Below are 113,485 nucleotides of genomic sequence, written 5' to 3'. Positions count from 1 at the left end.
TCCCCACCGCGGATGCGCCTGCGCGGCCCCCCAGGATCCTGGTGGTCCGTAGGCGCGTTTTCGCCGCAGGCGAACGCGCGCGATCCGCGTGTGATCGGAATCCGGAACTTCGCGCATGTCACGGACATCGCCTGCCGGTTCCTGGTGGGCCATGCGGGCAGTCTGCCGTCACCCGATTCTCCCGCCCCCGATGACGACGCCTGCAAGGGATGCCGTTCGGGCTGCGGACCTCTGCCCGCCTGGCACGCCCGACACAGGCGTCGCACGGCCGGTTGGATTCGGGAAACGGGTGCGCTATAGTATTTCGCACACGAAATATTCATGCACGAAAATTTCGATGCCCAAACAACCTGCCAACGATAGCGAGCGACCGGCCGCGACCCGCGAGGATGAAACCGCTCGCTCGGTGCTGCGCTCGCTCCGCCGGATCCTCCAGGCGGTGGATCAGCACGGCCGCAGACTGAAATCCCGCTACGGACTGACCGGCCCACAGATCATCTGCCTGCGCGAAATCCAGCGCGGCGCATCCCTCAATCCGGGCCAGCTGGCACGCAACGTCGGTCTCAAACCGCCGACGGTCACGGGCATCGTGGATCGCCTCGAGGCACGTGGTCTGGTAACGCGCCGTCGGCGCAACACCGACAAGCGTCAGGTGCGGATTGAACTGACCGAAGCCGGCACCGCCGTCGTCAACGAAGCCCCGGCCCCACTGCAGGAAGAATTCGTCGGGCGCTTCGCCACCCTGCCCGCGGAGCGCCGGGAAGCGATCGCGGACCACCTCGACGAGGTGGTCGCCCTGCTGGAGGCGGAAGGCATCGAAGCCGCCCCGCTGCTGGCCCACGGGTCGGCCAATCCCGACGTCAATGATCTGCCGGTCGAGCCGCAACCCGCCGCGCGCCGCCGGGGTGGACGTACGGCCTGACCGCACCCGGTACTGCATCGCCGGATTCCGGAATCATCACGCAAAAGGAGAAGCTACTCTCACCGTCATGAGCATAATCGTGCAGAAGTACGGCGGTTCTTCCGTCGCCGACGAGCAACGAATCCAACAGGTTGCCGACCGCATCTACAACGCCAGGCACGCCCTGACCTGCGTGATCGAGCCCGAAAAGGTCGAGCCGGCAGTCGAACTGCTGCATGAGCGCCTCGCGCTCGCGGAGGCCAGCTGATGCACACCGCAAAAATCCAGGAGATTCCGATGATGGAACAACCGACCGCACTCGAAGGCGGCACGTCGGAGAAGGAGCAGACGGGGAAGCCGGGCATCCCGGGTCCACGCCACGCGGATATCATTTACCGTCCGGCCACGCCGACGGATGGTGCCCGCATGTGGGAATTCGTGCAGGCGGCCGGCACCCTCGAACTGAATCCGTCGTACGCCTATATCCTGCTCTGCCAGCACTTCGGCGATACCTGCCTCGTGGCCGAGAAGGATGGTGAGATCGTCGGCTTCGTGCTTGCCTACATACCGCCGCGGCAGGACGACACCGTCTTCGTATGGCAGGTCGGCGTCAGCACGAAGGTCCGCAAACGCGGGGTCGGTATCCAGCTCCTGCGCCACCTGCTGGCGCTCGACGGCTGCCGCAACGTCCGCTACATCGAGGCGAGCATTACCCCGTCGAACCGGCCCTCACAAAGCCTGTTCCGGTCATTCGCGCGCAAATGGGGGGTTCCGTGCCGGAAGATCCCGTTCTTCCCGGCGGAATTCTTCCCCGAGGAGCACGAGGGCGAAGACCTCTTCCGGGTGGGCCCGCTGGAATGGCCCGAGGCCTGACACGCCGCCAACCGGTATCCCCCTGTCCCGCGCGATGATACGTGCCGCCGCCGCGTAGCCGGGGGATCGCGCCCCGAACCGCAGTCACCACGGCCGCCGCCTGGCGCGGCGGCCGATCTTTACAACCGTAACCGGAGCAACAGCATGATCGTGCGTACACTGAACGAGATCCTCGGCACCGAGCGCGAGGTCGATGGCGAAACCTGGATCAGCCGCCGGCTCGTACTCGCCGACGACAACATGGGCTATTCCGTCCATGACACCGTGATCCGCGCGGGCACGGAGACCCATATTCACTATAAGAACCACCTCGAAACGGTCTACTGCATCGCCGGTGAAGGCGAGGTCTACACGGTCGCCGACGGCCGCAAGTGGCCCATCGGGCCCGATACGGTCTACGTGCTGGATCAGAATGACGAGCATTATCTGCGCGCCTACGAGGCTGCCGACATGCGCATGGTCTGCGTGTTCCGTCCGGCCCTGACCGGCAAGGAAGTCCATGACGCCGACGGCGTGTATCCGGCACCGGAGGAAACCACCACCTGAGGTCGAGCGACACGTAACAGGCTCAGGAGCGGGAAGTACGGCCGAATCTGGCGAGTCGCTGTCCGGGCTCGCCAGAGACTGTGCCGTGGCATAATATGTGCTTGTAAACATTTAACCTGATGGACCGGGCAACGGGATACCCATCGGAACGAGCCATCGGAACGGCGGCATCCGGACATCGGGCCTCCACTACCCTCAGACGCCAAGGGGTTGCCCATGTTGTATTTCCGCTCCGTTGCACTTGCAGCCCTGCTCTCCTGTATGGCCATGCCGTCACTCGCCGCCGACGGCGACAAGGTGGTCTCGATCGCCACGCTCCCGGGGTACTCGCCCTACTGCTTCTACAAGCCCGACGCCGATAACCAGACCTGGGATCGGGTCCCGCCGGGCTCCGACTCGCGGATCTTTCAGGGATACAGCTGGGACGTGATCCGGGAGAGCTTCCACGCTGCCGGTTACACCCTCCAATTGCGGATCGTCCCGTGGTCCCGCGCGATGTACGAACTGAAACGCGGCAAGGTCGAACTGCTTTTCCCCGCCGGCAAGAACGCCGAGCGGATGGAATACATGGATTACTCGAGTGAACCGGTCAACGCCGTCGACTTCCTGATCTACACCGATGGCGAGACCGACCTGGAATGGAATGGTCTGGAGTCTCTCGCCGGACAGACCATCGGCGCCGCCCGTGGCTGGAATTTCGGTGACCGCTGGGAGCAGCAGTCCGCGTTCGAGAAGCAACTGGTCGACTCGATCGAACAGGGGTTCCGGATGCTGGACGAGGGCCGGATCGATGGCTTCGCCGGGTACGAAGTCGTCTGGGATTACAAGATCCGCGAACTGGGCCGCAGCGGGGAGTTCGGCAAGACGCCCGCGTTCGACGAGACGCGCGAGTTCGTTACCGCGCTGAAGAGCAACGCCCGCGGTGAGGAGCTGCTGGCGGCCTTCGACCGCGGCAAGCGAATCATCACCGAGAACGGCACCATGGAGCGGATCGCGGAGCGCTGGCGCTAACGCCAGCGGCACCGGTCGACATGATCGGGGCGCCGGGAACCGGGGCCGGCGCCCTTTTACTGTCCCGCCGCCTGGCGCCCCAGCCGGTGCTCGATCGCGCGGTCGAGTTTTTCGCTCGCGTCGCGCACGGCGAGATAGATATCGGTGTCCACGGCATGCACGGAAATCGGATCAAGGCCGGTCGGCCGCGCCTCCATGCCGCACAGCTTGTCGACGCCGCCCTTGCGGGCGTTGGTGTCCTTGAGGTGGACGATGATCTGCGTCAGGCGGTTCCCGTGATGGCGTTCCACCCGCTCCAGGCGCTCGCGGATATGGTCGTCCAGGGCCGCTGACCGTTCGACGCCGTCGGCCGCATTGATCTCGATGTGCATAAGCCCTCCTCGATCGTTCTCCGGAGGGAAAATGCCGACGACGACGCGGCGATTTCAACCCCGCTCGTCATCGACACGGAGACCACACCCCGGGACTTGCGATGCGATCAGTCCTCGAACCGGTCCTCGAACCGCTTTCGCCGCTGTTCATTCGCCGCGGCCCAGGTATCCGCCCCGACGACCTCTTCGATATCGGCATGCATCGCGCCGATACTGCGCAGGGAATCGCGCTTCGCACGGCTCGCCTGATCCTCGGTCGACAGGAGACTGGACGTATCGGCCCCCGAGTACAGCGTCTTGAAGCTGGTCCGCTGTTCCGAGAACGCGACGGTCAGGTCGGAGACGACCGCTGAGCGGTGGTCCGCGAGCACGGCCCTGACCCGTTCCATCTCCTCACCTTCGACACCCTGGTCCTCCAGCGAATCGACGATCTTGTCGTGCCCCTTCTCGAAGAACCACTCGGCCTTGTCGCGCGAGTTCTTGGGGAAACTGCAGCCCGCGAGCAGCAATACAAGCACCATGAGGCCCGCGATCCCGCTTTTTGTCATCAACATATCAATACTCCCTGTTCACACGGTATCGGACTGTCCGACACGCGCCCTATGCTACGGGTTCCCTGCCCCCGGGGTTTCAGATACCCCACGACTGTCCTCTTGTCGTCCCGGCCCGAGTACGCAATGATTCATTTTTCCACGCGGAACGGCGAACGGGGGGTCCATCCATGCAGGGGGTGTTTATCACGGGTACGGACACGGCGGTTGGCAAGACGACGGTCTCCTGTCACTTGACCGTCGCGCTGCGCCATCTCGGCGTCGATGTCGCCGCGCGCAAACCGATCGAACAGCGCTGCAAGCGCCAGGGTGGCGCGCTCTACCCAGCCGACGGACTGGCGCTGGCACAGGCGGCAGGGGAACGCGAACCGATCGACCGGGTCACACCGTACCGACTGGCCGGCTCGATCTCGGCGGCACAGACCGCGCAGGCTGGTGGCAGCCAGGTCGATCTGGCCGCGGTGGTCGCCGCCGTGGAGGCGGGTGATCCGGATATCTTTCGGCTCGTCGAGGGGGCAGGCGGTTTTCTGTCACCGCTGACGATCGACGCCACCAATGCGGATTTCGCCGTGGCGCTGGGTTTCCCCGTCGTGGTCGTGGCCGCAAATCGCAGTGGCTGCATCAACCACAGTCGGCTGACAGTCGAGGCGATCCGCAACCGCGGACTGGAAGCGAAAGCGGTCGTGGTCAATGTGCCGGACCCGGGCGCGACCGACGGCGACACGTATCGCGATGACCTCGCGGCGGTACTGGATATCCCGGTGATTACCTGCCGGCACGGGAAAATGGACTGGGAAGCCTCGACCGAACTGGCGCGGATCGTTCAGCCTGCAGGAACCAAGGGCTGAGGGCTGAGGGCTGAGGGCTGAGGGCTGAGGTTCAGGATAGCGCGCCTGGTTATGCCGTCAGGGGTTTTTGCGCTATTTCGAGTCGAGGCGGGCGCGGCGGCGGGCGAATACGCGATCGATCATACCGGCTACGACACCGTCCGTTCCGCCTGTCGAGGCGATCATGCCGCTTGCGCGCAGGTCGCCCCAGCGGCCGACATTGCGGCCACATCCTTTGCAGATCACCGGGCAGCGTCCATGCGGCTCTGACTCCACACGGAACGTGCGTCCGTTACAACAGCGGCAGGCGAACGTCAGTTCGATCGGGATCAGCTTCACGGGAGTCACCGTCGAATCCATGGGCCTGACCCCAGTATTCTTAGCGCGGACCGCGGATTCAATCTCGTAGACCGCGGAATCCGGGCGAAAACGCGTTACAGCGCGCGCCGATTACCGATTCTGTGAACCGGTCGACACGATTTACCGGTATTTCGGCACCACCGCGGATCGCGGCGGGAATGTCACCCACACGCGCAGTCCGCCGAGATCGCTCGCCTCCAGCCCGAGCCGACCGCCCCAGGTCTCCTCGATCATCCGGCGCACGACCGCCAGGCCAATGCCATCGCCGGGCACGCTTTCATCGATCCGTACGCCGCGCTCAAGCACAGTGTCTCGCCGGTCCGCGGGAATCCCCGGACCATCATCCTCGATCGCCATGACCAGACCGCCGTCCGGCTCTGACCAGCTCGTGGCACGGATTCGTGTACGCCCCCATTTCCAGGCGTTGTCGAGCAGATTACCGACGATTTCCATCAGATCGTCGGGATCCCCGCGGACGACCGCGTCCCGGGGGATATCACACGCCAGCCTGACGCCTCGATCCGCATGGACCCGGGCCAGTGAGGCGCCGACGCGCTCGACCAGCTCGGCGAGCGCGACCGACTGTCCGAGACCACCCCTTCCCGCGGCGGCGCCGCGCTGGACATGCCAGTCGATCGCCTGCTGCATGCGCTCGACCTGATCCCGGATTTCACTGCCGCGATCCCCCGTGGCCGGATCGTCGCCGATCGAGCGGAGTACGGCGAGGGGGTTCTTGAGGCTGTGGCCCAGGTCGGCCAGTGCCTCGCGGTAACGCTCGAGACGGCTGGCGCCACTGGCGAGCAGTTCGTTGACACTGGCGGTCAGGGGGCGCAGTTCGCGCGGGTAATCGGTACCGATACGCGCGCGTTCACCGCGCTCGATCGCGGTGACCTCCCGGGCGGCACGTCGAAGCGGGCGCAGGCCCCAGCGCAGCAACAGCGCCTGCAGCAGCAACAGTAGGATCGCGACGCCGCCGAACCAGCCCCAGAGTGTCCGGCGGAACGTCGCGACACGCGCCGCGGCCGCCTCGGCACTCTCCGCCACCAGGAAAACGAGGCGGCGATTCTCACCTTCGGTCTCCCAGCTCACCGCGTGGCGCAGCCCGAACAGTTCACGGCCATCGGGTGCGGCGATGCGCGCAAACGCACGGTTACCGGTCGCCGCCGGGCCCGGATAGCCGATATCGAGTCCGATGCTGGACTCCGACTGCCACAAGCGCTCGCCGGACGCATCCCGGATGGCCGCGTAGAGGCCGGATTCGGGCGTGGCGAGGCGCGGTTCCGACAAGACATCCGGCATCCGCAGTTGACCCGCCGCGTCGACCTCGGCGGCGCCGAGCAACAGGTAGACCTGGACTTCAAGATTCTCCCGCACCGCCTGTTCCACGCTCTCGCGGAAGGCGCGCTCCAGCGCGAGCCCCGCGAGCCCCAGAAACGCGATCAGCACCACCGCCAGGCCCAGGGTAAGGCGCGCACCGAGCGAGTGCGGCGTCATCGCCGTTCAGTCTCCGGCCACGGGCAGGCGCAGGCGGTAACCACGTCCGCGCAGCGTCTCGATCGGTTCCAGCGACCGGTCCGGATCGAGTTTGCGCCGCAGTCGCGTCAGCAGGACCTCCAGGACGTTGCTGTCCCGCTCGATCTCTTCGGCGTAGATATGTTCGCCGAGGCGCGTTTTGGAGACGACCTCACCGGCGTGCAGGGCGAGATACTCCAGCAGACGATATTCATAGGCCGTGAGCAGGACCGGCCGGCCCTCCACGGTCACCGTCTGGGCGGTCGTATCGATCGCGATCGGGCCGGCCTCGATCACGGGGCGCGACCAGCCGGTCGAGCGCCGGACCAGGGCGCGCAGGCGCGCGACCACCTCCTCGATATGAAATGGTTTGACGAGATAATCGTCCGCACCCGCCTCGAGGCCGGTTACCTTGTCCTGCCAGCGCCCGCGCGCGGTCAGGATCAACACCGGGAAGGTCCGTCCCGCATCGCGCCACGCCCGCAGCACGTCAAGCCCATTGCGGCCCGGCAGCCCGAGGTCGAGGATCGCTACATCCACGGGATACTCGTTGCCGCACCAGATCGCCTCTTCCCCATCCCCCGTCGTATCGACGGCGAATCCATGCGCGCGCAGTGCGTTGGCGATCTCCGTCTGCAGCGCCCTATCGTCTTCGGCGATCAGGATCCGCATGCCGCCTCTCCCGCGTCAGCGCCGCACCCGGCCACTGCGGGCATCCACCGCGACACTCCGCACGTGCTCGCCGTCGATGAGCACGCGGACCCGGTACCACGGTCGATCGCCATCGCGCAGCTCGACCCGCAGCACCCGCCCGCCCGTTCGGGAGCGGGCGATATCGGCGGCCCGATCACGCGAGATCAGATCATCGCGCTGGACCAGCTGAACGCCTTCGAGGTCCACGTTACCCGCTACCGCGGGTGTCCCGAGCATCATTACGGCGAAAGCCGCCGCCACCATCCACCCCGTCCTGCCGCGCATTCGCTCCACCGTCCCGTTCGCCCGGACCCCATTGTACTGCCCGCGCGGCCGCATTCACGTTCAGGTACCGGGGGTAATACGGACCTGCACCCGAATCGTGTCACCCGGGTCACGGTGAGAGCGCGTCTCGAACGTCCGACCGGCGTAGCGATAGAAAACGCGGTAACCCTCGATCCGTTCCTCCTCGCGCACGTTGCGCTCGACTTCGCAACGGCGCTCCGTGTCGATCACGCGTCGAGGCGGTCCCCGATGCGCCCGCGATATATCCCGGCCAATAACCGCGCCGAGGACGGCGCCCGCGGCGGTCGCGGCCATCCGGCTACGGCCTTTCGAGGCATTGTGGCCAATCGCGCCACCGATGACCGTCCCGACCAGCGTTCCGGTCGATGGACCGCGGCGATCCTCATGGACGATGCGCTCCACCTCTTCGTCCCAGCACACCCGGCGCGGATCGGAGACCTCCACGACCCGGATCAGCGGGCGTACCTCGACAACCGGGGCATCGACATAAAACGCCTCGCCGTCGTACGCGCGACGGTCATCGTATTCGTCATAGTCGTCATAGTCCCCCGCCGTTGCCGGCGCCGCGGCCAGTGCGAGCCCCAGAACCAGAATCGGAGCCAACAGCAATCCGCCAATTTTCATTGCGCGTTCCTCCCATCTCGCGCGGGCCATTCCCGCACTTTCGGGAGACACGGTATCCGGCGCTGGCTTAATCGAGGCTGAACGAACCGTTCAGTTCCCGTTCAGCCCGCCTTCGCGATACTCGGCGCCACTGGAGGGCGACACGTCCGTCGCCGCCTGGACGAGGAGGTATACGCCATGAAGACAACGGCAACAGCACTGGCGATCGCGATCGCTGTAGGACTCGGCACCGTCACGGCCGCCGAAGCCGGTGACCGCCATGGCCGATGGGCCGACAAAAGTCACGGCGCGCACCAGTACGAGCGCGACCACCGAAAGGGCGCGAAACACTACCGCCACGGTGGCAAACGCGAGATCCACCGCAGTCACCGGTATGGCGGGCACAAGCGCAGCTACCGCGGCAAGGCAAAGCATCACTGGAAACGCGACCATTACCGCGGGTATCGCGGCCACGGGTATCGGGGTCACGGTTATCGTCACTACCGGCCGTATGGTGGGCTCTACACGCGCCGCCACCACAGTTACCGCAGCGGCATCGGCCTGAACATCGATGGCGTCACGTTCATCTGGAGTGAACGTCATTATCGCTGAGCGTTGGGCGTAACCGAGGCGCCGACGCATCCGTGGGCGCCGTCAACCGCTCCCGGGCACATTCACCCCCGTCGGGAGATGGGCGTGGTGCCGGCGCGCCTTGGCGGCCATGCCGCCACGGTCTATATATCAGGGCAGATCGGCCCGTCGGTGCCGACGCGCTACCGTTGGCCACCAATGATCGCTCTACGCGACTCGATCGTGGATGAAATCCCGCACCTGCGGCGGTATGCACTTCGGCTCGCCCATGATGCCGATGCGGCGGAAGATCTGGTCCAGGATTGTATCGAGCGTGCACTGCGGCGCGAACACCAATGGGACCCGGCCACGCGTCTGCGCCCCTGGCTGTTCCGGATCGAGCATAACCTGTACGTGTCCGCCCGGCGTCGACGAACACCGGAGAATCGCGGCGCGCGGCTCCCCGCGGATCTCGTGGCACCGGCCTCAACCCCGGAGGCGGGATTGGATCTGCTTGCCGTGCATCGTGCCCTTCGCCGGATTCCGCCCGAACAGGCCGAGACACTTCAGTTGGTCACGCTCCATGGACTGGATTATCGAACGGCGGCGGATATCCTCGGCATACCCATTGGCACCGTCCGGTCGCGCATATCGCGGGGACGCGCAGCCCTGCGCGGGCTGCTCGGGATGGACACCACCGCGGCCTGACCCGGCAGAAAACGGCGGTACCGCTCGCGTGGCACCGCCGCTCGACCCGACCCGCAACGTAATCGTTTATTCGCCGACCTCCGATTCGCTCGCCGGTTCCTCGACCACCGCCGGTTCCGGCGCGGCCTTTACCTCGAACGCGCTGAATTCCGTCTCTACATCGTCTTTGGCGATACCGACCATGACATTCTGTCCGTCCGGGCTCATCGCGATCCGATCCCAGGGGACCTCGTATTCGCGACTGCCGAGCCCCAGCACGCCACCGGTACGCAGTACGACCGCATCGACGCGGCCCGAGGGCCCGATCAACACGTTCGATACGGTGCCGATCCGCTCGCTCTGCTGATCGAGCACATCGCGGCCAATGATATCCACCGCTTCCCGACCGGCTGCGGTGCCGGCGGATTCTACAGTCGACTCGCCCTCCATCGACATCGAATCCCCATTGGCCGGAGCGGCCATCTCATCGCCCTCGTCCGCCGCGATCAGCGTCCCCGTGGTCAACAGCAGGGCAACGGCCATTGCCGATAGTGACCGCGCCCGCTTCTGATATCCCATGCTCGCAATCTCCGAAAACGACTCTGCCGCTCTCCCCCTGGCGACGCCATGGACGCGGCTTCGCCCGTGGCGGACCGCTTCAGGTAACCGAAGCGGCCCGGCCGTCGCCCGCAGGAAGTACGCATCCATTTCTACTTACGCCGGCGGGCGCTGCACAGTTCCCGTGCAGTGACTGAAAATCCGGTGGCAGGGAGGCCGTGTCCAGCTGACCGAGGCGCCGCGATGCGTCCTTGATCAGCCGTCCGACGAGGCGGTCCGCTCGTCCGACGGGGCGCCTTCACGGCACCGCCCTGGCTCGAGCGCGGGGGGATCCATCGAGAAGGTGATCGGGGAGAGCCGGCGTAACGCGTTGACACCAAGGATGGGTCGTCCGCGCCCCGGCAGCACCACGACCTTGACGTCGTCGAGTCGACAACGGTCGCCCACCGTCAGTCCATCGATCGAGTAGATCGGCACATACCGCCGGCTGCCATCGGCCATTGTCCCGCCGACGCGGCGCACGAAGGTCGCCATCCCGCGGGCTTCGAGTATGTCGAGCGTTTCCATTCCGATGCTGGTATAGCTGGAGCCGGTGTCGACCAGGAAATCACGCGAACCCGCCCCCTGCACATCCACCTCGACATACAGCGTCGAGGCGCCGCGCTCGCTCAAGGGGATCGCAACGGCGTCGGCCACGCTTTCGAGCGGCAGCAGGATCAGTGCGATGACGATCGCCCGGACCGGGATCTGCAAGTTGACCTCGCGTTCGCGTTGGCGGCGGCGCACCGGAGCCGGTGCCAGTGGCAAGCTGCCTGGTTGCGACCGGCCTGACAATAGACTGGCGTCCGGGCGGCGTTCGCCGGCCGACGGACGGGTGGAATGCCGAAACCGCACGGACGAGCCCACCGGATTTCGACGTTTTCTCTCGCCACGGCCGGGCGGGTGCCAATAACGTCGGCTGCAAAGAAACGTTCCGGTGCCTTGGCTCAGACGGATTCCAGGGCGGCGATGGCCTCGACGTGCCCGCTGTGCGGGAACATGTCGGCGATACCGGCGGCCTGCAGACAGTAGCCGCCCTCGCCCGTCAGGCGCCCGACATCGCGCGCGAGGGTCGCCGGATCACACGATACGTACACGATGCGCCGCGGCGGTCGCGCCACCAGTGCGGTAACGGCTTCCGGTGCGCCCGCGCGCGGGGGATCGAGCAGCACTGCGGCCGGATTCAGCCGTTGCAGCCAGTCAGCCAGCGGTGCGGCGGCGAGGTCCGCCTGCTGGAAATCCGTGCGCTCGGCGAGCCCGTTGGCACGCGCATTGACCGCGGCGCGCTCCACGAGTCCGGCATCGCCCTCGATCCCCGTGACGGCCGCGCCGCGTGATGCGGCGGGCAGGCTGAAGTTGCCGATACCACAGTAGAGATCGAGTACCGTCTGGCCCGGCTCGGGGGCGAGCAGTTCCATCGCGCGCCCGACGAGGGCACGGTTCACGGTGGCGTTCGACTGTACGAAATCGCCCGCGGCGAACCGCAGGACGAGGTCTTCATCGGGCAGCGCGTAATACGCATCGGCCGGGCGCGCCGCATCGAGTGGTCCCGTCCGTGCGCCGCCGGCGAGTTCGATCGCCACACCGGCCTCGTCCTGGAAACGCGCCAGGCGTGCCCGGTCCGCTTCGCCGACCGCGCCGGCGTACTGGAAGGCAACAACCGTATCGCCATCGCTGGCCGCCAGTTCCAGCTCGGATACCCGCTCGGGCCGGTCCAGCGAGGCGATCAGGGTCTTGAGCTGCGGAATGAGCCGTTCGAGACGGTCATCGAGAATGGCGCAGGCGTCGGTGTCGACGACATGACGGCCGCCGCGTTCGCGGAACCCGAGCAGTACGCCCTGGCGGCGGACATACCGGACCGTTAATCGTGCCCGCGTACGGTACCCCCGGTCCGGCCCCGTCAGCGGCGGCAACCATTGCGCGGGGGCCGCGCCGGCGGCTCGCGTCAGCTGCTCATGGACCCGGCGCTCACGCTGGCGAAGCTGTGCCGCCGGGGCGAGATGCTGCAGGGTGCAACCGCCACACCGCCCGAATACCGGACAGAACGGTTCGACCCGCTCCGCCGACGGCTCCAGCAACGCCTCTACGACCGCCTCGTCGAAACGCTTCGCCCGAGTGGTGCAGCGGGCACGGACCCGCTCGCCCGGCAGGCCACCGTCGACGAACACGACCTTGCCGTCGACCCGCCCGACCCCCCGACCCTCGTGGTCGAGGTCGTCGATCCGGACATCCAGCCGCGGGGCCTGTTCCGGTGCCAGCCGCCGCGGCTTTTTACGACCCATGACCCGCCTCAGTCGCGCAGTGTCGCCATATCGATGACGAAACGGTAGCGGACGTCACTGCGCTGCACCCGCTCGTACGCATCGTTGATATTGCGGATATCGAGCATCTCGACGTCGCAGGCGATGCCGTGCTCGGCACAGAAATCCAGCACCTCCTGGGTCTCGGGCATGCCGCCGATAAGCGAGCCGGCGAGCACCTTGCGTTGCGCGACCAGCGCGCCCGCGTTGAGCGGCGGCTCCACGGGTTCGAGCAGGCCCACCAGGATATGCATACCATCATATTTAAGTGCAGTGAGATAAGGATTCAGGTCGTGCTGCACCGGCACCGTATCGAGGATGAAATCGAGGTACCCGGCAATGCCCTTCATCTGCTCGCGATCGGACGAGACCACCACGCGGTCGGCCCCCTGATGGCGGGCCTCTTCCACCTTTGCGTCGGAGCGCGTGAACACGGTCACCTCGGCGCCGAGCGCTTTGGCGAACTTGATGCCCATGTGGCCCAGCCCGCCCATGCCGACCACACCTACGCGGTGACCGGCGCGAACGCCGTAGTGGCGCAGCGGCGAATACGTAGTGATGCCCGCACACAGCAGCGGGGCCGCGGCGGCGGGATCGAGGGCGTCCGGTACCCGCACCACGAAGCGCTCGCTGACGACGATCGATTCGGAATACCCGCCGTACGTGGTGCTGCCATCGTGGCGATCGTGCCCATTGTAAGTGACCACGCAGCCTTCGAGGCAGTACTGCTCAAGCCCATCGTTGCAGGCGCTGCATTCACGGCACGAATCCACCATGCAGCCGACACCGACGATATCTCCTTCACGGAAACCCGATACGCCGGAGCCGGTCGTGGTCACGCGGCCGATGATTTCATGGCCGGGGACCAGCGGATACTCGGTAAAGCCCCAGTCGTTGTGCGCGAAATGGATATCGGTGTGACAGACCCCGCAGTAGAGGATCTCGATCGCGACATCGTCCGGGCGGGGCTCGCGCCGCTCGATGTTCAGGGGGGCGAGGCCCGAAGACGGCGATTGTGCACCGTAGGCACGCGCTTGCGACATGCTTGACTCCTTTGGAACCGGATTGACGATAGACGGCGGACCGGAATGATGGGGCGGGATCGAAGGATCGATCCGGGGGTCCGCTGGAATCGGCACAGCGTAACCTGATTGCGCACAATTCGATACCCGGACGTCCGGCGCGCCGGGTTCGCCATGGTGGCCTGACAATCAATGCGATCGTCGCGCTTTTGGCAAGCGCTCGCCCTGCAACCACGCGAACACGTACCCGCGCGGCACGTCGAAACCGGTTACCACATACCGCAGCGTATAGGGATTCTGAAGCGTGGCCTGCAGCATGTGCTCCACCCACGAGATACCGCAGAAGAGGATCTCGTCACCAGCTGCGAGCGGGAAATCCGCGTTCGGCAACATGATCGCCTGACCTGCCCTGCGGATGGCGAGCGCCTCGCAGGGGAGCTGCTCGGGGAATGCACGCGGATCGCGGCAGAGCGCGCCGAGCGGGATCACGCGCTCGGTGTCCAGATATTCGGTCACCGCCTCGGCCTCCTCCCGTACCAGCCGAACCGACCAGAGATGCGGCGGCTCCGCCCCCAGCACGGCACGCAGCCGGTCCACAAGCGCCTCCGTAAAGGCCGGCTCGCGATCGGCGAGCCAGTCAAGCAGTTCCTGGACAAGCGGCGAGATCAACAGCTTGAGGATCCGGCGCGCCGTGGTCAGGCTGTGCTGCAGGATCAGATCCGCGCGCGCGGCATCGAAAGCCACCTGATTCTCGTGACTGTTCTGGCGGACGATGCAGAAAGCATCCGGGTTCAGTTCGGCGACGGCAAGCAGCGTGCTGAGGTTGTCCGCATCGCGGTTGGTCCCGGCGAGAATCCCCGCGGCATCGTCGATACCCGCCGCCTGCAGGGCCGCGCGATCGGCGTGCGCCCGGATCACGATCGCGCCCTCGCCGACGGTATCGGCCTTCTCGTCCACATCCGGATCGATAATCCGTACACCGATCCCCTCGGCCTGCATATGATGGTGGATCCAGTGCCCCATGCGGCCGTACCCGCAGAGAATCCAGTCGCCCTCCGGGACCCGCACCGGCGCACCCAGCTCAACGCCCCGTGCGCCCACGAGCCAGGCGTTGAGGTTGTGCAGCTCGGGGCGTGCGACCGCCCGGCAGACAAGCTGCGCGAAGATCTCGAACGGGTCGACGACCGTGACGTTATCGAGCGAACGGAGGCTCGCCTCATGACGGGATGAGGTCGAGCGACAGATGACCCGCAGCCGCGGATTCAGGTGCCGCGCCATGACGGTGATCTTGAGATTGACGTCGTCATCGTTGGTCAGCGCGACGACCGCGCGACAGGCCGCGTGGTCGACCCCGGCAGCCAGCAGGTGTTTGGGTGCGCTGGCATCCGCACAGAGGCCCGGCATCGCCACCGCATAATCACGTACTCCCAGCGCCTTGATCCGCTCCGGATCCGAATCGAGGATCACCGCACGCATCCGGTGATCGCTCAGGCCGCGGGCCAGCAGACTGCCGGTGTCGCCGAAGCCGCACAGAATGAAAAAAGGCTCTTTATTGCCCTGGACCTTGCGGGAGAAACGGAACTCATCCAGCGCCTGTATGAAATGCGGATTCTGGAACAACCGGATCAGGGACCCGATCGCGTAGAACCATGCGATCACGCCCGTGTAGAGACAGAAGATCGTCCACAGGCGTTGCTCATCGCTGAAACCGTTCGGCAATTCACCGAAGCCGGTCGTAGTGGCCGTGTAGGTAAAGAAATAGAACGCGTGGAAGAGGTTCATATATGTCGTCTCGCCATCGACGACGGTGCCCGGTATCAGGGCCATACCGACGATGCCGACCGAGTACACGGCCAGCAGCGCAAACAGCGGTCGGCGCATATAGCGCAGGACGATCATCGTCACGCGATCGAGATCGGAGGTCGGCGTCATGCGTTCAGGCCCCCATTGCCCTGCCCCGGATCCCGTATGCCCCCGCGGCGGTCGATTTCCGTCTCTTTAACGCCGCGACAGCAGCGTATCGCCGACGAGTATGGCCGTGGCGACGACATTCGCGACCAGCGCGCCGGTCGCGAGCGAGACGATATCCGCCATCTGCCCGGGTGCCGGTCCACCGCCGCCGTCCGGCTCGGCGACGATCCAGACCACACGGGCGGCGATCAGGAGCAGATCGGCCACCAGACCGGATGCCAGCAGCAGCGCGCCCGTCTGCGAACGATCGCCGAGCTTCAGGCCGGTCGCGACCAGATTGATGATGATGGCGAGGGTGAGAATCCAGACATTGTGGTGCGCGGGCGTCTCGACACCGCCCGCCACGAACGCGTAGTTGAGGCTCAGTGCAAGGATGTTGAAGAAACCGAAAACGACGCGTTCGAGGTTCATGGGCCTGCTCCTGACCGGGACGCGCGACCAGTATAGGCATGCGCGCCCGATAACCGCGAACGCCGCGGGTCACCGGGCTACGGCACCCGGCGCGTGTGAGACCGCAGTCATCGGGTGTTCACCCCGGCTCGGCAAGCGCCGCGATGGGCTCGGGCAACGGCTCAACCGCGGCGTCCGATGTGTCGGCCGCACGGCGGGCGATCGTCTGCAGCCGCTCCGCGGTGCGCGGGTGGGTCTGGAACAGCCCGGTCCACTCCGCGCTCTCGCCGCCCCGGCGGGCCTGCAGGGTGCGGAAGAATTCGGCCGCCCCACGGGTATGGCCGTAGCGTGCACGCAGCGTCGCGAGGGCATCGCGGTCCGCGACCCGCTCCATTTCGCGGTTGAACCCCAGCATGGTCAGCAGGCCCGCGTTGCCGAGCACGTCCTGCACGGCCGACTGGCCGGTCGCCCCCGCGAGTACGGCCCAGACCAGACTGACGACGGCGCTGCGTCCAAGCGCCTGAATCGGATGCCGGTGCTCGACGTGTGCGATCTCGTGCGCCAGCACCATCGCCAACGCGTTCTCCGAAGACACGGACTGCAGCAGCCCTCTTGTCACGATCACGTGACCGCCGAGCGTGGCGAACGCATTGGGCTGTTCACTGTCACTGAGGTGCATCCGCACCCGCATGCCCGCGGGCAGCTCCGCATGCCGCGCGAGTTCTTCCGACAGTTCCTGGAGGGCCGCTTCCGCGCGCGGGTGCTCCGTCTCCCCCGCCGGATCGACATCGCCGGCGACCGCCGTCTCCCAGGAGAACGGGATCCACGGCGCGAGCCAGCCGACGGACAGGGTCAGGATCGCCGTGAGCGCCACGGCAGCGCACCCGAGCCCACAGACCAGGATCGCGAACTCGCCGAGACCGCTGGTCTCCGTGCTGTTGATGCCCTCCCGGGGTCGCGGATTGCCGTCCGGCGCGGTCATCCCGCGCGCGGTATCAACGCCGTGCCGTAGGCCAGCACCTCGACCGAACCGACCGACTGGCCTGCATTGCCGGATACCCGACTGGTCTCGAATTTCATGTTGTAGACCGCATCGGCACCGCATTCGCGGGCCTGGGCCTGCATGCGCAGGATCGCTTCGCGCCGGGCACGGTCGAGCAGCGACTCGAACGTTGCCACGCGGCCGCCCACCAGATTGCGCAGACCCGCGACCACGACCTTGAAGTAGTCCACCGAGATGACGACGTTGCCGCGCACCAGCCGGCTCTGGTGATGGACATACTGGCTCGGCAGCACCCGGCCGGGCACGACGATCAGGCTGCGGTACGCGTCTTCACGCTCGCGGATCCGGCGGTAATGACGCTTTTCCGCCAGCCGCCCGAAGCCGAAGCCCAGGAGCAGCAATACGAGGAAGATGACGATTTCGGCGATCATGGCTCACATATCCTCGAGCACGACCGCGGTACCGTAGACGAGGATCTCGGAGGCACCGGCCGCAATCGCCGAGGTGGAAAAGCGGACATTGACGACCGCATTCGCGCCGATCGAGTCGGCCTGTTCCGACAACCGTTCGAGCGCCCCGTCGCGGGCCTCGCTCAGCAGATCCGTATAGCCCTTGAGTTCACCACCGAAGATATTCTTCAGACCGGCCATGATGTCACGACCGGCATGCTTCGCCCGCACGGTGCTGCCCTGGACCAGTCCCAGATGCTTCTTGACCCGTTTACCGGGCACGATCTCCATGTTGCTGATCAGCATGTTGCCTCCCTGAGTCATCGATGAATCCTTATCGAACCGCCGTCTCCGCGGCGGTCATGTAAACACTACCGGGACGGGACCCGGGGGTAAACCGATCGGCGCGAGTCGACGATCAGATCAATGCCGGGCGATACACCATCAGCCAGAACAGTGCGAGCACACCAAGCAGCATCGCCCACTCGATGACGTGCCACCACGCAGCCCACCGCTGCATCGCCTGCGGCGGCGCGGCGCCCGCGGCCGAAGCCCGCGCGAGGCACGCGATCCGATACTCGATCCAGACCAGGGGCAACCAGAGCAGGCCCACCAGGATGAAAACGCCCAGCGCCACCGCGAGCCATGGCGTCGACAGGGTCAGGCCGAGCCCATCCGCGAGCGCCAGGCCGGTCAGCAGCTGGACCAATACGGCTGGTGTCGTCAGGATCAGCTCGGCGATCACGCCGCCACGCGCGACATTCGTGATGACCGCCGGATCACCACTGCGCAAGGCCCGCGCGAGATACCAGCCGCCACCCAGGCGCAGTCCCAGCAGTACGGCGGCCGCCAGCAGATGCAGCAGGCGCAGCCCTTCCTGCCAGTCAGTCACGGGCGGGCCTCCCCGGCGCCCGACATGGCTGGCTGCGGGCGGTCACTGGCGAAAGAATATATTGAGGATCAGGGACACGACGAGGCTCACGATCACCATCGAGGTGATCGGGATAAACACACTGCCACCGTCGCGCTCGATCCGGATATCACCGGGCAGGCGCCCGAACCAGCTGACCAGCCACGGTGCATAGAGCAATATCACGCCGGTCACGACCAGCAGGACTCCCAGCACGATCAGGGTTTTGCCAAACATCTAAACGGCTCCTTGCAGTCAGCCGACGTCCGTGCCCGCTGGGTGCGGCAGCGTTCTGCGGCTCCGTGGTAAGCTTGCCGTCGTGACGGGCCGGATGCCACCGGTGGAATCGGTGGCCGGGAGAGACGCCGATGGCGGAAGGAGAATTCCAGGTCGTTTTCCGCGGCGAGATCACCGGCGACCAGCCGGTGGAGGTCGTCAAACAGCAGTTGGGGAACCTGTTCCGGATGCCGCCCGAGCGTGTCGAGGCGCTGTTCAGCGGGAAGCCGGTCGTCGTCAAGAAGAACATCGACGAAAGCACTGCCCGCAAGCTCGAACAGGCATTCCTGCGCGCCGGCGCCGCCTGCGAAGTGCGGGGGTCGTCCTCCGCCTCCGCCCCGGCAACGCCGGACGCGAGCGCCGCCACGACCGCCCCGGCGGAGCCGGCTGCAGAGCGGAGCGCAACGCGCCCGGAACCGACTCCATCGGGTCGCAATGCCGGCTCGATCGCCGCCGCCGGTGATCCCAACCATACGGTGGTCCATCTCGCCGTGCCGGATTCGTTCGAAGGCCTGGAGATCGACACATCGGACGCCCCGCTCACCGCTTCCGACGGGAAGCCCGCTCCCGAGATCGACACCAGCGGACTCAGTCTCGCCGCTGCCGACGCCGGCCCGCTGAGCGAGCGCAAAACGCCGCCACCGGCCGAAATCGATACCAGTGGGCTCAGCATGGAGAGCCTCGACGAAGAGCGCTGAAGCCCGGTCCTCCGGGGCCATTGCACCGGTACCGTGCGTGGCATGGCACCGGCGTAGCGCGCCGGCACCATGCGCCGGGGATCAGCCCCGCTCGTACGTCCCCACGATCCGGTTCATGCCAAGGATATGCGGCTCGACGCGCTCCAGGAACTGCCACATCGTCAGCCCCGGTTCCAGATCGAGTTCCCGGTCGAGCGCGATCACCCAGAAGAAATAGTGGTGCACGCCATGGCCTTCCGGCGGCATCGGTCCGCCATAGCCCATGTTGCCGAAGTCGTTGCCGCCCACGGTGCCTTCCTGCGTGGCTTCCGCCAGGTGGGTCGTCGACGCGGGCAGGTTATACAGCACCCAGTGGACGAAACCATAAGTGCCGGGCGTGACCAGCGGGGCGTCCGGGTCATGGCAGATCACCGCCAGCGACTTGGTGCCGTCCGGCGGCGCGGACCACGCGAGTTCCGGCGAGCGGTCGTCGCCGTCGGCGGCGTTGCGTTTCGGGATCGGGCCACGCGATTCGAACGCGGGACTGGTAACCTGCATGTCGGAAAGAGCGAACGCCATCGTTCCTGTCCTCCATTGTTGTCATGAATGCACGCCGGAGAGCGCCGGCAGTGGCGCTTCGCCGGACATCGCGCGTGAACCAATCACACGATAACACGCGGACATCGCAGCCATTCGCTACCGGGTATCCCCTTGATTCAACGCTCGATCCTGCTCCTCTCGGCCTACCGTGCCGACAGCCATCGCGCCTGGGCCGACTGGCTGGTGCGGACGTATCCAGAGATCCAATGGCAGCGCCTGGAACTGCCCGGGCGCCATTTCCGCTGGCGGATTCGTGGCAACCCGCTGTCCTGGCTTGACCGGATGCCGGAGCAGCCGCCGGAGCGTATTCTCGCGACCTCTATGGTCGATCTCGCCACGCTCCGCGGTCTCCATCCGATGCTGGCGGGCGTCCCCGCCTGGTATTACTTCCATGAGAACCAGTTCGCGTATCCCGTCAGCGAGCAGCAGGTGAAGTCCGTCGAACCCCAGATCGTGCAGGTCTACGGTGCGCTGGCGGCGCAGCGCCTGCTGTTCAATTCCGCGTTCAATCGCGACACTTTCCTCGAGGGCGTCGACGGCCTGCTCCAGCGGATGCCGGACCAGGTGCCCGCGGGGATCCGTGAGCGGCTCGCGGCGAAGGCGACCGTCTGCCCGGTGCCGATCGCGCCGATCGAACCGGCCCCGCAGCGCGACCCGCGCCTGATCGTCTGGAACCACCGCTGGGAATACGACAAGGAACCGGACCTGTTCGCGGACGCCGTGCTCGAGCTCGCGGAGGCCGGGATCGATTTCCGGCTCGCGCTGCTCGGTGCTCGCCCGCGCGCCGCTCCACCGGCACTCGGGCGGATCCGTACCGGGCTGGCGGACCGGATCGTCGCGGACGGGCGGGTGGAGGCGACCGCGTACCGCGAGCTGCTTGGACGCGCGGGGATCGCGATCAGTACGGCTCGCCACGAGTTCCAGGGCTTGGCAATGCTGGAAGCGGTCAGCGCCGGTGCGACGCCACTGGTGCCGGACGCCCTCTGTTATCCCGAACAGTATCCGGCGGAGTACCGTTATCCTGCCTGGCAGTTGCAACCGCTTGTGGCGAGACTCGAGGCATGGCTGGAACACGGCGCGCCTGCCCCGCCGGACGTTTCCGGGTGGACGGAAGACCGCCTGCTGAGTGAGTGGCGGCGTGTCCTTCTGGAGTGATGCGAGGCGTTACGGCTTGCCGGGCAATCGATTGAGGGGCTGGCCTCGAGGCGATCGGCGCCGGGCAATGCCGCCCCCGGTTCCCATGATCGCGGACCATCGACCATGGAAACGCTGTGCCGGCATTCGCCCTCCATTTCATTCCGGGCGAAGGCCGGCCTACTGTGATCGACTGCAATCGACCGACCATGCCGAAACGCATGCGGCCGGATCCGATACCGGACCCGGCCGCATTACTCCGATGCGGCGATTCCGCCGCGGTCATCCGATCAGAACTCGTGTGTCAGCCCCACCGACACCGTCAGGGGTTTGTTGGGGCGCGCCCCGTCCGGGAGCCGGGAAACGATCCGCTGCTCATCGAACACGTTCTCGATCCGGAGGAACGCATTGGTCTCTTTGCGCAGCGGGTAACGGCTGACGAAATCGACGACGGTCAGTGACTCCGTTTCGTCCAGATCGGTGCCGGTCTTATTGCAACCGGTCGATACGCACATCTCGTCGATGTACTTCACGATGGCGTAGTTGTCCCAGCCGCCGGCATGTTCCAGCCCGGCGCGTAGGCTGAACTGGTTTTCGGGGATGTCCCGTAGCTGATCACCGTTGTTCAGGCCGGAGGCGGCATTATCCTCGCTGATCTCGCCCTCGGTGTACGTGTACGTCACGTCGACCGGGATCTGGAAGTCACCCTTCGAGAAGCGGTTGCCCAGCTGGAACTCGAGACCCTGCACTTCGGCTTCTCCGGTCTTGAACGTGCCGGACGTCGCGCCATTACTGCATGGCGACCCGACCGAGCAATTCTCGGTCTTGTCGGAGAAGTCGCTGTAGAAGCCGATCGCCTCGACGAAGAGATTGCCCGGACCGTAATACCGCCCGCCGAATTCCCAGTTGTTGCTCGTCTCCGGCTCCTCGTTCCGGGAGGCACCACCGCCAAGCGGTGCGAATCCGCGGTGCACCCCGCCCAGCACCTGCCACTGGTTGGAAATGTCGTAGGTGAAAGACGCACCGGGCAGCCACTCGGAAGAGTCGTTCGAGCGCGTTTCATCGACGCTGTTACGGGACGCGTCCGCATACTGCACACGGCTCGTTTCGACGTCCTCGTGACGGAGTGCCAGATTGACGTTCAGGTCGGCAGTCGCCTGCCAGCTGTCGATCAGCCAAAGACTGCGGGCCTCCGCCGTCTCGAACCGGTTGTTGCTGCCGGTAGGCGCGTTCGTGGACTGGAACACCAGCGAGCCGTTGACCTGGTCGTAGACGTCAACCGGCTGGAACCGATCCATCTGGTCCTCGTGATACCGGAAACCGGTCTGCAGTTGATGGTCCCCGAGATCGATATCGAAGTTGACCTCGACGCCCTCGGATTCATAGGCCCGGTTGTTGTTCTTGTATTCGAGCCCGGTCTCATCGACCGTGCCGTCCAGGATACCCTGGGCATTGGCGTTGCCGGCATTGGCCGCGTCGACGTACTGACCGCCACCATCGAGTTTGAACCAGTTGCGCTCGAAATCGTTGTGGTACAGCTTGGTGGTCGTCTGCACCGCATCCGTCAGTTCGAACACATGCGTCAGGTCGATGCCCCAGTGCTTGTTGTTCATCTGATCGATACTCGACAGGCCGTAACGACGGTTCGGATTGTTGTCGAAGTCATCATCGGTCAGACCCAGATAGCTGGCGTTGGAGGTCTCCTCCGAATACTGCATTTTCACGCGAACGCTCTGGCGATCGCCCTGCCAGCGAACCTTGCCCACGTAATCCTGGATTTCGAAACCGGTATCGCGGTTGCTGCGGTCGATGTCCTTGAATCCGGCGCCATCGCGCTGGGCAGTCTCGACCAGCCAGCTCCAGTCCCCCGATGAATCGCCGTGCCAGGCGTGCAGATCCGTGGAACCCCGCTCGTCCGTGACGAATTCGGTGTAGGTCTTCTTCTCCGTGGGGATTGGCGTGGACTGCAGGTTGATCACGCCACCGGTGGTCTGCGGCCCGTGGCGCAGCAGGGGCGCGCCCTTCAGCACCTCGATCGACGAGATTCTGGCGGTGGTCGGGAAGTAATAGGCCGCCGGATTCGAGTACGGCGCCGGCGCGATCAGTACGCCGTCTTCCATCAGGGTCACCTTGCTGCTGCGACCCGCCGTGGCGGCCCGAATGCCGATATTGGGACGCAGGCCCTCTCCTTCCTCCTCGCGCACGTAGACGCCGGGAACGGTCTTGAGTACCTGATGGATGTCCGTTGTGCCCTCCGTGTCCAACTGCTCGCTGTCGACGACATAACCAGAGCCCGGGAGTTGTCGGGCATCTTCGGAATCGCCGATGATGCTGATGGGTTCGAGCGCAGCCGCTTCCTCGGCGGATACGAACGTGGGTGCCAGACAGCCCGCGACTGCGAGCGAGACAAGCGAACGCTTATGCATTTATTGTTCTCCCGGAAGGGGGTGTGGTTGGGTTGGCAATCGGGGGAAGGAATTGCGAATAATTCGCGTTTGCGGATGCTACCTTCACCGCAAATGAGAATCAATCCTGATTGGCCTTGGATTGCCCTGCCCACACGGCCCGTGAGAGATCGGCGTGCGTCCAAAAGCGGGTAAAGAGGATAGCGGGAACGGGTTGGCCGTGCGGGTGGCGACCACCGCGGGGCCCAAAAATCCCTGCTCAGCCCGGACGGGCGTGTCGCGTAAGGAAGCGATCGAGACTGTTGGCGAATGCCTGCCGGTCGCCCTTGCTCATCGCCGGCGGGCCACCGGTCTGGATCCCGCTGGCGCGCAGCGTCTCCATGAAATCGCGCATATTGAGGCGGTCGCGGATCGTCTCGGGCGAGTAGCGCTCGCCGCGTGGATTGAGCGCATGGGCCCCCTTGTCCAGGACCTCCGCGGCCAGCGGGATATCACTCGTGATCACGAGGTCGCCGGGGGCGCAGCGACGTACGATCTCGTTGTCCGCGACATCGAACCCGGCCGCGACCTGTACCGAGTTGATAAAGCGCGAAGCGGGCGTGCGTATGGGCTGATTCGCCACCAGCGTGAGCGCGATCTCCCGGCGTTCGGCCGCGCGGAAGAGGATCTCCCGTATGGCGACGGGGCATGCATCCGCATCAACCCACACCTGCATAATCCGCTCCCGCGCAAAGGGCCGCGATAACCGCCCCGCGCCCCGGCATCATCCGATGGATGCTGAGACGACCCGTTCCGGCCGCCTGCCCAGGGTCGTTCTCAGTCGGTGGTCGCCGCGCGGGCGAAATTCGCCAGCGCCTTCTCGATCGTGCCGATCACCTCCTCGCAGCCCTCGATCCCGTGACGTTGCGCGAGGTAGCGCGGATTGTTGTACGCGAGGAATACCTCGCCGTTATCGTCTTCCCAGATCAGGGCCTTCTGCGGCAGATCGATGGCCGCCGTTCGCCCGCAGCGCATCAAGGGCGTGCCGACCTTCGGGTTACCGAATATCACCAGTTCGGTCGGACCGAGTTCCTGCCCGACCTCCCGGGCACCCGCGGCGTGGTCCACCCGCCGGAAGATCGTCATGCCCTTGTCCTCGAGGGCGGCCACGAGTCGATCCGCCGTCGTCTCGACATCGTGCGCACTTTTCAGTGTAACCATGCCCTCGCCCGCCCACGCAGCGGGCGCGAGGAGAAGGGCCAGGGCCAGTCCGATCCACGATCCGCGCATGATTCCACTCCTGTGCGTTTGGCTTGATGTGCCGGGTTGCGCATCCCGGACACGGGTCTTTGGTCTCACTCAGCGATTGTGGCCCGGATCCGCCGCCGATGCATCCGGATCAGCGCCATACGCGCGCAGCAGTTGGCGCTGGATACGGTTATTCCAGTCCTGGACGATCACCTGCGACCGGAACAGGGCCCCCAGTTCGAGTATGAGCACGGCCAGGATCGGCCCGAGTCCAGCGAGCACGTGACCTTCGACCATGAGTCCGATACCGGCCGCCACCAGTCCGACATCCAGCAGCCCGCGACCATGGCGGCCCAGGTAAAAATGGTGCAACCCGACGATGAAAAACCAGTTGAGCACGGCATAGGTATCGGGATCTTTCAGGCGGCGCCGCGCTTCCCGATGAAACGCCGCCCGCTCCTGGTCGGGCAATCCGGCCGCCGCGGCGCGCAGGCGGTCTTCCTCGGCCTCGACGGCGCGCCAATCAAGCATGGAGCCCCCGTTCCGGTACGGGTTCCAGGCATTTGCAGACACTGTCGCGCGCGCGGCAGCGCCGGATCCGACGCCAGGCCATGACCGCACCCCGGCGCAGACCGAAGCGGGTGATCGCCTCTTCGGCGTAGGCGGAGCAGCTCGGTTCAAAATTGCAGTCGATCCCGAACCAGCGCTGGCCGCCGCCACTTTTCCTGTAGGCCTCGATGGCCCGCAGCACGCCGCGCCGCGGCCGAATCACACGCGCGCAATATCGCCTGGCGCCGTTCATGAATCCCCGGTATGTCATCGGCCCACGGTGACGATCATCGCCTCGCGTTGCCAGAACAGCCAGAAACGTTTCTGTTCCAGGACCTGGAACACGACCTGCCAGCCCTCGGCAGCCAGCGCGTTGAGCTCCGCCTCGATCTTCTTCATCGGCAGGCCGGACGAGCCGAGCAACAGCGTCCCGCAGCCGCCCTCGGCGATATGTACGACCCGGTATTCGGTGAAACGGCTCTCGGTCATCCGGATGGCTCCTGTGAGGGGATGGTCACGGCCATATTGAGCTGGTCGATCAACATGCCCCACCCGGCCAGTGCGTGTCCAGCGGGCGCGAATCGGGGCGTGACGGATGTCTCCGCCCGCAGACTTGTGCACAATCCGCCCTGCGGAGCGCGGCGGCTTCAGTCCTGCCCAGCGGTCGGGTGAGTACTGATCCGGCCGGAAGATCAGTATAATCGGCCCCTCAGCCAACGCGCGCCGCTGCGGGATCCGCGATGGTCAGGCGTGTTCGTCCGTCCCGAAGCCGGCACCCGCGCCCTCCGGCCTCCCGGCCGGTCGTACCGCTGCGGCCCGCTGAGCCCCGTGCAAATGCAACCAGCAACCGCATCCCACCGCCAGCCCGGGGAGATCGATGACGTCCAGTGCCGCCGAGGTCTCCGTCCTGTTCGCCGATATCGGCGACAGCACGTCCCTGTATGAGACCCTGGGGGACAGCGAGGCGCATCAAATCGTTACCCGGGTACTGGAGACCCTTTCCGGGGTCGCGCGAATACACGGCGGAATTGTCGTCAAGGAAATCGGCGACGAGATCATGGTGATGTTCGATACGGCCGATGCCGCCGCGGCGGCGGCCTGCGACATGCACGAGGCCCTCGAAGACCGTAACGAGCATGACCCGGCAAGGACCGCGGTATCCGTCCGGATCGGATTCTTTCACGGCCCGATCATCGCCGACACCGAGGATATCTACGGCGACACGGTCAACATCGCCGCCCGCATGGTCCAGCAGGCCAAGGCCCGCCAGACCGTGCTGCCCCGCTCCACCGCAGGGATGCTCGCGGACGCATTCCGGCGCAGCACGCGTTTCATCGATTACGCCACCATCCGTGGCAAGGGTGAGGTGGAACTGGTCGAACTGCTCTGGGAGCATGACGATCTGACCCTTATGGCGGGCAGGGATCAGGTACTGGATCCCTCGGGAAGCGCGGCGGAGCGGCTGCGCGTGCGTTACGGGGAATGCGAGGTCGTGCTCGATGCCAGTCGCACGGCCCTTGTCCTTGGCCGCAACCGCGTGTGCAATCTGCGGATCGACGAACCGCTGGCCTCCCGCCAGCATATTCGCATCGAGCGCCGGAACGATCGTTTTTTTCTGGTCGACCAGAGTACCAACGGCACGTGGCTGCAGCAGGCGGACGGCAGCGAGCATTTCATCCGGCGTTCGGAACATCCATTGATCGGTGCCGGACGGATCAGTCTGGGCCGTCGCCTGGATGACGAGCATACAAAGGCCGTGGAATTCGTGGTCGAGCCCGCCTGAGCGACTGGACGGACAACCGGCGATACGACGGAGGCCAACGGGCCATGCGTCCGCATCATTCATCGACATCCCGGACACCATGCGCGCGCTGAGGCGACTGCCCGGTGCCCCGGCCGCAGTGGCGCTGCTGATGCTTGTCGTCAGCGGTTGCAGCGGTATTGGTGCCGTCGTCGATCAGACCATCCTCCCGGCAACCGAGTCGCCCGGTGAACGCTGGCATATGGCGCTGAAGATGCTGGGGAGTGGCGAGGAGCGGCAGGCGGAAGAACTGTTCGAGGACCTGCGGGATACACCCGGCTATGCGGAGCGGTCAAAGCATATGCTCGAGCAGATCCGTCGGCCGATCCACCGTTACTTCCCGGACGATCATTTCAATGTCCGGCTGCGTGCGGGACAGACACTTTCGGCTCTCAGCCGCCATTACCTGGACGACCCACTCAAGTTTTTCGCCCTTGCCCGCTACAACGGCATAGCCGCGCCGAACCGGGTCGCCGCAGGCCAACTGATCCGCATCCCGCTGACCGAGCATGCAAGCGGGGTGCGCATCGCGGAGATGGGGTCGCCGGACGCCGACGACCCGATCGATGACTCATCCGGGATCGATGAGCCATCCGGGATCGACGACTCCGCCGGGACCGTGGACACCAGGACGCCTGTATCGCGTACCGCCGAAGGCGACGGGGACAGTGACGACGACGGGTCGACCGCCGATGAACAGACCGATACGGGCGCCCCGTTGTCGGACTCCGACCGCGCCCTGATCCGCCGCTATTACCGCAAGGCGACGATCGCCTTTCAGCAACAGGATCTCGATCGGACACTGTGGTACTGCGGACGCGTGCTGGAGATGGATACCGACCACCAGCACTGCCTCAGCTACCGTGACCGGGCCGAGGCGCTGCAGCAGCAACTGGATCGAATCCAGCGCGAGGAGAAAACCGCCACCGGTGAGTGATCCCGAGCCGGGTCCGCCGATCCCTACGCCGCTCACATCACGGGCGGTCGATGCTGCATCGCCGGTAGAAAGAAGATCCGAGCGCTTTCTGCTCAGTCACGTCCGCGATCGGGTTCGTTGACGACCGTGGTGGCGTCATCATCATCCGTATCGTCGATACCGCGCGCGCCGCCATCGTCCGTTCTTTCGACGCCACCCGGGCGCGGCGTGCGATCGTCCTCGCTCCCGCCGGCACCGGGGTAGGACCACAGGGTCCCGTCCGGATCCCGTTCGACCCGCTCCGCCATTTCATTGAACGCGCGATACAGCACGCCGAACTCATCCCGCCGCGTCACCGATATCCGCGTCGCCGTGTCACCGGCGGCCAGATCCGCCATCGCCCGCCGCACCCGCTCGATCGGCCTCCCGATCAGGCTGCCGAACAGATACAGGAGGCCGATCACACTCGTGATCGTGATCGCCGCCTGGGCGGCCAGAAGCCAACGCGTGCGGGCCATGACGCTGTCGAGGCCGGAACGCGGCAGACCCAGGTGCACCATCCCCACCCGCTGATCCTGGAACCGGGACGGCGCCGAGAAATTCAGGGCACTTTCCCCGTCCGGCAACGTGACCCGCGCGACTTCCGTGCCCGAAACCGAGCGCGCTTCGCGGACCTCGCCTGGCAGAGCGAGCGGAGCGCCCACCCGGGAGGGATCCGTCGCGGCCCGCACGATCCCGCTGCGGTCGCTCACGATCAGGTAATGGAAGGTCTCGCGCCGGTTGGCGTCCTCGACGATCGCCTGCAGGGTCGTCCAGTCCTCGCTCAGCAGTGGCGTCGCCACGTCGAACGCGACATAACGGGCCAGTGAACTGCCGGAGTCGAGGATGACGCGTGAGATTTCTTCGCGCTGCAGGTGGTACACCGACAGCGCCGTCACCACCATGACCACCGTGAGAATGAGGCCCATGCCGCCGGCCCACTGTACTTTCAGCGGGATCCGACGGTTGCGCCTGCGCTCGACCTCATGCTCGGCGAGCGCGTCGTACTCCTTCGTCAGTGCGGCCGCCAGATGGGCACCGGACTGGAACCTTCTTCCCGGCTCCTTGTTCAGCAGGCGGCCCACGATGCGGGCGGTGCCGACCGGCGTCTCCGGCGCCAGCTTGCGGATCGGCTGCGGATCCTTCGTCGTGATCTGCAGCAACAGGGCCGTGGTATTGCGCGCATCGAACGGACACTTGCCGCCGAGCATCTCGTAGAGAATCACCCCCAGCGAGAACAGGTCCGAGCGCGGACCCACCTCGCCACCCGCCGCCTGCTCCGGGGACATATACCGGGGCGTGCCGATGATCGCGCCCGTGCGGGTACGCTCCGCGTCGTCAGTCGCATCGATATGGGCGATCCCGAAATCGACCAGCTTCACGCGCCCTGCATCGGCCGTGAACAGCACGTTGCTCGGCTTGATATCGCGGTGTACCACCCCGTTGCGGTGGGCGAAGTCGAGCGCATCGGCGATCTGCTGGGCAATCGAAACGGCCTCGCGTGAGCTGAACCGCCGCCCGCTCCGCAGGCGTCTGGACAGCGGCTCGCCCTCGACGCACTCCATGGCGATGTACGGGGTCCCGTCGACCTCGCCGACGTCGAACACGGTGACGATATTCGGGTGAACCAGCGCCCCGGCCGAGCGCGCTTCGCGGAGAAAACGCGCCACATAGGCGCTGTCGGCGAGCAGTTCGTCGCGCAGGACCTTGATCGCCACGGTACGGCCGATATCGGGATCGTGCGCCCGATATACGCGCGACATCGCGCCCTCGCCCAGGAGGGCGACGACTTCGTACCGACCGATCAGATCGCCCCTTTCAAAAGATGGCGGCATCGCGGATCCAGGGCGGGTGGGAGTGACCCGGGGCTATTGGAAGCTATCCCGTGCCCCGAGGCCTGTCAAACCGGGTCATCCGGTAAACGGCCTCGCGCAGTCCGCGCGCTCCACGGTCGACAAGCTGTGGGTTCTCGGCCGTGACATCGCGCCGATCGAGGCATTCGACCGCGAACCAGGGCTGCGCGCGCAGCTCGGCCTCGGTCACCGGGAACGGCGGCCCATCCATGTCGGCGGGATCGTATTCGAACGCGATCAGCAGCCCCTGCGCCCCCGGCGCCACACACCGCGCGAGATGAGCCAGATAGTCGGGGCGCATCGATTCGGGCAGTGCGACCAGCGCCGCGCGATCGTAGAAACAGTCCGGGGCGATATCGGGCCGAAAGGCGAAAAAATCCCCGGGCACCAGATGAACCCCCGCACCGACGAGCTCAACGAGGCCATCTGTGCGCTCGCGCTCACGCGGATCAACGCCCCACTCACGGAAGAAGGCCTCCACGGCCCGGCGTTCCAGTTCGACACCGGTGACCGTGTGGCCCCGCTCCGCAAGCCAGCGCATATCGAGCGTTTTGCCGCACAGCGGTACCAGGACCGTCGCCGCCCCGCCCGCCACCGCTGGCCAGAATCGCTCCAGCGCCGGATGAACGTCGTCGCGGTGGAAACCGATTTCGCCGTTTTGCCAGCGATCACGCCAGAAGCCGGGTTTCATGGTGTCTCGAGCTCCCCCTGTTTGCGCGTCCATGCCCACTGGATCGCGGACAACGAAGCGGATGCGCATGGTACCGGTTTGCGGCGCGCGAGGCCCCGATTTCGCCGCCACTCCCGGCCCTCCGCAGCCACACCGCCCTTGCTGCGCTCAGGCGGAATCCGGCGCGGAGCGTGTGAACCATTCCCCAATCCGCGAACATGGCCCTCGCCGGGCCGCCTCTCCGGTCTTGGCCGTCCGGCCAAGCGGGCGTATGCTACGGCGCCTGTCGCGGCGGCAGCCGGTGCCGCGAACAGACGGACTGTCCTGCCCGGCTGGCGGAGTGATCACTTGAAACGTTATTCGTGCGCGGCCATCGCCGCCGTACTCGTCCTCACGACGAGCGCCGCCTTCGGCGCGACCCGCTACGTCACCGACGAGCTGCGGATCAGTGTGCGCACCGGGGCCGGCACCCAGTACCGGATCATCGAGGTGATCGGCTCCGGCACCCGGCTGGAAACGCTGGAGACGTCCGGCGAGTGGGCCCGGGTCCGCACCGCCAACAACGAAACCGGCTGGGTGCGTTCGCAGTACCTGACCGAGCAGCCGATTGCCGCCGACCGTCTGGAAACGGTGCGTGCCGACCTTCAGGACGCGAATGAGCGCATCGCCGAGCTCGAGGAAACGCTCGAACAGACCCGCACGGATCACGAATCCGCGCAGGAGCGCATCGAGAGCCTGACCGCGGAGAAGGAATCACTCGAGGCCCGCCTTGAAGAAGCGGAGCGGGGCCTTGAGCTGAGCGGCGAAAACGAGCGCCTGCGGGAACGCAACGATGAACTTGCGCAGCGCGTCGAGAGCCTGCGCGCGGAGACCGAGGCACTGGCCGAACGGGGTCGCCGTGAATGGTTCATGATCGGTGCCGGCGTGCTGTTCGGCGGCATTCTCTTCGGGATTATCGTGACGCGCATTCCGTGGCGCCGCCGCAAAGATCGGATGTTCTGAGCAGCGCGCACCCGCGCGCTGCGACACATGAACCGCCACATTACTCCGCGATTACGGCTGTGTAACGTCGCTCCATCACCGTTCGCTGCGTGAAATTCTTCACAGTCCGGATGGTCGGTTTCCTGTCACGGTGCCGACGTATCCGGGCGCGGCCGTTCGCCCCTCCCCGTACGCCTCGGGCCCGCCCGGATACCCCCTGTTCCCCCGCAAGGAGGTTGTCATGAAGTCCAGTCGCATCACCATCGCGGCAGTCACGCTCGTTCTGGCGGCACCAACGATCGCGAACGCAGCCGAACTCGAAGCCGACCGGTTCTACGCGGGCGGCGGGATCAGTACCAATGATCTCCATGGTGAAGATTCCACCGGCGCCCAGGTGTTTGTGGGTTACGAACTCCCGTTCAGTCTCGGCCAGGCGGACACGGCGCTCGAGGTCGGCTACCAGGATGCCGGTGATTTCGACCGACCCAGACGCGGTTTCCGGGGCGATGAGAACATCTCCGGCCTCTGGACCACCGGCGTGGCCAGCCTCCCGGTCGCGGATAATGTCGATCTGGTTGGCCGCTTCGGGGCTGATTTCGGCGACGATGACGGTCTCATGGCCGGTGGCGGCGTCGGCATCGATCTGGCACCGCGCGTACAGCTCCGTGGTGAGTACGTGATCCGTGATCTCACCGAATCACTGCAGGCGAACGTCCTCTATCGATTCTGACGACAACCGTCGATCGCCGTTGCCGCAAGGTCGAAGGTCCGGGGGCTATCCGTGGGGCGGATCCTGCCCCGCGATCGTCCCCGCGTATCCGGCCGGCACATTCAAAGACCGGAAGGCCTTCCCCATAGCAACCGACGTCCGGAATCGGCGCACATTCGGGTCATCGAAGAACAGCTTCCGGGTGACCGCCTCGAAATCATCCATATCCCGCGCAACGGCGACAATCACGAAATCCCCTTCGCCCGTCACGTAGTAACCCTGCTGGACCTGCGGTTCCGCGATCACCTTCCGTCGAAAGGCATCGATCTGGTCCGCGCTTTCGCGTTCGAGTTCCACGATCACCACGAACGTCATGGGCAGGCCAACGGCAGCCGGGTCTACGACCGCGACCTCGCGCTCGATCACCCTCGCTTCGCGCAACCGCTTGATCCGGCGCTGGACGGCTGGCGCGGAGAGCGCGACCTCACCGGCAAGGGTTTCCAGTGACTGGCGCGCATCCCGCTGGAGCAGATCGAGCAACTGCCGATCTTTCGTATCGAGTTCCAATCGCCCCATAACAAACTCCATACCCATTCTGATGCAATCAAATTAATCCATGCTCTGATTACAAGCAAAAACGAGTAACGACATCCTGCTATCGTCATGTTGTACCGACATCGGGGGCGCGCATGGACGTTCTGCAGAATCCTTTCCGGGGCCCGGGACTGCCGCAATCGGTGGGGCTCGCTGAGGGGGACGTGAGCGTCGACCCCACGGAACCACTGACACTGCTGACCCGTTGCCCGGCCGCGATGCCGACGCCGTTGCAGGAATACCCTGATCCGGCCAGGCAATTCGGCGTCGACTCCCTCCTGCTCAAGGACGAGCGCGCGCGCATGGGGCTCGGCAGCTTCAAAGCGCTCGGTGCGGCCTACGTGATCGCGCGCGAGGCAGCGCTGCGGATGGACGGACCGGATGCCCCGGCCGATCGCGACCGCATGGCCCACGCGCTGGACGGCTCGGTGTACGCCTGCGCCAGCGCCGGGAATCATGGCCTCTCGGTCGCGGCCGGCGCACGCCTGTTCGGCGCCACCGCGGTGATCTATCTGGCCGACTCGGTGCCGGAGGCATTCGCCGATCGCCTGCGCCGCTTCGATGCCGAGGTCGTTCGCCCCGGCGGCGACTATGGGCATGCCATGGCCACGGTTGCGGCTGATGCCGAACGCAAAGGCTGGACGCTGTTGTCCGATTCCTCGTGGCCCGGCTACATCGACCTTCCGCGTCGAGTCATGGAGGGCTATCTGGTCATGGGCACGGAGGTGGTCGAAGCCATGGAAAGACCACCGACGCACATCTTCCTGCAGGCCGGTGTCGGCGGCCTCGCCGCGGCGATGACCGCCCTGTTCCGCGATCGCTGGGGCGATACCCCGGCCATCGTGATCGTCGAACCGGATCGCGCGCCCGCGCTGATCGAAAGCATCCGCGCCGGTCACCCCGTAGCGACGAACGGCGCAGAGTCGAATATGGGTCGGCTCGACTGCAAAGAGCCGTCACACCTCGCGCTGGGCGCACTCGCACGGGGCGCGGACCATTTCGTGACGATCACCGACGACCAGGCGGCGGCGACCGCCACCCACCTTGCGACCCGGGGTTTCGACACGACGCCCTCCGGTGCCGCCGGCGTCGCGGCGCTGCAGCATGCCGATGGGCAACGCGGCGTTTTGGGTCTGACGCCCGAAAGCCGGATACTGGCGTTCATCTCCGAGGGCCGGGAGGACGCATGAGCGGTGCGCCGACGCCACGGGTCGACCTGCGGGAACTCGAATCGCTGCGCCACGCCCTGCACCGCGCACCCGAGACCGGATTCGAGGTGTCCGCCACCGCGGCGACGCTCGCCGAGCGTCTGCGCACGGCGGGCCTCGCGGTGACGACCGGGGTCGGCGGCAGCGGCGTGGTCGCCGCCTTGCAGCGAGGTCAGGGCAACGCGGCGATCGGCCTGCGCGCGGACATGGATGCACTGCCGATCACGGAGCGGACCGAGTGCGCCCACCGCTCCACGGTCGAAGGGAAATTCCACGGATGCGGCCACGATGGCCACGCCACGATGCTGCTCGGCGCCGCCCAGGCGCTGGCCGCGGAAGGCGGTTTCGAGGGCACGGTGTATTTCGTTTTCCAGCCGGACGAGGAAAACGGCCGCGGGGCACAGGCCATGATCGACGATGGCCTGTTCAAACGGTTCCCGATGGACGCGATCTTCGGCCTGCACAATCTCCCGGGCCTGCCGGTCGGTGCGTTCGCTACACGCACCGGCGCGTTCACCGCTTTCGAGGAGATATTCACGATCGAAGTCGAAGGACGCGGGGGCCACGCCTCGAGCCCCCAGCATGCGATCGACCCGCTCGTCATCGGTTCGGAGATCGTGCTGGCGCTGCAGACGATCGTCTCCCGCGCCCTGTCGCCGGGGGATTTCGGCGTGGTCTCGGCCACCGAGTTCATCACCGACGGCGCCCGCAACATCCTGCCCGGCACCGTGACCATCCGCGGCGACACGCGCGGTTACGACGATGCGGTCAGCGCGACCATCGAGCAGCGCATGCGCGCGCTCGTCGAGGGCATCGCCACCGCGCATGGCGCCCGCGCGAACCTGCGCTACGAGCGCGAGTTCGAACCGACCATCAACACCGCCACCGAAGTGCAGCAGGCCGCCGGCGCGGCCCGCGGGATAGCGGGGGCACAGGTCGACGACGCCCACGCCCCGATGGGGTTTTCCGAGGATTTCGCGCGCTTCCTGCGCCATCGACCGGGCTGCTTCATGCTCCTGGGCAACGGCACCGAGGGCCCGCATGGCGCGCCCCTGCACAACCCGCGCTACGACTTCAACGACACCGCCATGGCCTGGGGCATCGAATACTGGACCCGGCTCGTGCGCGCGCGGCTCGCACCATGACGGCGGCGACCTGCGAGCGCGGCCTGCCGCCCGCCGAGTTCGAAGCGCGTCTGGCGCGGGCACAGCGCGGCATGGCCACCGCCGGCCTCGACGCGCTGCTCCTGACCACCGAACCGGAGGTGCGCTGGTTCAGCGGCTTCCTGACCGAATTCTGGCAGAGCCCGACCCGTCCATGGTTCCTGGTCGTCCCGCGTGACGGCAAACCGATCGCCGTGATCCCCGGCATCGGCGCCCCGCTCATGGCCCGCACCTGGATCGACGACATCCGCACCTGGCCTTCCCCGCAGCCGGACGATGAAGGCGTTTCGCGGCTGGCCGAGGCGCTGCGCGATGCCGGCGCGGGCGCCGGACGCATCGGCCTGCCGATGGGCCCCGAGACCATGCTGCGCATGCCGCTCAATGACTACCGGCAGCTCCAGTATCAACTGCCGGCGGCAGAGCCCGTCGATGCCAGTGCCCTGATGCGGGAACTGCGGATGATCAAATCGGAACGGGAGATCGCGAAGATCGCCCATATCTGCGAAATCGCTTCCAATGCCTTTGCCGAGGTACCGCAACTCGTCGCTCTGGGACAGCCGCTGACGGAAACGTTCCGCGCCTTCCGGATGGCGCTGCTGCGCAATGGCGCCGACAACGTCCCGTACCTGGTGGGCGCGTCCGCCCCCGGCGGTTACGAGGACGTCATCACGCCACCGGGAGAGGATCCGCTCAGCGACGGCGATATCCTGATGATGGACACCGGCGCACTGTTCGATGGCTACTTCTGCGATTTCGACCGCAACTGGGCAATCGGCCAAGCGGACGACGACACCCGACGCGCCTACGACACGCTCTACCGAGCCACCGATGCCGGTCAGGCGGCGGCGCGGCCCGGTTCGACCTGCGCCGATCTGTTCCATGCGATGCGCGACGTCATCGTGGCCGACGGCTACGAGTGCGGCAATGTCGGACGCCTCGGTCACGGCCTCGGCATGCAGCTCACCGAGTGGCCATCGCATACGCCGGACGACCGGACGGTCCTGCAACCCGGTATGGTCCTGACGCTCGAGCCGGGTCTCGGAATCGGCCCGGGACGGAGCATGGTGCACGAGGAGAACATCGTCATTCGCGAAAGCGGCGCCGAACTGCTCTCCAGGCGAGCAGCCCCCGAACTGCCCGTCATCGACTGACCCGCATCGCCCCGGAGGCAACCCGTTATGCGACTGGATTACGAACTCGATGGTGGTGCCGGGTACCGCACCCGGCTCGGGCTGATCGTCCTGCACGTCGATGAGACCGTCGAACCCGAATTCCACCGCCTCATCGACCACGACGGGGTCGCCGTGTACTGCACGCGCATACGCAGTGGCACCGAAGCGACGGCTGACAGCCTGCAGGACATGGCCGCACGAATCCCCGAGGCGGCGCGCATGCTGCCACCGGCCAGCCCGATGGATGTGGTCGGCTACGCCTGTACCTCGGGAGCAACGCTGATCGGTCCCGATGCGGTCGCAGGCTCGATCCGCGATGCCCGACCGACGGATCATCCGGGCCACTTCGGCGAGAGCGGCGTGACCGATCCGCTCACGGCCCTCAAGGCCGCCTGTCACGCCCTGGGCGTCCACCGACCGGCGTTTGTCAGCCCTTACATCGCAGAGGTCTCCTCCGCGGTGCGAAACGCACTGGAAGCCGATGGCCTGAGCCTGAGCACGGTCGGTTCGTTCGAGCAGTCCGAAGAACACACGGTCGCCCGGATCCGCCCGGCATCCATGCTCGAGGCGATTCTGCGCGTCGGTCGGGCAGCAGCCTGTGACGGCGTAATCGTCTCCTGCACCAACGCCCGCACGCTAGACGTGCTGGCCCACGCAGAGGCAGAGCTCGAGCGGCCGGTCATCTCCAGCAACCAGGCCCTCGCCTGGCATATGCTGCGCCTGGCCGGCATCCGCGACCATGGCCACGGGGCGGGGTCGCTGTTCTCGGTCTGAATGCACCCGGGAACGGCGACCGGGATTACCGCTGACGCAGGTTGGGTTGAGCGAAGCGATACCCAACAAGTCGAGGTCACGGCGTTCGATCAGCGTGATCGCGGCCGCGATGGGTCGCGCATGATGTTGGGTTTCCTTCGTCAACCCAACCTACGGGCTGCCTCCTTTCGGTCGCAGGCCGACCCACGGCTCACGTTGTTACGCCTTTGGCCGGCAATGCGCGCGTTCGCTTCGCGAAAACGCGCCTACGAAACGCCGGACTTGCGAATGTCGTAGGCGCGTCTTCGCCGAAGGCGAATGCGCGCATGTTGCCTAATGGCTCATAAGGACCGGCACGGTCATGTGCTTGAGGATGTTGCGCGTGACGCCGCCGAGGGCCATCTCGCGCAATCTTCCATGGCCATATCCGCCCATGACCAGCAGGTCGCAGTCACGGTCGGAGATCCGCGAAAGGATCGTATCCGCCGTGCCCATATCACGCGCCTCGACCGCTTTGACGTCGACCTTGATGTCATGACGTGACAGATGCAGCGCGATATCGGCCCCGGGTTCATCGCCGTGATGGCGTACCCCCTTCTCCGGATTCACCGCAACCACCTCGACCTGACGCGCCCGCTCAAGCATCGGTATGGCATCGTTGACGGCGCGCGCCGACTCGCGGCCGGCATCCCAGGCGACCATTACGTTGTGGCCGAAATCGGCCCCGCCCTTACGCCCCTGACCGGGCGCACCGATATAGGGGATCACGAGCACCGGGCGGCCGGAAGCGAACAGCACATCCTCCACGATCCGGGGCCCGCCGGCCGGGATTTCGTCCGGATCGTTCTGACCGAGGATCGCCAGATCCGAATAGCGCGCATGCAGGGCGATCTGCTCCCCGATTCTATTGACATAGACATGAACGCTTCGGGTTTCGTAACCGATACCGGCACGCTCCGCTTTCTCGCGGAAATGCGCGAGTGCGCTCTGCGCGTACTCGGCGGCTTTGCTCTTCTGTTGCTCGATCAGGTCGGTCGGCCACTCGGCCCAGCCCTCGATGTGGATCTGGCCGATGCAGTACAGGGCGGTGAGATGGGCCTCGTGCTCACGGGCGAGCGCGATCGCCGCATCCTCGCGTCCAGCGCAGGCGCGCGTGCTGTCGATGTGCAGCAGGATATTTTTCAGTGCCATAACGTGTCTCCTGGCGTGTTCAGTCCGATCCGTCCCTTCGGGGCGGGAAATCGCGTCCGTATGCTCACTATAGGCACCATTCCGTGACGCGACTTGACCCTGATCAAGCCATTCGATCAGGCGACGGTGGATCTTCATGTGCCAGCGCGTTCAGCCACCGCACGGATCACGGCCTGAAACTCAGGCTTTCTCCGGTTTGTGCTATGCGCGTACCGGCCGTGCCGTCGACAAGCCCGCTGGCGTCGTCGAGGCGGCCAATCGCGGCGAACGAGCCGCCGCCCTCGACAAACTCGCAGGCCGCCGCCACTTTCGGCCCCATCGAGCCCGCCGGCAAATCAAGGCCACGGAGATCAGCCGGCGATGCGCTCGCGATGGCACGCTGATCCGGCGTGTTCCAGTCCACGTAGACCGCATCCACATCCGTCAGCATCAGGAACGCGTCGGCCTCCAGCTGCCTTGCGAGCAGGCCCGCGGCGTGATCCTTGTCGATCACGGCCTCGATGCCGACGATATCTCCGGATGGCACGCGAATGACCGGGATACCGCCGCCCCCCGCACAGACCACGAGCACCCCGGCGTTCACCAGGGTACGGATGGTGTTGATCTCGATAATGCGCCGCGGGCGTGGCGACGGAACGACGCGACGGTACCCGTCACCATCCGGCTCCACCGACCACCCGCGCTGCTCCGCGAGTTCGCGCGCGACCGACTCTTCATAGACCGGGCCGATCGGCTTGGTCGGCCGCTCGAATGCCGGGTCGTTTTCATCCACTTCGATGCGGGTCAGCAGCGTGGCTACATCGCGCTGCTCGAGTTCATTGGCGAACGCCTGCTCGAGCATGTACCCGATCATACCCTCGCTTTCGGCACCGAGTACGTCCAGGGGGTATTGCTTGACGTCGGTATAGGCCGCCGACTGCAGTGCGAGCAGGCCGACCTGGGGACCGTTGCCGTGGGTGATGACGAGTTCATGATCACGGGCGAGCGGCGCGATGGCCTGCGCCGCCCGTTCGATGTTGCGCTGCTGCAGTTCCGCCTCCAGCGGTTCACCGCGGCGCAGCAGCGCGTTGCCTCCCAGTGCGATTACGATTCGCATAGCGACTCAGGTCCCGATCGTCGCGACGAGGACCGCCTTGATCGTGTGCATGCGATTCTCGGCCTGATCGAAAACGACCGACACATCGGATTCGAACACCTCTTCCGTCACCTCCATCGCATCCAGGCCGAACTGTTTCTTGATGTTCGCCCCGATTTCGGTCTCCGCGTTGTGGAAAGCTGGCAGGCAGTGCAGGAACTTCGTTGCCGGGTTGCCCGTTCTGCCCATCATCGCGCTGTCGACCTGGTACGGTTTCATCAGGTTGATCCGCCGCTCCCACTCACTCTCCGGGTCGCCCATCGACAGCCACACATCGGTGTAGATGAAATCGACGCCCTTGACCCCTTCCCCGATATCATCCGTGAGCGTGATCCGCGCACCGCTTTGTTCGGCGAGCCCGCGGGCGTAGTCCATGACATCCTGCTCCGGCCAGGTGTCCTTCGGCCCCAGCAGGCGGACATCCATGCCCATCTTTGCGGCCCCGATCAGCAGGGAGTCGCCCATGTTGCTGCCGGTGTCACCGACGAAACAGAACGAAATCTCCGGCAGGCGCCGGCCGGTATGCTCCTGCATGGTCAGGAAGTCAGCGAGGATCTGGGTGGGATGGAATTCATCGGTCAGGCCGTTGTACACCGGGACACTCGCATAGTCTGCGAGGGTCTGCACGGTGGTCTGACTGAAGCCGCGATACTCGATGGCGTCGTAGATGCGATCAAGCACCCGTGCGGTGTCTTTCGCGGTCTCCTTGTGGCCCAGATGAGTCCCACTCGGCCCCAGATACGTTGCATGCATGCCCTGATCGGCGGCGGCGATCTCGAAGCCGATACGCGTCCGGGTCGAGTCTTTCTCGAAAATCAGCGCGATATGCTTGCCGCTCAGCCGCGGCTGCTCCGTGCCCGCGTATTTCGCTGATTTGAGTTCGCCCGCCATTTTCAGAAGAAAGGCGATCTCCTGGTTCGAAAAATCCTTCAGGGTGAGGAAATTGCGGTTGTGCAGGTTATACGGCATGGATCACTACCTCGATCGCGATAAGGGCGCGCTCACACGGGATCACGGGCAATGGGACAGGTCATGCAGTGACCGCCGCCGCGGCCACGCCCCAGTTCGCTGCCCGGGATCTCGAGCACTTCGATGCCCGCCTCCCGCAGCGCCCGATTCGTGAATTCGTTCCGGTCATAGGCGATCACCCGGCCCGGTTCGATCGCCACGACGTTGTTGCCGTCATCCCACTGTTCGCGCTCGCGCTCAAAGGTATCGCCGCCGGTCGGCACCACGCGCAGGCGATCGATACCCAGGCACTCCGCCGCGATATCGAACAGCGTGCAATCCTCGTAACGCACATCAAGGTGGTGTGCGCCGGTCCCGGGACGGAGCGTGATGCACTGGATCTGTTCCGCGACCTCGACAAAACTGGTCGCGACCTCGCGATCACAAAGCGTGAACACCGTATCGAGGTGCATGGCGGCGCGCGATTTGGGCATCTGACACGCGATCACGCGCTCCGCCGCGCCGTTGCGGAAAAGGCTGCTCGCGACCTGCCCGACCGCCTGCGGCGTGGAACGCTCGCCCATGCCGATCAGCACATTGCCATTGCCGATCGGCATGACGTCTCCTCCCTCCAGGGTCGCCGCGCCATGGGCGACGTCCGGATCGCCCCACCAGATGCGGAAGTCGGAATCCCGGAAACGGGGATGGAAGGAGTACACCGCCGTGGTCAGGATCGTCTCCTGATGACGGGCCGGCCAGCGCATCGGATTGAGCGTCACGCCGCCGTAGATCCAGCAGCTCGTATCCCGGGTGAAGATCGTGTTGGGCAGCGGTGGCAGCACGAAGCCGTCGGGTCCGAGATAGCGACCGAACATCCCGTACGGCTCGAACGGCAGATCCCGCACGACAATGCCCCCGATCAGAAAATCGGCGAGGTCGGCCGCCGGCAGATCGTCCAGGAAAGCTCGCAGGTCAGAGACCATGCCTACGCCCACGTGATTCCACGTGATCTTGCGATCCAGGATCCACTGCCGGGCTTCGGGCTGCTCGAGCACTTCGCCGAGCATCGCCTGCAGGTCGAGCACCTCGACGCCGTTGTCCTCCAGCACCGAACGGAACTGATCGTGATCGCGGCGGGCCTCGTCGACCCAGTAGACATCGTCGAACAGCAGTTCGTCGCAATTGGCCGGGGTGAGGCGCCGGTGCGCCAGCCCGGGCGGACAGATCATGACCGTGCGCAGCCGGCCGACTTCGGAATGCACGCCAGGAACAGCTTGATCGATCATCGGATTCTCCGTGTCGTATACAGTGGCCGGTGCGGCGGAAGCGGCACCATCAGGCGCCGCTTTTCCGCACTTCGTCCACCGGGCGCCCTATCCCGTAGACCACCCCGAACAGGGCGGCGATGGAAAGGATCATGCCCACCCACCACGGGGCGCCGAATCCGACCGGCAACAGTCCGAGGACGATCGCGATACCGCCGACGACAAGGCCGTACGGCAACTGCGTGTTGGCATGCTCGGCGACGCCGCAATGCGACGTCGCCGCCGCCAGTACCGTCGTATCCGAGATCGGTGAGGTATGATCGCCCCACACAGCGCCTGCGAGCACGGAGGCCACGCTGGCGTGCAGGATCATCATGCCGGACTCGTTCGCCATACCGTCGTTGCCAAGAATGGCCCAAGTCAGCGGGATGGCGAGCGGCAGCAGGATTCCCATCGTGCCCCAGCTCGTGCCGGTGGCGAAGGCCGTGGCCGCGGCCAGCACGAACAGCAGCGCCGGCAGGATCCAGGTCGGGATCGCTTCGCCCAGCAGCTCGGCCAGGAATGCCGCGGCATCCAGCTCTTCAGTCACCGAGGACAGCGCCCAGGCCAGCGTCAGAATGATCAGGACGGTGAGCACCGAACGGATACCGGCCAGCCACGCCTCGACGGTCTCACCCAGCGAGAGCAGACCCTGGCCGACCGACAGGATGCCCGCGACCAGCACCGACAGCAGTGAGCCCCACAGCAATGCCGAGAACGAATCGGCGCTGCCGATGATATCCCCGACACTGTCGCCCTCGCCCGTGACGAACAGCGCGATGATGGTCACGCCCAGCAGTACCGCGACGGGCAACCAGGCGTTGATCGCCCTGTGGGCAATGCCCTCCTTCGCTTCCAGTCCTTCTTCCGACTCTTGGTCTCCGCCCCGCGCATCCTGCGGGCCATGTTCGAGGGCGTACTGCTGTGCACGGGCCATCGGCCCGAAATCGCGCGAAGTGCCCGCGAGCATCCACATGAAGATGAATGCGAGGATCGGGTAAAACATGTATGGGATCGCGCCCAGGAAGGTGCCGTACGCACTCTTGTCATAACCCTCGAGGCCGCTGGTCGCATCGCCGATCAATCCGACCTGAAAGCCGATCCACGTGGTCACCAGCGCAAGGGTCGCGATCGGTGCCGACGAGGTATCCACGTAATACGCGAGCTTTTCCCGTGATATCCGCAGACGATCCGTCATCGGACGGACTGCGTTGCCCGTCACCAGCAACGAGGCGTAGTCATCGAAAAAGATCGCCGTACCGACCCCGGCCGACGCCATTTCGCCACGCCGCCGGTTATTCGCCCAGTTGGTGAGCTTCTCGACGATCGCCAACGCCCCGCCATTGCGATAGATGATGCCGACCATGCCGCCGATCATCATCGTAAAGAGGATGATCGACATATGACCGGTACTGCCGTCCGGCGGTGCCAGCGCCTGCAGGACCCAGGTATCGAATACGTCGAGCAGCCCGGCCCAGATGCCGTACAGGCTCAACTCATTGGCGAACCACGCGCCCACCCAGATGCCAGCGGCCAGCGAGGGGATCACGCGCCGCGTCAGCAGCGCCAGGGCGATGGCGATAACGGGCGGAAGAATCGAGAGCCAACCTGGAACCGAATCGCCGGCGGCGCCAGCCTCCTGCGCAAGCACCGGCGATGCCCAAAGCAGAACGGCCATGGCAATCAACAACAGCGTCGATACGGATAACGCAGGGCGGAAGCGGCCGCCCGCTTTGAAACGGCGGGGAATCAGGGTTGGCATCAGGGACTCCTTTCAAAAGCCGAAAGATCGCATCATTACTATAGTTGCACGGAGCTGCGCTTACCGTATTGATCTGGATCAACGGAGACTCGATCGAGGTGGTCCGCCGATTATGCGGGAACGGCAGGAGCGTCCTGGTCGTCATGAAAATGACGTGAGTGGAAAACTGCCGCGCACCGCCCGCGTGAACCGGGCGATGCGCCATGGGTCATTCATTCACGGTGGATCAGGGCGTTACGGCGACCTTGAGCACACCGTCACGCTGCTGCGAGAACAGGTCATAGGCATCGACGATGTCATCCAGCCGATAACGGTGGGTGACCAGCGGTTCCAGGTCGACAGAGCCGCTGGCGATCACATTCATCAGTCGACGCATCCGTTCCTTGCCGCCCGGACACAGGGACGTGATGATTCGGTTGTCGCCGAGGCCCGCGTGAAAGGCATCGAGCGGGATTTTGAGATCCTGTGAATACACACCGAGGCTCGACAGCGTGCCGCCGGGCTTGAGTACCCGCAGGCAGTTCTCGAAGGTCTGCTGCAGCCCCAGTGCCTCGATCGCGACATCGACACCGCGCCCCTCGGTGATCCGCATGATCTCGTCAACGGGATCCACGCGATTGAAATCGACCGTGTAGTGGGCGCCCATGCGTTTCGAGATCTCGAGGCGCTCGGCCACCGAGTCGACCGTGATGATCGTCGTCGCACCCTTAAGTTTCGCGCCGGCGGTGGCACAGAGGCCAATCGGACCCTGGGCGAAAACGACCACCGTATCGCCGATGCGGATATTGCCGCTCTCGGCGCCGGCGAAGCCGGTGGACATGATGTCCGGGCACATCAACACCTGCTCATCGGTCAGACCATCCGGGACCGGCGACAGATTGGCCATCGCATCGGGGACACGCACGTACTCCGCCTGCGCCCCATCGATGGTATTGCCGAACCGCCAGCCGCCCAGCGGCTTGAGCCCGTGGGCGCAGCTCTGGCCGTCCTGGGAATGGAGTCCATCCAGGCAGGCATTGGAGTAGCCACTCGGACAGATCGCGCCCGCGATCACGCGCTGGCCTTCCTCGTAGCCGTGGACGTTGGCGCCGAGTTTCTCGATCACGCCCACCGGTTCGTGCCCGATCGTAAGCCCTTTCTCGACCGGGTACTCACCCTTGACGATATGGACGTCGGTACCGCAGATCGTCGTGGTCGTCACGCGCAGGAGCGCATCGTTGGGCCCGACATCCGGTACCGGTTTGTCCTCCAGTTCGATCCGTCCCGGTTCAATGAATACCGTCGCTTTCATGCAAACCTCCGCCTATGTACGCCGTCGATCCCGGTATCACCGTGGAGACGGTTCTACCCGCCGATTCGAATGCTGCACCAACCGTAGACCAGCACCCAGGGCACCGAAAGGGGGCCGAACCCCTCACGGATCGATCAGGCGACGTGGGAACCCACACGGACATGACCGGCGGCAGCTCGCTCCGATGCCACCCGTGTCCCGCTCAGCCGGACCGGGCGGAACAGGCGTCGGTATTCACTGGGGGAAAGCCCGGTTCGCCGCCGGAACAGACGCCGGAAGAACGAGGCATCCTCGTAACCGACGTCGACGCTGATCTCATCCACGGCTACCCGCTCACCCTCAAGCAGTCGCTTCGCGGCTTCAACGCGCAGATTCTGCACATGATCGATGAGCGTGCTCCCGGTCGCCGCCCTGAACCGTCGCTTGAACGTGCGTTCCGCGAGTCCCGACCGTTCGACCGCACGTTGCACGACATCCGGTTCACGGTAGTGTTCAGCCAGCCACTCCTGCGACGCGCGGATTACGGCATCGCCATGGGCGCGATCCCGACACAGCGGCATGAATGGCAACTGCCCTTCGCCGTGCCACTTCAGAAGATACACCTGCGCAATCCGGCTGGCCTCGCCGGGACTTCCGTAGCGGGCGATGATGTGCAGCGCGAGATCGTGCCATGAGGTGGTGCCGCCAGCGGTTACGATGCGGCCCTCGGGATCGGCAAACACGAGATTCGGTTCGGGCTGGAAATCGACGGCGGGATACAGACGCTCGAACAGGTCGGCGTAGGCCCAGTGCGAGGTCGCCGGGCAACCGTCGAGCAGACCGGTCTCCGCCAGCATGACCGCACCGGAACAGGCGGAATAGACCGCCGCCCCGGCCTCGTGGCGCCGACGGACCCACTCGATTACGCCAGGGTAGCGTCCGTGGATCGAGTCATCGGGGCCAAGCCAGAGTTCGGGCAGGATGACGACATCGGCGGCGGGATCGTCCGCGATCGCGGCATCCGGACTGACGGGCACGCCGTTGCCGCAGGTAAAACGCTGGCGCAGGGGCGAGACAATCCCCACGGAGAACAGGCGCTGCCCCGCCCCGCTGCGCGTGAGCTGTTGCCAGATCGTGCCGGCAACCGAGAGGACGTCGAGCATGCCGTAGAGGGCCGAACCGGCCGTTTGCGGTACCGCAACGAGCAGGACGCTCTCGGACTCCCGGGATCGCTGATTCACGGAATCCCCTCGCGTGGCACGAATGCCCCGCTTTCGTCCTGAATACCGCTTACCCTGAAAAAAAGCAAGGCCTATCGTGCGTGTCATGCGGTGCCACCAGGGCCATTTATCCGGGCGGCGTCGCAGCACCGGAGCGATCGCCATGTCGGCGGTCCCGGAACGCGATCCAGGCAACGAGGCTGAAACGATGAATACGCAATCCACCCCAACGATGAACGGCCTGAACGTCGATCAGATGACGCAGACGCTCGACGCACTGCGTGGCGACCCCACCCTCGCGGCATTCGAATTCCGCGCGACCAACCGCTGGGTCAACGGCGGTGAGAACCGCTCGACCATCCAGTCCTTTTACGGCGCCGGTCAGGAGGATACCTCACGCGAGGAGCCGTTCGTGTTCACCAACGGCGAGCCGCCCGTGCTGCTCGGCAACAACGAGGGCGCGAATCCCGTGGAGTTTCTGCTCCACGCGCTGGCCGGTTGCGTGACCACCACCACCGTCACGCATGCCACCGCGCGCGGTATTCCCATCCGTTCGATCGCGACCACATTGCGTGGAACGATCGATCTGCAGGGCATGCTCGCACTGGATCCAGACGTCCAGGCTGGCTACCAGGGCATCACGATCGATATGGAGATCGACGCGGACTGCAGCGATGAGGAGATCGAGGCTCTGCTCGAAACCGCCCGCGGGCATTCACCCGTGTGCACCACGGTCTGTCGGCCGGTACCGGTCAAGCTGAACCGGGTCCAGCGTCAGCAGGCCGCCGCGTGAAAGCCCTGAGGACAGTGCGGGCTGAACGTCATCCGCACTGATCGGACAAGCAGCGACAAGGTCCGTTCGGCTGAAAGGCCAACGGTCGATCATCAGCAACCCCGGCACACGGAGCGCGCGTGCGGTCCGTGTGCCAGCCAGGCGACCTCCATGAGGTCGTACCCGAGAGAAACGATGGACGCCCTGATCTACATTGCCAACGGTCTCTATCTATTGTCCTACGGCGTGCGGGATATTCTGTACCTGCGCCTGCTGACGGTGACGGCCGCGACCTGTCTGGCGGTGTACTTCGGCAGCCGCGCGCAGCCCCTGATGGAGGTGGTGTACTGGAACCTGCTGTTCGTATTGCTCAATACGATTCAGATCGGTCGAATCCTGCACGCACGGCGCCGCTTGAACACCGGACCGGTTCCTGCGGTGACGACCGGCGCGGCCGCCTGAGGGCGGCCGCGATCCACGCGCGGTTCAGTCATCATTTGCCTGCGAAGACGAACTGGTCAGCTGACCGCCGGAGATGCGGCCATCGCTCACCGCCGACAGGAACTCAGCGGTTATCTCCTGCTCCAGCGCGACGGCTTTCGCCGCCGGACAGAGCAGCGCGACCTCCAGTTGCATCTTGCCGATATCGGTGGTGGTGATCGTCACGACCGGCTCCGCGCCGCCCAGCGCAACCCCGAGGCGGCGTTCGGTTTTGGCACGCTGCGCGCGCGCCTCCGCCAGAAACGCGCTGCACACTTCCTCGGCGCGTTGCTGCAGGCACTGGACAGCGGCCACGGCATCGACCGGATTTTCCAGGGTGATGGCGAATCGATGCGATGCGAAATCGCGGCCGAGATTCTCCCGGTGCACCGGATGACTGAGGAAAACGCTGTTCGGCAGGATGAAGGTGCGGCCCGTGAACCCGTAGCCGTGCGCACCCGCTTCCCGCTCCAGCAGCGTCGTGGACAGCAGCGTGAGATCGGTCACTTCGCCACGCATGCCGTTGCATTCGATCCAGTCCCCGACCGAAAAGAGCTTGCCGGTCGTGCGCAACAGGAAACCGCTGACGCACATCAGCAGTTCTTTGGTAGCGATCACGATGGCGACCGTCACCGCGGTCAGGGAAAGCAGGACACTCTGGATCTGACCGATCCAGATCATGAACAGGCCCGCCACGAGCACAAGGCTGAGCCCGCTGCGCATGTAAAACAGATCCCGGCGGCGGCGCTCGTCCGGGACATTCTGCCGATGGGCAATCCGCCCGGCGATGACGGAGCGCGCCACCGCGATCGCGACGATCAGCACGGCCGTCACGAACAGCCTGACCACCAGCGGATCGGTGAACCATTGCTGCATAAGTCTGTGGCTCCGGGCTACAGCGAAGCGGAAGGAGTCATGCCTGCAGGCTACACCAGGCGACCAATCCGGGGCGACAGAACAGTCGGATCGTCACCGTACTCATCGGCGTGCCGTCAGGTCTCGCTGTCGTAATCGTCGCGGAAACGTAGACCAACCTCGACGACCCGGCCCGCCTCGACTTCCCGCACGATCAGATCCACACGCCCCAGATGGGCGCGGTCGCCCACGGCGACCCGCCGGCCGAACCGCGCACGCAGAAACTGATCCAGCGTACGATCGGCGTCGACGGCGGGAGGCTCGACGCCGTAGAGCGACAGCACGTCTACCAGGCGCGCATCACCGCGCAGGGTGAACGTCCCGTAGAAGCCCTCGGGTCGCGGTCCCGCGGCTGGCTCGACACCGAACAGGTGCTCGAGTTCGGGCAGCTCGGCAGGCCAAACGAGCAGATAGACGTGATCGCGTGCCGCGAGAATCTCGCTCTCCGGGAATGCCAGCGGCTCCTCGTCGCGCACGACGGTCATCAATCGAACATCCGCCGGCAATGGCAGATTGCGCACCTCGAAGCCTACGGCCGGTGCCGCGGGCATCACCCGGTAGACCACGAGCTCGCGGCCCTGCAGACCCGGCGCATCGAGCTCCATCAGGCGTCTGCCGATCGCGCGCGACGGCAACTGCAGACCCAGTCGCCGTGCCGCCGGTGCGACTGTCCAGCCCTGGATCAGGAGTGAAATAAGGACGACGAAGAAGGCGATATTGAACGCCGTGCGGCTCTCGGCGATGCCCGCGAGGAGCGGATAGAGGCCCAGCACGATCGGTACCGCGCCCCGTAGCCCGACCCAGGAGATGAATGCCTGCTCGCGCAGATTGAACCGGAACGGCAGGAGCGAAATGCCCACTGCGAGCGGACGCGCGACGAGGATCAGCACACCCGCGAGTGCAAGCGACGGCAGCGCCACGGGGATCAACTCCGAAGGCGTCACGAGTAGACCGAGCATGAGGAAGAGACCCACCTGACTCAGCCAGGCCATGCCATCGTGGAACCGACGGACCTCGTGACGCGAGCGGCGCATGCGGTTGCCGGCCACCACACCGGCGACATAGGCAGCGAGAAAACCGCTGCTGCCAAGGCTACCGGCCAGGCCGAAAACGGCCAGACCGGATGCCAGCACGAGAATCGGATAAAACGACTCGGTCAGGCTGACACGATTGACGAGCGCAGCGATCGCAAGGCCGGCAACCACACCGAAGACCGCGCCGCCCGCGAATTGCCAAAGGAACCAGGCGAGCATTTCCCATCCGCCGGCCGCCCCCGGAACCCGGAGCAGTTCGATCACGGCGAGCGTCAGGAACACCGCCATGGGATCGTTGCTACCGGACTCGATTTCCAGGGTCGCGCGCAGGCGTTCGTTGATCTCAAGCCCGTGCGCATGCAGCAGATAGAATACGGCCGCCGCGTCCGTGGAACCGACGATTGCGCCGATCATCAGCCCGACCATCGGGCCGACATCGAATATCCACATGGCGGCGGCGCCGGTGATCGTGGCCGTGACGACAACCCCCACCGTCGCCAGCGCGACGGCCGGCTGCAGCCCCAGACGGAAGATTGCACGCGGCGTGCGCAGCCCCCCGTCGAACAGGATGACCGCCAGCGCGAGGCTCGCCAGCACGAATGCGCCATCGATATCGTTGAAGACGATCCCGCCAGGGCCGTCCTCGCCCAGGAGCATGCCGATCACCAGAAAGACGAGCAGCAGCGGTGCGCCGAGCCGGTCGGTAATGCGGCTGGCCAGCACGCTGACCAGCAGCAGTGCGCCGACGCCGAATATCAGCTGAGCGGCCGTATCCATCCGCGCGTCCTGTCCAGGTGCTGATGATCCCGTCGATGGCCTGCCGCGCGCCGAAACAATCGGGTGTTGTCGGCGGGCGGGTTGCGGGTATCACGCTTCAATCGGTGAACGGAATCCCGGCGGCTTGACGGCGAGCAGGGAACAGGCAATGCCTTCGACGATGGTCTCCGCCGTGTTTCCGATCAGCAGCCCGGCAATGCCCGTGCGACCGACCGTTCCCATGACCACGAGCCCGACTCCCAGTTCCTGTGCCAGTCCCGGGATCACCGTGCCGGCCTGGCCCTGACGGAGATGGAATACGGGCTGAAGCCAGTCACAGGTCTCACCGCCGACCCAGGAGGGCATGTCGGCGGCAAGCCGATCGAATGCCGCTTGATGCGCCTGACGCTCCGACTCGACGTACCGCTGCGCCTCGGTCTCTCCCGAGAACACGCCGCGGCTGCGCAGGACCCCTTCGTAGGCCGGCTCCCACGCATGCGCGACGTGCAGTTCGGCGCCGTCCGCGAGCGCCTGTGACGCCGCGGTCTCGATAATACGGCGGTTCAGGGAGGGGTCCATCTTCGCGGCAGCGTCTGGATCCACGTCGACCGCCGCGAGCACGCGCCGATACCGCTCTTCGCCGACCTCCGGTTTGATAAGCCAAACCGGCACCGGGCATTTGCGCAGGAGATGCATGTCGAAACTGCTGAACAGGTAACGGCGCCGGCTTCCGGATTCCATGGCCGCCTTCATGACCACATCATAGCCGCCGGCCTGGACGGCCCGGATCACCTCGACGAAGCCGATCCCGTCAAGCGTCCGCGTGTCGATATCGACACGCCCGTCGGCAGCATCGATGTACTGCTGAAGCCGGTCGCCGCTCATTCCGGCCAGCACCGCACGCAGACGCTCGCTCGAAAGCCCTTCCGGCATGCGGCCAACGGGTATGTCGGGACCCTGCTGCAGATCCACTACCGTCAACCGGGCCTGATTCGCCTCCGCGAGGCGCAGTGCACGCTCGAACGCGAATGTATCGTCCGCATCCGGGGTGACCACGAACAGCACGCTGGTAAATCGCTGCATCATCATCTCCGTCCGCAAACGACCGGTCAGGCATCGACCGGCTCCGGCTCCGCCGTCGCGAGAATCCGGTCTGCCGCGTCCCTCGCCGCATCACTGTAGGGCACCAGAGCAATATCGGCGCCGCGGGAGCGCAGGGCCTCCGCTTCCGCATCCGAATCGGCGGTCAGCACGACCCTTGGACGGCTGCCGCTGCGCTCGATGCCGTGCAGCAACGCACGATTCACGTGTCGATCACGCAGTGTATTGACCACGCACTGTACCCGATCCAGCGGCAGTGACCCCACGAATTCCGGATCCTCGGCGTCGCCGTAGCGCAGTTCGAAACCATGGCCACTGCGCGCGCGCACGCGGTCCGGGTCCGAATCAACCGCGAGTACGCGCACGCCCCGGTCCGTGAGTATCCGGGCCACCGCGGATCCGAAGCGGCCAAGACCGAACAGGATCACATCCGGGCCTTCCGCCGCCTCGCTTTGCAGCCGCGTTTCGGCATAAGGCACGCGGCGCTCGAAAACGGCGAGCCAGGGAGCAATCACCAGATACAGGCGATGCGAGTACAGGATCATATAGGTCGATGCGCTGATCGTGACCAGCCCTACCAGGGTAATCAGGCCCACGGTGTCACGATCGATATGGCCGATACTCAGCCCCAATGCCGCCAGCACCAGCGAGAACTCGCTGATCTGCGCCACGGTCAGGCCCGCAAGAAAACCGGTGCGGCGCCGATACCCCATCCAGCCCATGATCAGTACGACGATCAGCGGATTGCCGATCAGCACGAATGCCGAGAACACGGCGGCCGGCATGAGGTTCCCGCCAAGCGCCGCGAGGTCGAGCCCGGCGCCGAGATCGATGAAGAAAAACAGCAGCAGGAAATCCCGCAGCCCGGTCATGCGCGCGGCCACCAGTTCCCGGTACGGGGTGGAGGCGATCGAAATACCGGCCAGGAACGCGCCGACCTCCTTGCTGAAACCGAGCATGTCGCCGGCGGTCGCCCACACGACCGCCCAGGCGATGGCGAACAACAGCAGAAGCTCCCCGGAATGGGCGAGGCGCCTCAGCAGCGGGGGCAACACCCAGCGCATCAATGCCGCCAGCACGGCGAGCATCGCGCCCCCCTTGAGCAAAACCAGGAAGACTTCCAGCGCGGGACTCGTGGCGGCACCGCTGGTCCCGAGCGCCGTCAGGCCGATCATCACCAGTACCACGACGATGTCCTGCACGATCAGGAAGCCTACGGCGATGCGCCCGTGCAGCGTGTCCAGCTCGCGCTTGTCCGACAGCAGCTTGACGATGATGATCGTGCTGGAGAATGTCAGCGCGACGGCGATGTACAGTGCCGGTATGGGCGCGAAACCCAGTGCCACGGCGATCAGGTAACCGACCACCGCGGTGAAGAAGACCTGCCCCAGCCCGGTCGCGAGCGCCACCGGCCCCACCGTGCGGATCACGTGCAGGTCCAGCCGCAGGCCAACCACGAACAACAGCAGCGCAATGCCCATCCGGGCGAGCAGATCGATCTGATCCGTCGCGGACACCCACTCCATGCCGGCCGGTCCCGCGACGATACCGACGGCAATGAAGGCCACGATCAGGGGCTGCCGCAGTAACAGCGCGGCCGCACCGGCGGCGGTCGCGAGCGCGAGGATGGCGCTGATCTCGTAGAACACGTTCTCGAATGGCGGCATTCGGCGGACTCCCCTGGCGCCGGCCGGCTGGACGATCCGGCTGGATTGAGTTCTTACCGGATTTTACAGGGTATGACCCTGATTACGTTTCAATACCCGGCTGAACCGCAGATTTGGCACCACTCCGGGCGATGAAACCGGCCTATCGACGGCCTCGCGAACCCATGGGTGCTTTGGCTGCACCATCACGATACCTCCCCCCGCACCAGAGGCATCCGAACGGACGCGCGTGTACGATCACGCCGTTCCCGTAACACGCCCGGCGTTGAAATGACCTCTCGCGGAAACCCCCGACACATCTGGCGCCTCGCCTTCGCCATCACGGCCTGCGCGACCGTGTTCACGATCATGCAGGGGCTCACCTATCCCCTGCTGGCGCTGATCCTGAACCGTATGGACGTGCCCGAGTGGCTGATCGGCATCAACGCCGCCACGATGCCCGTCGGTATGATCGTATCGGCCCCGCTGGCGCCCCGCTTGATGCGCCGTTTCGGCGGCCGCGATCTGACCGTGGCCAGTCTCATCACGTCGGCCGCCTGCCTGCTCGCGATCGGCGCAACGCAGGACGCCTGGCTGTGGATGCCGCTGCGCTTGCTGACGGGGATCGCGCTCGGCTGCATCCTTGTCGTCAACGAGAGCTGGATCAACCAGATCGCGAGCGACAACCACCGCGGGCGCATTATCGGATTCTATTCCGCCGTCCTTTCCGCCGGTTTCGCGCTCGGCCCCGCCCTGCTTGCGATCGTGGGCAGCCGCGGCTGGGCGCCGTTCCTGATCGGCGCCGCGCTGCCGTTGTTGGCCCTGCTGCCGCTGCTGGCGGTACGCGGATCGCTGCCGACGCTGCCCGCCGGCGAGCGCACCGTGCCGGTACTCGCATTCCTGCGCATGGCGCCGCTGCTACTGGTGCTGACCGCGGCCGTCGCGCTCGCCGATGAAGGCGCCATGTCGTTCCTGCCGATCTACGCGCTCGCGCATGGCTACGGGGAGCAAACAGGAACGATCCTGTTGATCGTGATGATCGCCGGCAGCGTCAGCCTGCAGTACCCGATCGGGTGGGTCGCGGATCGCGTACCGCGGACCATGGTCATGATCGCCTGCTCGGCGGCCGCCGCGTTGAGCGCCGCGGCAATGCCCTTCACGGTGACCACCCCGTGGCTGTTCGCGTTCGCCGTGTTCCTCTGGGGCGGTGTCTACTACGCGATCTACATGCTCGCGCTGGTCCGCCTCGGCGAATCGTTCGCCGGCATGACGCTGGTCACCGGTAATGCGGCCTTCGCGGCCATGTGGGGCGTGGGCGGCATCGCCGGATCCTCGGTGGTGGGTGGCGCCATGTCGGCCTTCGGGCCGGTTGGGTTCCCGCTCGTATTCGTAGTGACCTTCGGCGCCATCGCGATCGCGATCGCCGCCCTGGCCGTCCGCGAACGAAAACGCACGACCTCGATGCCCGAACACCGCGGCTAACGACGATCCTGAAAGCGATAGTACAGATAAGCACCGCGCAGGGCCCACAGGCGCAGGGCCGGCAACGGGAAGCGCGCCGGAAGCCCGCGCATGACAGCCGGGGCGACCTCCGTCGCTTCGACCTCGCCGGCGACCGCGCGTGCCAGCCGCATGCCTGTCCAGGGCGCCGTATTGACGCCGTTCGCGTGATAGCCGAAGCCGTACCAGACGCTCGGGTCGTCATCCAGACGTCCGATCGACGGCGCGAGACGGCGCGTCACGCAGACCAGTCCGCGCCAGAAATGCGTGATCGGGACATCGCACCAGCCCGGGAACACCTCGCCGAGGCGCCGGGTCATCCAGGCGCGCATGCGCTCGCCGTCGGCCGGGCGCCCCGTCGTGTCACCACGCGCCCCGAACAGGATCCGGCGATCCGGCAGCAGGCGATAGTAGAACAGCAGCGTGCGGGTGTTGTGGATGGGGGTCGCGGTCCGGTACGACTCTCGCGCCAGTTCTTCCTCAATAAGCGGCCGCGTTACGATGATGTTCGAGAGGGCTGGCAGCGCCCGTCCGTCGAACGACCCATGCAGACCGTCGCGCCAGTAGCCGTTGGTCGCCACGATCACCCGTCGCGCGCGGAGCCGCCCACCGGAGGTGTGCAGGACATGGGTCGCCCCTTCGCGCGTCCACTCCCGTACGCCGCTATTGCCGTGAAGCGTGGCGCCTCGACGCGCCGCGGCGGCCGCGATACCGAGCGCCAGTTTGAGCGGGTGCAGCGCGAATCCCTTGCCAATATGCAGGGCACCGTATTGCTCGGTGCCGCCATGGCCGATTTCACGGAACGCTTCACGCGAGTAGAGCCGCGTCGGAATGCCGAAGATGCGTGTCAGGTCATCCCCTTCCGCACGCAGTTCGTCGAACCGGCGCGGGGTATGCGCCACCGCGAACGTGCCGTCACCGCAGCGATCACATTCGATCCCTTCGCGCTCGCAAAGGTCCCATACCAGATCCACGCCTTCCTGCTGCGCCGCATAGAAACGCTGCGTCTCTTCCAGACCGTATTGGCGCACCATCGCGGTGATGGAGAGCTTCGTCGCACCGATCAGACAGAAGCCGCCGTTGCGCCCCGACGCCCCCCAGGCGATGGGTCCGGCTTCCAGCACGCGGGCATCGATGCCGTGATCGCGAGCGAGATGCAGGGCGGCCGACAGGCCGGTGAATCCGCCACCGATAATCGCGACATCGCAGCCTTGATCACCCTCGAGTGCCGGCCACTCCCCGCGCAACGAGCCTGCCGTTTCCTCCCAGTAGCTGGGGGCCGAGACCGTGGTGTCGTAGATGGACGGGTGGTACAGCGGCACGGCGATCTCCCCTTGCTGACCCGCGGATGGAGGCGCCGGCCACCATACGGGCCGCGCCAGGCGACCCCGATTCTGGCATGATCTGATTCACGAATCAGATTTTCGTCCCTGTCCCGCATGACCCGCAGCCGGTGGACACGCGCTCCGGAAACGGGACCACCGCAACGTCCAAACGGGGAGTCCGCCGTGCGCATCGAAGAAGTAACCCTGGAACACCTCGATACCGTCACCGAACTGTTCGACGCCTATCGCCAGTTCTACGAACAGCCGTCCGACCCGGCCGCCGCCCGGCGGTTTCTGGAAAATCGCCTCGAAAACGGTGACGCCCATCTGATCTGCGCGGTCGCGGACGACGGCATCGCCGGATTCGCGCAGCTGTTCCCGACGCTCGACTCGATCGCGCTCGCACGCTCCTGGATCCTGCACGATCTCTACGTGGCCCCGGCATTCCGTCGCCGCGGTGTCGCTCGCATGCTGCTGCGCGAAGCGCGTGCGCTCGGGGTTCGCAGCGGCGCATCCCTGCTGACGCTGTCCACGGGCATCGACAACGTCAGTGCCCAGGCCCTGTACGAGGACGAGGGGTGGGTGCGCGATGAAGCATACTATTTCTACGATCTCCACCTGTGAGCGTTCGCATCAGGGCAGATCGAGATCGGCCAGATCGGCGCGCAGACCGGGCGTGAACGCCTCCGGTGACCGCGCCACCGCCGCCCGGAGACGCTCCATCGTCCACAGTTCCAGGGTCGCGATCTCGGTCGGCTCGGGGGCCACTTCCCCGTCGTAGCGGACATGGAACGCCTGCTGAATCTCCCGATCATGGATGTCGAGTCCGGGGCGATGCTGAGTAACCCTGCGTTCCCCGCCGAGCGCAACCGGCGTGATTCCGACCACACCAAGCTCTTCCGCAAGACCGCGATAGGCCGCGTCCCGGAAATCCTCACCGGGCTGCAGATGCTCGCCTACACTCACGTCAAGACAGTCGGGTGAAACGTCCTTGTCGGGGGCTCGGCGCTGCACGTAGACGCGTCCGTCGGAACGGAACAGCCAGACGTGGACCGCCCGATGCCAAAGGCCGTACCGATGGACCCGCGGCCGCGCCACTCGCCCCGCCGGACGGCCTTCCTCATCGAAGGTTTCGAAATACTCGGTCACTGCGTCGATCCCGCTGGCGGCGTCTCGGCGGTACAGACCCGGCGGATGATCACGGCCCAAAAGAAACGGTCCGGTCGCGATCGCCGAAGAACTTGAAACGGTAACCGCCATCCCCATTGATTTTCCATCACGGTCAGGAGCTCGGGAGAATGGGTAAACGCGTACTGCTGTTCGTCGCCACCAACATCGCCATCGTACTGGTGCTGAGCGTCGTCCTCGGGCTTCTCGGCTTCAGCGGCATCCTCGACGAGCAACAGATCGGCATCGATTTCGGTGCCCTTTTGATCCTCGCGGTGGTCATCGGTTTCGGCGGATCGCTGATCTCGCTGGCGCTGTCGAAGACCATGGCGAAGCGGATGGCCGGCTGCCGCGTCATCGATACGCCCCGCAACGAGGCGGAGCGCTGGCTGCTGGATACCGTCCAGCGCCAGGCCCGGGCGGCCGGGATCGGCATGCCGGAAGTGGCGATCTACGACGCCCCCGAAATCAATGCCTTCGCGACGGGGGCGCGCCGCAATGCCGCCCTGGTGGCCGTCAGTTCCGGCCTGCTCAGGGGCATGACCCGCGACGAAGCGGAAGCCGTTCTGGGTCATGAGGTGACCCACGTGGCGAATGGGGACATGGTGACGCTCACGCTCATCCAGGGCGTGGTCAATACCTTCGTCGTCTTCCTCTCGCACCTGGTGGGCCACTTCATCGACCGCGTCCTGTTGCGCAACGAGAGCGGCCACGGACCCGGTTTCTGGATCGCGACCCTGCTGGCCCAGGTCGTGCTGGGCGTCCTCGCTTCGATCATCGTGATGGCGTTCTCGCGCTGGCGCGAGTACGGGGCCGACCGTGGCGGCGCGGAACTCTCCTCCAGGCGCAACATGATCGCCGCACTCCAGCGCCTGGGCCAGAACCGTGTCGCGTCGACATTGCCGGACGAGGTGGAAGCGTTCGGGATCAGTGGAGGCGTCGGCCAGGGCCTCAAGCGCCTGTTCATGTCCCATCCGCCGATCGAGGAACGGATCGCCGCACTCAAGGCGGCAGACCGAAACGGTTAACGGAACGACCGAACCGACCGGACGCCCTTGGCCCTTGGCCCTTGGCCCTTGGCCCTTGGCCCTTGGCCCTTCGCCCTCGGCCCTCGGCCCTTGGCCCTGCCGCCTGCCGCCTGCCGCCTGCCGCCTGCCGCCTGCCGCCAGGCTCAGGCGAACCCCGCGGGATTCCACTCGTCCATCATCCTGCGGCGGGCGGCCTCCAGGCGTTCCGACATCAGTGCGGCGAAGCGCTTCATCAGCGGGTAACCAAAAGCGGGATCGCGCTCGCAGCGCTCGAGGATCGGCTTCCCGTCGAATTCGACCACCTCGGTGACTTCGATGACCCGCCCCCGGAAATTCCATCGGTACGGTGGAATCAGCCATGACCACCCGAGGACTTCGCCAGCACCCAGCGCCTGCACCTCCAGGGAGGGTCCTTCGATCGCGGGCACCCCGACCGTGATCCGGCCGGCGCGGATCAGGTAAAACCTATCGGCCGTCTGCCCGTGCTCGAACAGGATCGCCTCCTTTTCCAGGTTCGTGACCGTGGCATTCGCCGCGAGAAATTCCACGGTCTCTGATGCAAGACCCGCAAAGAATTGATACTGCATCAGCGAGTTGACCAGCGACTCGTCGTTCATCCCCTGCTCCATTCAGTTGTTCGATTCCGGGACCGAGTGCCCTTCGAAGTCCTGCGGGGCATTCGTCACGATGTCCCTCCGAGCATAGTCGATCCCGGACCGACCGAAACCCGCGACTGAGGCGTTTCCTACCCATCCGAACCCATGACATGTCAACATGAAGCGGCTGAACCCTGCCGGCATGCGCATCGACTGCCGGCATGATCCGCCGTCCCGTGCTGATCGAGAGACAGACGCTCACCCGTCCGGAGGGCCGTGTGTACGACCTGAGTTCGCATATTGAACGCGACCTGCGCCTGTCCGCGAGCGAGGCGGTGGACTCACTCGAGGCGCGGGTTCAGAGCGAGCAGACGCGGTTGTTCTGGTCTCAGGCCTATCTCCTGGTGGGCCTCGGCGGCGCCATCGGCGTCGCACTGGTGGCAGCGCAATGGGCGGTGATCGATCACGCAAGGCTGCTCGGCTGGTTCGGACTGCTGCTCATGGTCTCGATCCTCTGGGCCGCCGCGATCGTGATCTACCACCATCGCGCCACCCGCGGTGGTCCGCACCGCCAATGGCTCACGGCGGCCGCGTTCGCCGCGCTGGTCTATGGCGTCACCTGGAGCATCGGCGCGTTCCAGTTGTTCCCCGATGCGTATTTCACCAACCAGGCCATCCTGACCATCATGTTCGCCGGCCTGGCGGCCGGCGCGATCACCGTGATTTCATCGATCTCGGTCACGGGCGTGGCCTTCATTGTCCCGGCGCTGCTGCCGCTCGCCTACCAGTTCGCATTGGCCGGGACGACCCATGCCCATCTCATTCTCGCGATGCTGCTGGTGTTGCTGTTGACCCTCGTCATGGCCAACCGCCATCTCTACCGGACGCTGCGGGAGAATATCCGTCTGCGGATTGAAAAGAGCCTGAGCGAGGCGGCACTCCATGAGAGCGAATCCCGCTATCGGCTGATGTTCCACCAGAGTCCGCTGGGCATCGTTCACTACGACGCCAACGGCATCGTCCTCGACTGCAACGAGCCGCTGGCCGAAATCCTCGGCCGGACCGGCCCGGAGATGGTCGCGACCAGCATGCTCGACGATATCGGGGATGCCCGCATGGCCTCGGCGGTAAGGGCATCGCTCCGCACCGGCTGGGGATATTACGAGGACACCTGGGGATCCGACGCGGATGCCCACGGCACGCCATTGCGCGCCTTTTTCAACGCGGTCCGGGGGCCGGATGACTCAAGTCTGGGCGGCGTGGGCATTATCGAGGATTTCACCCAGCGCAAGCGGGCGGAAGAAGCGCTGCACCGCGAGGCCTACTACGATGCCCTGACCGGGCTGCCGAACCGCCGACTCCTGGCCGACCGTCTCGAACAGGCACTCCGCGCCGCACGGCGTCACGGGCGTTTCGGGGCGCTGGTATTCCTCGATATCGATCACTTCAAACGCATCAATGACCGCCTCGGTCATGCCGCCGGTGACCATGTCCTGTCCCGGGTCGCCGAACGCCTGGTCGCCAGCCTGCGGGACGAGGACACGGTCGCCCGCCTCAGCGGTGACGAATTCATCCTCCTGCTGCGCGAGGTCGCCGACACGGAGGAACTCGCCGCCAAGGCCGCGCGGGCGGTGTGCGACAAGATCCTGGCGGCCCTGCAGGAGTCGTTCGAAACCCCGCAGGGCGCGGTTCGGCTGACAGCCAGCCTCGGTATCACGCTTTTCCCCCAGGACAACGCCCCGGCGGAAGAACTGCTGCGCCAATCCGACACGGCGATGTACAGCGTCAAGCGCGAACTGCGTGGAGAGGCCCGGTTCTACGACGTGGCGGACGACCCCGCGGGCCACGACACGGCCAACCTGGAGCATGACCTGCGGTTCGCGCTGGAGCGGGATCAACTGTTGCTGCATTACCAGCCTGTCGTGCAGGCCGACGGCACGGTACTCGGTGCGGAAGCACTGTTACGCTGGCAACATCCGGAACGCGGCCTGATCCCGCCCGATCGATTCATACCGCTGGCCGAAGACGATGGCCTGATCATATCGATCGGGCGCTGGGTTTTCGGCGAGGTCTGTCAGCGGCTGCACGAATTCGGCCCCGTAGCGGCGGGTCTGCCGATCTCCATCAACGTCAGCGCCCAGGAATTTCACCATCCGGGCTTTGCACGTCACGTCGAGGAGACGCTGGATCACACCGGGATAGACGGCCGCCGGATCGTGTTCGAGATCACCGAGAGTGTGCTGATCGATCGCGTGACGTCCACGATCGACAAAATGGAACGGCTGCGTCGCCGCGGCATCGCCTTTGCCGTGGATGATTTCGGTACGGGCTATTCTTCGCTGACGTATCTCAAACGCCTGCCGGTGGACACCATCAAGATCGATCGCAGTTTCATACGCGATCTCGATGTGGATCCCGCCGATGGCGCCATCGTCGAAGGGATCATCGCCATGGCGGGCCGACTCGGACTGCGCGTGGTCGCGGAGGGTGTCGAGACCGGGGAGCAGCTGACGCTGCTGCGCGCGAGGGGCTGCGAACGATTCCAGGGCTTCTACTGGGGGCGACCGGCGCCTTTCGATACGGCCTTTGGGCGCACGACAGCGGGGCCGAGCATCGAGACATGAGCCCCCGGTACCGACTGGCCACCCCCGGTGGCTGGTGGACTCACCCGTAGAGCGCGATCACGAGCCGGATCGGTCCGTGGGCGCCCAGCTGCAGAGTCTGCTCGATATCGGCCGAACGCGATGGACCCGTAATCCAGTTGACGGCACGCGGCATGGCACCGCGCGCGCGCATCAGGCTCCAGGCATGCTCGTACGTGCCGACGATCGCCTCCGCCGGAATGGCGACCACATGCACATCCGGCAGAAAATTCAGCGTGATCGGGCTCTGCGGCCCCGAAGCCAGCACGAGAGTACCGGTCTCGGCCACGCCGCAGACAGCATGGCTGACACAAAGCCGGTCATCGGGTTGGCCGCGGCGCGCTTCGATCGCGATACCCGCGTCCGCCCAGCTCAGCGCGTCGAGCGACGGATGGGGGGCGATCGCTGCGGCCGCATCAAAGCCATGCGCGCCGCAGATACCGCCGACGAGTCCCGGCAGTTCCTCGATCGCGCCCAGCTGCTCGACGTCGGCACTGGCCTTGCGGGCCATTTCCACGAAGCGCGCCCGCAGTTCCTCGGCGGTTCCCTCGCCGCGGGCCGGCAGGGGTCCCGGCGCGTGCGTGGCAATGCGTTCATCCACTGGCGCCGGATTGTCCGCATCGCGCCCGAGCCGCGCACGGATATTGCCCAGGATATCGTTGCGTCCACTCAATGGGATCGCCCCCGGTCACGCCATTGATCGGTAAAGGTACGGCCAGCGGGGGCCGGCAGATCCCGGCTGGACGTCCAGCCAGCGGCCAACGGCATGCGCACGATCCGGCCCCGGCGTCGCCCCATCAAGCGCAGCATACGGGCCCCGATCCGCGCCATGCGGTGATAGAGGCGGGGACGACGGGCGATCCACGCCCAGATGCCGATTCCCCAGCGCGCGGCCGCGGGCTGATAACCGGCCTCGTATTCCCGCTCGCGCCAATGCCGCATCAGGTCGGGCAACGGGATCTTCACCGGACAGACCTCGGCACAGCGGCCGCAGAAGGTGCTGGCGTTGGGCAGGTCGCCGCTGTTCTCGATACCGACCATCTGTGGCGTCAGCACCGCGCCCATGGGCCCGGGATAGACCCAGCCGTAGGCGTGTCCGCCGACGGCGCCGTAGACCGGGCAGTGATTCATGCACGCCCCGCAGCGGATGCAGCGCATCATCGGCTCGAGTTCGCCACCGAGCATGTCGGAGCGGCCGTTGTCCACGAGCACCACATGGAATTCTTCCGGGCCGTCGAGATCCTCCTGGCGCTTCGGCCCGGTGGAGAACGTGGTGTAGACGGTGATGTCCTGACCGGTCGCGGACCGCCCCAGAAGGCGCAGGAGCGTGCTCGTGTCCTCGAGGGTCGGCACGACCTTGTCGATGCCCGCGACGACGATATGTACCCGGGGCAGCGCCTGGGACAGATCGCCGTTGCCCTCGTTGGTCACGATCACGGTACTGCCGGTCTCGGCGATACAGAAATTCGCCCCGGTAATCCCCACGTCGGCGTCCAGGAACCGCTGGCGGAGGACGCGGCGCGCCTCTGCCTGGAGCTCGGCATGTCCGTCGGAGTTCGAGGACATGGCCGGATCGTGGTGCGCCTTGAAGGCCTCGTAGATCTGGTCGCGTTTGAGGTGGATTGCCGGCGCGATGATGTGGCTCGGGTGGTCGCCGCGCAGCTGCAGGATGTACTCGCCGAGATCGGTCTCGATCGGCGTGAAACCCTCGCTTTCCAGGTGATCGTTGAGCCCGATCTCCTCGGTCGCCATGGACTTGCCCTTGGCGACCGTGCGGGCACCGGCGGCGCGACAGATCGCGGCGATGGCACTGCACGCTTCCGCCGGGCCGGTGGCCCAGTGCACCTGCCCGCCGCTGTCCGTGACCCGCCGCTCGAACCGTTCGAGGTAGGTGTCCAGATGGGCGATCGTATGGTCGCGGATCGCCGTCCCATGCTCGCGGATCTCGGGCCACTCCGGCAGACCATCGATCGCCCGCGCACGCTTGCCGGGAAACCCCTTCTGGATGTTTTCCAGCGCACTCTGAAGACGCGGATCCAGAAGCGCCGCGCGCGCGGCCGGCTTGAAACGCTTGCTCTCGACTTCCATCGCGCTGTCCCAGTGGGCGGGCCGTTTCGACTCACACCCGGTCGATCGGCGGTCATCCGATCCGTCCGGCATTCCGGCGGACCTGCACCGATCCGTATATTCGCGGCAATTTACCGCAGGGTTTCGTCCGCTTCGCCGATCGCGGGCGCATCCGTCATGCCGGCGAGAACTTCCGCGACATGCCGTGCCTTGAGTTCATGACCTTCGCGGCTGAGGCGGCCGGCGATGTTCAGCAGACACCCCAGATCGCCCGCCAGCACCGTATCGGCCCCGCTCGCCGCGAAGCGGCGGCATTTATCGCTCACCATGCGGGTCGATATTTCCGGGTATTTGACGCAGAAGGTGCCGCCGAAACCACAGCATTCCTCGCAGCCTTCGGACTCCGAGAGGGTCAGTCCAGCGACCTGGCGCAGCAGGCGGCGCGGCTGCTCGCGCACGTGCAGTTCACGCAGTCCGGCACAGGCATCGTGGTAGGTCACGGTGCCATCAAACCGCACGCCGTCGAGTTCAAGGCCGCGTTCATCGACCAGGAATGCGGCCAGCTCCCAGGTCCGGGCCGCGAGAGCCATCGCCCGGGCGTGCGCCTCGGGCTCCTCCGCTTCGGAAAACAACCGTGGATAGTGCTCGCGAATGGTGCCGGCACAGGACCCCGATGGCACTACTACGTAATCGCACCCCGAGAAGTTCGCGATCACCTGTTCGGCAAGCACCCGCGCATCGCCACGGTCGCCGCTGTTGTAGGCCGGCTGGCCACAACAGGTCTGCTCGGGGACGACCACTTCGCAGCCCGCCTGTTCGATCAGCGTCGCCGCCGCGAAACCCACCCCGGGACGGAACAGATCGACCAGGCAGGTCACGAACAGACCGACGCGTGGCCGATCCCCGGGTTCACTGGATGCGCTCATGACGCCAAGTGTAACCCGCTGAAACGGCGTGTACGACCGTTGCGCAACCGCTCGGGACTCGGACCCAGGCCCGCCCGCCCCGGGCAACGCCGGACCGCGAGAGCGCATGCCCTGGTCGCGCCTCGACCCGGAGCTCAGGCCCGGACTGACGCCGTTCAGGCATATCGGGACTGATCACGCACCCGGTGTATGGCTGCATTCGATTTGCCGCCGCGGGGATGCTCTGATACACAATAGACTCGCGCCAGATGATTCGGTCCACATGGCCGATGTCTGTGCGCGCCAGCCCATGCGGCAAACCGTCCGCGACAGGTCGCCGGCACATGGGCATCAGAGTTCATGCAGGAGGGCAGCCGGAACAACGATAACGCAACCGTTTCCCGCCTGCCGGCAGCGCGCCTCCCGACGATCGCTATATCCCGAGGCCGCTGCCATCAACCATCCGGGAACGGGACATTGATATGGGGCCGTCCGTCGAAGGACAGCCGCACGCTCCCGTTACCCGGCGGCATGTCGCGGCCAATCTGGAGGTGTAAGGCATGAAAGACCAGAAAGATGATCGTGTCGACCAGAATTCAGCGCACGAGGACAACGTCAGTTCGTCCCGGCGTGGTTTCCTGAAAAAGAGTGCCGCGCTGGGCGCGGGCGGTGCGATCCTCGGCGCGCCGGCCATCGGCAACGCCCAGGACAGCAACGGTATCCGGCTGCGGATCCAGAGTTCCTGGCAGCCCGGAACCGTCGGCTACAAGACGTTCGAGAACTGGGCCAAGCGCGTCCAGGAACTGACCCACGGCGAGGTCCGGATCGAACCGCATCCCGCGGGCTCGATCGTCGGTGATTTCTCGCTGGTCGATGGTGTCCGCGACGGGGTCATCGAGGGCCAGAACATGTTCACCGTGTACTGGGCCGGCAAGATGCCCGCGGGCGTATTCTTCAGCTCCTACCCGATGGCACTGTCCGTACCCCACCACTGGGACATCATGTACGGCGCCTATGGCGGCCACGGGTTCGTCAACGACCTGTACGGCAAATTCGGGATGGAGTTCCTGGGGCATGTCCACCACGACATGAACCTGATCCACTCGAAGGAGCCGCTGCGCAGCTTCGATGACTTCAAGGGCAAGAAGATCCGCTTCCCGGGCGGCATCGTCGCCGAGACCTTCGCCTCGGTCGGGGTGCGCACGACCCTGCTGCCCGGTTCCGAGGTCTATCCGGCGCTCGAGAAGGGCACGATCGACGCCGCCGACTTCGTCGGCCCGGCCGTCAACTACGAGCTCGGGTTCCACCAGGTGACCGACTACATCATCATGGGTCCGACCTCGACCCCGTGCCTGCACCAGCCGGTCGACCTGATGGATATCGCGATCAACAAGCGCACCTGGAACCGCCTGTCCTCGCAGACGCAGGACGTCATGCGCGACCTGGTCGCCGCTTACTCGCGCGAGCACTATGCGGCGATCCAGGAGGCCAACCGCAAGGCATGGCCGAAATACGAGGAGGCCGGCGTCGAGGTCATCCACCTCAGCGAGGAAGACGCCGCACGCTTCCGTCAGGCGGCCATCCCGAAATGGTTCGAGTGGGCCAACAAGGACGAAGACGCCGCCCGGCTCTTCAAGATCCATCTCGAGACCATGAAGGATCCGTCCATCGCGGTCATTACCGACGAAGACGTGAAGGACTACTCGCTGGATATCTGATCCAGCGAGACGATCCGCTACCACAATAAACGGATCCGCACGGGGCCGTGCCAGTAATGGCACGGCCCCGTTCTGATCCACTTCCCTGCGAGGCGCACGATGATCGATCTCCAGCTCTCCTGGCAGATGCCCCATTGGCTGTACTGGTCCCTGCTGCTGATTGGCCCGCTCGTGGTCATGTATCTCGTGGACCGCAGTTATCGTCGCGGCGGCACCCCCAGCGGTGGCGCCGAGTCGCAGACCGACCAGGTCGCTCCGGGACCGGAGAGCACGAGCCACGTCAGCGTTGCCGGCAACATCGTCACCCGGACCGTGGACCGGATATCCGGTTTCACGGGTCGTTACGTGGCGTACTGGTCACTGCTCGCGCCTTTCATCTACACCTACGAGGTCGTCGCCCGCTACGGCTTCAACTCGCCGACGAACTGGGCCCACGAGTCCATGTTCCTGATGTTCGGCATGCAGTACCTGATCTCCGGGGCCTACACGCTGCGCGAGGACGGTCACGTGCGCGTGGACGTGATCTACGCGGGACTCCGCCCGATCACCAAGTCCGCCCTCGATATCCTGACCTCGGTTTTCTTCTTCATCTTCGCGGTCGTCCTCACGAGCACGGCGTGGAACTTCTTCGCCAACTCCATGGCATCGGACGACTATTTCTGGGCCACCGGCTACCGCAACGAAGTATCGTTCAGCGAGTGGTCGATCCAGTACTACCCGATCAAGTTCAGCATGTTCCTGGGCGGCCTGCTGCTGCTGATTCAGGGCATCTGCCGCCTGATCAAGGACTGGCAGTCGTTCCGGATCGCGATGGCGGCCGGCGACGGCAACCGCCGCCTCGGCTGGGGGCTGGTGATCGCCGGCGGGATCATCGCGCTCATCGCCATCGGCGAGGGCATCAATACGGTAATGTACTTCCCGCGCGAGGCGCCGGTCAGCATGGAGGCGCTGCTGGAGAACGTCAGCATCGGCTGGCTCACCGTCATCATGTTCGGCACGCTGATCGTGCTGCTGATGGCGGGCCTGCCGCTGGCGTTCGTGACCGGCGGGCTCGGCATCGTTTTCCTCTACCTCATCAGCGACCAAGCGGCATTGCACATCACGCCGTCGCGCATCTTCCCGCTGATGACCAATTACCAGCTCTCTGCGATCCCGCTGTTCATCTTCATGGCGGCGGTGCTGGAGAAAGCCGGTCTTATCGATGAGCTCTTCGACGTCGCCTACAAGTGGCTGGGCGCGCTGAAGGGCGGCCTGGGGATCGCGACCGTCGCGGCCTCCACGCTGCTCGCGGCGATGGTCGGCGTGATCGGCGCGGCGGTGGTCACGATGGGCCTGATCGCGCTGCCGGCCATGCTGGCGCGCAATTACGATCCGAAGATCGCGCTCGGGTCCGTCATGGCCGGGGGTACGCTTGGCATCCTGATCCCGCCCTCGATCCTGGCCATCATCTACGGCGTGGTCGCCCAGCAGTCCGTGGGCGAACTGTACATCGGGGCGATCGTCCCCGGGCTGCTGCTCGCCGGTCTCTACGCCCTGTACATCTGGATCCGCGCGACCCTCAAACCCGGCACGGCCCCCTCCCTGCCGGTCGAGGACCGCGTCAGCATGAGTGAGAAGATCCGCCTGCTCCGCAACATGATCGCGCCCATCGCGCTCGTGGTCATCGTGCTCGGCGTCATCTTCACCGGACTGGCGACGCCGGTCGAGGCGGCCGGCATCGGCACCCTCGGGGCCATGGTCGTCGCGGCCCTGCACGGACGCCTGACATGGCCGAACCTGCACACGGCGGCGATGACCACGCTCAAGGCGACGTCGATGGTGATGTGGATCATCTTCGGCGCCACGATCTTCGTCGGCTTCTACATCCGCACCGGCGGTCAGGAATTCGTGATCGAGATGATCCAGGGGACCGGACTGGGCCCGTACGGCATTCTCATGATCATGATGATCCTTCTGATCCTGCTCGGCATGTTCCTCGACTGGGTCGGGATCCTTCTGCTGGCGGTGCCGATCTTCATCCCGATCATCGAGTCGATGACGTTCGACGGCGTGTTCGGCCTGCCGGGCGTGAACCCCGGGGATCTGGCGCTGTGGTTCGGCGTGGTGTACCTCGTGAACATGCAGATGTCGTTCCTCAGTCCACCGTTCGGGTACGCGCTGTTCTATATCCGCGGCGTGGCCCCGGCGTGGATCACGATGGGCACCATCTTCCGCGCGGCGCTGCCCTTCCTGGCGCTGCAGGCGCTGGCGCTGATCCTCGTGATCATCTTCCCGTCGCTGGTGACCTGGCTGCCCAACGAGGTCTACGGGGGCAAGTGACGCGCAGGGAGCCGTTGCCGGCGGCGGTGTCTCCGCCGCCGGCTCGTGATCCCCGGCCCGCAGGGCGTACAATCGAGGCATGACCGCGGCAACGCCATACCACAGCGACGACACCGCATTCGCGGTGCAGGCCCCACAGGTGATCGAGCGGCTGCGCGTGCTGCTGCCGGAGCGGGCGCTGGTGATCGAGGAGGCCGAGCGCCGCGCCTACGAGAGCGACGGTCTGTCCGCCTTCCGCCAGTTGCCGCTCGTGGTGGCAATACCCGACACCATCGAACAGGTCCAGGCGGTCCTTGCCACCTGCCATGAACTGGGCGTCCCGGTGGTCGCCCGTGGTTCCGGCACGAGCCTTTCGGGGGGCGCCATGCCGCATCCGCAGGGCGTCCTCCTGTCGATGGCGCGCTTCAATCAGGTGCTGGAACTCGACCCGGAGCGGCGCATGGCGCGGGTACAGCCCGGCGTGCGCAACCTCGCCATCAGCGAGGCCGCCGCGCCGCACGGCCTGTACTACGCCCCCGACCCCTCCTCGCAGATCGCCTGTTCCATCGGCGGCAACATCGCCGAGAACGCCGGTGGCGTGCATTGCCTCAAGTATGGCCTGACCGTGCACAACGTCCTCGAGGTGACGCTCGCCACCATCGAGGGCGACGTCATCACGGTCGGATCGCAGGCGCTCGACACGCCCGGCTACGACCTGCTCGCCCTGATGCACGGCTCCGAGGGCATGCTCGGCGTGATCCTGGAGGCGACCGTGCGCCTGCTGCCGGAGCCGCTGACCAAACAGGTCCTGCTGGCCGCTTTCGACAGCGCCGCGACCGCGGGCAATGCCGTCGCCGGACTGATCGCCGCGGGCATCGTCCCCGCCGGCCTGGAGATGATGGACGGTCCGGCGATCAAGGCGGCGGAAGACTTCGTGCATGCAGGCTACCCGACCGATGCGGCGGCGATCCTGATCTGCGAACTGGATGGCGGCACCGAGGAGGTCGTTGCCGACACCGAACGCGTCGACGCCCTTTTGCGCGAAAGCGGCGCGACGGAAGTGCGCGTCGCGCGCGACGCCGACGAGCGCGCCCGCTTCTGGGCCGGTCGCAAGGCCGCGTTCCCGGCGGCCGGGCGGATCTCGCCCGATTACTACTGCATGGACGGGACCATCCCGCGCAAACACCTGGGCGATGTCCTGACGCGGATCGCGGACATGGGCCGCGAGCACGGACTCGGCGTGGTCAACGTGTTTCACGCCGGCGACGGCAACCTGCACCCGCTGATCCTCTACGATGGCAACACCCCGGGCGAGCTCGAGCAGGCCGAGGCGTTCGGGGCGCGCATACTCGAGCTCTGCGTTGAGAAAGGCGGCACCATTACCGGTGAGCACGGCGTCGGCGTCGAGAAGATCAACGAGATGTGCATCCAGTTCTCGGACACCGAGCGCGAGACCTTCTTCGCGATCAAGCGCGCGTTCGATCCACCGGGCCTGCTCAACCCCGGCAAGGCCATTCCGACCCTGAACCGCTGCGCGGAGTTCGGCGCCATGCATGTGCATCACGGCGAGGTGGCCCATCCCGAACTCGAACGATACTGACCGGACCGTGAGCGAAGCCAACGACCAGACTGAGGCGATCGCGGCGCGTGTGCGCGACGCCGCCGCGAGCGGCACGCCGCTGGCGGTCCGCGGCGGCGGCTCGAAGCCGTTCTACGGACACCCCGTGCGCGGCGAGACGCTCGACGTCACCGGTCATCGCGGCGTGCTCAACTACGAGCCGACCGAACTGATGCTGACCGCCCGCGCCGGCACGCCGCTGGCGGAACTCGAAGCACTGCTCGCGGACAATGGCCAGATGCTCGCGTTCGAGCCGCCACGGTTCGACGGTGCCGCCACGCTCGGCGGTGCCCTGGCTGCCGGCCTGTCGGGTCCGCGGCGGCCGTTCGCGGGCGCACTGCGCGATCACGTGCTCGGTGTACGGATCGTCGACGGCAACGGGACGGTCGGGCGTTTCGGTGGCGAAGTCATCAAGAATGTCGCCGGTTATGACGTCTCACGGCTCTCGGTCGGTGCCCTGGGCACGCTCGGCGTCGTGCTCGAGATCTCGATCAAGGTGCTGCCGCGCCCCGAGACCGAGCGGACGGTATGCCTCGATATGGGGCCGGAAGTCCTCCATGACCGCGTCGAGGAGGCGCTGCGCAACGGCGCCCCAATCACCGCGGCCGCCCATGACGGTGCTCGTGCCTGGATTCGCCTGGCCGGCGCCGCATCAGCCGTGACCGCCGGCGCCGCCGCACTCGGCGGCGACACCCCCGCCGATGACGCGTTCTGGAGCGGCCTGCGCGACCAGACGACGGAATTTTTCCGGGACGATACTGCCGAAGCCTTATGGCGGGTCTCGCTGCCGCCCGGCGGCCAGGCCCCGGAATTCCCTGGACGCCGGGTGATCGACTGGGCCGGGCAGCTGCACTGGCTGCGCACGGATGCCCCCGCCGAACGGATCCGCAGCGAGACCACGGCGCGCGGCGGACACGCCACCCTGTTCCGGGGCGGCGCTGCCGATACACCGGTGTTCACGCCGCTGCAGCCGGCGCTGGCCCGCTTCCACGAGCGGCTCAAGCGCGCGTTCGATCCACACGGCGTGCTCAATCCCGGCCGCATGTACCCGGAACTCTGACGCGAGATCGGCCAGACCATGCAGACAAACCTCGCACCCTTCATCCGCGATACCGAGGCCGGCCAGGAAGCCGACGCGATCCTGCGCAAGTGCACGCACTGCGGTTTCTGCCTCGCCAACTGCCCGACCTATCGCCTGCTGGGCGACGAACTCGACAGCCCGCGCGGACGCATCTATCAGATCAAGCAGGTGCTGGAGGGCGCTGAGCCAACCGCAACCACCCAGCTCCACCTCGATCGCTGCCTGACCTGCCGCGCCTGCGAGACCACCTGCCCCTCCGGCGTCGAATACGGGCGCCTCGCCGATCTCGGGCGCCAGATCGTCGAAGAGCGCGTACCGCGCTCGCGCCAGGAGCGCATTATGCGCGGCCTGCTGCGCACGGTGCTGCCCCACCGCCGGCTGTTCACACCGCTGCTCACGCTGGGCCGCACGTTCCGCCCGCTGATCCCGGCCATGCTGCGCCACCACGTGCCGACGGCCCGTCGGGCACCCTGGCCCAGTGCGACGAACACGGCGACACGCCGCGTGATCCTGTTCGAGGGGTGCGTACAACCCGCCCTCGTCCCGGCCATCAACGCCCATACGGCCCGTGTACTCGACGAACTCGGGATCGCGGCGGTGCGCACCCCCGCGGCCGGCTGCTGCGGCGCGATCGACCAGCACCTCGGCGCGCCCGAGAAGGCGCGCGAACGGATCCGCCACAACCTCGACGCCTGGGCGCCCGAACTCGACGCCGGCGCCGACGCCATCGTGGTGAACGCCACCGGCTGCGGCGCCCAGGTCGCCGAGTACGCGCACGCGCTGGCCACCGATCCCGCGTATTCGGAGCGCGCGCAGCAGGCGACGCAACGGGCCGTGGATCCGGTCGAACTGCTGGAGCCCTACGCCGATCGGCTCCGCCCCGCCGACGGCATCCCGAAACGGATCGCCTTCCATGCGCCCTGCACCCTGCAGCACGGCCTCGGGCTCGGCGGCCGGGTGGAGAACCTGCTCCGGCGGATCGGCTTCGAACTCACGCCGGTCGCCGACCCGCACATCTGCTGCGGCTCCGCGGGCACCTACTCCGTCCTGCAGCCGGAACTCGCCGAGCAGCTGCGCGGCGACAAGGTGCGGAACCTGGAAAAAGGCGCACCGGAGATGATCGCGACCGCGAACATCGGCTGCCTGACCCACATCCAGACCGGCACCGGGTTGCCGGTCCGCCACTGGCTGGAAATGATCACCGCCACGGATCTCGACGGTTGATCCGGCGATAGTGCAGGAAGGTCAAAATCGGCCTCACGCAGAGGCGCTGAGGCGCGGAGAAAAGTCAAAATCGGTTTCTCGCCAAGACGCCAAGCGCGCCAAGGAAAATCGTTAAAGTATAAAAATCACTCTGTGATTCTCCTGATCCGCGCCGATTTCTTCGGTAGCTCACAACGCGGCATCGCTGATCAGGGATCCTCCGATTATCGGGAGGCCTGTAGGTCGGGCTTACAGCCCGACACTCGTAAGCCCCTGATCTGTCGGGCTAGAAGCCCGACCTACACCATTCCTCAATACGCTGTCTGGACTTGGCCAGAGGTTCCCTGGAGGCATTTCTATCGCGCTGATCAATGCGCGCCCTTCTGTTTTTTTATCTCTCTATTTTTGCCTTACTTGGCGCGCTTGGCGTCTTGGCGAGAAACCGATTTTGACCTTCCTTCGCGTGCTCTGCGGCTCTGCGTGAAAAGCCTTTTTATCCCGCCTCAACGGTCGGCTGGGCGAACAGCCACAGGCTGAAGACCGTGTACGCGATCATCAGGGCGATCAGCGGGAGTTGGCTGATGGCGGCCGCGCGGCGGTCGCCGAGGTGCATGAGTGCGAGGCGATGGGCGGCGTAGACGGCGATCACATGACCGAGGACCACGGCCGCGACCGCGAGGTACCAGACCGTGCCCGGTGAGATGACATCGATCGCGACCCGGTAGTCGGCGGTGCCGAGCAGATCGGCTCCGCTGGCGAACGGGTCACTCGCCTGCGCAATGAGCCGCTGCCCCTGGATCAGCAGGTAGGAGACATAATGCGCGAGGTGGTAGCCGACACCGATCGGCAGCAGCGACGGTGCGAACAGATCGGCCATGCGTCCGGTAATGAATGCGCTCTCGCCACGCAACAGGCGGGCCATGCCGGCACAGGCCGCACCATACAGTCCCACGAACACGCCCACCGTCAGAACGAAAGCGAGCGTTGAGATCACGGCGTAGCCGCTCAGGCCCGCCCGTTCGAATGCGCGCAGGAGCGTACTGACGCCCTCGAGCCCGGTCAGCGTGCGCCAGGTGGCGGCCCACTGGGGCGTCGCCAACAGGCCGTCGAACGAGACCGCAGCGAGCACCAGCAGGATCAGCGCGGTGGTCGAGCGATGTACCGGCGATGCCGGTGTCAGGCCCGCACCGGGAGGGCGCAGTTCCAGTGACGGTTCCCCGCCCGCGCCACCGGCCCGATAGCGCATGGGCGCCAGACGGCCGAATTCGCGGAACAGGGCACCGAAGGGATCGCCCCGCCGGGACCAGCGATCCGGCCCGAACAGGGCCATGCCCGTCCAGGTCACGGCGCTGTACGCCAGGATCAGCACGGCGAGCGTCGGCGGCTGCGCGGAATCGGGATAGACCAGTTCGAGCCAGAAAACGCCCGCCAGCAGGACAACGGCCGGCCAACGGCCCATGCCGGCGGCCGGCCAGCCGAGGTGATGGCGCCAGCCACGGCCAGCGGCCCATCGCTCCCAGAAGCGATAGCCGTGACGCCATGGATCGAGCGCGCGCCACCAGGCGTCCCCGAACACCACGCTCAGGTAGGCCCCACCCACCCAGAAGGCGACCCACACCAGCGTGACCGCCGGGTTCTCGCTCGCGTGCGCACTGCCGAACAATGCGGTCGTGACGATGAACAGGAAACCGGCGATCCCCGCGATCGGGCCGACCCACACAAGCGGTGGCCGCAGGAGGCCGCGCGCGGGCGCCGCGCCGAGCAGATCGAATCGGCGAGCCACACGCGCGCCGACCGGGCGCAGCAAAGCGATGGCCCCGATGAACGAAAAGGCCACCGCCAGACCAGCGCCCATGAGATACAGGCCCAGCGGCAGAGGCAGATCGTAGCGGCCACCGAGCGCGTGCCCCCACGCCGGTGCGACCGGTGCCGACAGGACGAACAGGAACAGGCCTCGAGAACACGCGCCGCCGGACAAAACGTCAGTCCGGCAGGATTTCGAGATACACAATGGTGCCGTGGCCGTGGCCGCCGTGTAATTCGATCGGGAAACGCCCCGGAATAGCGGCATCGAACCGCATGGTCGCCGCGCCGCCGGCGGGTACCCGCAGTTCACGATCGTATCCATGGAGATGCAGCGTTACTGCCTGGTCGGAACGGAACCGTATCGCGACCGTGTCGCCGGCCTTCGCCGACAGTGTCCGGTTTTCCTCGCGCGAACCGCCGTCTTGGAGCACAACCTCGAAACTCGGCGCGCCGATCGCCACGTTCGCAGTTCCGGGCCATGGACCCGACAATCCGAGCGCCAGCATGACCACGCCGAGCCACCGCAGAGGCGACTGGCGCCGGCGTAACCCCACGCGCATATCCAAACGCCGGCACATCATCGGACCGGATTCTCCGGACCGCGCCCGCGGTATGCGTCAATAAACGCGGCGGCCGGTGCGGCCGTGAATTCCTCCAGCTGCAGCCTTTTCGTCCAGGCGCTCATGACGATCTGCTCGCCCAGCCCCGCCGCCGGCGTGACCACGATCCCCGACCACTGGTTGTCATACAGCCCGGCCCACTCGCGTAACCGGCCCATGACCTCCGCGCCCGGTTCATCGTAATAAATGACGATATTGCCGTGCTCGAGCGCGTGGACCAGCTTCTCCATCGGCTGCCGCGCGTCATACACGCCGGGCTCGACCCAGGTGGGATTGTGTGGCCCCGACAACGGGAAACGATGGTCGTAATCGATCGATCCGGACACATGTTCACGCCCGGCCGAGGGCTCGGAAACCACCTGCGCGCGCATCGCCTCGGTGCCCTGCTCGGCCAGCGTCAGGAAATCGCCCTGACGCGCGCTGGACACCCACCACATGGCGCCGGCAAGCGCCACCAGGAATACCGCGAACAGGGCCGCGTGAATGCGCCGTCGGATCTTCGCCCGGCTCAGTGGCCGACGCGGGCGTCCCGATGCGCCGGCGCCCGATGTGTTCTTCTTCGGCGTGGTTTTTCCGCTTGCGGATTTTGGCTTCCGCTTGCTGTTGCCTTTCTTTCGGCTCAAGGCTTTTCCTCGTGATGACGGCGTTGCCCCGCCGGTCTCCGGTCGGCGCGGTTACAGGGAACGCCATGATGGGCGACCAGGGACTGCAACACGGTAAACCGAATCCGCGGGCACGGATCTGCAGGGCCCCCTGACGATATCGCAGATACCCTGCCAAGTGAATTCGCGCGCGTGTTTCTGCGTCTTGTGGTATGGACGCGAGAGAGGCGGAACCGCCTCAAACGCGCACGGTATGGACGCCCGCCCCCTGAATCCCGCTTTCGCCGAGATTGCCGCGCAGTACCTGATCCAGTTCGCGGGCGAACAGCCCTGGACAGTCGAGCATCGAGAAGTGGCCGGCATCCGGCAGCAGGCGCAGTCCGGCACCCGGAATCATGGCCTGCAGGCGGTAGGCCTCGCTCGGCGGCACCCAGCCGTCCTGTTCCCCCCAGAGGATCGTCACCGGCACCTCGAGCGAGGGATAACGGGCCTCCAGCCACTCGGTGTATTCATAGTCATACTGTCCCACCTGACGATAGTAGGCCGCCTGCCCCTCCGGCCCCGTCCATGGCTCGATCAGCGCCCGTTCCAGATCCGCCGGCAATGGCCGCACGACACCGGTGGCCAGATGGGCCGCCAGCGTGGCCCGGTGGATGTACCCGGGAACGGCGGCGAACACGGATTCATGCTCGCGCACGTGCCGCGAGAACGGCGTCCCCCAGGGACTGAGCAGCACGCCGTCGGCGACCGTGATGCTGGCGACCGGCACCGCTTCGATCAGGTGCGCCCCCATCACGGCGGCCGCGCCAAAATCGTGACCGACCAGATGCGGCCGTTCGAGCCCGCGCTCGCCCAGAAACTCGCGCAGTGCCCGGGCGAAGCTGCGCAGCCGCACCTCCTGTCCCTCGAACTGCTGCGACTCGCCGTAGCCCGGCAGGTCGAGATAATGGATACGGTAGTGCTCACGCAGGCGCTCGATCACGCCCTGCCACACCAGCGAACGGGTGGGCGTGCCATGCACCAGCACGACATCGGGTCCGCTGCCGACCGCATCCCATGCGATTTCCCCGACGCTGGTCTGCTGGCGCCGTGTGACCTGATGGTTCATCGTTCTTCACCCCGCTGTTGAATTACCGTCCCGGACACGGGCCAGTCTGTTTCGAGCATGGCCGTCGTAAATGGTTCCACAATGCAATGACGGAACGGCAGCCGACCACAACGACTCAGCGCATGAACCACCGCGGACGCGCCATGCGCGGCGTCAGGTAAGCGTCTGCAGGAACCAGAGCATGCCCATGCCGGCGGCGAGCGTCAGCAGCACATTGCGCGAGAACCAGGCGACGAAGGCCGCGACGACACCGGCGACCAGGCGCAGATTCTCCGGTGAGAGATCGATGCCGCCGCCGGAGCGCGCCAAAGCCGGCACGACCAGCGCCGCGAGGACCGCCGGGGGGACGTAGCGCAGGGCGCGATCCAACAGCGGCGGCACCCGCATCCATTGCCACAGCTCGATGAACGACAGTCGCAGCAGCCAGGTGCACAGGCCCGCACCGAGGATCGTCAGCCACAGCGTCGCCTCGCTCATGCGGCCTCCGCGCGGTATTCGAACCACACGCCCGCGGCGATCCCGCACAGCGCCCCGGTCACGATCCCGAGATGCAGCGGCATATCCGCGGCGAGCGTCGCCACTACGCCACCCGTGACCGCGGCCGCGATGTGGGGCCGATCCTGCAGCGTCGGCACGAGCAGGACCATGAAGACCAGCGGAATGGCGAAATCCAGCGACCAGTCGCGCGGCACGCTGGCACCCATGAACACGCCGACCGCGGTCGCGGCCTGCCAGGTAAGCCAGAGCGTGATACCGGCCCCGAGGAAAAACCAGTGACCGAATTCCGCCGCACCCGGCTTCCCCTGGCGGTAGTGGTGGATCCCGAGCGCGTAGTTCTGATCCACCAGCACGTAGGCGAGCGGCAACCGCCAGCGCCGGCCGAGGTGCTGGAAATGCGGCGCCAGCGATGCGCTGTACATGGAAAAGCGCAGATTGATGGTAAATACGGTGAGCAGGATGATCGCGGGCATCGCGCCATCCGCCACCAACTGCAGCGTGGCGAGTTGCGAGGCGCCCGCGAAGATCACCACGGACATCGCCATCGCCTGGGCCGAACTGAGCCCGGTGCCGATCGCCGTCAGACCGGCGATCACGCCAAACGGCGCGACGCCCGGAAGCATGGGCGCCACGGCGGCGACGCCGGCGCCGAATTGCTCGCGTCGTGAGGGCATATCCGTCCTGTCAGGGGATGGCGGCGGCGGTTCGACCCGCGACCGGCAGTGGATGATACGACAAGCGCGTGCCGCGGTCATCGCGGACCGCGGCTGGCGGGCATTCAGGCGTCGCGGGTGATCAGGCCCCGGATGCGGCGGCCGACTGCCCCTCCTCCGCCGCGGCCTGACGAATCGCTGCGACCAGTGTAGCGGGTGGCTGGGCGCCCGAAACAAGCCAGCGCTGGTTGAGGATGAACGCGGGCACCGCGTCGACACCCGCGTCCATGAACCGGCGTTTGGCCGCCCGGACGCTGTCGGCATAGCGATCGGAGCGGGCGACCGCCTCGGCCTCGTCACCATCGAGGCCGGCACGCTCCGCGGCGGCACGCAGGACCAGCGGATCGGAGGGATTCTTCGCCTCACCGAAATAGACATCGAACAGGGCCAGATTCAGGGCGGTCTCACGGCCCTGCTCGGCAGCCCAGGCCAGCACCCGATGGGCGTCGAACGTGGCAAGTGCGCGCCGCTCACGGGCACGCCGGAAGTCCAGTCCGAGCCCTTGCGCCAACGCCATGATCTCGCCCTGCGTCCGCTCGACAGTCGCGGCGTCCTGACCATACTTGCGACAGAGGTGATCGAGAATCGGCTCGCCTTCGGGCGGCATGTCGGGATTCAGCTCAAACGGCTGCCAGACGAGTTCGACTTCCACCTCGCCCTCAAGCTCGGCCAGCGCCTGCGCCAGGCGTTTATAACCGATTGCGCACCATGGACAGGCGATATCGGAAACCAGGTCGATCCGTACGGTCTGCATAATCGAGCTTCCTCTTCAGGGCGGCGTGCGGGCCACCTGCCCTCATCGATGACCACCAGTGTACGCCGCGTGGTGGCCACCCTCACAATGGTCCAGCCGACTTCCGTATGATCTGCGCATTTCGCCGGCCCGTCTGCGCCGCCGGGCGCTGCGCCAACGGCACGGGTTTCGCATGGTCTTTTAGAGCGACCGGCCGGAGCCCATGGCCATGGGCCGCGGGACGAACACGCACCGCTCAGCCGGCACCGGAAGACCCTGACCAACCCGAACAACGGAGCACCGATATCGCGGCGAATTCATCCAGCGCCACCGTCGAGATCCAGGAACTGACGGTCCACTACCAGCCGCAGTTCGCGCTGCTGGATGGCCGGCTTGTGGGCTTCGAGGGACTGCTGCGCTGGCAGGATCCTTCGGGCGAACTGGTGCTGCCCTCGGATTTCCTGAACGAACTGAAGCACGGCGGCATGCTGCGCGCCGCGACACTGGACGTGATCGACCGGATGACCGGTCAGATCGAGGACTGGCGGGAACGGCTGCCGCACGAGGCCGGGATCGGCGTCAATATCCCGGCTGCGATTCTGGCGGACCAGTCACTGCTGAAGGATCTGCGCCGGCTGGGGCGGGAGCGGCCCGACATCGCACGGCACCTCGTGATCGAGGTCTCGGAGCGCTCCACCTCGATCGAACTGTCGAACGCGTGCGCGGAACATCGCCGCCTCTGCGGCGACCGGATCCGGCTCGCACTCGATGATGTCGGCACCGGCCCACGGTCGGGAGAACTGATCCGCTCGCTCCCGGTCGATATCGCCAAGCTCGACAACAGTATCGTGGCCGGGCTGCCGGGCAATCGGCGCTGCGCGGCCGTCGCGCGGGCGGTCATCGCCGTCTCCCATGACCACGGGATGCAGGTCGCCGCGGTCGGGATCGAGCACGACAACCAGCGTGACTTCCTGGCCGAGCTGGGCTGCGACATCGGCCAGGGTTTCCATTTCGCGCCGGTCGAGCCGCCGACCCGTGCATCCCGGTGGCTGCCCGACCGCTGACGGGATGCGCGGCCCCGGGGCGGATCGCTATTGCGGCGCGGCCTCGACCGAATGGTCCCCGAAAACCTCGGCATGTGCCGTGTAGACCGCCCCCGCCATCACCGGCAGCAGAACGAGGAAGCCCAGGCCCAGGGGGATCGCCGCTACGATCGCGAGCACGAAATAGATCACCGCCAGCACGAAGTACGCCCCGAGGTTGTCCAGCACCGCGCTGAAACTGGCCTGGATCGCCGCCATGGGGGCATCGATCCCGAACATCACGCGGGGGATCGCGAACAGCAGCAGGGCGCCCGAGACCAGCCCGATCAGCAGCGAGATCAGCATCATCAGCATACCGCCGCCGGCCATCATGCCGACCCCCATACCGCCGGAACCGGAGGCCATCCCGGCGCCGGCTGAGCCGGACATCACCCCGGCGGCGAGCGGCACCAGACCCAGCGCCAGCATCGGGCCAGCGCGCCCCGGTTCGCGAAACGCCTGGAACAGATGCCCGAGTTCGAGAACACGTCCACGCTCGAGCTCGCGTGCACCGTAGACGAGGCCACCGAACAGCGTCGGCATCAGCAGTGCCCCCACGAGACTGCCCAGCAGCGGCACGAACTGGAGCACCACGAAAATAATCCCCATCACGAGCGCCAGTAAGACCCACAACCCGGCGCTCTGCGTGAACAGGTTCCAGCCGCGCTGCAGCCAGCGCCCGGCGGCCCCTGCATCGACCCGTTGATGATTCATCCCGGACCTCCCGATCAGCCCGACTCCCTCTATGGAGTCACGGACTTCATCATACGCATCTGCCACCTGGAGACGAATCCTGGCGACAAGGAGCCATGACGCACCGCGCGTTCGCGGGTGAATCGCGTTGACAGCCCAGCCCGAGGGCTGCAGTCTTTGATTTCGGATTGCCCACAATGTATCTGCTCACTGCAGCGGGATTCCGGGTTCAACTACCATCAAGGGGCGTGGTATCCGTGTCAGCCACAACCCGATCTTCCCCCATTCGGGCCTTTTGGCCCCAGGATAAAACAGCAATGCTCCGAGCGATCCGAACCATCCGTTTTTCGCCGCCGGCAGCGGTGATCCTCGCGCTCATCGCGGGCATGATCACACTGCCCGCCTTCGCTGCCGACCCTGATACACGCGGCTATGTCACCACCCGTGACGGTGACGTCTGGATGACGCGTTACGGCGAGTGCTGGCGCAGTCCGTATCCGGCTGAAGAGGACCAGAGCGAATTCGCCGAAAAATGCGGCGACGTTGTCGACAGCGACGGCGACGGTGTCAACGATCCCGACGACCAGTGCCCGGATACGCCCGAAGGGGTCCGCGTCGACGACAACGGCTGCGCCCTCGACAGCGATGGCGACGGCGTCACCGACGTCAACGATCAGTGTCCGGGGACGCCGTCCGGCGCCCGCGTGGATGCCAACGGCTGTGCGCTGGACAGCGACGGCGATGGCGTGGCTGACCACGCCGATTCCTGCCCGGGTACCGCTTCGGGACGCCCGGTCGACAACAGCGGCTGTGTGCTCGACAGCGACGGCGACGGTGTCGCGGACGACCGCGACCAGTGTCCCGGCACGCCGGAAGGTGCCGAAGTCCGCGATAGCGGCTGCGAAGTCATCGATCTCGAGGTCGAAGGCGGCGAATTCGCCGTCAACAGTGCCGAGCTGCGTCCGGAGACGGAGCGGGCGCTGCAGGACACGGCCGCAAGCCTCAAGGCCCGCGGCGGGGTCGATCGGATCGAGATCATCGGTTACACCGACAGCCAGGGCAGCGCGGACTACAACCGCGACCTCTCCCGCCGTCGTGCCGAGGCCGTGGCCGATTATCTTGCCGACCAGGGTATCGACCGCGACCTGATGTCCGTGTCTGGACGTGGTGAGGCGGATCCGGTCGCGACCAATGCGACCGCAGAGGGACGCGCGCGGAATCGGCGCGTGATCATCCTGCCGCGCTAACGGCGCTATTCAGGCAGGCAAGAGCAAGGGCCGGGACAGCAGTATGTGTCCCGGCCCTTTTCTTTTTCGGAACCGCCCGAATACACGGGCGGAGTCCGGGCTCAAGCCGCGGCGTTCAGCCTGGCAGGATGAAGTAGAGTGCCGCCGGGATCGTGATCAGGGCGGCCGCATTCCCCATCACCACGATCGAGGCCACCTGCCCGGGCCCACGCTGGTAGTGCTCGGCAAGGATGTAGTTCAGAACCGCCGGCGGCAGCACACCGAAGAGCCACAGGAGGCCGGCCTGCGGACCGGTCAGCCCAAACGCGGCGATAAACATCCATGCGGCCAGCAGACCGGTCGCCGGACACAGCAACGCGCCGACGAGGCCCACCCGCCATTGTGAAAGGTCGACATCGGTCAGGCGCACGCCCAGTGCCACAAGCATCAACGGAATCGATACATCCGCCATCATCTCGAGACCGGGGAGCAGCAGTTCCGGCGCCCGCCAGTCCCCGAAATGCGCCCAGAGGCCGACGATCGTCGCGATCAGAATGGGGTTGTACAACAGCGGCCCGAGCGAGGCCCGACCGTGCAGCATGAACACCCCGAAGGTGAAGTGCAGCGTCATCGAAACAACGAACAGCACGACCGCCAGCGCAAGTCCGGCGTCACCGAACGCGAGGGCCGCCAGCGGCAACCCGAGATTGCCCGCATTGTTGAACATCATCGGCGGCGCGACCGTGCGGGCCGACCGCCCCGCAAGCCGGATCACCGGCCACGCGAGGAGCCCGCTGGCCAGCACGACGAAGCCAGCGCCCAGCGCGGGCACCAGGATCGCAGAGGCCTCGGGGAGTTTCTCCGACAGCACGAAGAACAGCAGCGCCGGCACGAACAGATGCACGTTGAGCCGGTTCGCGACCGCCATATCGCTGGCGCGGAACCGTGCATACAGATAACCGACCAGAATGACCGCGAAGACCGGTACCGTGACCTCGAGAACCTGCCACACTGCGTTGACTCCGTGGTCGCATAAGGACCGCGCAGGATAGCGCCGAGCGGCGGTGGCGGCCACCGCACGACGGCATCAGCCTGGGCCATGTTAGCCTCCGCCCGCACCTGCCGGTGCACGCCCGTATCCGGGCACACGATCATCAACGACACCATGTCCGCGGCAGCTATGGGGCCACCTCGCGCCTCTGCGCCGGTACCCGCGGTCATGGCCGGACGGAGTACCGCTATGGCCATTGCGCGCAGCGCGACCGCCAGTGAGGCCGATGGCTCGCCCGCCGCCGGCATCGCCTTCATGTGCGCGGGCGTTTTCTGCCTGACGATCAACGACGTGTTCGCGAAATGGCTCGGCGAACTGTACCCCGTGGTCGAGGTCGCCTTCTTCCGCATGTTGTTCGCGCTGCCGCTGATCGTCGGTGTGGCCTTGGCGGTCGCCGGGCCGCGTTCGCTCACGACCGCGCGCCCGCTCGCGCACATCGGCCGCGGACTGCTCGCGACCTGCGCGACGCTCAGTTTCTTCCTCGGACTGACGCTGCTGCCACTGGCCGAGGTGAGCGCGATCGCGTTCACCGCTCCGCTGTTCGTCACGCTGCTCGCCATACCGCTGCTGGGCGAGCGTCCCGGCCCCGTCCAGTGGATAGCGACCATCGCCGGCTTCGGCGGCATCCTGCTCATTGCACGCCCGGGCGGCGCCGCCTTCTCGCTGGCGGCCCTGGCGCCGCTCACCACGGCATTCGCCTACGGCATGCTCATGCTCACCGCACGCATGCTGGGGCGCCGCGAGACCATCTGGGCGACCATGTTCTATGCGACGGCGGTCCCGCTGGTGCTGATCGGCATGCTGCTGCCCTGGGTCTGGAAGACGCCGGAACTCGCCCATCTGCCGTACTTCATCGGCTCCGGACTCTTCGGCGGCCTCGCGATGACCCTGATCACCCAGGGGTTCCGCATCGGTGTCGCCTCGGTCGTGGCCCCCTTCGACTATACGGGCCTCGTCTGGGCGACGGTGTTCGGCTGGCTCATCTGGGCTGAGATACCGTCACCGCTGTCCGTGGCGGGCGGCATCGTCATCGCCCTCTGCGGTGGCTATCTGGCCTACAGCCAGACCCGCAATGGCCGCCGCCGGCCATCGGAGCCGGAACCGCTGCACCCGCCACGCGGGGACTGACCCGTTGCGCTCGCGCCAGGCGGGTCATGCGGGTCTTATCCATCGCCCGACGAACCGGACCCTGATCCTTTCGGGCGCCAACGAAGCCAGCCACGACCCGCGTGCGCCGGCGCCATTGACGGTGTACGACCGGGCGTCCCGATCCACGGGGACTGGTCCTCGACGGCCAACGGGTCACCCCGCCGCAGCCGCCAGACCGTATAAGCGGCCATCGCCGCGAGCGTCAGGGCCACCAGCCAGAAAAAGCCGGCCGGCCCGAGGTACTCCATGGACGCCCCCGCCAGCAGAGGGCCCGCGATCGCCCCCACCCCGTACAGCATGATCAGACTGCTGCCCGCGCCGACGAACTGCTCCGGGCGCAGTCGGTCATTGGTGTGGGCGGAGAACAGCGGGTACAGCGCGAGCGAGGCCGCGCCGATCACCATCCCGAAAAACATGACCGGCGTGACGGCTTCCTCGGCTGCGCTCGCAGTCGCGGTCACCCACGCGGCGCCGAAGGCGGCAGCGGCGCCGGCGATACTCACGGCCAGGATCATGATGCGGCGATCGAGCCGGTCCGACGCCCTGCCGATCGGCCACTGACACACGGCGCCGGCGCCGATCAGCAAGGCCATAAACAGGGAAATCTGGGCGGTGGACATGCCGGCGCCGGCGGCATAGACCGGCCCCATGCCCAACAGTGCGCCGCCCGCGATCCCGGCCACGCAGCTGCCCACGGCACCCAGGCCGCAGGCGCGATAGAGCCGCAGGGGTCCCATTGCGGTCCACTGCTGCACGGCGGGCGCCTGGGTTACCACCAGCAGAATCGGCACGGCGGCCAGCGATACCAGCATCGCGACCAGAATGAAGAGGTCGTGGAGCATCGGATCGGCCGCGTTGAGCAGTAATTGCCCGCCCGTCAGGCCCGCATAGCTGATGATCATGTAAATCGAGAGCAGGCCGCCGCGGTGTTCATTGGTCACGCGATCGTTGAGCCAGCTCTCGGCAACGATATAGACGCCGGCGAAGGCGAAACCGGTGACGAGCCGCATCAGCACCCAGACCCACGGCGCGATGACCATGCTGTGGACCAGCACGGTCACCGAGGCCATCGACGCGAAAGCGGCGAAAACCCGCAGATGCCCCACCTGTTGGATGAATTTTGGCGTGAGCCACGAGCCGAGCAGGAAACCGATAAAGTAGCCCGAGATGATCAGCCCGGTGGTGTTGGTCGCAAATCCCTCAGCGGTCGCCCGGACACCGATGACCGTGCCCTGCAGACCGTTGCCGAGCATGAGCATGAGCATGCCGAGCAACAGTGCCCAAATACCGAGAGCGGCGCTGAGAACCGGCCTGTCGGTCGTGTTACGCCGGGATCCCACGGGATACCTCCCGGTCGTCATACCGTTTCCTGCTGCATTCCGACAAGGGTGCTCTCCCCGCAAAGGATCCGCTCGGTCTGGTCCCGGCGACCATAGATAATCCATCGCTGTACAGCCAGCCCCCATCGCGCGATGATCCCGCCCGCCGTCTATTCCCGCTGGACCCGAAGCCATGAAAACCGCACTGGAACAATGCACGGCGCTCCTGCACGACCTCGTCGCGTTCCCCTCGGTCAGTGGGCAATCCAACCTGCCGATCGTCGAGTACATCGAACGCTGGCTGGCGGAGCACGGGGTCCCCTGTGAACGGGTGAGCGACGAGTCCGGCGAGCGCGCGAACCTGTTCGCCACGATCGGGCCCGACCGCGGCGGCGGGGTCATGCTGTCGGCCCACCTCGACGTCGTGCCGGCCGTGCCGGACGGCTGGGACAGTGCGCCATTCACACTGACCGAGCGCGACGGCCTCCTGTTCGGGCGCGGTGCCGTCGACATGAAGGGCTTTCTCGCGGCGGTGCTCGCCATGGTGCCGGTGTTCCAGGCCCGCGCGGCGGAACTCGACCGGCCGCTGCATCTCGCGTTCACGTATGACGAGGAGTCCGGGAACTTCGGCGCCCAGCGGCTGTACGATTTCCTGATGGCCCGCCCGACCCGGCCCGCGATCGCCATCGTCGGCGAACCCACCGGCATGCGGCCCATCGTCGGTCACAAGGCGGGCTACGAAATGATCGCCGAGGTGCATGGCGCCGCGAGCCACGCCGCGCGTCCCTACGCCGGGGTCAACGCGATCCACTACGCCAGCCGGCTGATTGCCCATCTGGAAGAGCGCGCCCAGTCGATGGCGGCGCAGCCGCGCGTGGGCTCGCCGTTTGATCCGCCGTACACGACCATCAACGTCGGCTGGATCGAGGGCGGCATGGCCCGCAATGTCGTACCCGAATCCTGTCGCTTCGACTGGGAGATCCGCCCCATTCCCGAGGACGACGGCGATGCGATCCTTGCCGGCATCCAGCAGCACATCGACACCGTCCTGCAGCCCGAAATGCGGGCGCAACACCCGGACACCGGAATCATGCTCCGGCACGAGGTCATCTACCCGGCACTGCGGGCCGAGCCCGACGGCGCCGCCGCCCGGCTCGTGCGCGACCTCTGGACCGACGCGCCACCCGGCGTCTTCTCGATCGGTACCGACGGCGGTTATTTCCAGGCCGCCGGGATATCCACGGTCATCCTGGGCCCCGGCCAGACCGCGCGCATGCACGAGACCAACGAATACATCGAGGTCTCCGAGCTCGAGGCCTGCCTGGATTTCCTCGGACGGCTCGCTGAACACGCGGACCGCCGAGGATGAGCGAAACGCCCTCGGCCGCCCCCCGCGAGCGATCGCGAGCAAGCTCGCTCCTACAGGTAGAATCATCCGCCGAGTGACAGGATTCATGTAGGAGCGAGCTTGCTCGCGATCAGCGGGCCCCGTGCCCTCGCGTTGATGATTCGCGAAAGAACCGCAGCACGGCGTCTTGATCCCACCCGTCGGCGTAACGGCTCAGCCGTCTTCGCGATCCCGGGCCTTGCGCTCCAGGCGGCGGGCATGGAGCACCGGTTCGGTATAGCCGCTCGGCTGCTCGCGTCCACGGAAGATGAGATCGCAGGCGGCCTGGAACGCGACGCTGTGTTCGAGATCGGCGGTCATCGGGCGGTAGGCCGGATCGTCGCTGTTCTGTTTATCCACGACGGCGGCCATCCGCTCCAGCGTCTTACGGACCTGTTCCTCGCTGCACACCCCGTGGCGCAGCCAGTTGGCGATGTGCTGGCTCGAGATCCGGCAGGTGGCCCGATCTTCCATCAATGCGACGTCGTTGATGTCCGGCACCTTCGAACAGCCGATCCCCTGATCGATCCAGCGCACCAGATAGCCGAGAACGCCCTGCGCGTTGTTATCCAGTTCCTGCTGGATTTCCTTCGTGGACCACGAGGGATCCTCGGCGACCGGGATCGTCAACAGATCATGCAGGTCCGCCCTTTGCCGACCCGCGAGGCGGTCCTGGACGGCCAGCACGTCGGTCCGGTGGTAGTGGATGGCATGCAGCGTGGCCGCCGTCGGTGACGGTACCCACGCGCAGTTCGCCCCCGCGTCCGGGTGCGCCTGCTTCGTTTCCATCATCTCGGCCATCTGCTCCGGTTTCGGGAACATGCCCTTGCCGATCTGGGCGCGCCCGCGGAACCCGCAGGCGAGGCCGACATCGACGTTGCGGTCCTCATAGGCCTGGATCCAGGGCTCGCTCTTCATGGCCTCCTTGCGCACCATCGGGCCCAGTTCCATCGAGGTATGGATCTCATCGCCGGTGCGGTCGAGGAATCCGGTATTGATGAAGATGACCCGCTCGCGCGCCTCACGGATGCATGCCTTGAGGTTGACCGTGGTGCGGCGTTCCTCGTCCATGATGCCGACCTTGAGCGTATTGCGCGCCAGCCCCAAGGCGTCCTCGACGCGGCCGAACAGTTCGACCGTGAAGGCGACCTCCGCGGGACCGTGCATCTTCGGCTTGACGATATAGACACTCTCGCCGGTGCGCGAGTTGACCACCGAACCGGTGCGCTTGAGGTCATGCATGGCGATCAGCGACGTCATCATGGCATCGAGCATGCCTTCGGGGATCTCGTTCCCGTCGGCATCGAGCACCGCCGGCGTGGTCATCAGATGGCCCACGTTGCGGACCAGCATGAGGCTGCGCCCGGGCAGGGTCAGGTTGCCGCCATCCGCGGCCGTGTACGTCCGGTCGGGGTGCAGCCGTCGCGTGAGCGTGCGCCCGCCCTTATCCAGCTTCTCCTCGAGCGATCCGGTCATCAGCCCGAGCCAGTTGCGATAGACGAGGGTCTTGTCCTCGCCATCGACCGCGGCGACCGAATCCTCGCAGTCCTGGATGGTGGTGACCGCCGCCTCGAGGATGACATCGCGGACGCCCGCCGGGTGGTCGCGCCCGACCTCGTCCTCGTGATCGATCCGGATCTCGGCGTGCAGCCCGTGATGCGCGAGCAGGATGCCGTCGGGCGCGTCTTCCGACCCCGTGTAACCGACAAACTGGTCGGGATCACTCAGCGCCGTTTCGCCCGTGTCGGTGTGTACCCGCAGACGCCGGCGACCCCCATCCTTGCTCAGCGCATAGCCGGTCGCGTCGCGGTGGCTCGCATCCGCCAACGGCGCGATCTCATCGAGTATCGCCGCCGCGTGTTCCATGACCCTGCGGCCGCGCACCGGGTTATAGCGCGAGCCTTTCTCGGCGCCATCGGTCTCCGGGATGATATCGGTACCGTAGAGCGCGTCGTAGAGACTGCCCCAGCGCGCATTCGCCGCGTTGAGGGCGAAGCGGGCGTTGCTCACCGGCACGACGAGCTGCGGTCCGGGCACGGTCGCGATCTCGGCGTCCACCCCGGACGTGGAGATGGCGAAATCCTCGCCCTCGGGTTCCAGATAACCGATCTCTTCCAGCAATGAACGGACCGTAGACGGATCCGGCCGGGCCCCGGCGTGCTCGCGGCAGAAGGCATCGAGCCGGCCCTGCAGCGCATCACGACGTTCCAGCAGGTCGCGATTTTTCGGTGCGAGATCACGCACAATCGCGGCCAGACCCTCCCATACCGAATCGGGCTCGATCCCGAGCCCGGGCACCACCTCATCGGCGACCAGCGCATGGAGCGCCCGATGCACATGGAGTCCGGCCACCTCGATTCTGTCCGTCATCACGTCTACCCTGGTTGCCCGGCGCGCGCGCCGGCTTGTGCGGATTACCCTGTCATCCCGATCCGCCCGCCGCAACGACGGGCAGCCCGGGACGCACTCACGCCGGCGTCGCTTCTCATATCCTGGCCGCCATCTGGCGGGCGATCGCCGACTGTCCCAGCGATCATTCCAGACAAAAAACACATCGTGCGCAAGCGGGTCAGGCTCGGGTACAGTGGCCGCTCGCGCGGTCGACCCGCAAGTTCCCAACCGATTCCGGCACCGACATGCAGATCAGTGAACTCAATATCTATCCGGTCAAATCGTTGCATGGCGTCGGTTTGACCCGTGCGCGCCTGACGCCACGCGGGCTGGCGTACGACCGGCACTGGATGGTCGTCGACGCGGCCCAGCGTTTCGTTACGCAGCGGGAAATTCCGCCCATGGCCCGCATTGCGGTTCGCCTGACCGACGACGCGCTCATCCTGGAACACGCCGATCACGCCCCGTTGACCATCGAACTGACGCGCTCCGACCAGCCGCGGCTTGCGGTAACCATCTTCCAGGACGAGTGCGAGGCACTGGATGAGGGCGAGGAGGCCGCGGCGTGGCTGAGCGCGATACTCGGCCAGCAGGGGCTGCGCCTCGTGCGGTTCGCGGAGGACCGGCGGCGCGATGTCGAGCCCGACTGGCTCCGGGGCGAGCAGGCACACACCGCCTTTCCGGATGGCTATCCGTTTCTCGTGACCGCCGAGGGTTCACTCGCCGGGCTCAATGAAAGCCTGGCCAAAAAAGGGCTGGACGCCGTTCCCATGGACCGCTTCCGCCCGAATATCGTGGTCGACAGCGACGCGCCATTCGCGGAGCGGGACTGGGATGAACTGGCAGCGGACGGAGACGGCTGGCGGATCGGTATCCGCAAACCCTGCAAGCGCTGCAAGGTGATCACGGTCGATCAGGACAACGGGACCACGCCCCTGATCAAGGAACCCTTGAAGACGCTCGCGGAGATGGCGACGCAGCCGGGCATGAAGGGCGCGTTCTTCGGCCAGAACGCCATTCTGCTCGACGGTGACGGGCAGACCGTGGCGGTCGGAGACCGGGTCACGGCCAGCCCTCGTTGACACGATGATCTGGCGGTCCGGCCGCCGGTCATCGTGTCAACGGGCATCCGTTTTACGCCAGGGTCGTCAGCAGTTTGCCGGCCACCGCTTCGGATGACTGCGGGTTCTGCCCGGTAATCAGGCGGCCGTCGACCACGACATGCGACGCCCAGTCTCCGCCGGTGCTGACATCCGCACCGAGTTCGCGCAGGCGGGCCTCGAGCAGAAACGGGACTTTTTCCTCCCCACCGACGGCCCGCTCTTCGGAATCAGTGAAGGCCGTGACCCGGCGGCCCGCGACAAAGGGCTGACCATCGCGTCGCTGCAGGCCGCTGAACACCGCCGGCGCGTGGCAGACACTGGCGATCACCTTGCCCTGCTCGTCGAAGCGCAGCAGCAGCTCGTGCAGTTGCTGGTTGTCAGGGAGGTCGAACATCGTGCCGTGACCGCCCGGCAGATACACGGCATCGAAGTCGTCCGCGGAGAACGTATCGAGGGCGGGGGTTCCCTTCAGCCGCCGGATCGCCTCGCTCCATTCCGCTGCCTGCTCTTCGCTCGGCTCGCTGTTCGGATCGACCGGGACGTCGCCACCGGCGACCGAGGCCACCGTGACCTCGTGGCCGGCGTCCGTCAGCCGCATCCATGGGACCGCATACTCCTCCAGCCAGACCCCGGTGGGGTCACCATTGGACATGCGATCGTGACTGGTCAGTACGAAAAGGACGGCGCTCATCGGGGCATCTCCCGTGCAGGGTGTTGCCACCGATGTGGGGGTGCAGGCGTAGCCGAACAACCCCTGCGCGGGCTGAATCCGCGCGCAGGGGCGTGTGGGGTGGGTGCCGACCGGCAGTCGCGTACAGCGCCGCTCGGCTACTTCTTAGCGCCGGCCTTTTCGTCGCGGGCCCAGTTGCGTTCCGGATCCGGGTCGCCGGGGCGCGCGCCATAGGGCAGGCGCTCGTCTTCGGGCGCAAGCCCGCCGGCCGGGTGGTTTTCGGTCGCGGTGCCGCCGAGGCTGGCCTCGCGTGAGGCATGCACCTCGTCAGCGGCCAGCGGCTCGGGATCGTCGTCCGCGTACGCGGAGGGACGCGAATCGTCCGGACGCGTCGCCGGTGTGGTCCCGGATGCCTTCGACACACGCAGGCCGTCCGCGCCGAGCATCGCCTCGCGCGATCCCCGGACCCCCGCGTCCGCCTCTTCATCGCGGTTCGGGCCTTCGTCTTTCCTGGTCGTACCCATCGCTATAGCCTCCATACACTGATCATCCATGCCTGTGACCCATTATAGACGATCGGCATGCGCCGATCAGCCGCGGCACACAACCACCGCGCGCCGGGAGCCTATCCGCGAAAACCGGACAGCCTCCTAAGCAGAATCGTCCCGCAGTATATGGCGCAGCCCCGAACACTCCACCATCGGATCGTCGCAGTTGACGACGATCTCCGAACGCGCGAGCACGTAGCTGCGACCAGTGATCGTGTTCTCGACGACGTCATGGCCGCCGGCCTCGCTGATACCGGTCAACTCGCCGATGAAGCTCGTGTCTCGCAGCGATACCGTCTCCAGCCGGTCACCGGGACCGATCCGGTTTTCGTAATGCATCAGCGCCAGGCGCGCCGACGTGCCGGTGCCGGTAGTGCTGCGACAGATCACGCCGGGATGCACATACGTCGTCGAGCGCGAACGATAGAAATCATCCGCCACCTGTTCGACCGGTCCCATGAAATGCAGGAACGGCAACGGGCCGACATCACCCAGGCTGTAATGGGAGAACACGCTCTTGGCGCGGATCGCCTCGACGATGTCATGTGCGCAGGCGGCGATGCGCGACTCCTCCTCGCGTGTCAGCGCGAAGCCGAGTTCGGCCGCGTCGACCAGCGCATAGAAGCCGCCGCTATAGGCGATGCTGTAGGTCACCTCACCGATGGATGGCACCTCGATCGTGGTCCGATACGTATCGATATAGCTGGGCAGGCCCTCGGCGGTCACGGACTCGACGACCCCGTTGGTTACATGCGCCTCGATCTGCACCAGTCCCGCCGGTGCCTCGAGCATGAACCGCTGGTGCCCCTCGTGTTTCTCCACGATGCCGCTCTCGAGCGCCGCCATCGCGGTGCACAGCGTGTTGGAGCCGGAATAGATCGGATAGCCCATCACTTCCATGATGATGTAGCCGGCCTCTGCCTCCGGGTGACTGGCGGGCACGATCAGGTCCACCGACATTTCCGGCATGCCGTAAGGCTCGAACAGCAGCAGTCTGCGCAGCCCGTCCGCATCCGCCTGCAGATACTCCATCTGCTCGCGCACCGTTGCCCCGGGCAGGGGCTTGATGCCACCGACCACGATCCGGCTGACATCGCCGCCGGCGTGGGTGTCGATCAGCTCCAGGCTCAGGGCGTCGCTCATGCCATTCCTTCCAGCGCATACGGTGCGCCGTGCTCATCCCACTGCGAATTCGGCACGATCACGATCTTGCCGAGGAAGCCGCTGCCTCGGTTGACGAAGTAGTCCTCGGCGGCGCGCAGATCCGACAACCGGAATGCGGCATGGAGCACCGGGCGAAGCTTGCCACCGCGGACCCACTCGATGAGCTGTTCGGCCTCTTCCCGGGTCCCGTGGGAAACGCCGAAGATCTGCACCTGGTAGAGATAGATCCGCGTCCACATGATCTCGCTGAGATTGCCGCCACTGGCGCCGGCGATGCTCAGGCGCGGATACGTGGCCCGGCGGCGCATATCGAAAATCATCGCATCGATGAACTGGTCGGTCATGGTCCCGCCGACGAGATCCATCACCGCATCGATCGGCTCCCCCTGCGTCACCTCGCGTACACGATCAACGAACCCTTCCATATCGGATCGGTCGAGCACGGCCTCGGCACCAAGTTCGCGCAGCGCCTCCGCCTTGTCCTGTCGGCTGAGCGCATACGGGATCGCTCCCATCACGCGGCACAGCTGGATGAGTGCCGTACCGACCCCACCGCTGGCGCCGGTCACGAGCACGCGCTCCCCTGCGCGAACGCCCGCCGCATTCAGCATGTGCACGGCCGTCTGGTAGGAGCACATCCCCATCGCCGCCAGTTCGGCATCGGCGAGTTCGGGATTGGGCACCGAATGAAACTGATCCGACGGCACGGCGATATATTCGGCGAAACCGCCGTCGGCACCATGGCCGTAGTAATCCGGCGTCAGATTGATGTCGCGACGGTCATCCGCATACAGATTGAAGTCGAGCAGGCCACGGTCGCCGATGCGTCCCTCATCAACGCCCTCGCCCACGGCGACCACGCGCCCGGCCACATCCGCGCCCTGAATGCGCGGGAACGTGAATGTCGGTGAGCCGCCCATCGCGAAGGAGGTGACATCGCCCTTGTCCTTCGTGGGATACAGGCCCTCCCGTGCCTTGCGGTCGGTATTGTTCTTGGCGGTGGCGGTCACCTTGACCAGCACCTCGCCGGCTCCGGGTTCCGGGACCGGTACATCTTCGTGGTACACCAGCTTGTCGGTGCCACCGTGTCCGGTGAGCAGCATCGCCGCCATGGTCGATGGGATCAGTTCGGAGCTCACGCGTTCCTCCTGCCTGTGCATGAATGCGTAGGGGGGCCATTATTCCCGTTACCCGCATACCACACCAACCCGGTTCCGCGGGTTACGGCTTCAGGACGTGAGGCGCCCGTGCAGGGCCAATGCATTCTCGATACCCGCCTCGCTGGCGGTGTTATTGAAGATGCACCATGTCTCGGCATGACCGGCGCGCGACGGGAGGTTACCGGCGAGCTGGTCGAGGAACGCGTCGGTGTACGCGGAATAGAACCGTTGCGGCCGACCATGCAGGCGCAGGTATACACGCCCGCCCCAGCCTCCGGGCTCATCGGCACCCGCGACCGGAGGCGGATCGGCCGCTGCCCGGCTGACGGAGAAACGAGCGAGCAACTCGTCCGCCCGACCGTCGAACCAGCCGGAATGGCGCGGTTCACAGACGACACCGCCATCGAAGTGCTCGCGCAAGGCCTCGAGGAAACCACCGACCTCCTCTTCCTCGAAATCCAGCGACGGGGGCAGTTGCACGAGCAGCGGGCCCAGCCGATCGCCGAGGCCGTGGACCTCCTCGAGGAAATCGTCCAGCCCTTCGTGCCCGCGCAGACGCTGATCGTGGCTCAGCCAGCGCGGCAGCTTGACCGCGAAGCGGAAATCTTCGGACACTTCCGAGGCCCACTTCGCGTACTGGGTGCGCCGGTGATGGCGATAGAAACTGCTGTTGACCTCGACGGCCGGCAGCCGCCGGGCGTAACGCGCCAGGTGCGTGCCCTCACCGGGGAATTGCGCCTGGATCGGTTTCAACAGACGCCAGCTTGCAGTGCCTGTGTAGATCATGGCGCGCGAATCGTCGCCTCTCGGACTCCAGGGGATTTTCGATCCAGACCCGGTGGCGCATCACGGAACGATGCGGATCGGGTCAGGAGCCTGTCCGGGAAACCCCGGACAGCCTCCTCGCATCAAATATGGAACGCGTGTGGACGTCTGTCGACCGGGCTCAGTACCCGAGTTCCAGATCCACTTCCCATGACAGCGGCTCGCCCCGCATGAACTGCTGGATGCTCTCGACCCCCTGATCGATGTGGCGCTCCAGCACGCCCTCGGCATTGGCGGCCTGATCGCCGGTTCCGAGCACGTTGGGCAGCTTGTGATAGCCCGTGCGGGTCGGGCACTGGAAATAGCACGTCTCGGGGAAAACCATCCCGTAATCCGGCCATACGTCAGCGGCGTACCCGGCGATGGCCTCGCTCTTGAGCGCCCGCTGCAGCGGCACTTCCTGAGTGAGATTGCCACGGGCGATATTGATCAGGAAGGCCGTGGGCTTCATCGCGGCGAGTTCGCGCTCGCCAAAGAAGTGCTCGGTCTCGCCGGTGATCGGCGTCGCGAGCATGACGTAATCCGCCTGTGGAAGCAGGTCCCGCAGCGCATCCGGGCCGTGCACGCTGTCGACGTGATCGCCGCCGCGTTCCGGGTGTCGCCGGATCGCCATGACGTGCATATCGAAGGCCTGCGCGAACTTCGCGATCGCGGTCCCGATCCTGCCAAGACCGACGACGAGCAACGTCCGCCCGGACAGCATCGCCGAGCGCGTACCCGGTTCGTACAGCGGGAAGTACTCGGCCTCGCGCATGGCCTGCTGTTTCATGACCAGTCGTTTCGCGCTCCCCAGCAGCAGGGCCATCGCATGCTCGGCGACCGCCGGGCCATTGGCGCCGCGCGAGTTGCACACGCGGATGCCTTTCTCCATGAGCTTCGCGGAATCAAGCCGATTGACGCCGGCATGCATCCAGCAGATGAGCTTGAGATGGTCGGCGATATCGAGGATGCCGGGCGGCAAGCAGAAACCCATCAGGATATCGGCGTGCCCCGCCTCTTCGGCCAACCCCTCGTACGAGGCGTCGAAGCGCGAGAACGAGGGGATCTCGTCGTGCGCCACGACCTCCGTTTCGGTCGGCAGTGCCGAGCGCACGCGCTCGATTTCCTGGGCATGAGCCTGCCAGGTGAGCAGAACCTTCATTGAAACTACCCTTTGCGTTGGTCCGGACGCGCGGAATCGCTGCGGGCGATCAGAAAACGACCGGGGCGCCGGCTGTTGCCTTCGGCAAAAGCCGGCCTACGGTCTGCAGAGAGATTCGGGATCCCCGAGGAGGCGGACCGCCCCATGATTCAAGGGAGCCGATCCGCAAAACCCCGCCCGCGCATCATTCTTGCGCGAGACGTTCCAGTGCCTGCTCCAGGCGCTCCACCGTACGGTCCACGTGTTCGAGTTTGTCCAGACCGAAAAGACCGATCCGGAATGCCTGGTAATCGTCGGGTTCATCGCACATCAGCGGCACTGCACCGGCCACCTGCAGGCCTGCCCCGGCGAAGCGCCCGACGATACCGGCGTCGTCCGCATAGCTGACCACCACGCTGGGGGCCTGGAAGCCTTCCGCCGCGACGCTCTCATAGCCGTAACGGGCCAGCAGCGCGCGCACGCGATCACCCAGTTGCTGTTGCGCCTCGCGTACGTTCTCGAGGCCATCCTTCTCAGTTTCTTCCATGACCTCGCGGAGCCGCCGCAGGCCATCGGTGGGCATGGTTGCGTGATACGCATGGCCACCACCTTCGTAGGTCTCCATGATCTGCAGCCACTTGCGCAGATCGATCGAGAAGCTTGTGCTGGTCGTGTCCTCGATGCGCTGCCGGGCGGTCTCGCTGAGCATGACCATCGCGCAGCACGGCGTCCCGGTCCAGCCCTTCTGCGGCGCGGTAATAAGCACATCCACGCCGGTCGCCTGCATATCGACCCAGAGCGTGCCGGAGGCGATGCAGTCGAGCACGAACAGGCCGCCGACCTCGTGCACGGCGGCGGCGACGCGCCGGATGTAGTCCTCGGGCAGCATGATGCCGGCGGAGGTCTCGACGTGCGGCGCACAGACTACCTCCGGGCGCTCCTCCCGGATCCGGGCCTCCACTTCCTCGATCGGCGCCGGCGCGAAGGGCGCGCGCGAGTCTTCGCCGGTCTGGCGGGCTTTGAGGACGGTCGAATGGGCGGGGATATCGCCCATATCGAAAATCTGGGTCCAGCGATAGCTGAACCAGCCATTGCGGATGATCATGCAGTTGCGCCCGGTGGCGAACTGGCGGGCCACGGCCTCCATGCCGAACGTGCCGCTGCCGGGCACGATCACGGCCGAATGGGCGTGGTAGACGCGCTTCAGCGCCGCGGAGAGATCCCGCATCACGCCCTGGAAGGCCGCGGACATATGGTTGAGCGAGCGGTCGGTATAGACGACCGAGTATTCGAGCAGTCCGTCCGGATCCACGGAGGTTTGCGGTTCAGCGGCCATGATCATCTCCCGGTCAGCCTGAGTGGGCGGCCAAGGATACACGGGTTGCCTGCCCGCACCCCAACCAGGCGCCGGATATCCGGGGTCAGCAGGCCATGGGGCGGCAGCGGGCGCTGCCGCCCCATGAGCCCCAGAGGGGAACGCCGGTCACGCGGCGAGGCGGTCGATCCGCTCGCGGGCCGATTCCAGCGCCGCCTGACTGGTTTCCTCCCCCATCGCCAGGCCTTCCGCGCGCGTCACCGTGACATCGGTGATCCCGAGGAACCCGAGCATATGCTGGAGGTAGGGCGCGGCGAAATCGATATCGGTGCCGGCGTACTGGCCGCCGCTGGTGACGAACACGTAGGCGCGCTTGCCTTCGAGCAGTCCCTCGGGGCCATTCTCCGTATACCGGAACGTCGTGCCGGCGCGGGCGACATGATCGAACCACGCCTTGAGCGTCGACGGAACAAGGAAATTGTAGACCGGCACACCGATCACCACCGTGTCCGCTTCCTGCAGTTCCTGGACCAGCGTATCCGCGTGGGCCGCCGCCCGCGCCTGCTCGGTGGTGCGCTCATCGGCGGCCGTCAGGCCGGCGAAAAACGTCTGCTGATTGAGATGCGGTACCGGGTATTCGGCGAGGTCGCGGCGAATCACGCGGACCCCGGGTTCGTCGGCCCGGGCGCGTGCGACGAACGCGTCCGCCAGGCGAGAAGACTGCCCTTCATCGCTGAACACGCTGTTGTTGAGCTGCAGAATCGTTTTCATGACGCACTCCTTCCGGTTGATGTGCGCGCATTAAACGATTGATCAGAACGATAAAAAAGCGGATTATTTCGCCAAAACCAATCGAATGGATCGATTTATGAACCGTTCCCGCGTCACGCTCGACCAATGGCAGGCGCTCGTCGCCGTGGTTGACGCCGGTGGTTACGCCCAGGCCGCGGAAGAGCTGCACCGGACCCAGTCCACGATCAGCTACGCCGTGCGCAAGATCGAGGAACAACTCGGCGTTGACGTATTCGAACTGGAGGGACGCCGGGCGGCCCTGACCGAGGCCGGCCGCGTACTGTATCGCCGCGGCAAGGCCCTGCTGCGCGAATCCGAACGCGTTGAACGGACCGCCGCCGCACTCGCCGGAGGCCAGGAGCCCGAACTGCGCCTGGCAGTGGAGATCGTGTTCCCGACCTGGCTGCTGCTGCAATGCCTGCAGCGATTCGCGGAAGAACGCCCGGATACACGGATCGAACTCTATGAGTCCGTCCTCGGAGGCACCGAAGAGCTGCTGGGCGAAGGCCAGGTGCAGCTCGCCATCTGCTCGCGGGTTCCACCCGGCTACGTCGGCGACCCGTTGATGCATGTCCGCTTCATCGCCGTGGCTGCCCCCTCCCATCCACTGCACCAGCTGGGCCGCACGCTGACCCACCAGGATCTGCGCGAGCACCGGCATTTGTTCGTGCGCGACACGGCCACCCGCCGCGGGACGGACACGGCCCGCGAGATCACGGAGCAACGCTGGACCGTAAGCCACAAGGCCACCTCGATCCGCGCCGCCTGCATGGGCCTCGGGTTCGCCTGGTACGCGGAAGACCTGATCCGCGAGGAACTGGCATCGGACCAGCTCCGCCCCCTGCCGCTCAGCGAGGGCGGGGAGCGCTGGGCCACCCTGTATCTGGCCACCGCCGATCCGGATACGGTCGGTCCCGGCGCGCGGCGGCTGGTCGAAATGATCCGTGAGGCGGTGGCGACATCCGTGGCCGGGGACGAGCGAATCCAGCCGTAGATCGCAACTGGCAGACTGGGCTCAACGCGACACCGAACGACACGGGGAGTCACCCATGGATTCCGGCATTTGGCGCATCATCGCGCTCATCGCACTGATCGGCGCCGCCTGGTACCTGTTCCGGCCTCGTCGCCGCGGGAGTCTGGTCTGTGCGCGCTGTGGCTTCGCGGCGCATCCCGGGACACCAGCCTGCCCCCGCTGCGGTCAGGATCTCGATATGAGCACCGTGGACCTGGGCCGCCTCGAGGACATGCGACGGCGCGGCGAGATCGAGGAAGACGAGTACCGGCGGCGCAAGCTCGCGCTGATCCGCGGTGAGCGGAACGACGATCGAAAAGAATGAGGCAGGCCTCGGATGGAGCGCAAGTGGAATCCGGGGATCGGCGATCAGGCCAGGCGCGTCAGCCATCCCCTGTGATCGGCACTGCGACCATACTGCAGATCCAGCAGGCGGGTCCGCAGGGTGAGACCGGCCTCGCCACCGTTTTCCGGGCTGCACACGATCCGTTCGTTGTCGCTGCACAGGACGCCGACCGGCGTGATCACCGCGGCCGTGCCGCAGGCGAACACCTCGGTGAGTTCGCCGGAAGCGGCGGTTTCACGCCATTCCTCGATGCTGATCGGCCGCTCTTCGGTCTCGTAACCGGCATCACGCGCGAGTTGCAGGACGGAATCGCGCGTCACGCCTTCCAGGATGGTACCGGTCAGCGCGGGTGTCACGATGCGCCCATCACGGAACACGAAGAACAGGTTCATCCCGCCGAGTTCCTCCACCCAGCGGTGCTCGACGGCATCGAGGAACGCGACCTGGTCACAGTCGTGCGCCACCGCCTCCTTCTGGGCGGCCAGCGACGCCGCATAGTTGCCACCGCACTTGGCGGCACCGGTGCCGCCCGGCGCGGCCCGCGTATACGCGGAGGACAGCCAGATGGAAACCGGCTGCACCCCGCCCCGGAAATACGCCGCGGCCGGTGAGGCGATCACGAAATAGTCGACCTCGGTCGATGGCCGCACACCGAGGAACGGTTCGCTGGCGATCATGAAGGGCCGCAGGTACAGACTCGATTCGTCGGCAGCACTCCTCGGCGTCGGCACCCAGTCGACATCCCGGCTGACCAGCGCCTTGAGCGAGTTGACGAACGTTTCGGTGTCGAGTTCCGGCAGCGCCAGCCGCCGCGCCGAGTTGCGGAAGCGCTCCGCGTTCTTCTCAGGGCGGAAGGCCCAGACAGAGCCATCGGCATGGCGATAGGCCTTGATGCCCTCGAAGATTTCCTGGGCGTAGTGCAGCACGGCGGTCGCCGGATCGAGCTGGAGCGGTGCATAGGGACGCACGACGCGATCGTGCCAGCCCCCGTCCTGCGTCCAGCGGACGTGGGCCATGTGGTCCGTGAAGTAACGCCCGAAGCCCGGGTCGGCGAGGATCCCCGCGCGCGCATCGTCGCTCGCTGGCCGGGTGTTGGGTTCAAGCTCGAAGCCGAAATCGGACACCGGTATCGCGCTCCCGTCGTCAGTGGTGGTCCCGCCAGGGTGGTATCGCTGCACGCTCGTTCAGCCTGCCCCGCGTGCAGCGCGCAGCGTACCGCACTCGCGCCACGCACAATACTGTCGCGTGCCGGTTCGGCAGCCTCACAAGGCCACGATCAGCGCGTCGACGAGAGGTACCAGCAGCGCCGTGAGCAGCGCGTTGAGTCCCATCCCGAGGCCGGCGAACGCCCCCGCCTCCTCGCTGTGCTGGAAAGCGCGCGCCGTACCGATCCCGTGCGCGCTGACGCCCAGTGCGAACCCCTTGGCCGTCGCGTCCTCGGGACCGTAGCCGAGCAGGTGCAGGAGCGGCATCGCCAGCACCGCGCCGGTGATCCCGGTCAGGATGACGAGCACGGCGGTGAGCGAAGGCAGACCACCGATTTTCTCCGAGATGCCCATTGCAACCGGGGTCGTGACGGATTTCGGCATCAACGAACGCAGCACGTCCGCCTCGAGCCCCAGCAACCAGCCGATACCCAACGCGCTCACCACCGCCGTCACCGACCCCGCGATCAGGGCGACCCCCAGCGGCAGACCCATTTTCCGCAGCCGGTGGGCCTGCCCGTACAGCGGGACGGCCAACGCCACGGTCGCCGGCCCGAGCAGAAAGTGCACGAACTGGGCCCCCTCGAAATAGGTGCCGTACTCCGTGTCGGTCGCGATGAGTATGCCGACCAGTACCACCACGGCAATCAACACGGGGTTCAGCAGGGCCAGTTCGTTACATTGCAGATAAAGACGGTGTGCCGCCCAGTACACCAGCACGGTCACGGTGAGCCAGACCAGCGGCCGCTCGGCGAGGTACACCCAGATCTCGAACAGTTCGCTCATGATCCACCCCGCCGCTGGAGCCGCCGCAAGGCGGACAGGGTGACGGCCGTGACGGCGACGGCCATGAGGGTACTGGCGATCAGCACCACGAGCAGGATCGGCCAGATGCCTTCCAGCCGTCCCGTGTGGGCGATAATGCCCACGCCCGCCGGCACGAACAGGAGGGCGAGATGAGCGAGCAGACCGTTCGCGACCGTCGCGACCTCCTCCGGTACGGCACGGCGTATCGCCAGCGCCACGAACAGCATGAGCATACCCGCAACCGGCCCGGGCACGGGCAGCCCGAGCATGCGCACCGCCACCTCGCCGGCCAGCTGGAACCCGAGCAACAGGGCAATCGTGCCGATCATGTCGTCACCTCCCGTCCGGGCCGGATCCCCGATTGTCTCCGGGGCACCAACCAATTCGATCCGGGCATTGTCCGCTCCCGGGCAACGCGCTGGTCAGGATGCGCCATTCCCGGTATCGATCGCTACTCGCCCGGTCGTCCGGCGCACTTCCACCGTTTCCAGGCGCGCCAGCCGATCGCGCCGAGGGCCAATGACCACAGATTCGAGACCGCATCGTCGAGCATGATGCCGAGCCCCCCGTGCAGCCGCTGGGCCGCCCGGGCGGGCGGTGGTTTGAGACCATCGAGGATGCGGCTCGTGAGGAACACGCCCACGAAAAGACCGGGATGATGATTCACGGGCAACACCGCGGTGGCAATCGGGAACGTCAGCAGTTCATCGGCGACAATGCGGGTATCGTCCCCGCCGAGCGTCCGACCACCGTACTCGCACACGGGTACGGCAAGGACCACGAGCGCCAGCGTCGCCGCCAACCGGGCCCGCCGCCGCATCAACCCCAGCCCGACCGCCAGAACGGCTCCAGCGATTGCAGCGGCGGTCCCGGGCAGTCCCGGCACATGGCCAAGGCCCATGCCCGTCGCCAGGAACATCGTGAGGCTGTCGACGCTCATCGCCAGTCCCCCCGGCCCATGTCGCTCAGCTCCAGGGCAGGTCGTCCAGATCCACGTTGCCGCCGGTGAGGATCACGCCGACACGCTGATCCCGGAACAATTCAGGGCGCGCGAGAATCACCGCGATCGCGACGGCACTCGACGGTTCGATCACGATCTTCATGCGCTCCCAGACGAGACGCATCGCATCGACGATCTCTTCTTCACTCGCCAGCAGCACATCGGTGACACGTTCGCGGACGATCTCCCAGGTCATATCTCCAAGCGACGCGCGCAGTCCGTCCGCGATGGTATCGGGTGCGTCTGCCGTGACGAGCTGCCCACCCTGCAGGGAGCGGTACGCATCGTCGGCGTTCGCGGGCTCCGCGGCATAGATACGGGTCCCTGGCGCCAGGGCCGCGAGCGTGAGCGCCGTGCCGCTGATCAGTCCCCCGCCACCGATTGGCGCCACGACCGCATCGAACGGCCCCGCATCCTCGTGCAGTTCCAGCGCGCAGGTCGCCTGTCCCGCGATTACCCGGGCATCGTTGTACGGATGGATGACGTCCGCTCCCGTTCTCTCGATCACTTCGGCCAGCGTGCGTTGCCGCGCCGCCATGGTGGGCTCGCAGGTGACGATCTCGCCGCCATACGTCTCCACGGCGCGGGATTTCGCGCGGCTGGCACCGCGCGGCATCACCACCGTCGCCCGGATGCCCCGGCAGCCGGCGGCGCGGCTCAAGGCGAGGCCGTGATTCCCTGACGAATGGGTCGCGACGCCGCGCGATGCCTGGGCGTCGTCCAGGCTGTAGACGGCGTTGGTCGCGCCCCGCACCTTGAACGCACCGGCCTTCTGCAGGTTCTCGCACTTGAACGACAGCCGCGCGCCACTCATGCGATCAAGCGTGACGCTGGTCAGCACGGGCGTGCGGTGGATCCATGGCCGGATCCGTTCCCGGGCGAGCGATATGTCATCAAAATCGGGGATACGGATAATCACCTCCCGGGAAACGGCGACGATATCCGCTCATACCCGACGATCCGTGCCATCGCGCCATAAGCGCAGGTATCGTACAACGCCGATGCCATATCCATCCGCGCCCGATCGATCGGATTGTCCGGAATAAAAGACGGTCCGTCGAACCCGAAATCATCTCCGGTCGACGATCTCCGGCTACCACGTATCACCGGGTACACGGCGCTCACGCTCGACTGCGCCGGTCACCACGTACAACTGCAAACCACTGATCCTGCATTCTTTTTAATCGCTATCGGCAGAAACCCTCATGCCCGGGGGTGGACAAGCGAGTTGACGCGCGCCCCATATAGCGCGATGGTTGCGTGGCATCGGAATGGTCGACCCATTTCGCACAGCGATCAACCAAGGAGATCGGTATGAACATCAAAGCTTTGCGCGGATTGTCCCTGCTCGGCTGCATGGTCGCCGCCCTGACCGCCTCGGGTGTCGCCTGGGGCCAGGATAAGACCACCCTGGATGCAGTCACTGATCCGAGCTTTGTGCCTTTCGAGTTGCGCGACCGCGAGACCGGCGAGATGGTCGGCTTCGACATGGACATCCTCGCCGAGGTGGCCAAACGCGCCGGGTTCGACTACGAGCTGGAGACGATGGACTTCCAGGGCATCATCCCCGCTCTGCAGACCGGCAACAAACAGATCGCCATCGCCGGCATCACGATCACCGAAGAGCGTGAAGAGGTGGTCGATTTCTCGGACCCATACTACGACTCCGGTCTGCGCCTGCTGGTCATGGCCGATGATGACTCCATCAAGACGGTAGAGGATCTTGCCGGCAAGAGTGTCGGCACCAAGACCGGCAGCACCAGCCACGACTACCTGCGCAATGAGCTGAGCGATGATGTCGGCGTTGAGCCGTATCCGGGCAGTTCCGACATGTATCAGGCCCTGCTCGGTGGCGCGGTCGATGCGGTGTTCTACGACGCCCCCAATGTCGGCTACTTCGCCCAGACCAAGGGCAAGGAACAGGTCAAGACCGTCGGCCCGCTCTACGAGGGCCAGCAGTACGGACTCGCGCTCGTCGAGGGCAGCGAGTGGGTGGATGACGTCAACGAGGCCCTGGCATCGATGAAGGAAGACGGCACCTACGACGAGATCTACAAGAAGTGGTTCGGCTCCCTGCCGGACGACAGCTGATGGCATGACGCGGCCCGTCACGCGCGTGACGGGCCGCGGATCTCTCTCATCCGGCCGCCGATCAGGCGGCCGTAATTACCACGCACCCCAACGAAACGGGAGACGACGTGGAATTCCAGTTCGACTGGCAGGCGGCGTTCAATGCGCTGCCATACCTCATCCAGGGCTTGCCGTGGACGGTCGCCATCGCCGGCGGCGGCCTGTTCATCGGCTTCTTCATCGGCATCCTGTTCGGGCTGCTGAGCATCGCGCCGTCACGGCTGGTGCGGGCCCCGGCCATCGCCTACATCGAGATCTTTCGCGGCACGCCGGTCCTGGTGCAGGTGCTGTTCATCTTCTATGGCATGCCCCAGCTCCTCGGCGGTCCCATCGACAAGATCACCGCCAGCATCGTGGCGATCGCACTCAACGCCGGCGCCTACATTTCCGAGATCGTTCGTGGCGGTGTCCAGTCCATCGAACGCGGCCAGAAGGAGGCCGGCCTCTCGATCGGCCTCTCGCGCACCCAGACCTTCTACTACATCATCTGGCCCCAGGCCCTCCGGCGCATGGTCCCGCCGCTGGGCAACCAGGCCATCATCAGTCTCAAGGACACTTCGCTGTTCTCCGTGATCGGCGTGGGCGAGCTGGTGCGTGAGGGCCAGATCTACATCGCCGATACCTTCTCGGCGCTGGAGACCTATTTCATGGTGGCGATGCTCTATCTGGTCATCACCCTGAGCCTTTCGTTACTTCTGCGATTATACGAGCGCCGCGGCGCCGCCGGCCGAGCCTGAATCGGGAGCCCCGAAGTGAGCGAGCGAACCGACGAACCCATCGTCCGCATGGAAAACGTGAACAAACACTTCGGCAGCCTCCATGTGCTGCAGGACGTTGAACTCTCCGTCGATCCCGGTGAGGTCATCGTGGTCATCGGCGCCAGTGGATCCGGCAAGTCGACGCTCATCCGCTGCGTCAATGGCCTGGAACCATTCCAGGCAGGCGCCATCGAAGTGGATGGATACCGACTGCTTCCGAACGGCGGAGGCGGCAGTGCCCTGCAGGCCATCCGCACCGAGGTCGGCATGGTCTTCCAGCAGTTCAATCTGTTCCCGCACCGCAAGGTGCTGGACAACATTACGCTGGCCCCGATGAAGGTCCGCGGCTGGTCGCGCGAACAGGCGACCGAGAATGCGCGCCGCCTGCTGGACCGTGTTGGCATCGGCGATCAGGCCGACAAGTATCCGAGTCAGCTCTCCGGTGGCCAGCAGCAGCGGGTGGCTATCGCGCGATCACTGGCGATGGAACCCAAAGTGATGCTCTTCGACGAGCCTACCTCGGCGCTGGATCCGGAGATGATCGGCGAGGTACTGGACGTGATGCGGGAACTCGCCCGCGAGGGCATGACCATGATGATCGTCACCCATGAAATGGGCTTCGCCCGCGAGGTGGCGCACCGCGCGATCTATATCCACGACGGCCAGATCGTCGAACAGGGCCCCCCGGAGAACGTCTTCGACAACCCGCAACACAAACGGACCCAGGCGTTCCTGTCCCGGGTGCTCCGGCACTGATCACCCGGTCCGACAGAGGCAGGCGTATGCGACATCATCTTGCGTTGCTGCTCCTGCTGCCACTGGCGACGCTGTCGGCCACCGATACCTCCAGAAAGGCGAGCCCAGTCGTCGTGGAACTCTTCACGTCTCAGGGCTGTTCGAGCTGTCCGCCTGCCGATGAACTACTCGGACGACTCGCGGATCGCGAGTCCGTCATTGCGCTCTCGCTGCACGTCGATTACTGGGATCGACTCGGGTGGAAGGATCCTTTTGCCAAAGCACGCTTCAGCGACCGCCAGCGCGCCTACGCCGAAGGGCTTGAAGACGACAACCCATACACCACCGGCGTCTATACGCCGCAGATCGTCGTCGACGGCCGCTACGCCGTCGTCGGTCACGTTGCCGAGCGGGTGGAGGCCGCGATCGAGCGAGCCCGAACCGGGCCGGCAAGCCTGCACCCGCGCATCACGGGCGAATCACCGGAGTACGTGCACCTGCCGTCGATGCGGCAGTCGCCACCCGAGCAACCGGCGACGGTCTGGCTGATGGCTTATGACGATCGCCACACCACGATCGTCGACAACGGCGAAAATGCGGGACGGGAACTGATCAACCACCACGTCGTACGCAGCATGCGGCGTATCGGTACATGGCACGGTGAAGAGATCCGTATCGCGCTCGACGCGGCGGAGTCTGAACTGAACGAGCGGGACGGTGTTGTTGTCCTGGTTCAGAACGGGCACGCCGGCCGCATTGTCGGTGCGGCGGAGCGCGAATTGGCCGCCGGGCGATCCGCGCACTGATGTCGCGATCGGTGGCCGCGGCGCGCCCGCCGGGCACTCACGTCCCGGTACCGGCATCCAGGCGATCAGCAGACGGATCCGCAGGAAGATCATCCCGTCCATAGATGTCGGGCCGAAACTGCACGCGACCGCTCTCATCGACCCAGGCGGTGAAATAGACCAGCTGCACCGGGATCCGCCAGCCGAGTCGAAGCGTCCGGGTCTCACCGTCGCCCGCCATATCCTCGAGCCGGTCGGCATCCACCCCGGTCAGTCGCGCCGCGAGCTCCATCGGTTCCTCGACGCGGACGCAGCCGGCACTGAATGCGCGCCGACGCGATTCGAACAGGTGTCTGGAAGGCGTATCGTGGAGGTAGATCGCCTGTCGATTGGGCATCTCGAACTTGATCCGACCCAGCGCGTTGGTCGGGCCCGGCGCCTGGCGCACCGGCACCATCGGCGCCCCGCTCCAGTCGAACGCATCGAGCGGACGATCACTGTTCGCGGCGTGGAAGCCGTGGCGTTCCGCGTAGCCATTGTCTCTCGCGAAGCGTGGCGCCAGGTCGTCGCGCAGCACCGTCCGCGGCACATACCAGGCGGGATTGAGTGTCAGGGCGGTGATCCGGGCCTTCATCTGCGGGGTCTGATGCTCGGGGCGACCCACGATGGCGCGCGTGCTGAAAGTGACCCGGCCTTTTTCGTGCAGCGTCACCCGGAAGTCCGGAATATTGACGCGGACGACGGGGGCGTCGTCGTCGATCGCGCGCGCCTCGATCCGGCGCAGATTGATCTCCATCAGTGCCACCCGCTGGCGAGCGGGTACGTCAAGGGCCTTCCGGGTCGCCTCTCCGACCACGCCATCCGGTGCCAGACCGTGGCGTTGCTGGAAGCCGATGACCGCCTCCACCAGCCGGCCGGCATACCGATTCCCATCGCCGCCGCGCCCCCCGGTTTCGAGATCGCCCGTTGCCGCAAGGCGTTCGCGCAGGGAGGGAACTCTGGGGTCGCTGTCGCCGGGGTTAAGCGGCGTTCCCGGCCCCACTTCCGGCCAGCCACCCTGGTCGGCGATCCGGCGATAGCGTTCCAGCGCGGCCGCCATGCGGGCACCGGCATCCGCGCCCGGCGACTGATCCGCTCCGGTGCCGCTCTCCGCGAGCCGCTGGAGATGGCGCTGCCGGCGTTCCCGTTCGCCGGGCAGCAGCGGCGCAAGCCGGTCCTCCAGATCCCCTTGACCGCCGGCGCGACGGACATGGAGTTCCAGCCAGGCATCGGTAAGCATGACATCGAGCGCACCGCGCGAGTACGGGCCGTCGGGCTCAGTGAGCGCCCGCGCCAGACAATCGGTCATGACCCCTTCTTCAGCCGTCCGCAGCAGGCGCACGAGCTGGTAGCCGGAAGGCGTCCGACCGTCACGCGTGAGCCAGACGGGTGCCTGGTCGCGTCGCTCATACAGTCGATAAATGGCGGACGAACGCGCGTCGTTCCCGTCGCGACACGGATCCCCCCAGCCGCGCCGCTCATCGTCAGCAGCAGCGGCGCCGGACAGACCCGGTACGATGGTTGCAAACGCCAGGACAAGCGCAGCCGCGTTCCGGCGGGCATTCATGGATATCAGGATAGTCCCCTTTGCACGAGACTCGGCCGACGGCCGATTCAGGTTGAGGATAACCGAGCAACAGGCCGCTTTCATTGACCCATCCCGAAGTACGCCCCGGCCCTACATGCCATACGGGTGCGGATCGTGTCAGACTGTGGGATTACCCGACCGCAACTGGAGTCAGACCACCCCATGAGTGCAACCGATCAGCCCTGGAACCAGCCCATGCCGGACGAACAGTTCGGATTCATGCGCGACATCCTGGCGGCCCCGAGCCCGGTCGGGATCGAGGGCGCCATGACGTATGGCGTGCTCAAGCCCTGGCTGGAGCGCCACGTGCCGTCCGACTGGCACGTCCACCAGTTCCGGGGCCACGCGGGCATCGTGATGGATACGCATCCGGGGCGGGACGACCTGTTCAAGGTCATGCTCATCGGCCACGCCGACAAGATCCGCATGCAGGTCCGCTCGATCGGCGACGACGGCAAGATCTGGATCAACAGCGACTCGTTCCTGCCGACCACGCTCATCGGCCACGAGGTCAAGCTGTTCAGCGAGGATCCGTCCAACCCGGGCAACTATCGCGTCATCGAGGGCGGCACGGTGGAGGCGCTGGGCGCCATCCATTTCGCGGACAACGCCGTGCGCACGGGCGACAAGGGCGTCAAGAAGGAACAGCTCTACCTCGAGCTGCAGATCCACGGCGAGAACAAGAAGCAGCAGGTCGAGAATCTCGGTGTGCGCCCGGGCGACAGCATCATCCTGAACCGTCCGATCCGGCGCGGATTCAGTCCGGACACGTTCTACGGTGCCTACCTGGATAATGGCCTCGGGTGCTTCACCACCGCCGAAGTGGCACGCCTGATCGCCGAGCGCGGCGGGACCGAACAGATCCGGATCCTGTTCGCCATCGCGAGCTATGAGGAGATCGGCCGCATGGGCAGCCGCGTGTTCGCGGGCGAACTCGAGCCCGATGTGCTCATCGGCGTGGATGTGAACCACGACTACACCGCCGCGCCCGGCGTGGGCGACCGCCGCCTGCCCCCACTGGAGATGGGCAAGGGCTTCACCATGTGCGTCGGCTCCATCGCCAGCGAGCAGCTCAACCGCATCATCGAGACCACGGCCCATGAGCAGGGCATCCCCATGCAGCGTGACGTGGCCGGGGTGGACACTGGCACCGACGGCATGGCCGGCGTGCTCGCCAGTGTCGACTGCGCCGCCACCTCCATCGGCTTCCCGATCCGGAACATGCACACCATCTCCGAAACCGGGAACACACGCGATGTCCTGGCCGCCGCGCACGTGCTTGCGGGCACGATCCAGGCGCTGGACGCCCTGCCCGATCCGCACCAGGCATTCCGGGACAATCACCCGCGCCTGGATCAGGCGACTCCGCTGACACACCAGGGTTCCGCCAAACCCGATGCGGACACCAAGGGGTAACGCATGAGTGCATGCCGGGACCGCTTACCGTGCCCGGGACCTCCCCGGCACGGTACACCGTCCCGGCACCCGATCGCGCGCTTGCCCGGGTGAGGTTTCGGAGGGCAGATGCCACTCCCGTATCCGGTTCGACACACGAACTGAACGTATCGTGATCCCATTCTGGTTCAGCTTGGCCTGGACCGCCGTGACGCTCGGGATCCTCGTGATCTATTGGGTCCGATACGGTCCGGCCAACTATCTGTGGTTCTCCGATATTGCACTGATCGGCACCATCCCGGCCCTCTGGCTGGAGAGTGGCCTGCTGGCCAGCACGATGCTCGTCGGTATCCTGCTGCCGGAACTCCTGTGGAACGTCAGCCTCGTCAGCCGCCTGCTGATCGGTGTGCGGATTACCGGCATCGTCGATTACATGTTCGAGCCGGAGCGCCCGCTCCACCTGAAGCTCATCTCGCTGTTCCACATCCCGATGCCCCTGATCCTGCTATGGCTCGTGTGGACACTGGGCTACGATCCGCGCGCGCTGCCCGTCATGACGGTAATCAACTGGGTGGTACTGCCGCTGACCTGGATGCTCACCAACCCATATAAAAACATCAACTGGGTGCATGGACCCGGTGGCGAGGGGGTATGCCAGACCGCGATGCACCCGTTGGCCTATCTTGCCCTGTTGATGGTCGCCCTGCCGGTTGGCGTGTATCTCCCGACCCACTGGCTGCTGTTGAACTTCTTCGGCTGAGTGCAAGCCTGACGTCCGTACCAGTCGTCGCCACGCTTGTTCCGCGCACAGTGCGGGCACCCACTGGATCGATTGGAACGGATCAGGAGCCTGCGACCGTGCCCGTCGGGTTTCCTGCGTCAACCCAACCTGCGACGCCCGCGGTGTTTGAATCGTTTTTATTGATCCAAGTGACCATATAAATATATTTTAATTAATCAGATCAATTCCGTAATGTGGGTAATAACAAGACCACACGGAGACAAACCGATGCCCCCGACGGCGCGTTCAAGCAGTGAAATCGATACGCTGGTAGTCGGCGGTGGTCAGGCCGGCATCGCGATGAGTGAACATCTGAGCGGCCTCGGCGTACCCCACCTGGTGCTGGAGCGCGATCGCATCGCCGAGCGCTGGCGCACGGCGCGATGGGATTCCCTGGTCGCCAATGGGCCCGCCTGGCACGATCGATTTCCCGGTCTGGAATTCGACGGGATCGACCCCGACGCGTTTCCGGGCAAAGAACGCGTCGCGGATTACTTCGAGGCCTATGCGGAGAAGTTCCATGCCCCGATCCGAGCCGGCGTGGAAGTCAAAAAGGTGGAGCGCAACGCCGACCGCCCGGGCTTCACGATCGAGACATCCGAGGGCATTCTCGAGGCCCATCGGGTGGTCGCGGCGACCGGACCTTTCCAGAACCCGGTCATCCCGCCGATCGCGCCTGCGGACAAAGACATTACGCAGATCCACTCCGCCGAATACCGCAATGCCGGACAATTGCCCGAGGGGGCGGTTCTGGTGGTCGGCGCCGGGTCGTCCGGGGCACAGATCGCGGATGACCTGCAGCGCGCCGGCCGGAAGGTGTATCTCTCGGTTGGCCCCCACCACCGCCCGCCACGCGCCTATCGCAACCGCGACTTCACCTGGTGGCTCGGCGTGCTCGGCGAGTGGGAAGCCGAGGCCATGAAGCCCGGCACGGAACACGTCACCATCGCCGTGAGCGGGGCGCATGGCGGCCGGACCGTCGACTTCCGCACGCTGGCCCATGGTGGCATGACGCTCGTCGGCCGCACGAAGGCATTCCATGACGGCATGGCTACCTTCGAGCCGGATCTGGCGGACAACATCGCCGCCGGCGACGCGAATTATCTCTCGCTGCTGGATGCGGCCGACGACTACGCCGCCCGCAACGGCCTCGACCTGCCGGAGGAGCCGGAAGCCCGCAGGATTCCGCCGGATCCGGAATGCGTCACGCGGCCCGTTGAGGAACTCGACCTGGCGGCGGCCGGCGTCCGTTCGATCATCTGGGCCACCGGGTTCGAGGTCGACTTCGGTTGGCTGAACGGCAATGGTCTGGACAACGACGGTAAGCCCCACCACCGGCGCGGTATCGCAAACGACCCGGGCATCTATTTCCTGGGCCTGCCATGGTTATCGAACCGCAGTTCCAGCTTCATCTGGGGCGTGTGGCATGACGCGAAACATATCGCCGACCACATCGGCAAACAACGCAAGTACCTCGTCCATGATCGTGACCGCAAACGCCGGAACATGGGCGAATCGAGGCGCCCGGCCTGACGACAGGCACGGTGACCGATCAGCGCGAAACGCCAGCATGATGAGAGCCCATTGATGCCTACGCATACCCGAATCCGCATGTTCAATACGAAGGAAACGTACCCGAACCAGTCCCTGGACAACGATCTCTGTCAGGCGGTGCGCGCCGGCAACACCGTCTACGTCCGCGGCCAGGTCGGGACCGACTTCGAGGGCAACCTCGTGGGTCTTGGCGATCCGCGCGCCCAGGCCGAACAGGCGATGAAGAACGTCAAACAGCTGCTCGCGGAAGCCGGTTCCGAGCTCAGTCACATCGTCAAAACGACGACCTACATCACCGATCCACGTTTTCGCGAGCCCGTGTACCAGGAAGTGGGCCAGTGGCTGCGGGGCGTGTATCCGATCTCCACCGGGCTGGTGGTGGCGGGACTGGCACAGCCGGAGTGGCTCATGGAGATCGATGTGATCGCGGTGATCCCCGACGAGGAGGCAAGCCCATGACTTTTTCCGTAGCCGGCTTCTGCCGGGAGACCGGCCAGTTCGGCACCGCGATCAGCTCGTCGAGCATCTGCGTGGCCAGCCGCTGCCCCTTCATCGCCCCTGGCAAGGGGGCAGTGCTGACCCAGAACGTGACCAACCCCGAACTCGGCCAAATGGGTGTGCGGCTCCTCGAGCAGGGCCTGGACGCCGAGCGCGTGCTGACAACGCTCCGCGAGCATGAGGCATACCCGGAATGGCGCCAGCTCATCGTGCTCGACGGCGACGGCCGCAGCGCCATGCACAGCGGCGCCGAGACGCTGGGCGTGCATGCGACCCGCCAGGGCCGGGACTGCGTCGCGGGGGGCAATATGCTCGCCGAAACCGGCGTGATCGATGCCATGATCGCGGCCTTCGAGTCCCATGACGGCGAACTCGCCGAGCGGCTGCTGGCGGCCATGGACGCCGGCCTGGCCGCCGGCGGCGAGATGGGACCGGTCTACTCCGCGGGGCTCAAGGTAACCGACCAGGCGAGCTGGCCGGTCGTGGACCTGCGTGTCGACTGGCACATCGCGCCGCTCACTGAACTGCGCATGATATGGGACCACTATCGGCCGCAGCGCGATACTTATGTGCTCCGCGCCGTGCGCCCGGACGAGTCGCCGTCCTACGGCGTACCGGGGGATGAGCGCTGACTGGAAATCGGGAGTTCCCATGTCCGAAGAGACCGCCGTCGATCTGCTTGCCGAACTGCTGGCGTTCGACACCACCAGCGATCGCTCGAACCTGGAGCTGATCGCCTTCGTCGAGGACTGGCTGGCCCGGCACGGCGTAGCGTCGCGACGCGTTCCCGATGCCACCGGCGAAAAGGCGAACCTCTACGCCACGATCGGTCCATCAGACCGCCCCGGCGTGATGCTCTCGGGCCACACCGACACCGTGCCGGTCACCGGCCAGAACTGGCGCGTCGAGCCCTTCCGGCTGACCGCGGATGGCGACCGGCTGTACGGACGCGGCTCAGCCGACATGAAGGGCTTTCTCGCCGCGGTGCTGGCCGCCGTGCCAAAGCTGGCAGAAGCCGATCTTGCAGTCCCCGTGCACATCGCCTTCTCCCACGACGAGGAAGTCGGCTGCGTGGGTGTGCGCACCCTGCTCGCCGATCTCGCCGAGCAGCCGGTCCGTCCGGCCGCCTGTCTGATCGGCGAACCGACCTCCATGCGGGTGGCCACGGCCCATAAGGGCAAACTTGGCGCGCGCTTGCATATCCGCGGCCGGGCCTGCCACTCCGGCATGGCCCCCGAGGGCGTCAACGCCATCCACGCCGCTGCGCGGCTGATCAGCAAGGTGGAGGACATGGCCGCGACCAGGGCCGCCCGCGGCCCGTTCGACGAGCGCTTCGCCATTCCCCACACCACGCTGCAGGTGGGCACCGTCCAGGGCGGCACGGTGCTCAACATCGTTCCGCAGGATTGCCGGCTCGATTTCGAGATCCGGAACGTGCCGGAGGAGGATCCCGAGGACCTGCTCGACGAACTGATGAAGGTTGCCGCCTCGCTCGAAACGGAGATGCGGGCGGCACACGCCGAGGCCGGCATCCGCCTGGAGCGGCTCAACGACTACCCGGGCCTGTCGATGGCCGACGATCACGCGCTGGTCGACTACGTACTGGCGCTGCTCGACGACCGCAATCTGGAGCGTATCGGCTACGGCACCGAGGGCGGCCTCTTCCAGCGCGAACTGGGTATTCCCGCGCTGGTCTGCGGTCCCGGAAGCATGGCCCAAGGGCACCAGCCCGACGAGTTCGTGACGCGCGACCAGCTGGCCCGCTGCGGCGCCTTCCTGGACCGGCTGATCGACGCCCTCTCCGGGCCGGAAGCGCAACAACGGTTGGCCGAGGCCGGCCTCTCCGCCTCCGACTTCGCGTAATCCGGCCACCCGAAATGGACCTCTACGAGGGACCGCTCTACGAACAGTCCGG

The 113,485-nt window shown here is 66.0% G+C and carries 116 protein-coding genes; 46 read left to right on the top strand and 70 right to left on the bottom strand.

Features of this window, described 5'->3' with window-relative positions:
* Positions 1–337: 337 nt before the first annotated feature.
* The 5 genes from A0W70_RS09230 (at position 338) to A0W70_RS09210 (ending at position 3,331) form a co-directional block, all read left to right on the top strand.
* The gene (locus tag A0W70_RS09230) at positions 338–922 is read left to right on the top strand and encodes a MarR family winged helix-turn-helix transcriptional regulator (RefSeq protein ID WP_070989048.1); all 585 of its coding nucleotides are present in this window, start codon (positions 338–340) and stop codon (positions 920–922) included.
* A 67-nt stretch (positions 923–989) separates the two neighbouring features.
* Positions 990–1,169: a hypothetical protein gene (locus A0W70_RS09225; protein ID WP_070989047.1), complete on the top strand. Its 180-nt coding sequence runs from the start codon at positions 990–992 to the stop codon at positions 1,167–1,169.
* Positions 1,169–1,774: a diaminobutyrate acetyltransferase gene (gene ectA / locus A0W70_RS09220; protein ID WP_217495422.1), complete on the top strand. Its 606-nt coding sequence runs from the start codon at positions 1,169–1,171 to the stop codon at positions 1,772–1,774. Before A0W70_RS09225 ends, ectA begins: the two co-directional genes overlap by 1 nt.
* 144 nt (positions 1,775–1,918) lie before the next feature.
* Entirely contained in the window at positions 1,919–2,320 is a 402-nt protein-coding gene (locus A0W70_RS09215; protein ID WP_070989046.1) for an ectoine synthase, read from the top strand.
* A 216-nt stretch (positions 2,321–2,536) separates the two neighbouring features.
* Positions 2,537–3,331: a transporter substrate-binding domain-containing protein gene (locus A0W70_RS09210; RefSeq protein ID WP_083330903.1), complete on the top strand. Its 795-nt coding sequence runs from the start codon at positions 2,537–2,539 to the stop codon at positions 3,329–3,331.
* A gap of 56 nt (positions 3,332–3,387) precedes the next feature.
* On the opposite strand, the gene A0W70_RS09205 is transcribed toward A0W70_RS09210, so the two are convergent.
* On the bottom strand, positions 3,388–3,702 hold the full coding sequence (locus tag A0W70_RS09205; protein ID WP_070989044.1) for an HPF/RaiA family ribosome-associated protein: 315 nt from the start codon (positions 3,700–3,702) through the stop codon (positions 3,388–3,390).
* Positions 3,703–3,809: 107 nt separating this feature from the next.
* The gene (locus tag A0W70_RS09200) at positions 3,810–4,256 is read right to left on the bottom strand and encodes a hypothetical protein (RefSeq protein WP_070989043.1); all 447 of its coding nucleotides are present in this window, start codon (positions 4,254–4,256) and stop codon (positions 3,810–3,812) included.
* A gap of 167 nt (positions 4,257–4,423) precedes the next feature.
* On the opposite strand from A0W70_RS09200, the gene bioD reads away from it, so the two are divergent.
* The gene (gene bioD / locus A0W70_RS09195; RefSeq protein WP_070989042.1) at positions 4,424–5,101 is read left to right on the top strand and encodes a dethiobiotin synthase; all 678 of its coding nucleotides are present in this window, start codon (positions 4,424–4,426) and stop codon (positions 5,099–5,101) included.
* A gap of 72 nt (positions 5,102–5,173) precedes the next feature.
* On the opposite strand, the gene A0W70_RS09190 is transcribed toward bioD, so the two are convergent.
* The 5 genes from A0W70_RS09190 to A0W70_RS09170 all read right to left on the bottom strand — a co-directional run bounded on the left by A0W70_RS09190 (position 5,174) and on the right by A0W70_RS09170 (position 8,575).
* Entirely contained in the window at positions 5,174–5,428 is a 255-nt protein-coding gene (locus A0W70_RS09190) for a hypothetical protein (RefSeq protein ID WP_139150816.1), read from the bottom strand.
* A gap of 132 nt (positions 5,429–5,560) precedes the next feature.
* Positions 5,561–6,934, bottom strand: a complete 1,374-nt coding sequence (locus tag A0W70_RS09185; protein ID WP_070989040.1) for an ATP-binding protein — start codon at positions 6,932–6,934, stop codon at positions 5,561–5,563.
* A 6-nt stretch (positions 6,935–6,940) separates the two neighbouring features.
* Entirely contained in the window at positions 6,941–7,624 is a 684-nt protein-coding gene (locus A0W70_RS09180) for a response regulator transcription factor (RefSeq protein WP_070989039.1), read from the bottom strand.
* A gap of 15 nt (positions 7,625–7,639) precedes the next feature.
* A complete protein-coding gene (locus A0W70_RS09175; RefSeq protein ID WP_175443095.1) occupies positions 7,640–7,930 on the bottom strand; it encodes a PepSY domain-containing protein in 291 nt (96 codons plus the stop codon).
* A gap of 60 nt (positions 7,931–7,990) precedes the next feature.
* Positions 7,991–8,575, bottom strand: a complete 585-nt coding sequence (locus A0W70_RS09170) for a glycine zipper 2TM domain-containing protein (RefSeq protein ID WP_070989037.1) — start codon at positions 8,573–8,575, stop codon at positions 7,991–7,993.
* Between the two features lie 177 nt (positions 8,576–8,752).
* On the opposite strand from A0W70_RS09170, the gene A0W70_RS09165 reads away from it, so the two are divergent.
* Both A0W70_RS09165 and A0W70_RS09160 read left to right on the top strand, forming a co-directional pair.
* Entirely contained in the window at positions 8,753–9,166 is a 414-nt protein-coding gene (locus A0W70_RS09165; RefSeq protein WP_070989036.1) for a hypothetical protein, read from the top strand.
* A gap of 84 nt (positions 9,167–9,250) precedes the next feature.
* Complete coding sequence (locus A0W70_RS09160) at positions 9,251–9,832, top strand: RNA polymerase sigma factor (protein WP_217495421.1); 582 nt, start codon at positions 9,251–9,253, stop codon at positions 9,830–9,832.
* 66 nt (positions 9,833–9,898) lie between these two features.
* On the opposite strand, the gene A0W70_RS09155 is transcribed toward A0W70_RS09160, so the two are convergent.
* The 11 genes from A0W70_RS09155 to A0W70_RS09105 form a co-directional block, all read right to left on the bottom strand.
* The gene (locus A0W70_RS09155) at positions 9,899–10,390 is read right to left on the bottom strand and encodes a PRC-barrel domain-containing protein (RefSeq protein WP_175443094.1); all 492 of its coding nucleotides are present in this window, start codon (positions 10,388–10,390) and stop codon (positions 9,899–9,901) included.
* Positions 10,391–10,624: 234 nt separating this feature from the next.
* The gene (locus A0W70_RS17005; protein ID WP_175443093.1) at positions 10,625–11,122 is read right to left on the bottom strand and encodes a retropepsin-like aspartic protease; all 498 of its coding nucleotides are present in this window, start codon (positions 11,120–11,122) and stop codon (positions 10,625–10,627) included.
* 233 nt (positions 11,123–11,355) lie between these two features.
* Complete coding sequence (gene rlmD, locus A0W70_RS09145) at positions 11,356–12,690, bottom strand: 23S rRNA (uracil(1939)-C(5))-methyltransferase RlmD (protein ID WP_070989034.1); 1,335 nt, start codon at positions 12,688–12,690, stop codon at positions 11,356–11,358.
* 8 nt (positions 12,691–12,698) lie between these two features.
* On the bottom strand, positions 12,699–13,751 hold the full coding sequence (locus A0W70_RS09140; protein ID WP_070989033.1) for an NAD(P)-dependent alcohol dehydrogenase: 1,053 nt from the start codon (positions 13,749–13,751) through the stop codon (positions 12,699–12,701).
* Positions 13,752–13,919: 168 nt separating this feature from the next.
* Positions 13,920–15,662 (bottom strand): potassium channel family protein, encoded by a 1,743-nt coding sequence (locus tag A0W70_RS09135; protein WP_070989032.1) that lies wholly within the window; start codon positions 15,660–15,662, stop codon positions 13,920–13,922.
* Between the two features lie 66 nt (positions 15,663–15,728).
* On the bottom strand, positions 15,729–16,112 hold the full coding sequence (locus tag A0W70_RS09130; protein WP_070989031.1) for a DUF6394 family protein: 384 nt from the start codon (positions 16,110–16,112) through the stop codon (positions 15,729–15,731).
* Between the two features lie 118 nt (positions 16,113–16,230).
* Complete coding sequence (locus A0W70_RS09125; protein ID WP_070989030.1) at positions 16,231–17,073, bottom strand: M48 family metallopeptidase; 843 nt, start codon at positions 17,071–17,073, stop codon at positions 16,231–16,233.
* Positions 17,070–17,525 carry a YbjQ family protein gene (locus A0W70_RS09120; RefSeq protein WP_070989029.1) on the bottom strand — a complete coding sequence of 152 codons (456 nt, stop codon included), beginning with the start codon at positions 17,523–17,525 and terminating at the stop codon, positions 17,070–17,072. Before A0W70_RS09120 ends, A0W70_RS09125 begins: the two co-directional genes overlap by 4 nt.
* 3 nt (positions 17,526–17,528) lie before the next feature.
* Positions 17,529–17,849 carry a YbjQ family protein gene (locus tag A0W70_RS09115; RefSeq protein ID WP_070989028.1) on the bottom strand — a complete coding sequence of 107 codons (321 nt, stop codon included), beginning with the start codon at positions 17,847–17,849 and terminating at the stop codon, positions 17,529–17,531.
* Positions 17,850–17,961: 112 nt separating this feature from the next.
* The gene (locus A0W70_RS09110) at positions 17,962–18,435 is read right to left on the bottom strand and encodes a DUF2269 family protein (protein ID WP_083330899.1); all 474 of its coding nucleotides are present in this window, start codon (positions 18,433–18,435) and stop codon (positions 17,962–17,964) included.
* Between the two features lie 42 nt (positions 18,436–18,477).
* Complete coding sequence (locus A0W70_RS09105) at positions 18,478–18,690, bottom strand: DUF2905 domain-containing protein (protein WP_070989027.1); 213 nt, start codon at positions 18,688–18,690, stop codon at positions 18,478–18,480.
* A gap of 131 nt (positions 18,691–18,821) precedes the next feature.
* Between A0W70_RS09105 and A0W70_RS09100 the strand changes: the two genes are divergently transcribed.
* On the top strand, positions 18,822–19,427 hold the full coding sequence (locus A0W70_RS09100; RefSeq protein WP_070989026.1) for a hypothetical protein: 606 nt from the start codon (positions 18,822–18,824) through the stop codon (positions 19,425–19,427).
* A gap of 81 nt (positions 19,428–19,508) precedes the next feature.
* Here A0W70_RS09100 and A0W70_RS09095 read toward each other — a convergent pair whose 3' ends face one another.
* Positions 19,509–19,985 carry a YbhB/YbcL family Raf kinase inhibitor-like protein gene (locus A0W70_RS09095; RefSeq protein ID WP_070989025.1) on the bottom strand — a complete coding sequence of 159 codons (477 nt, stop codon included), beginning with the start codon at positions 19,983–19,985 and terminating at the stop codon, positions 19,509–19,511.
* 126 nt (positions 19,986–20,111) lie between these two features.
* Between A0W70_RS09095 and A0W70_RS09090 the strand changes: the two genes are divergently transcribed.
* Positions 20,112–21,161, top strand: a complete 1,050-nt coding sequence (locus A0W70_RS09090) for a tRNA-queuosine alpha-mannosyltransferase domain-containing protein (protein ID WP_070989024.1) — start codon at positions 20,112–20,114, stop codon at positions 21,159–21,161.
* A gap of 269 nt (positions 21,162–21,430) precedes the next feature.
* Here the strand turns inward: A0W70_RS09090 and A0W70_RS09085 are convergent, their stop codons facing one another.
* From A0W70_RS09085 to A0W70_RS09060, 6 genes are all read right to left on the bottom strand, one after another.
* Positions 21,431–23,566, bottom strand: coding sequence for a TonB-dependent receptor family protein (locus A0W70_RS09085; RefSeq protein WP_070989023.1), 2,136 nt, complete (start codon positions 23,564–23,566; stop codon positions 21,431–21,433).
* Positions 23,567–23,804: 238 nt separating this feature from the next.
* A complete protein-coding gene (locus A0W70_RS09080; protein WP_070989022.1) occupies positions 23,805–24,260 on the bottom strand; it encodes a YaiI/YqxD family protein in 456 nt (151 codons plus the stop codon).
* Positions 24,261–24,361: 101 nt separating this feature from the next.
* Complete coding sequence (locus A0W70_RS09075) at positions 24,362–24,814, bottom strand: DUF302 domain-containing protein (protein ID WP_070989021.1); 453 nt, start codon at positions 24,812–24,814, stop codon at positions 24,362–24,364.
* A 69-nt stretch (positions 24,815–24,883) separates the two neighbouring features.
* Complete coding sequence (locus A0W70_RS09070; protein ID WP_070989020.1) at positions 24,884–25,303, bottom strand: TM2 domain-containing protein; 420 nt, start codon at positions 25,301–25,303, stop codon at positions 24,884–24,886.
* Positions 25,296–25,544 carry a membrane protein insertion efficiency factor YidD gene (yidD, locus tag A0W70_RS09065; protein ID WP_245675845.1) on the bottom strand — a complete coding sequence of 83 codons (249 nt, stop codon included), beginning with the start codon at positions 25,542–25,544 and terminating at the stop codon, positions 25,296–25,298. Before yidD ends, A0W70_RS09070 begins: the two co-directional genes overlap by 8 nt.
* A 44-nt stretch (positions 25,545–25,588) precedes the next feature.
* Positions 25,589–25,810 carry a DUF4177 domain-containing protein gene (locus tag A0W70_RS09060; RefSeq protein WP_070989018.1) on the bottom strand — a complete coding sequence of 74 codons (222 nt, stop codon included), beginning with the start codon at positions 25,808–25,810 and terminating at the stop codon, positions 25,589–25,591.
* 388 nt (positions 25,811–26,198) lie between these two features.
* On the opposite strand from A0W70_RS09060, the gene A0W70_RS09055 reads away from it, so the two are divergent.
* Complete coding sequence (locus A0W70_RS09055) at positions 26,199–27,104, top strand: adenylate/guanylate cyclase domain-containing protein (RefSeq protein ID WP_070989017.1); 906 nt, start codon at positions 26,199–26,201, stop codon at positions 27,102–27,104.
* 79 nt (positions 27,105–27,183) lie between these two features.
* Positions 27,184–28,059: an outer membrane protein assembly factor BamD gene (locus A0W70_RS09050; RefSeq protein ID WP_070989016.1), complete on the top strand. Its 876-nt coding sequence runs from the start codon at positions 27,184–27,186 to the stop codon at positions 28,057–28,059.
* A gap of 92 nt (positions 28,060–28,151) precedes the next feature.
* Here the strand turns inward: A0W70_RS09050 and A0W70_RS09045 are convergent, their stop codons facing one another.
* Positions 28,152–29,912 (bottom strand): protein kinase domain-containing protein, encoded by a 1,761-nt coding sequence (locus A0W70_RS09045; RefSeq protein ID WP_070989015.1) that lies wholly within the window; start codon positions 29,910–29,912, stop codon positions 28,152–28,154.
* Between the two features lie 43 nt (positions 29,913–29,955).
* Complete coding sequence (locus A0W70_RS16770) at positions 29,956–30,621, bottom strand: thiopurine S-methyltransferase (protein ID WP_070989014.1); 666 nt, start codon at positions 30,619–30,621, stop codon at positions 29,956–29,958.
* A gap of 327 nt (positions 30,622–30,948) precedes the next feature.
* On the opposite strand from A0W70_RS16770, the gene A0W70_RS17000 reads away from it, so the two are divergent.
* Both A0W70_RS17000 and A0W70_RS09030 read left to right on the top strand, forming a co-directional pair.
* Positions 30,949–31,602, top strand: a complete 654-nt coding sequence (locus A0W70_RS17000; protein WP_070989013.1) for a TIGR04211 family SH3 domain-containing protein — start codon at positions 30,949–30,951, stop codon at positions 31,600–31,602.
* Positions 31,603–31,822: 220 nt separating this feature from the next.
* Complete coding sequence (locus tag A0W70_RS09030) at positions 31,823–32,311, top strand: outer membrane beta-barrel protein (protein WP_070989012.1); 489 nt, start codon at positions 31,823–31,825, stop codon at positions 32,309–32,311.
* Between the two features lie 45 nt (positions 32,312–32,356).
* On the opposite strand, the gene A0W70_RS09025 is transcribed toward A0W70_RS09030, so the two are convergent.
* Entirely contained in the window at positions 32,357–32,866 is a 510-nt protein-coding gene (locus A0W70_RS09025) for an Lrp/AsnC family transcriptional regulator (RefSeq protein WP_070989011.1), read from the bottom strand.
* 113 nt (positions 32,867–32,979) lie between these two features.
* Here A0W70_RS09025 and A0W70_RS09020 point away from each other — a divergent pair, with 113 nt between their 5' ends.
* The 4 genes from A0W70_RS09020 to A0W70_RS09005 are packed head-to-tail and all read left to right on the top strand — an operon-like array spanning position 32,980 to position 37,201.
* A complete protein-coding gene (locus A0W70_RS09020) occupies positions 32,980–34,074 on the top strand; it encodes a pyridoxal-phosphate dependent enzyme (RefSeq protein WP_070989010.1) in 1,095 nt (364 codons plus the stop codon).
* Complete coding sequence (locus A0W70_RS09015; protein WP_070989009.1) at positions 34,071–35,237, top strand: amidohydrolase; 1,167 nt, start codon at positions 34,071–34,073, stop codon at positions 35,235–35,237. The genes A0W70_RS09020 and A0W70_RS09015 overlap by 4 nt, the downstream gene beginning before the upstream one ends.
* Positions 35,234–36,406, top strand: a complete 1,173-nt coding sequence (locus A0W70_RS09010; protein ID WP_070989008.1) for a M24 family metallopeptidase — start codon at positions 35,234–35,236, stop codon at positions 36,404–36,406. Before A0W70_RS09015 ends, A0W70_RS09010 begins: the two co-directional genes overlap by 4 nt.
* Positions 36,407–36,433: 27 nt before the next feature.
* Positions 36,434–37,201, top strand: coding sequence for a maleate cis-trans isomerase family protein (locus A0W70_RS09005; protein ID WP_070989007.1), 768 nt, complete (start codon positions 36,434–36,436; stop codon positions 37,199–37,201).
* A gap of 312 nt (positions 37,202–37,513) precedes the next feature.
* Here A0W70_RS09005 and A0W70_RS09000 read toward each other — a convergent pair whose 3' ends face one another.
* The 7 genes from A0W70_RS09000 to A0W70_RS08970 all read right to left on the bottom strand — a co-directional run bounded on the left by A0W70_RS09000 (position 37,514) and on the right by A0W70_RS08970 (position 46,031).
* The gene (locus tag A0W70_RS09000) at positions 37,514–38,371 is read right to left on the bottom strand and encodes a universal stress protein (RefSeq protein ID WP_070989006.1); all 858 of its coding nucleotides are present in this window, start codon (positions 38,369–38,371) and stop codon (positions 37,514–37,516) included.
* A gap of 166 nt (positions 38,372–38,537) precedes the next feature.
* Positions 38,538–39,467 carry a carbamate kinase gene (gene arcC / locus A0W70_RS08995; protein WP_070989005.1) on the bottom strand — a complete coding sequence of 310 codons (930 nt, stop codon included), beginning with the start codon at positions 39,465–39,467 and terminating at the stop codon, positions 38,538–38,540.
* 6 nt (positions 39,468–39,473) lie between these two features.
* Positions 39,474–40,475, bottom strand: coding sequence for an ornithine carbamoyltransferase (gene argF / locus A0W70_RS08990; RefSeq protein ID WP_070989004.1), 1,002 nt, complete (start codon positions 40,473–40,475; stop codon positions 39,474–39,476).
* 32 nt (positions 40,476–40,507) lie between these two features.
* Entirely contained in the window at positions 40,508–41,740 is a 1,233-nt protein-coding gene (locus A0W70_RS08985; protein ID WP_070989003.1) for an arginine deiminase, read from the bottom strand.
* Between the two features lie 49 nt (positions 41,741–41,789).
* A complete protein-coding gene (locus tag A0W70_RS08980) occupies positions 41,790–43,520 on the bottom strand; it encodes a Na+/H+ antiporter NhaC family protein (protein WP_070989002.1) in 1,731 nt (576 codons plus the stop codon).
* Positions 43,521–43,746: 226 nt separating this feature from the next.
* On the bottom strand, positions 43,747–44,811 hold the full coding sequence (locus A0W70_RS08975; RefSeq protein ID WP_070989001.1) for an NAD(P)-dependent alcohol dehydrogenase: 1,065 nt from the start codon (positions 44,809–44,811) through the stop codon (positions 43,747–43,749).
* A gap of 134 nt (positions 44,812–44,945) precedes the next feature.
* Positions 44,946–46,031, bottom strand: a complete 1,086-nt coding sequence (locus A0W70_RS08970) for a GlxA family transcriptional regulator (RefSeq protein ID WP_070989000.1) — start codon at positions 46,029–46,031, stop codon at positions 44,946–44,948.
* 187 nt (positions 46,032–46,218) lie between these two features.
* On the opposite strand from A0W70_RS08970, the gene A0W70_RS08965 reads away from it, so the two are divergent.
* Entirely contained in the window at positions 46,219–46,803 is a 585-nt protein-coding gene (locus A0W70_RS08965) for an OsmC family protein (RefSeq protein ID WP_070989100.1), read from the top strand.
* Between the two features lie 174 nt (positions 46,804–46,977).
* Positions 46,978–47,244, top strand: a complete 267-nt coding sequence (locus tag A0W70_RS08960; protein ID WP_070988999.1) for a hypothetical protein — start codon at positions 46,978–46,980, stop codon at positions 47,242–47,244.
* A 24-nt stretch (positions 47,245–47,268) separates the two neighbouring features.
* Here the strand turns inward: A0W70_RS08960 and A0W70_RS08955 are convergent, their stop codons facing one another.
* From A0W70_RS08955 to A0W70_RS08940, 4 genes are all read right to left on the bottom strand, one after another.
* The gene (locus tag A0W70_RS08955) at positions 47,269–48,138 is read right to left on the bottom strand and encodes a mechanosensitive ion channel family protein (RefSeq protein WP_070988998.1); all 870 of its coding nucleotides are present in this window, start codon (positions 48,136–48,138) and stop codon (positions 47,269–47,271) included.
* Positions 48,139–48,254: 116 nt separating this feature from the next.
* Positions 48,255–49,988: a potassium/proton antiporter gene (locus A0W70_RS08950; protein WP_070988997.1), complete on the bottom strand. Its 1,734-nt coding sequence runs from the start codon at positions 49,986–49,988 to the stop codon at positions 48,255–48,257.
* Between the two features lie 90 nt (positions 49,989–50,078).
* Positions 50,079–51,050 (bottom strand): universal stress protein, encoded by a 972-nt coding sequence (locus A0W70_RS08945; protein ID WP_070989099.1) that lies wholly within the window; start codon positions 51,048–51,050, stop codon positions 50,079–50,081.
* Positions 51,051–51,076: 26 nt separating this feature from the next.
* Entirely contained in the window at positions 51,077–52,735 is a 1,659-nt protein-coding gene (locus A0W70_RS08940) for a cation:proton antiporter (RefSeq protein ID WP_070988996.1), read from the bottom strand.
* A gap of 270 nt (positions 52,736–53,005) precedes the next feature.
* Here A0W70_RS08940 and A0W70_RS08935 point away from each other — a divergent pair, with 270 nt between their 5' ends.
* Entirely contained in the window at positions 53,006–54,196 is a 1,191-nt protein-coding gene (locus A0W70_RS08935) for an MFS transporter (protein WP_070988995.1), read from the top strand.
* Here the strand turns inward: A0W70_RS08935 and A0W70_RS08930 are convergent.
* The gene (locus A0W70_RS08930) at positions 54,193–55,536 is read right to left on the bottom strand and encodes an NAD(P)/FAD-dependent oxidoreductase (protein ID WP_175443092.1); all 1,344 of its coding nucleotides are present in this window, start codon (positions 55,534–55,536) and stop codon (positions 54,193–54,195) included. The two genes, A0W70_RS08935 and A0W70_RS08930, sit on opposite strands and share 4 nt — an antisense overlap.
* Positions 55,537–55,722: 186 nt before the next feature.
* Here A0W70_RS08930 and A0W70_RS08925 point away from each other — a divergent pair, with 186 nt between their 5' ends.
* A complete protein-coding gene (locus tag A0W70_RS08925) occupies positions 55,723–56,163 on the top strand; it encodes a GNAT family N-acetyltransferase (protein ID WP_070988994.1) in 441 nt (146 codons plus the stop codon).
* Between the two features lie 9 nt (positions 56,164–56,172).
* Here the strand turns inward: A0W70_RS08925 and A0W70_RS08920 are convergent, their stop codons facing one another.
* Positions 56,173–56,688: an NUDIX hydrolase gene (locus tag A0W70_RS08920; protein ID WP_175443091.1), complete on the bottom strand. Its 516-nt coding sequence runs from the start codon at positions 56,686–56,688 to the stop codon at positions 56,173–56,175.
* Positions 56,689–56,837: 149 nt separating this feature from the next.
* On the opposite strand from A0W70_RS08920, the gene htpX reads away from it, so the two are divergent.
* The gene (htpX, locus tag A0W70_RS08915) at positions 56,838–57,734 is read left to right on the top strand and encodes a protease HtpX (RefSeq protein ID WP_070988992.1); all 897 of its coding nucleotides are present in this window, start codon (positions 56,838–56,840) and stop codon (positions 57,732–57,734) included.
* 143 nt (positions 57,735–57,877) lie between these two features.
* Here htpX and A0W70_RS08910 read toward each other — a convergent pair whose 3' ends face one another.
* Positions 57,878–58,351: a Crp/Fnr family transcriptional regulator gene (locus tag A0W70_RS08910; protein ID WP_070989097.1), complete on the bottom strand. Its 474-nt coding sequence runs from the start codon at positions 58,349–58,351 to the stop codon at positions 57,878–57,880.
* Positions 58,352–58,551: 200 nt separating this feature from the next.
* Between A0W70_RS08910 and A0W70_RS08905 the strand changes: the two genes are divergently transcribed.
* Positions 58,552–60,954 carry a putative bifunctional diguanylate cyclase/phosphodiesterase gene (locus A0W70_RS08905; RefSeq protein ID WP_083330892.1) on the top strand — a complete coding sequence of 801 codons (2,403 nt, stop codon included), beginning with the start codon at positions 58,552–58,554 and terminating at the stop codon, positions 60,952–60,954.
* Positions 60,955–60,994: 40 nt separating this feature from the next.
* Here the strand turns inward: A0W70_RS08905 and A0W70_RS08900 are convergent, their stop codons facing one another.
* The 3 genes from A0W70_RS08900 to A0W70_RS08890 form a co-directional block, all read right to left on the bottom strand.
* Positions 60,995–61,645 carry a LutC/YkgG family protein gene (locus tag A0W70_RS08900; protein WP_083330891.1) on the bottom strand — a complete coding sequence of 217 codons (651 nt, stop codon included), beginning with the start codon at positions 61,643–61,645 and terminating at the stop codon, positions 60,995–60,997.
* Positions 61,642–63,060 (bottom strand): LutB/LldF family L-lactate oxidation iron-sulfur protein, encoded by a 1,419-nt coding sequence (locus tag A0W70_RS08895; RefSeq protein WP_070989095.1) that lies wholly within the window; start codon positions 63,058–63,060, stop codon positions 61,642–61,644. Before A0W70_RS08895 ends, A0W70_RS08900 begins: the two co-directional genes overlap by 4 nt.
* Positions 63,061–63,170: 110 nt before the next feature.
* On the bottom strand, positions 63,171–63,965 hold the full coding sequence (locus A0W70_RS08890) for a (Fe-S)-binding protein (RefSeq protein ID WP_070988990.1): 795 nt from the start codon (positions 63,963–63,965) through the stop codon (positions 63,171–63,173).
* A 539-nt stretch (positions 63,966–64,504) separates the two neighbouring features.
* Between A0W70_RS08890 and dctP the strand changes: the two genes are divergently transcribed.
* From dctP to glcF, 5 genes are all read left to right on the top strand, one after another.
* Entirely contained in the window at positions 64,505–65,662 is a 1,158-nt protein-coding gene (gene dctP / locus A0W70_RS08885; RefSeq protein ID WP_070988989.1) for a TRAP transporter substrate-binding protein DctP, read from the top strand.
* Positions 65,663–65,761: 99 nt separating this feature from the next.
* A complete protein-coding gene (locus A0W70_RS08880; protein WP_245675843.1) occupies positions 65,762–67,981 on the top strand; it encodes a TRAP transporter large permease subunit in 2,220 nt (739 codons plus the stop codon).
* A gap of 79 nt (positions 67,982–68,060) precedes the next feature.
* The gene (locus A0W70_RS08875) at positions 68,061–69,560 is read left to right on the top strand and encodes an FAD-linked oxidase C-terminal domain-containing protein (protein ID WP_070988988.1); all 1,500 of its coding nucleotides are present in this window, start codon (positions 68,061–68,063) and stop codon (positions 69,558–69,560) included.
* 7 nt (positions 69,561–69,567) lie between these two features.
* Entirely contained in the window at positions 69,568–70,638 is a 1,071-nt protein-coding gene (glcE, locus tag A0W70_RS08870; RefSeq protein WP_070988987.1) for a glycolate oxidase subunit GlcE, read from the top strand.
* Positions 70,639–70,656: 18 nt separating this feature from the next.
* Positions 70,657–71,883: a glycolate oxidase subunit GlcF gene (glcF, locus tag A0W70_RS08865; RefSeq protein WP_070988986.1), complete on the top strand. Its 1,227-nt coding sequence runs from the start codon at positions 70,657–70,659 to the stop codon at positions 71,881–71,883.
* 472 nt (positions 71,884–72,355) lie between these two features.
* Here glcF and A0W70_RS08860 read toward each other — a convergent pair whose 3' ends face one another.
* The 7 genes from A0W70_RS08860 to A0W70_RS08830 form a co-directional block, all read right to left on the bottom strand.
* A complete protein-coding gene (locus A0W70_RS08860) occupies positions 72,356–73,840 on the bottom strand; it encodes a hypothetical protein (protein WP_070988985.1) in 1,485 nt (494 codons plus the stop codon).
* A gap of 4 nt (positions 73,841–73,844) precedes the next feature.
* Complete coding sequence (locus A0W70_RS08855; RefSeq protein WP_139150810.1) at positions 73,845–74,228, bottom strand: hypothetical protein; 384 nt, start codon at positions 74,226–74,228, stop codon at positions 73,845–73,847.
* 17 nt (positions 74,229–74,245) lie between these two features.
* A complete protein-coding gene (locus A0W70_RS08850; RefSeq protein WP_217495420.1) occupies positions 74,246–74,911 on the bottom strand; it encodes a thioredoxin-like domain-containing protein in 666 nt (221 codons plus the stop codon).
* A gap of 217 nt (positions 74,912–75,128) precedes the next feature.
* Complete coding sequence (locus A0W70_RS08845) at positions 75,129–75,998, bottom strand: alpha/beta fold hydrolase (RefSeq protein ID WP_070988983.1); 870 nt, start codon at positions 75,996–75,998, stop codon at positions 75,129–75,131.
* Positions 75,999–76,151: 153 nt separating this feature from the next.
* Positions 76,152–76,475 carry an AzlD domain-containing protein gene (locus A0W70_RS08840; RefSeq protein ID WP_070988982.1) on the bottom strand — a complete coding sequence of 108 codons (324 nt, stop codon included), beginning with the start codon at positions 76,473–76,475 and terminating at the stop codon, positions 76,152–76,154.
* On the bottom strand, positions 76,472–77,170 hold the full coding sequence (locus tag A0W70_RS08835; protein ID WP_070988981.1) for an AzlC family ABC transporter permease: 699 nt from the start codon (positions 77,168–77,170) through the stop codon (positions 76,472–76,474). Before A0W70_RS08835 ends, A0W70_RS08840 begins: the two co-directional genes overlap by 4 nt.
* 121 nt (positions 77,171–77,291) lie before the next feature.
* Positions 77,292–77,963, bottom strand: a complete 672-nt coding sequence (locus A0W70_RS08830; RefSeq protein WP_070988980.1) for a DsbA family oxidoreductase — start codon at positions 77,961–77,963, stop codon at positions 77,292–77,294.
* Positions 77,964–78,070: 107 nt separating this feature from the next.
* Between A0W70_RS08830 and A0W70_RS08825 the strand changes: the two genes are divergently transcribed.
* Entirely contained in the window at positions 78,071–79,006 is a 936-nt protein-coding gene (locus A0W70_RS08825) for an EAL domain-containing protein (protein WP_070988979.1), read from the top strand.
* A 27-nt stretch (positions 79,007–79,033) separates the two neighbouring features.
* Here A0W70_RS08825 and A0W70_RS08820 read toward each other — a convergent pair whose 3' ends face one another.
* Positions 79,034–79,738: a BPSS1780 family membrane protein gene (locus A0W70_RS08820; RefSeq protein ID WP_070988978.1), complete on the bottom strand. Its 705-nt coding sequence runs from the start codon at positions 79,736–79,738 to the stop codon at positions 79,034–79,036.
* A gap of 296 nt (positions 79,739–80,034) precedes the next feature.
* Here A0W70_RS08820 and A0W70_RS08815 point away from each other — a divergent pair, with 296 nt between their 5' ends.
* Positions 80,035–80,964, top strand: a complete 930-nt coding sequence (locus A0W70_RS08815) for an OmpA family protein (RefSeq protein WP_070988977.1) — start codon at positions 80,035–80,037, stop codon at positions 80,962–80,964.
* Positions 80,965–81,079: 115 nt separating this feature from the next.
* Here A0W70_RS08815 and A0W70_RS08810 read toward each other — a convergent pair whose 3' ends face one another.
* Positions 81,080–81,955, bottom strand: a complete 876-nt coding sequence (locus tag A0W70_RS08810; protein ID WP_070988976.1) for an AEC family transporter — start codon at positions 81,953–81,955, stop codon at positions 81,080–81,082.
* A gap of 228 nt (positions 81,956–82,183) precedes the next feature.
* Here A0W70_RS08810 and A0W70_RS08805 point away from each other — a divergent pair, with 228 nt between their 5' ends.
* Positions 82,184–83,122 (top strand): DMT family transporter, encoded by a 939-nt coding sequence (locus A0W70_RS08805; RefSeq protein WP_070988975.1) that lies wholly within the window; start codon positions 82,184–82,186, stop codon positions 83,120–83,122.
* A gap of 35 nt (positions 83,123–83,157) precedes the next feature.
* Here A0W70_RS08805 and A0W70_RS08800 read toward each other — a convergent pair whose 3' ends face one another.
* Positions 83,158–84,504 (bottom strand): MFS transporter, encoded by a 1,347-nt coding sequence (locus A0W70_RS08800; protein ID WP_175443090.1) that lies wholly within the window; start codon positions 84,502–84,504, stop codon positions 83,158–83,160.
* A gap of 151 nt (positions 84,505–84,655) precedes the next feature.
* On the opposite strand from A0W70_RS08800, the gene argE (A0W70_RS08795) reads away from it, so the two are divergent.
* On the top strand, positions 84,656–85,831 hold the full coding sequence (gene argE, locus A0W70_RS08795; protein ID WP_070988973.1) for an acetylornithine deacetylase: 1,176 nt from the start codon (positions 84,656–84,658) through the stop codon (positions 85,829–85,831).
* Positions 85,832–86,023: 192 nt separating this feature from the next.
* On the opposite strand, the gene A0W70_RS08790 is transcribed toward argE (A0W70_RS08795), so the two are convergent.
* Entirely contained in the window at positions 86,024–88,219 is a 2,196-nt protein-coding gene (locus tag A0W70_RS08790; protein ID WP_070988972.1) for a malate synthase G, read from the bottom strand.
* 266 nt (positions 88,220–88,485) lie between these two features.
* Here A0W70_RS08790 and A0W70_RS08785 point away from each other — a divergent pair, with 266 nt between their 5' ends.
* Positions 88,486–89,322, top strand: coding sequence for an MOSC domain-containing protein (locus A0W70_RS08785; RefSeq protein ID WP_070988971.1), 837 nt, complete (start codon positions 88,486–88,488; stop codon positions 89,320–89,322).
* Positions 89,323–89,374: 52 nt separating this feature from the next.
* On the opposite strand, the gene A0W70_RS08780 is transcribed toward A0W70_RS08785, so the two are convergent.
* The 8 genes from A0W70_RS08780 to A0W70_RS08745 form a co-directional block, all read right to left on the bottom strand.
* The gene (locus A0W70_RS08780; protein WP_070988970.1) at positions 89,375–90,034 is read right to left on the bottom strand and encodes a type 1 glutamine amidotransferase domain-containing protein; all 660 of its coding nucleotides are present in this window, start codon (positions 90,032–90,034) and stop codon (positions 89,375–89,377) included.
* 137 nt (positions 90,035–90,171) lie between these two features.
* Positions 90,172–90,537 (bottom strand): hypothetical protein, encoded by a 366-nt coding sequence (locus tag A0W70_RS08775; RefSeq protein WP_070988969.1) that lies wholly within the window; start codon positions 90,535–90,537, stop codon positions 90,172–90,174.
* Between the two features lie 126 nt (positions 90,538–90,663).
* On the bottom strand, positions 90,664–91,704 hold the full coding sequence (locus tag A0W70_RS08770; RefSeq protein WP_070988968.1) for a proline racemase family protein: 1,041 nt from the start codon (positions 91,702–91,704) through the stop codon (positions 90,664–90,666).
* Complete coding sequence (locus A0W70_RS08765) at positions 91,701–92,864, bottom strand: zinc-binding dehydrogenase (protein WP_217495419.1); 1,164 nt, start codon at positions 92,862–92,864, stop codon at positions 91,701–91,703. The genes A0W70_RS08770 and A0W70_RS08765 overlap by 4 nt, the downstream gene beginning before the upstream one ends.
* A gap of 90 nt (positions 92,865–92,954) precedes the next feature.
* The gene (locus A0W70_RS08760; protein ID WP_070988966.1) at positions 92,955–93,671 is read right to left on the bottom strand and encodes a DUF72 domain-containing protein; all 717 of its coding nucleotides are present in this window, start codon (positions 93,669–93,671) and stop codon (positions 92,955–92,957) included.
* Between the two features lie 160 nt (positions 93,672–93,831).
* Positions 93,832–94,851: a 2-hydroxyacid dehydrogenase gene (locus A0W70_RS08755; RefSeq protein WP_070988965.1), complete on the bottom strand. Its 1,020-nt coding sequence runs from the start codon at positions 94,849–94,851 to the stop codon at positions 93,832–93,834.
* Positions 94,852–95,035: 184 nt separating this feature from the next.
* The gene (locus A0W70_RS08750) at positions 95,036–96,166 is read right to left on the bottom strand and encodes an aminotransferase class V-fold PLP-dependent enzyme (protein WP_070989092.1); all 1,131 of its coding nucleotides are present in this window, start codon (positions 96,164–96,166) and stop codon (positions 95,036–95,038) included.
* Positions 96,167–96,313: 147 nt separating this feature from the next.
* Complete coding sequence (locus A0W70_RS08745) at positions 96,314–96,916, bottom strand: FMN-dependent NADH-azoreductase (protein WP_070988964.1); 603 nt, start codon at positions 96,914–96,916, stop codon at positions 96,314–96,316.
* Positions 96,917–97,013: 97 nt separating this feature from the next.
* Between A0W70_RS08745 and A0W70_RS08740 the strand changes: the two genes are divergently transcribed.
* Positions 97,014–97,931, top strand: a complete 918-nt coding sequence (locus A0W70_RS08740) for a LysR family transcriptional regulator (protein WP_070989091.1) — start codon at positions 97,014–97,016, stop codon at positions 97,929–97,931.
* Between the two features lie 55 nt (positions 97,932–97,986).
* Positions 97,987–98,274 (top strand): PhlB family protein, encoded by a 288-nt coding sequence (locus tag A0W70_RS08735; protein WP_070988963.1) that lies wholly within the window; start codon positions 97,987–97,989, stop codon positions 98,272–98,274.
* A 44-nt stretch (positions 98,275–98,318) separates the two neighbouring features.
* On the opposite strand, the gene A0W70_RS08730 is transcribed toward A0W70_RS08735, so the two are convergent.
* From A0W70_RS08730 to A0W70_RS08710, 5 genes are all read right to left on the bottom strand, one after another.
* Positions 98,319–99,419 carry a branched-chain amino acid aminotransferase gene (locus tag A0W70_RS08730; RefSeq protein WP_083330886.1) on the bottom strand — a complete coding sequence of 367 codons (1,101 nt, stop codon included), beginning with the start codon at positions 99,417–99,419 and terminating at the stop codon, positions 98,319–98,321.
* A gap of 138 nt (positions 99,420–99,557) precedes the next feature.
* Positions 99,558–100,286, bottom strand: coding sequence for an LrgB family protein (locus A0W70_RS08725; protein WP_070988962.1), 729 nt, complete (start codon positions 100,284–100,286; stop codon positions 99,558–99,560).
* Entirely contained in the window at positions 100,283–100,636 is a 354-nt protein-coding gene (locus A0W70_RS08720) for a CidA/LrgA family protein (protein ID WP_070988961.1), read from the bottom strand. The genes A0W70_RS08725 and A0W70_RS08720 overlap by 4 nt, the downstream gene beginning before the upstream one ends.
* A gap of 122 nt (positions 100,637–100,758) precedes the next feature.
* Positions 100,759–101,247 (bottom strand): phosphatidylglycerophosphatase A family protein, encoded by a 489-nt coding sequence (locus A0W70_RS08715; protein ID WP_070988960.1) that lies wholly within the window; start codon positions 101,245–101,247, stop codon positions 100,759–100,761.
* Between the two features lie 25 nt (positions 101,248–101,272).
* Positions 101,273–102,226: a pyridoxal-phosphate dependent enzyme gene (locus A0W70_RS08710; RefSeq protein ID WP_281182040.1), complete on the bottom strand. Its 954-nt coding sequence runs from the start codon at positions 102,224–102,226 to the stop codon at positions 101,273–101,275.
* A gap of 395 nt (positions 102,227–102,621) precedes the next feature.
* On the opposite strand from A0W70_RS08710, the gene A0W70_RS08705 reads away from it, so the two are divergent.
* From A0W70_RS08705 to A0W70_RS08690, 4 genes are all read left to right on the top strand, one after another.
* Positions 102,622–103,398: a transporter substrate-binding domain-containing protein gene (locus A0W70_RS08705; RefSeq protein ID WP_083330885.1), complete on the top strand. Its 777-nt coding sequence runs from the start codon at positions 102,622–102,624 to the stop codon at positions 103,396–103,398.
* A gap of 107 nt (positions 103,399–103,505) precedes the next feature.
* Complete coding sequence (locus tag A0W70_RS08700) at positions 103,506–104,174, top strand: amino acid ABC transporter permease (RefSeq protein ID WP_083330884.1); 669 nt, start codon at positions 103,506–103,508, stop codon at positions 104,172–104,174.
* 15 nt (positions 104,175–104,189) lie between these two features.
* Entirely contained in the window at positions 104,190–104,951 is a 762-nt protein-coding gene (locus tag A0W70_RS08695; RefSeq protein WP_425402597.1) for an amino acid ABC transporter ATP-binding protein, read from the top strand.
* A gap of 26 nt (positions 104,952–104,977) precedes the next feature.
* On the top strand, positions 104,978–105,736 hold the full coding sequence (locus A0W70_RS08690; protein WP_070988958.1) for a DUF1223 domain-containing protein: 759 nt from the start codon (positions 104,978–104,980) through the stop codon (positions 105,734–105,736).
* Between the two features lie 37 nt (positions 105,737–105,773).
* Here A0W70_RS08690 and A0W70_RS08685 read toward each other — a convergent pair whose 3' ends face one another.
* Positions 105,774–107,321: a L,D-transpeptidase family protein gene (locus A0W70_RS08685; protein ID WP_070988957.1), complete on the bottom strand. Its 1,548-nt coding sequence runs from the start codon at positions 107,319–107,321 to the stop codon at positions 105,774–105,776.
* 183 nt (positions 107,322–107,504) lie between these two features.
* On the opposite strand from A0W70_RS08685, the gene A0W70_RS08680 reads away from it, so the two are divergent.
* From A0W70_RS08680 to argE (A0W70_RS08655), 6 genes are all read left to right on the top strand, one after another.
* Entirely contained in the window at positions 107,505–108,758 is a 1,254-nt protein-coding gene (locus A0W70_RS08680; protein ID WP_070988956.1) for a M20/M25/M40 family metallo-hydrolase, read from the top strand.
* A gap of 151 nt (positions 108,759–108,909) precedes the next feature.
* The gene (locus A0W70_RS08675) at positions 108,910–109,497 is read left to right on the top strand and encodes a hypothetical protein (protein ID WP_070988955.1); all 588 of its coding nucleotides are present in this window, start codon (positions 108,910–108,912) and stop codon (positions 109,495–109,497) included.
* A gap of 249 nt (positions 109,498–109,746) precedes the next feature.
* Positions 109,747–111,051, top strand: a complete 1,305-nt coding sequence (locus A0W70_RS08670; RefSeq protein ID WP_070988954.1) for a flavin-containing monooxygenase — start codon at positions 109,747–109,749, stop codon at positions 111,049–111,051.
* 54 nt (positions 111,052–111,105) lie between these two features.
* On the top strand, positions 111,106–111,531 hold the full coding sequence (locus A0W70_RS08665) for a RidA family protein (protein ID WP_070988953.1): 426 nt from the start codon (positions 111,106–111,108) through the stop codon (positions 111,529–111,531).
* Positions 111,528–112,202 (top strand): DUF1028 domain-containing protein, encoded by a 675-nt coding sequence (locus A0W70_RS08660; protein WP_070988952.1) that lies wholly within the window; start codon positions 111,528–111,530, stop codon positions 112,200–112,202. The genes A0W70_RS08665 and A0W70_RS08660 overlap by 4 nt, the downstream gene beginning before the upstream one ends.
* 19 nt (positions 112,203–112,221) lie before the next feature.
* Positions 112,222–113,433: an acetylornithine deacetylase gene (gene argE, locus A0W70_RS08655; protein ID WP_070988951.1), complete on the top strand. Its 1,212-nt coding sequence runs from the start codon at positions 112,222–112,224 to the stop codon at positions 113,431–113,433.
* Positions 113,434–113,485 lie beyond the last annotated feature (52 nt).

This window comes from Halofilum ochraceum (assembly GCF_001614315.2).
Taxonomy (GTDB): domain Bacteria; phylum Pseudomonadota; class Gammaproteobacteria; order XJ16; family Halofilaceae; genus Halofilum; species Halofilum ochraceum.
Note: the sequence above shows the minus strand (reverse complement) of the source record. Positions and strands in the feature narration are given on the sequence as shown.

Coding starts and splice junctions, on each gene's coding strand:
- A0W70_RS08770 (WP_070988968.1), bottom strand. CDS start 91,704: ATGAGCGACGCCCTGAGCCTGGAGCTGATCGACACCCACGCCGGCGGC.
- A0W70_RS09120 (WP_070989029.1), bottom strand. CDS start 17,525: ATGATCGCCGAAATCGTCATCTTCCTCGTATTGCTGCTCCTGGGCTTC.
- A0W70_RS08910 (WP_070989097.1), bottom strand. CDS start 58,351: ATGAACGACGAGTCGCTGGTCAACTCGCTGATGCAGTATCAATTCTTT.
- dctP (WP_070988989.1), top strand. CDS start 64,505: ATGAAAGACCAGAAAGATGATCGTGTCGACCAGAATTCAGCGCACGAG.
- A0W70_RS09000 (WP_070989006.1), bottom strand. CDS start 38,371: ATGGCACTGAAAAATATCCTGCTGCACATCGACAGCACGCGCGCCTGC.
- A0W70_RS09025 (WP_070989011.1), bottom strand. CDS start 32,866: ATGGGGCGATTGGAACTCGATACGAAAGATCGGCAGTTGCTCGATCTG.
- A0W70_RS09115 (WP_070989028.1), bottom strand. CDS start 17,849: ATGCTGATCAGCAACATGGAGATCGTGCCCGGTAAACGGGTCAAGAAG.
- A0W70_RS09205 (WP_070989044.1), bottom strand. CDS start 3,702: ATGCACATCGAGATCAATGCGGCCGACGGCGTCGAACGGTCAGCGGCC.
- A0W70_RS09055 (WP_070989017.1), top strand. CDS start 26,199: ATGACGTCCAGTGCCGCCGAGGTCTCCGTCCTGTTCGCCGATATCGGC.
- A0W70_RS08945 (WP_070989099.1), bottom strand. CDS start 51,050: ATGCAGCGATTTACCAGCGTGCTGTTCGTGGTCACCCCGGATGCGGAC.
- A0W70_RS08905 (WP_083330892.1), top strand. CDS start 58,552: ATGATCCGCCGTCCCGTGCTGATCGAGAGACAGACGCTCACCCGTCCG.
- A0W70_RS09050 (WP_070989016.1), top strand. CDS start 27,184: ATGCGCGCGCTGAGGCGACTGCCCGGTGCCCCGGCCGCAGTGGCGCTG.
- argE (WP_070988973.1), top strand. CDS start 84,656: ATGAAAACCGCACTGGAACAATGCACGGCGCTCCTGCACGACCTCGTC.
- A0W70_RS08880 (WP_245675843.1), top strand. CDS start 65,762: ATGATCGATCTCCAGCTCTCCTGGCAGATGCCCCATTGGCTGTACTGG.
- A0W70_RS09230 (WP_070989048.1), top strand. CDS start 338: ATGCCCAAACAACCTGCCAACGATAGCGAGCGACCGGCCGCGACCCGC.
- A0W70_RS08950 (WP_070988997.1), bottom strand. CDS start 49,988: ATGGATACGGCCGCTCAGCTGATATTCGGCGTCGGCGCACTGCTGCTG.
- A0W70_RS16770 (WP_070989014.1), bottom strand. CDS start 30,621: ATGAAACCCGGCTTCTGGCGTGATCGCTGGCAAAACGGCGAAATCGGT.
- A0W70_RS08935 (WP_070988995.1), top strand. CDS start 53,006: ATGACCTCTCGCGGAAACCCCCGACACATCTGGCGCCTCGCCTTCGCC.
- A0W70_RS08800 (WP_175443090.1), bottom strand. CDS start 84,504: ATGACGACCGGGAGGTATCCCGTGGGATCCCGGCGTAACACGACCGAC.
- A0W70_RS08780 (WP_070988970.1), bottom strand. CDS start 90,034: ATGAGCGCCGTCCTTTTCGTACTGACCAGTCACGATCGCATGTCCAAT.
- ectA (WP_217495422.1), top strand. CDS start 1,169: ATGCACACCGCAAAAATCCAGGAGATTCCGATGATGGAACAACCGACC.
- A0W70_RS08735 (WP_070988963.1), top strand. CDS start 97,987: ATGGATTCCGGCATTTGGCGCATCATCGCGCTCATCGCACTGATCGGC.
- rlmD (WP_070989034.1), bottom strand. CDS start 12,690: ATGGGTCGTAAAAAGCCGCGGCGGCTGGCACCGGAACAGGCCCCGCGG.
- A0W70_RS08785 (WP_070988971.1), top strand. CDS start 88,486: ATGCAGATCAGTGAACTCAATATCTATCCGGTCAAATCGTTGCATGGC.
- A0W70_RS09185 (WP_070989040.1), bottom strand. CDS start 6,934: ATGACGCCGCACTCGCTCGGTGCGCGCCTTACCCTGGGCCTGGCGGTG.
- argE (WP_070988951.1), top strand. CDS start 112,222: ATGTCCGAAGAGACCGCCGTCGATCTGCTTGCCGAACTGCTGGCGTTC.
- A0W70_RS09005 (WP_070989007.1), top strand. CDS start 36,434: ATGCGACTGGATTACGAACTCGATGGTGGTGCCGGGTACCGCACCCGG.
- A0W70_RS09060 (WP_070989018.1), bottom strand. CDS start 25,810: ATGACCGAGAGCCGTTTCACCGAATACCGGGTCGTACATATCGCCGAG.
- glcF (WP_070988986.1), top strand. CDS start 70,657: ATGCAGACAAACCTCGCACCCTTCATCCGCGATACCGAGGCCGGCCAG.
- A0W70_RS08825 (WP_070988979.1), top strand. CDS start 78,071: ATGATCTGCGCATTTCGCCGGCCCGTCTGCGCCGCCGGGCGCTGCGCC.
- A0W70_RS08745 (WP_070988964.1), bottom strand. CDS start 96,916: ATGAAAACGATTCTGCAGCTCAACAACAGCGTGTTCAGCGATGAAGGG.
- A0W70_RS08755 (WP_070988965.1), bottom strand. CDS start 94,851: ATGAAGGTTCTGCTCACCTGGCAGGCTCATGCCCAGGAAATCGAGCGC.
- A0W70_RS08895 (WP_070989095.1), bottom strand. CDS start 63,060: ATGGAAGTCGAGAGCAAGCGTTTCAAGCCGGCCGCGCGCGCGGCGCTT.
- A0W70_RS08940 (WP_070988996.1), bottom strand. CDS start 52,735: ATGCCGCCATTCGAGAACGTGTTCTACGAGATCAGCGCCATCCTCGCG.
- A0W70_RS08960 (WP_070988999.1), top strand. CDS start 46,978: ATGGACGCCCTGATCTACATTGCCAACGGTCTCTATCTATTGTCCTAC.
- A0W70_RS08660 (WP_070988952.1), top strand. CDS start 111,528: ATGACTTTTTCCGTAGCCGGCTTCTGCCGGGAGACCGGCCAGTTCGGC.
- A0W70_RS09100 (WP_070989026.1), top strand. CDS start 18,822: ATGGCGGAAGGAGAATTCCAGGTCGTTTTCCGCGGCGAGATCACCGGC.
- A0W70_RS09015 (WP_070989009.1), top strand. CDS start 34,071: ATGAGCGGTGCGCCGACGCCACGGGTCGACCTGCGGGAACTCGAATCG.
- A0W70_RS08670 (WP_070988954.1), top strand. CDS start 109,747: ATGCCCCCGACGGCGCGTTCAAGCAGTGAAATCGATACGCTGGTAGTC.
- A0W70_RS09200 (WP_070989043.1), bottom strand. CDS start 4,256: ATGTTGATGACAAAAAGCGGGATCGCGGGCCTCATGGTGCTTGTATTG.
- A0W70_RS08890 (WP_070988990.1), bottom strand. CDS start 63,965: ATGAGCGCATCCAGTGAACCCGGGGATCGGCCACGCGTCGGTCTGTTC.
- htpX (WP_070988992.1), top strand. CDS start 56,838: ATGGGTAAACGCGTACTGCTGTTCGTCGCCACCAACATCGCCATCGTA.
- A0W70_RS08980 (WP_070989002.1), bottom strand. CDS start 43,520: ATGCCAACCCTGATTCCCCGCCGTTTCAAAGCGGGCGGCCGCTTCCGC.
- A0W70_RS08985 (WP_070989003.1), bottom strand. CDS start 41,740: ATGATCGATCAAGCTGTTCCTGGCGTGCATTCCGAAGTCGGCCGGCTG.
- A0W70_RS08815 (WP_070988977.1), top strand. CDS start 80,035: ATGCTCCGAGCGATCCGAACCATCCGTTTTTCGCCGCCGGCAGCGGTG.
- A0W70_RS08955 (WP_070988998.1), bottom strand. CDS start 48,138: ATGCAGCAATGGTTCACCGATCCGCTGGTGGTCAGGCTGTTCGTGACG.
- A0W70_RS08725 (WP_070988962.1), bottom strand. CDS start 100,286: ATGAGCGAACTGTTCGAGATCTGGGTGTACCTCGCCGAGCGGCCGCTG.
- A0W70_RS09095 (WP_070989025.1), bottom strand. CDS start 19,985: ATGGCGTTCGCTCTTTCCGACATGCAGGTTACCAGTCCCGCGTTCGAA.
- A0W70_RS09225 (WP_070989047.1), top strand. CDS start 990: ATGAGCATAATCGTGCAGAAGTACGGCGGTTCTTCCGTCGCCGACGAG.
- A0W70_RS08965 (WP_070989100.1), top strand. CDS start 46,219: ATGAATACGCAATCCACCCCAACGATGAACGGCCTGAACGTCGATCAG.
- A0W70_RS08875 (WP_070988988.1), top strand. CDS start 68,061: ATGACCGCGGCAACGCCATACCACAGCGACGACACCGCATTCGCGGTG.
- A0W70_RS08805 (WP_070988975.1), top strand. CDS start 82,184: ATGGCCATTGCGCGCAGCGCGACCGCCAGTGAGGCCGATGGCTCGCCC.
- A0W70_RS08715 (WP_070988960.1), bottom strand. CDS start 101,247: ATGAGCGTCGACAGCCTCACGATGTTCCTGGCGACGGGCATGGGCCTT.
- A0W70_RS09075 (WP_070989021.1), bottom strand. CDS start 24,814: ATGCGCGGATCGTGGATCGGACTGGCCCTGGCCCTTCTCCTCGCGCCC.
- A0W70_RS09140 (WP_070989033.1), bottom strand. CDS start 13,751: ATGTCGCAAGCGCGTGCCTACGGTGCACAATCGCCGTCTTCGGGCCTC.
- A0W70_RS09155 (WP_175443094.1), bottom strand. CDS start 10,390: ATGGGATATCAGAAGCGGGCGCGGTCACTATCGGCAATGGCCGTTGCC.
- A0W70_RS08840 (WP_070988982.1), bottom strand. CDS start 76,475: ATGAGCGAGGCGACGCTGTGGCTGACGATCCTCGGTGCGGGCCTGTGC.
- A0W70_RS09215 (WP_070989046.1), top strand. CDS start 1,919: ATGATCGTGCGTACACTGAACGAGATCCTCGGCACCGAGCGCGAGGTC.
- A0W70_RS08705 (WP_083330885.1), top strand. CDS start 102,622: ATGAACATCAAAGCTTTGCGCGGATTGTCCCTGCTCGGCTGCATGGTC.
- A0W70_RS08680 (WP_070988956.1), top strand. CDS start 107,505: ATGAGTGCAACCGATCAGCCCTGGAACCAGCCCATGCCGGACGAACAG.
- A0W70_RS08750 (WP_070989092.1), bottom strand. CDS start 96,166: ATGGCCGCTGAACCGCAAACCTCCGTGGATCCGGACGGACTGCTCGAA.
- A0W70_RS09045 (WP_070989015.1), bottom strand. CDS start 29,912: ATGCCGCCATCTTTTGAAAGGGGCGATCTGATCGGTCGGTACGAAGTC.
- argF (WP_070989004.1), bottom strand. CDS start 40,475: ATGCCGTATAACCTGCACAACCGCAATTTCCTCACCCTGAAGGATTTT.
- arcC (WP_070989005.1), bottom strand. CDS start 39,467: ATGCGAATCGTAATCGCACTGGGAGGCAACGCGCTGCTGCGCCGCGGT.
- A0W70_RS09020 (WP_070989010.1), top strand. CDS start 32,980: ATGGACGTTCTGCAGAATCCTTTCCGGGGCCCGGGACTGCCGCAATCG.
- A0W70_RS09105 (WP_070989027.1), bottom strand. CDS start 18,690: ATGTTTGGCAAAACCCTGATCGTGCTGGGAGTCCTGCTGGTCGTGACC.
- A0W70_RS09175 (WP_175443095.1), bottom strand. CDS start 7,930: ATGCGCGGCAGGACGGGGTGGATGGTGGCGGCGGCTTTCGCCGTAATG.
- A0W70_RS08690 (WP_070988958.1), top strand. CDS start 104,978: ATGCGACATCATCTTGCGTTGCTGCTCCTGCTGCCACTGGCGACGCTG.
- A0W70_RS09165 (WP_070989036.1), top strand. CDS start 8,753: ATGAAGACAACGGCAACAGCACTGGCGATCGCGATCGCTGTAGGACTC.
- A0W70_RS09135 (WP_070989032.1), bottom strand. CDS start 15,662: ATGACGCCGACCTCCGATCTCGATCGCGTGACGATGATCGTCCTGCGC.
- bioD (WP_070989042.1), top strand. CDS start 4,424: ATGCAGGGGGTGTTTATCACGGGTACGGACACGGCGGTTGGCAAGACG.
- A0W70_RS09210 (WP_083330903.1), top strand. CDS start 2,537: ATGTTGTATTTCCGCTCCGTTGCACTTGCAGCCCTGCTCTCCTGTATG.
- A0W70_RS08790 (WP_070988972.1), bottom strand. CDS start 88,219: ATGACGGACAGAATCGAGGTGGCCGGACTCCATGTGCATCGGGCGCTC.
- A0W70_RS08820 (WP_070988978.1), bottom strand. CDS start 79,738: ATGAATCATCAACGGGTCGATGCAGGGGCCGCCGGGCGCTGGCTGCAG.
- A0W70_RS08665 (WP_070988953.1), top strand. CDS start 111,106: ATGCCTACGCATACCCGAATCCGCATGTTCAATACGAAGGAAACGTAC.
- A0W70_RS09125 (WP_070989030.1), bottom strand. CDS start 17,073: ATGACCGCGCCGGACGGCAATCCGCGACCCCGGGAGGGCATCAACAGC.
- A0W70_RS08835 (WP_070988981.1), bottom strand. CDS start 77,170: ATGCCCTCACGACGCGAGCAATTCGGCGCCGGCGTCGCCGCCGTGGCG.
- A0W70_RS09130 (WP_070989031.1), bottom strand. CDS start 16,112: ATGAACCTCGAACGCGTCGTTTTCGGTTTCTTCAACATCCTTGCACTG.
- A0W70_RS08830 (WP_070988980.1), bottom strand. CDS start 77,963: ATGCAGACCGTACGGATCGACCTGGTTTCCGATATCGCCTGTCCATGG.
- A0W70_RS08685 (WP_070988957.1), bottom strand. CDS start 107,321: ATGAATGCCCGCCGGAACGCGGCTGCGCTTGTCCTGGCGTTTGCAACC.
- A0W70_RS09080 (WP_070989022.1), bottom strand. CDS start 24,260: ATGCAGGTGTGGGTTGATGCGGATGCATGCCCCGTCGCCATACGGGAG.
- A0W70_RS09070 (WP_070989020.1), bottom strand. CDS start 25,303: ATGCTTGATTGGCGCGCCGTCGAGGCCGAGGAAGACCGCCTGCGCGCC.
- A0W70_RS08740 (WP_070989091.1), top strand. CDS start 97,014: ATGAACCGTTCCCGCGTCACGCTCGACCAATGGCAGGCGCTCGTCGCC.
- A0W70_RS09030 (WP_070989012.1), top strand. CDS start 31,823: ATGAAGTCCAGTCGCATCACCATCGCGGCAGTCACGCTCGTTCTGGCG.
- A0W70_RS09170 (WP_070989037.1), bottom strand. CDS start 8,575: ATGAAAATTGGCGGATTGCTGTTGGCTCCGATTCTGGTTCTGGGGCTC.
- A0W70_RS08975 (WP_070989001.1), bottom strand. CDS start 44,811: ATGAAAGCGACGGTATTCATTGAACCGGGACGGATCGAACTGGAGGAC.
- A0W70_RS09010 (WP_070989008.1), top strand. CDS start 35,234: ATGACGGCGGCGACCTGCGAGCGCGGCCTGCCGCCCGCCGAGTTCGAA.
- A0W70_RS09180 (WP_070989039.1), bottom strand. CDS start 7,624: ATGCGGATCCTGATCGCCGAAGACGATAGGGCGCTGCAGACGGAGATC.
- A0W70_RS08845 (WP_070988983.1), bottom strand. CDS start 75,998: ATGAACCATCAGGTCACACGGCGCCAGCAGACCAGCGTCGGGGAAATC.
- A0W70_RS08720 (WP_070988961.1), bottom strand. CDS start 100,636: ATGATCGGCACGATTGCCCTGTTGCTCGGGTTCCAGCTGGCCGGCGAG.
- A0W70_RS09085 (WP_070989023.1), bottom strand. CDS start 23,566: ATGCATAAGCGTTCGCTTGTCTCGCTCGCAGTCGCGGGCTGTCTGGCA.
- A0W70_RS08775 (WP_070988969.1), bottom strand. CDS start 90,537: ATGGGTACGACCAGGAAAGACGAAGGCCCGAACCGCGATGAAGAGGCG.
- A0W70_RS08855 (WP_139150810.1), bottom strand. CDS start 74,228: ATGCGCGTGGGGTTACGCCGGCGCCAGTCGCCTCTGCGGTGGCTCGGC.
- A0W70_RS08760 (WP_070988966.1), bottom strand. CDS start 93,671: ATGATCTACACAGGCACTGCAAGCTGGCGTCTGTTGAAACCGATCCAG.